This window comes from Rhodocytophaga aerolata, from assembly GCF_030503435.1.
Classification (GTDB): Bacteria; Bacteroidota; Bacteroidia; order Cytophagales; family 172606-1; genus Rhodocytophaga; species Rhodocytophaga aerolata.
The window spans coordinates 57672-173014 of record NZ_JAUKPO010000008.1 but is presented as its reverse complement, the minus strand read 5'-3'; the positions used below and the strand labels follow the sequence as shown (position 1 = coordinate 173014).

The window sequence follows — 115343 nt, the reverse complement described above, 5'->3', positions numbered from 1 at the left end:
TAAAGATAAGAAAACCTGGATTGTTCCTCTTAGCGTACTTGTATATATAGTTTTCGATACTAGATAATTTCCAGATAGCGCTTTAATTCCCAGTCTGTTACGGCTTTGGCATATTGCCGCCACTCCCACTCCCGTGTTTGGCAGAAATGTTCGACAAATGATTCGCCTAGTAATTCTTTGGCAATGGCGGACTCTTTCATCTTTGCAGTAGCTTCCTGTAAATTGCCTGGCAGAGAGCCATGGGAGGTATCCAGATATCCATTTCCTATCGTAGCCTCCTGTAACGATATATTATTCCGTACGCCATATAAGCCGGAAGCTAAGCAAGCAGCCATAGCTAAATAAGGGTTACAATCTGATCCCACTACCCGGGTTTCTAAACGTGTAGACTTATTGCTTGCAGGTAATGCCCGGAGTGCCACAGTGCGGTTATCTATAGCCCAGGTGAGTGTGGTAGGTGCCCAGGCTCCCTGAACCAAGCGCTTATAGCTATTTACCGTAGGGGCATACATAGGCAAAATATGAGGTAAGCAATATAGCTGCCCGGCAATGTAGCTTTTCATAAATTTGCTCATTTTATGGGGAGCAGCCTCCTCATAAAACAGATTATTTTTTGAATCTTTATCCCAGATACTCTGGTGTACATGGCCACTGCATCCGGGTAAATTTTCATCTATCTTGGCCATAAATGTAGCTATAATGCCATGCTTATAGGCTATTTCTTTCACACTTGTCTTAAATAACACAGCCCGGTCTGCGGCTTCCAATATGTCGCTATACGTGATGGCTGCTTCATAAACTCCAGGCCCTGTTTCTGTATGCAGCCCTTCCAGGGGAACATTGAATTGACGTAATAGCTCAAATAAATCACTAAAAAAAGGATTCTCCAGTGTAGTCCGTAAGATGGAATAGCCAAACATTCCCGGGGTTAGCGGTGTTGCATTTCGGTAATTTTTATCTTGCAGCGTTGTAGGCGTTTCCCGGAAATTAAACCACTCGAATTCCTGTGAAAAATACGCTTTGTACCCTTCCGATTCGGCCTCATTTTTGAGTTTTTTTAGTAACTGCCGCGGGCAGTAATAAGCTGGCTGGTTCTGGGTGTCTATAAATTCGCCTAGAAAAAAAGGTATGTCTTGTTCCCAGGGTATTTTCCGGAAGGTGGTTAAGTCTAGCTTAGCAGAAGCATCTGGATAACCGGTGTGCCATCCGGTAAGTTTTGTATTATCGTAGGCCAGATCACCGGCGTCCCACCCGAAAACCACATCGCAAAATCCCAGATTTCCCTCTGCTACTCCGGAAAACTTTTCAGCGGAAATATACTTTCCTCGTAAAATTCCATCTATATCGGTAACGGCCAGTTTTACTTTTGCCAGGGGATGTTTCCGGACAAATTCCAGAATTTGATCAGTCGTCATAAGGCGTTGCTTTGTGGAATAGATGATAAAGCGATGGTGGGTAATTTGATAAAAATCCGGCAGATAACAAAAAATACTCTATAGTTAAACCGTTAAAATTCAGTACGGAATAAGTGGGCAACATTCGCAGTAATGTTTATCTAGCAAAATGCATCAAAGTCAACGTGTTTGGCTTCTCTTCAGAAACCAGAAATACCCAACATATGTAAAGCATAGGATGCCAAAATAAATAAGGGTAAGCCCCGGATTATAGATACATACAGCAATAAAGGCGACGAGGGCAATAACCAAAGCAATGGCTGGGAAAGCCGGGTATAAAGGTACTTTAAATGGCCTTGGCATGTCGGGATAGTTTCTACGTAGGGCAAACAGGGAAAACATAGAAATAATATACAACGAAAGAGCCCCCATGCAAGCAATTGTAATGATCTCACCAGTTTTTCCGGTAAGCAAGGCAACTATTCCTACCAGCATATTTACTACCAAGGCAACCGCCGGCGTTTTACGTACTGGGTGTAGTTTGCCCAGAATGGCCGGGAAGTAACCCACCCTGCCAAACTCAAACGTTGCCCGGCCTGCTGCCAGTATAATGCCATGAAAAGAAGCAACGAGCCCCATCAAACCAATACCGATTAACAGGTGATAGAGCAAATTGTTGTTTCCTACTATTACAGATAAAGCAAGCGGGAGGGGAGAGTCAGAAGGTTCACCAGTTGGGGTATATACAATTCGTTCCCAGCCGTCTACACCCACAGCCGAAACAAAGGTAAGGATACATAAAGCAACCAAGGTAAATAATGCCCAGCCAAATCCTTTTTTTATATTTTTGTCCGGGTCTACCGTTTCTTCTGCCAGATTAGCCAGGCCCTCAATTGCCAGGAAAAACCAGATGGCAAAGGGAATAGATGCAAAAATGCCAGCATACCCATTGGGGAAAGCATTTTTCGTGAAGTTTGCTGCCTGGAAATGAGGTAAGGTAACGCCGGCAAATAAAAGCAGTTCAGCTACTGCGAAAATGGTGACAAACAATTCAAAGGTAGCGGCCAGTTTAACACCTATAATATTTAATGCTGTAAAGAATACATAGGCAGTAATGGCAATGAGGATGCCTGGCACGGAAGGAAAATAAATCTGAAAATAGGCACCTATAGCCGCTGCAATAGCCGGCGGAGCAAACACAAACTCAATAATCTGGGCAATGCCGCAAACAAAACCCATTTTTTCACCCAAAGCTTTATGTGCATAGTCAAAAGCACCACCAGCTTTGGGTATGGCACAAGCAAGTTCGGTATAGGAAAAGGTAAAGGTTGTATAAAGTATAATAACAAAGAAGGTAGCAATAGCAAAGCCTAAAGTACCTCCTTTTTCCAGGCCCAGATTCCAGCCAAAGTACATGCCTGAAATAACCAGGCCTACTCCCAATCCCCACAGCATAAAAGGTCCTAAAGATCGGTTCAGAGAGACAGTTTCAGCTTTTGTCTGGTGGAGCATTCAGCGTAATGGCAAACGTGAAGGTTTCCGTTTGCCATTAACAATATACTATTGATTTTTTAGGAATGAAAATTATTTAAGCTTATCAGGGCGAAATTGGATTGACCAGAATTAAGTTGGCTTTGTCAAATTTTACCAAAGGTACATACTGGTTAATGTTAGAACCATTGTAATTGTACCCAGCCATAATTACTCCTCTTACCGGAGGCTGCTGGTGCAATGCCTGATGGAAAAATGTACCATGTTCTGCCATTAGTTGGCCAAAAAACAGCATCATATCATACCCTTGGTACGAATAGATAGAGGGCACAATGTTTCTTCTGGCAATATAGTTTTTACGAAAGGCCTGCACAGTATCTGCATTATAATCTATATACTCCGGATAAATAACATGTACATTGCGCCGCTCGAGCTGCTCGAAAGAGATCATCCGCTGCTCCAGCCAGTTGGGGAGTGTAAATACCGGAAAAGTGGACGATTTACGTTCCAGGGCATTTATAAAATTGGCTACAATGGTAGTGTTGTCAGTAGAAATAAATACGTGTCCGGTAGTCTCATTAGTTAATCCTTCGAAAATCTTTGAAACGTTGGCTACATCTGTCAGAGACAGCTTCGTAATGGCACTTACTTTTCCTCCTTTTTGCTCGTAAAAACGCCGGTAATTATGCGCTATGGAAGAATCCTTAGGCGTAGCGCCAAAGAAAATAACAGCCGGCTTTTTATCGAAACTGGCAAACGCATAATCAGCCGCTTGTTTTACCTGTTGTTCAACAGACGGCTGAAATAAATACGCAGCCGGATTATTTTCTACTAACTGGGCATTGGTAGAAATGGGGTTAATTAAAGCAATATTGCGGTCGTTGGCATAGCTTACAGCCACTTTGTTGGAAGCACTATATAGGGGGCCGATTAATAAATCCATCGCGGAAAATTCCGGCTGATTAATCAGATTCAGCATTTTGTCGCCATCGGAGCCAATATCGTAGGCATATACATTTATTTTTACGCCATTAGCGGCTAATTGCTCCTGCGCCATTTTGATGCCCACATACATATCCAGCGCAAACTGGTTGTTGCGGGGTTTGTCGGTGACTAGCAGATTATCTGGTTGAAAGGGAAAAAGCACCGCTACATTGTATTCATCTTTCACAGATACCTTTTTCTGTTCTTCAAGCTCTTTTACTTTGCCAAATTTAAATTTAGCATCCAGCTGCTGCGCCAACTTTACCTCATCGGCATTGGGACTCATCAATAACTTATCTACTACTACGCTGGCTAGGGCTTTGTCTTCCGGATATTTTTTTTGTAAATTTTTCAGCACAGCCAGATCGGTTACCTGTGCCAGGTAGTGTTTTTTCAGATTGTCTGCCTCTTCCCGGATTTGTTTGTTTTTTATTTTTTCCAGCTGACCAAAACCAGCCGCCATGTCTTTTTTCTCAAAAGCAATATTGGCCAGTAAATAATAGGCATTTTCTGCATCAGGCCAGGTTGGATTTCTTTCCAGCAGCTGCGTTAATTGCAACCTGGCATTATCCAGTTTTCCGGTTTTAAAATGTGCATAGGCCAGATAATAATTGGCATAGGATGAATAAGGATTAGCCGGATTTTGCTGGGTAAGCGGCGTAAATACCTCTTTCGCCAGTGCGTATTTTTCCTGTTTTAATAGTTCTTTGCCTGACTCAAATTTGCGCTGATATTCTTTTGCATTCTGTGCAAAAGCCAGAGAGCTTAGCATAAACAGGCAAAAAAATAGAAAGAATCTTTGTATCATATAAAGTAGTATAGGCTGATTGAAAAGTAGGCGGTAATGCCCTTTATTTCTTTCTTTTGGCTTCTTCTGCATTTTTTAGTGCATCTTCCAGCCTTTGCTGAAACTTTGACTTCTTTTTATCCTTGTTTTTAAGTTTGTTCTCTTCCAGCAAGGCTTTTATTTTATCTTCATCCACAAACCGCCGGATTATTACCTGCTGCGCAATAGATACTACGTTTGCCACAAAGTAATAATACGTTAAACCAGAAGGTAAATTATTCAAGATAAACATAAACATAACCGGCATTACATATTGCAGTGACTTCATAGGCCCTTGAATGGTAGAAACCTGGTTATTGAAGTATGCATAGGCTACCGATGAAATGGTCATCAGAATAGTAAACAAACTAACGTGTGAGCCATAAAAAGGTATCGTAAACGGAAGATTTAGAATGGAATCGTAGGTAGAGAGGTCAGTAGACCACAAAAATTCCTTCTGCCGCAGTTCAATCAGGTTCGGAAACAAGCTAAACATGGCAAGTAAGAACGGCATTTGTAAAAGTACTGGAATACAGCCACTCAATGGATTTACACCTACCTGTCCATAAAGCTTCATTTGCTCCTGCTGTACTTTGGTCATGTCATCGCCATATTTATCTTTAATAGCTTGTATTTCAGGCTGTAGTACTTTGGTTTTTGCCAGTGAAATATACGACTTGTAGTTAAGGGGCAGTAGAATTACCCGCACAATCAGCACTAAAATCAGGATGATGAGCCCATAATTAGTAAAGAAGTTTTCCAGAAAATGGAAGAGAGGCACAATCATATAGCGGTTAATTACCCGCACTACCGGCCATCCAAAATAGACGTTTTCCTTAAATCCTTCTGTAACCCCTTCTACCACCCGGCTGTCGTTAGGGCCAAAGTAGTAGGAAAAATTACCTTTTCCATTTTTTAAATCTGCTATGGGAATACTCATAGCAGCCTCCAGCGTTTTTACGGTATTGCTGTCTGCTTCATCTACACTAGTCCGGAATATACTGTTAGTAAAAGTAGTTGTATTGCCAATAATGGCAGATAAAAAGAATTTTTGTTTCAGAGAAACCCACTGCAGCGGAACCTCTACTATTTCTTCTTCCTCGCTTTTAGAGGCTTCGGTTACCTGTTCAAAGTTTCCATTGGTCGTATAGTAGTTGATGGTTGAGGTAATCCGGCTCTGTTCCATATCCAATTCTAGTCGCTTGAGATTATTTAGCCAATAGAACTGTGCAGGTGTATTACCCACCAGATTATTCATTCCATTTAGTTTGAGATCATAGCCAAGCTCAAATCCGGAGCCACGCAGGGAGTAGGTTTGCTCAATAGTCTGGGTAGGAGAGAGGGCAAGCCTGAATGTTATGGTACTGGAATCGCCTTCGCTTACCTGGGTACTGGAACTGTTGGTTGTAAAGAAAAGATCTTGTATTGCGATATTTCCGGAATTGGTAGGCAAGGTGAGGCTCAACTCATTCGTCTGTTCATCCAGTAAGATTAATGGCTTCTGGTCGTAGGTCTTATAGTTTTTCAGCAATACTTCCTTAATTCTACCGCCCCGTGTGCCAAAGGTAACCCGTATATCTTTGTTTTCCAGCACTACTTCCTGGTCTTGCCCGGAAGCCGCCGCCGCAAAATCGCCATAGGTTCTTTGTAACTGCTCGTTTACCACGGTATCGTTTCGCAGAGAATCTGTAACTATAGCCTGTCTTCCGGTGGTATCTCTGCTTGTTTGTGTGCTTTTTGCTCCGCCAGTGTCTTTCATTACTTGCTTGGGTTGCGGATTGGGAGCAAAAAATTGAAAGTACACAAACAGCAATAGTAAAATGAGCATAATGCCCGTCGCCTGATTCCTATCCATTAATTTTTGTTTCGTTAAATGTGCAAGATACCAGGGTACCTTGCATAGCGTTGATTGATGTTAAATTGGTTACAGATATTTTTGTTTAAAAGCTATAGGAATATATCACTCACCTACAGGAATTACCTTACTACTAATCTTTTTCTGAGTGCATGTTCTACGGAAGCTTTTACAAAGGTAACAAATAGTGGATGCGGATTCATAACTGTGCTTTTTAATTCCGGATGAAATTGGGCACCAACAAACCAGGGATGATCTTTTAGTTCAATGATTTCTACCAGCTTGCTGTCCGGATTTATGCCAGAGGCAATCATACCGGCTTTTTCAAAGGCTTCCAGGTATTTGTTATTAAACTCGTACCGGTGGCGGTGCCGTTCGGATATTCTCGTTTTGCCATAAATCTGATTGACTTTCGATCCTTTCTTCAGTTCACAGGCATAGGCACCCAGCCGCATGGTGCCGCCTTTGGCCGTAATCTGTTTCTGGTCTTCCATTAAATCTATCACCGGGTTAGGGGTGTCCGGGTCCATTTCACTGGAGCAGGCATCTTTAATTCCCAACACATTCCGGGCAAACTCCACACTAGCACACTGCATACCCAGACATATACCGAAAAATGGGATACCATTTTCGCGGGCATACCGCACGGCATTTATTTTACCTTCAAAACCCCGCTGACCAAATCCGGGGGCTACCACTATGCCGTCCAGTTCCGATAAGGTATATTCAAAGTTATGCGAAAGCAGCGTTTCAGACTGTATCCATTTGATATGCACTTTGCATTCGTTATGGGCGCCTGCATGTACAAAGCTCTCAACAATAGACTTATAGGCATCATGTAATTCTACGTATTTCCCTACTAAACCGATCGTAATTTCTTCGGTAGGATTTTTTAACCTGCCTAGAAAATCTTTCCATGCTTCTATATCCGGTTCCTGGTTATGAGGCAGGTTTAGTTTTTCCAGTGCCCGTTCATCCAGTTTTTCTTTCTTCATCAGCAGGGGCACATCGTATATGGTATCGGCATCCAGGGATTCTATGACAGAGTTGAGGTGTACGTTACAGAACAGAGCCATCTTTTTCCGGATTTCGATTGGTAGTGGGTGCTCAGTGCGGCATACCAGAATATCCGGTTGAATTCCGGATTCCTGCAAGTCTTTTACAGAGTGCTGAGTAGGCTTCGTTTTTAACTCTCCGGCAGATTTAAGGTAAGGTACCAAAGTTAAGTGTATAACTATTGCATTTTCGGCACCCATGTCCCATTTCATCTGGCGTACAGCTTCTATAAATGGCAAAGACTCTATATCACCCACGCATCCGCCAATTTCAGTAATGATAATGTCATACTTGCCAGTATTACCTAACGCTGTAAAATTACGCTTGATTTCGTCGGTGATATGGGGAATGACCTGTACGGTTTTTCCCAGATAGTCGCCCCGGCGTTCTTTGGTAATTACACTGTTATAAATTCTTCCGGTAGTTACGTTGTTGGCTTGTGATGTAGGATTATTGAGGAAACGTTCGTAATGTCCTAAATCCAGATCCGTTTCAGCGCCATCGTCCGTTACATAACATTCGCCATGCTCATACGGATTCAGGGTACCAGGATCTATATTGATATAGGGATCAAACTTTTGTATAGTTACTGAAAAACCTCTCGATTGCAGGAGTTTAGCCAGAGAAGAAGCAATAATACCTTTACCCAAAGAAGACGTAACGCCGCCCGTTACAAAAATATATTTAGCAGATGCCATAAGTAGTGTTATCAAATAAACTTATGGGATACAAAGGTAAAGGAAAGATTTGAATTATGGGTAATAAGTGTTCCGTCAAATTTGAAATTAATGCGTTTAACCCGGCCCTTTTTATCAATAAAATTGCTCTGCCAATGGGCAACGGACAAATAGTATCCTGTACTTTTTCTACGCAGGCCACCTGCTGTAATGATCAAGTTTAAACTTTTAATGGGTAAGCTTTTTTTTGTTGAAAAATATATAAGAAAATTTATACATTTCTGATAATCTTATTTCTGCTTTACTTATGGATATACCTTACACCAGACGCGATTTTCTTTACAGGTCTATATTGGCAACTGCCGGACTAGCCGCCGGAACAAATGCTGCGGCTTCTATCAACCTAGATACAGTTTCTGAAAAACCAGCCAACTTTGCCAGGGATGCTGATGACACTAAGATTTGTATTTTTTCTAAACACCTGCAATGGCTTACCTATCAGGAAATGGCTAAAACGGCTGCTATGCTGGGCTTTGATGGCATAGATCTTACGGTGCGGCCCAATGGCCATGTGGAACCAGAACGGGTAGCGGAAGATTTGCCTAAAGCAGTAAAAGCTGTTGAACAGGCGGGATTGAAAGTGTATATGCTTACTACCGAAATCACCAGTGCTGACCAGCCGCATACACAAGCTATTTTGAAAACAGCGGCCAAACTGGGAATCAAATATTACCGCATGGGTTGGGTAAAATATGAGGATAAGCAAAGTATTGAGCAGAATTTGGAAGTTTTCAAAAAAATGTTTGGCCAGCTGGCTGCCTTAAATAAACAATACCAGATACATGGCGCTTATCAGAACCATGCCGGTAAAAATCTGGGATCGGCCATATGGGATTTATGGATGGTGATTAAAGATCTTGATCCGCAGTGGCTGGGCTGCCAGTACGATATCCGCCATGCCATTATAGAGGGCGCTAATTCCTGGCCTTTAGGTTTAAAATTAGTCCAGAGCCATATCCGTACATTAGATATTAAAGATTTCCGGTGGGAAAATAAAGATGGCAAGTGGCAAATAGAGAATGTGCCCTTGGGTGAGGGTATGGTTGATTTTACGCAGTATTTTAGCCTTTTGAGAAGCTACCAGATTAAGGGGCCTTTTTCTCTTCATTATGAATACCCACTGGGAGGGGCAGATTCGGGTGCAAAATCGTTGGCTATTCCTAAAGAGCAAGTCCTGGAAGCTATGAAAAAGGACCTGGCTACGCTGCGTAAGTGGGTAAACAAAGCCTAAAAACCTACATATAGAGGCATTTGGCAATTTTGCGGAAATGCAAAATATTCAGGAATGCTTTACCCCGATAATGAGGTGAAAAAGTTGTATTAAACGTTCAAAATCCGTATATCGTATAAAAACTTTTGTAAAAAACTATTGCTATTTTGTTTTTATTTATATATTTGGTAAGGTTAAATTTATTTCATTTTTTATGCAAACAGGTACAGTTAAGTTCTTTAATGAAAGTAAAGGATATGGTTTCATTAAAGAAGATTTATCAAATCAGGAAATTTTCGTCCACATTACCGGGTTAGTAGATCAGGTACGTGAGAATGATAAAGTTGCCTTTGATAAAATCGATGGAAAAAAAGGCGTTAATGCCGTTAATGTAAAAAAAATATAAGCATATCATTCTTTACATTAATCAGTCGTTAGTGGCCCCGCTTATGCAACTAAGCGGGGCGTTTTTATTATACGGGCAATGCTTTTATAGCATCACAGTAGTGTAGAAATACAGGAATTCCGCTTGCTACTTCAGCCAGTTTTTTACTTCATCAGCCGAAAGGGCTTTAATATCCATCTTCATCTTTTTGCGCAGGCCATTCAGGTCATTGAAAAGTTTATTGGGATTGGCTTCCTTAAAATCTTTCAGCGTAGCAAAATTGAGTTTATGCACCAGAGGAATCCATTCAGCAGGGATACCTGAGGCTAAAAACTCTTCATCTGTTGGGGCAGGCGTACGGTTTTCGGGCTTCATCTGCGGGAAGAATAATACCTCCTGTATGGATGGCGAATTAGTCATAATCATGCTCAGCCGGTCAATACCGATGCCTAAGCCTGCTGTAGGGGGCATACCATATTCTAAAGCCCGCAAAAAGTCTTCGTCCAGTACCATAGCTTCTACATCGCCTCGTTTGCCCAGTTCCAGTTGCTCCTCAAACCGTTTGCGTTGATCTATTGGGTCGTTTAGCTCAGAAAAGGCATTGCATATTTCTTTACCATTACAAATGGCTTCAAACCGTTCTACCAGCCCCTCTTTGCTGCGGTGTTTTTTTGCCAGCGGAGACATTTCTACCGGATAATCGGTGATAAAGGTTGGCTGAATCAGCTGATGTTCGCAGGTTTCGCCAAAAATCTCATCTATCAGTTTTCCCTTACCCATGGTCTCATCTACCGGTACGTTCAGTTTTTTAGCTGTTTCGCGCAGGTGTGCTTCGTCCATCTGGGATATATCAATACCGGTGTAGTGTTGTATAGCCTCAAACATGGTATACCGCTTCCAGGGACGCTGGAAATTAATAACGTGTTCGCCTACTGTTACTTCCGTTGTTCCATGCAGATCTATGGCTACTTTTTCTACCATTTCTTCTACCAGGTTCATCATCCAGTTATAGTCTTTGTAAGCCACATACAACTCCACCTGCGTAAATTCCGGATTATGGAAACGGCTCATGCCTTCATTACGGAAGTCTTTGGCAAATTCGTATACCCCATCAAATCCACCTACAATCAGCCTTTTTAGATACAACTCATTGGCAATCCGCAGATATAACGTCATGTCCAGTGTGTTGTGGTGCGTTTTAAATGGCCGGGCAGCAGCGCCTCCGTACAAGGGTTGCAAAATTGGCGTTTCTACTTCCATATATCCTTTGTTATTCAGGTATTCCCGGATGGAATTAGTCAACTGCGTACGTTTCCGGAATGTATCCCGTACTTCCGGATTTACAATCAAGTCGACATACCGCTGGCGGTAACGTTGTTCCGGATCAGAGAAAGCATCGTACACTTTTTCATTGCCTTGTTCATCTTCTTCGCGTTTTACAATAGGAATCGGCCGCAAGGATTTAGTAAGTACTGTTAAGTTAGTAACATGGATAGATACTTCGCCCAGTTGTGTAGTGAATACGTAGCCTTTTACACCTATAATATCGCCAATATCTAGCAGCTTTTTGAAAACAGTATTGTACAGGGTTTTATCTTCGCCTGGGCAGATGTCATCGCGGCGGACATAGATCTGAACACGGCCGGTAGAATCCTGAATTTCGGCAAAAGAGGCATTTCCCATAATGCGGAAACTCATAATGCGGCCAGCTATGGAAATATCTTTATAGTCGGTTTTGTGGGTGGCGTAGTTTTTATGTATATCCTGGGCACTTACGTTTACCTCAAATAATTCGGATGGATAAGGCTGTATGCCTAATTTCATCAATTCTTCTCTTTTTTCGCGTCTTCTGATTTCCTGTTCGCTAAGATGCATATATATCTGTTTTAATTCGCAAAGTTAAAGTATGTCCATAAAATAGAAAGCATTCGTACATATTTTATAGCTTTATCAATCAACCTAAAAAGAAAAGGATGGTTTATATAAACCATCCTTTTCTTTTGTACGATAAATTACGGCTACTCCTTGCGTTAAGAAGTAACGTGCTTGAAGGTTTTTATTTTATTATAGGCCTCTGCAATGTCAGCATATTGCTTTCTGAGTACTGCTTCAATGTTAGAAGGTAAGTTTTCTTTCATGGCCTTTTCATAGGCTTCCACAGCCGCTTTATCTCCGGTTTCACATTCGCGTAAAATAGCTTCGCTGTCTCCTCCCGCAATTACTGATTTAATATTGATCCATCCTCTGTGAATTGCTCCAAGAATACTTTCTTCATTGCCATCCACGTCTTTGCCCAGCAAGTTTGCTTCTCTTTCCAGTTCGCTGGCAAATAATGCCCGCTGCTGTGCATAGGCATGAAACAAGGTGGCATATTCTTGATTTTCAATTTTATCAGCTGCCAGGCGGTAGCCATGGTTGCCATCATTATTTATTTCGATCAGGTTTTGCAAAACCGATAATGTTTTTTTTCTTATATCTTCCATAGGTTGTTTTTCAAAGTTTAAGTAAAATGCTTTGTAGCTATACGTATCGCAAGCCAGGAAGTTATCTTTTCCGGCAGTGTTTCAGAAGCAACTATTTATGCATACTATTCGTCAAATGCCTGAGCAGGAAAAAACTTAAATAGTAAAGGCTAGAGCTTATCTATGTACACTTAAGCTCAGCAAAACCCTATGAAAGCATGGCTTATCCTGTTAGGTAACTATAAGTGAATCTCAAACAGAAAATTTAAAAGATGTCAGTATCCGGCCAGTCAATGTATCATGTATTTCCTCGCAGCACGAATTACGATCCGGTGTGGGTGAAAAGTAACTCCATGGGCGAGAATGTATTGTTTAATTTGGAAAGTTTAATGCAGGTAATGCCGCTACAAAAGGAGATGCGGGTTCTGGACCTGGCTTGTGGCAAGGCCATCAGTGCGATATTTATGGTTAAGGAATTTGAAGTAGAGGTATGGGCAGTGGATGAGGCCGTATCAGCTACAGACAATTTTACCCGTATCCAGGAAAGTGCTTGTAGCCATAAGGTTTTTCCTATTCAGGCGGATGCCCGTAACCTGCCTTTTGCAGAAAATTATTTTGATGCCATTGTAGTGATTGACTCCTATACGTATTTTGGAACAGACGATAAATACCTGCCTTACCTAGCCAAATTTGTGAAACCGGAAGGGTTAATTGGTATTGTAGATGTAGCATTTACCCAGGAAATAGAGACATTTGAACAGGTGCCCGATTTCTTAAAAGCAGATTATTCGCGTTACTGGTATTATGTTCATTCGGCAGAGTGGTGGAAGAAACTATGGGAGCGGACCGGCTTAGTAGAAGTGGTATGTGCCGAAAATCTGCCCGGCGAGCAAGTGCAATTTATTAAAGAGCAGTATATACAAGATTATAAAAACAAGAAGAATGAACCTTTTGCCAGAGCATTGCAGGAAGATAAAGAAGGGCTAATTACCTTTTTCCGGCTGGTGGGCCGCCGTACTCCTAAGGCAGCTTATTTGCAGGAGTATGCAAAGAAGTAGTAAGCTATGTTTCTATGAATGACACAAAATTATGGATGTGGATCTTATAAAATAAGTAAGCATACGCTTGGGCGTATGCTTACTTATATGAAACTATTCAATGCGTGTTATGTAGACTTTACACGTTGTCAGAAGTAAGTTTAGCTCCTATGTATTCTCTGTTCAAACGGGCAATATTTGTCATAGAGATTTCTACAGGACATTCGGCTGAGCAGGCACCCGTATTGGTACATGCACCAAAACCTTCTGCATCCATCTGGGCCACCATCTTTTCTGCACGTATTTTCTTTTCGGCTTTTCCTTGGGGTACTAAGGCAAACTTACTGATCTGGGCACCCACAAAAAGCATAGCCGACGCATTTTTGCAAGCGGCTACACAAGCCCCACAGGCGATACAAGCCGCAGAGTTAAACGCTTCATCAGCTATTTGTTTAGGTATGGGAATCTCGTTGGCATCCGGAGCACTACCGGTGTTCACAGAAATATAGCCACCAGCCTGTACAATGCGGTCAAAAGCAGAGCGGTCTACAATTAAATCTTTTACAACCGGGAAAGATCTGGCGCGCCATGGCTCAATTACAATGCTTTCTCCTTCATGAAAATGCCGCATATGCAGCTGGCAGGTGGTGGTACGGATAGGGCCGTGTGGTCTGCCATTGATATATAAGTTACAAGTTCCACAGATTCCTTCGCGGCAATCGTGGTCGAAAGCAATTGGTTCTTCACCTCTTTCGGCAAGTTTCTCATTCAAATCATCCAGCATCTCCAGAAAAGACATTTCCGGATTGATGTCAACATTATAATCTACTAATTTTCCTTTATCGTTGGCGTGTTTTTGCCGCCATATTTTTAGTGTCAGTTTCATATGTATAATGAATTAATGTGTTGATATGCTGATGCTATTCATTGGCACATTTGCATATCAACACATTTGCCTATTATTTATAGCTTCTTTGAGTGAGTTTTACATTTTCAAAAATCAGGTCTTCTTTGTGGAGTTCCTCTGGCTGATTATATCCTTTGTACTCCCAGGCAGCTACATACGCATAATTGGCATCATCCCGCTTGGCTTCTCCATCTTCGGTCTGGAACTCTTCCCGGAAGTGACCTCCGCAAGACTCATTTCTTTGCAAAGCATCTTCCACCATTAGTTCGCCCAGTTCAATAAAATCGGCTACGCGGCTGGCTTTTTCCAGTGTCTGGTTGAGTTCTTCATTTACACCCAAGACTTTTACATTCTGCCAGAATTCTTCTTTTAGGGCTCTTATTTTAGCTTTGGCACCTTTTAAGCCTTCTGCATGGCGCGACATGCCGCAGTAATCCCACATAATTTTCCCCAATTCTTTATGGAACTGGTCTACTGTTTTAGTTCCATTGATGGAAAGCAGCCGTTTAATGGAATCTATCACAGCCTTTTCTGCTTCTGTAAAAGCAGCATGGGTTGTATCTACTTTTGCTGCAGGTAAGGTAGCCAGGTAATCGCCAATAGTATAAGGAATAACAAAATAGCCATCGGCTAAGCCTTGCATCAATGCACTGGCTCCCAGCCGGTTTGCGCCATGGTCAGAGAAATTGGCTTCACCCAATGCATAGCATCCCGGAATGGTAGTCATTAAATTGTAATCTACCCACAAACCACCCATTGTATAGTGAACAGCCGGATAGATGCGCATTGGAGTTTTATATGGATTTTCGCCTGTAATCTTCTCATACATGTCAAACAGGTTTCCATATTTGGCAGAAATTACTTTCTCGCTGTCCCTTTTAATAGCATCCGCAAAATCCAGATACACCGCCATTTTTGTATTGCCTACGCCTCTTCCTTCATCACATACATATTTGGCATTACGGGAAGCTACGTCGCGGGGCACCAGGTTACCAAAAGAAGGATACCTTCTTTCCAGGAAGTAATCTCTTTCGGCTTCCGGTATATCTTCTGGTTTGCGGGTATCACCTGCTTTTTTAGGTACCCATACCCGGCCATCATTCCGAAGTGATTCCGACATCAGGGTAAGCTTCGATTGGTATTCACCTGAAACAGGAATACAGGTAGGGTGAATTTGCGTAAAACAAGGATTTCCAAAGAAGGCACCTTTTTTATGGGCTCTCCATGCAGCTGTTACATTGCAACCCATTGCGTTGGTAGACAGGTAAAATACGTTACCATACCCTCCGGTACAAAGCAATACCGCATGACCAGAATGCTTTTCAATTTGTCCGGTAATCAGGTTACGCGTAATAATTCCTCTGGCCCGCCCATCTACCATTACCAGGTCAAGCATTTCGGTACGGGTATATAATTTAATTTTGCCATTGGCTACTTGGCGGCTCATGGCACTATAAGCGCCCAGCAGCAATTGTTGGCCGGTTTGGCCTCTGGCATAGAATGTTCTCGATACCTGGGCTCCTCCAAAAGACCGGTTAGCTAGTAAGCCACCATATTCGCGGGCAAAAGGCACACCTTGAGCTACGCACTGGTCTATAATATTTACACTTACTTCTGCCAGCCGGTATACATTTCCTTCACGGGCACGGTAGTCACCTCCTTTTACGGTATCATAAAATAAGCGGTAAACGCTGTCGCCATCGTTTTGATAGTTTTTAGCCGCATTAATCCCTCCTTGTGCGGCAATACTATGCGCACGGCGGGGGCTATCGTGGAAGGTAAAGGCTTTTACATTGTAGCCTAGTTCAGCCAGTGAGGCAGCGGCAGAGGCGCCAGCCAAACCGGTTCCTACTACAATTATATCATATTTCCTCTTGTTTGCCGGGTTGACAAGCTTTAAGTTGAACTTATGCTTGGTCCATTTTTCCGCCAGAGGGCCTTCTGGAATTTTAGCATCTAATTTCATGTGAATATATTTTTATTTTTTAATGATCACATGGAATGGCCGGCATGTGCATCCTGTTTTGTAAAATACATGTTTAGGCCATTTCATAGATTGATATGATTTTGAAGAAAAACTCGTTATTCAGATAAATAACTTTTTTACAGATATAAAGTTTAAAACCTTAGCGGGTAAGTAAAAAATAGATAGGAAAAGCGGCAAATCCGGCAGGAACCAGAATAGCAATGGCAATACCTATTTTCTCAATAAGTGGTGTATACTTCTTGTGGCGGATACCCAGGGTCTGGAAAGCACTGCCAAAGCCGTGCATCAGGTGGAACGAGAGCAATACCATAATAATTACATAGAAGATAGATAGCCACCATTCCTGCTGAAACACGGTTTTTACCAGGTAAGCCATATCTTTATACTCTGTGCCTTCGTAAGTTACAGTAGGTATATCACCGAACTTATAGGTGTACCAGAAGGTGCGAAGGTGCAATAACAGGAAAATTAGGACTAAACTGCCACTAAGTCCCATGTTTCTGGAAAACCAGCTGCTATTAGCTGAAGGCTGGCTGAAAGCATATCCTTGTGGCCGGGCTTTCTGATTGCGCCTGGTGAGCACAAACGAGGTATAAATATGAATGGCAAAGCCCAGAACCATTATAATTTCAAGTACCCGGACAATGCCGGCCGAAGACATAAACTGGGAGTACTCATTAAAGGCTCTCCCACCATCAGCTCTGAAAATAAGGAAGTTGCCGGAAAGATGCACAAATAGAAAAGAAACCAGAAACAAACCGGTAAGTGCCATTACCAGTTTCCGGCCGATAGTACTGGTGAGGGTTTGTGTAATCCAACTCATGGGTTAATGTATAATTAGAGAATAGGTTAACAAATAGTTAAAATATAGTACCAAATTTAAGAAACGTTCAAAGTTACACCCGGCAAAGATATTAAACAACGCAATACACCATTTTAATTAAAATGCAATTTATTCACTTACCTTACATATGTAAATTACATTTATATATGTAAATTGCTAGTAAAGAAACAAACCACCGGCACATTTGTTTGTGATATAATTAGTTAGGAAAGTACAAATTTATAGCGCCTGATCAATGCTCCCGTATCGCCTTATTTTTATGCAAAGCCGCATATTTCAAGCACTTAGCTTGCTTCTGCTGCTATTTATTATATCTGTTAACCAAGCAAATGCCACCCATGTAAGAGCAGGAGAAATTATAGCCATTAGAGATACTACTGGAGGCAATTCTGGTACGTTTAGGTACCGCTTTATATTCACCATGTACCGCGATACCTGTCCTACCTGCGTCGCTGCAGGTCCGGCAACCCTCTATTTTGGATATGGAAGCCCTCCGGAGAACAGCGGTTCTGTAGAGCCAAACTCACCACGAGTGCTTATCGGAAATGATACAGAGCGGGTAACGTATGAGTTTACCCATACGTATCCGGCGGCAGGAATTTACCAGGTATATGTAACAGTAGATAACCGCAATAGGGATGTATTGAATATGGTTAATTCTGTCAATACTTCCTTTCACGTAGAAACAACTATATTTATCAATCAACAAGTAGGAATTAACAATACACCGATACTGAGAATCCCTCCGGTAGACCTGGCTAGGGTAGGGCAGCGGTATGTGCATAACCCGGATGCCTTTGATATTGATGGCGATAGTTTATCTTATAGAATAGTAACGCCTAAGCAGGGATTTGGGCTTGAGGTAAACGGCTACCGCGATCCACAACTGGTACAAGCAGGCACCAACGAAGCAGGTACTGGCCCTGCCACTTTTGGTATTACCCAGAAAGGAGATTTAATCTGGGATGCTCCAACCAGGCCCGGGATATATAATGTGGCTTTTGTGGTAGAAGAGTGGCGGAATGGGGAAAAGATAGGTATAGTTACCAGGGATATGCAAATTATTGTACGGGATAATATAAACCTGCGGCCTCTTCTAGAAATTCCTAATGATACCTGTATTGTAGCAGGTTCTCCTTTGCCAGGTTTCGTGCGGGCTACCGATCCTGATGGCAATCGTATCCGGCTTTCAGCCAGCAGCGGATTATTTCAAAGCAACTTTCCGGCTCCCAGAGCAAGTTTTACTGTACCTGCACCTATTCAAAACAATCCGGCAACCGGCAACTTCTTCTGGCAAACCCAATGTTTGCATGTGCGGGAGCAACCCTACCAGGTAGTTTTCCGGGCAGAAGACTTACCAACTCCCGACACTTCCAGAAAGCTGGTAGACATCAGAACCTGGCAGATCCGGGTAGTAGGTCCTAAGCCCACCGGGCTGACAGCCACTGCCCAAGGCAACTCGATTGGGCTCTCCTGGGATGCCTACACCTGCAGCAACGCCTCGCAGATGGTCATCTGGCGCAGAATCGGCTGTGGCGAGCTGCCCGATGACCCCTGCCGGACAGGTGTGGACCCGGCCTCGGGCTATGTGCAGATCGGTACAGTGCCCATCGGCACCACCTCTTTTGTGGATGACAATGCGGGCCAAGGCTTGCAGTCAGGGGTCAGCTACAGCTATGTGATCTCAGCCTCCTTTGCTCCTCCCTCAGGTGGAGAAAGCCTGGCTTCTGATGCTGTCTGTGCCTCGTTGGCCTTGGATGTGCCCTTCATCACCAATGTGTCGGTGGAAAGAACTGCTCCACAAGGCGAGATCTTTATCCGCTGGCTGCAGCCCCGGGAGCTGGATCAGGCTGCCTTCCCCGGGCCTTACCGCTATGAGCTCTACCGGGCCACCGGGCTTTCGGGCACGGATTTCTCTTTAGTAGGCAGCCGTACGGTGACTAGCTTTACTGCTGCCACAGTCAATGACACCACCTTCCGGGATAGCGGACTAGACACAGAGGTCAATGCCTACAACTATATGCTCCTGTTTTACTATCAGACAAGCAGGCTCAAAGACTCTTCGGCCACTGCTTCCTCGGTGCGCCTGACCGTGACTCCGGGGGTGAATGTGATTGACCTTTCCTGGCAGGCTAATGTGCCCTGGAGCAATGCCGGTACCACTCACAAAGTTTACCGCGAGAGCCGCACCTTGCCGGGCGTGTTTGAGCTGTTAGCGGATGTGGCGGTAAGCGATGCAGGCAGTTTCCGCTTCAGTGACACCGGCAATGGGCTGGTCTTGGATGAGGATTCCACCTATTGCTATTATGTAGAAACCTATGGCAGCTATGGTAACCCCAAGATTTTATCCCCTTTGATCAACAAGTCACAGATCGCCTGTGCGGCCCCCCTAGATACGCTGGCTCCTTGTCCGCCTTTGCTAGCCATCGACAGCCTGGACTGCGGCAGCCTGACAGGGGAATCTTTCTGTAATGTAGAAAGCTTTGCCAATAAGCTTACCTGGAGTTATCCAACAGCTGTTGGGGAGAACTGTGATGAGGACATTGTGGCCTACCGCTTGTACTACAAGCGCTATGAGGAGGATACCGAGTTTGCCTTGATCGCCACTATCAACAGCCCCCGGCCACCTGCCATGTTCTATGAGCATAGCGGCTTGAGCTCGTATGCGGGTTGTTACTATGTGACGGCTGTCGATGAGGATGGGCAGGAGAGTGCCCCGAGCAATGTGGTCTGCAAAGACAACTGTCCCTACTATGAGCTGCCCAATGTGTTCACCCCCAATGGGGATGGCAAAAATGAGCTGTTCACCCCTTTTCCTTGTCCTCGATTTGTGGAATCCGTGGAGGTGACCGTCTACAACCGCTGGGGCCGGCCTATGTTTGAGACCAGCAATGTGCTCATCAACTGGGATGGTATGATTGGTTCGGGAGAGGAGAGTGGGGGCAGTGAGGTGACCAACGGGGTGTACTACTATCTGGCCAAGGTCAGGTTTGCCCGTTTGCGGCGAAGTGATGAGCTTACTCAGATCAAAGGATGGGTGCAGATTCTGAGATAAGTATCCTTGCCCAATAAGCTTAATCATCCAATACTAATAGTATTTTTTGCAAACTCCGGTATAGAAACATACCGGAGTTTGTAATTTTGGTATATAGCAATTTTTGAAAATGGCTTAGGATGTGTGCATTTGAGGATGTAAACTAATAATTGGATTTCTTTATGTTTGCAAAAGCAGAGGTTTACACTTGAGTCAGCTCAAACAACTCATCCGTCTACTTTGGGGCTCCTGGTAATTTTCAGAAAGATTCAGGAAGGTAATCAGTATGTGAAATACAATTTTGAAATTGCAACAAATTTCATATTTTACAGTATTGATTCTTGCCATTCACTCAATTCACCTTTAATTAAAATTTAATGCCGTTAGCAAAACGCTTACTACTCTTTCTGATTTTTCTGGCTATTCCCTTATCAGAAATATATGCTACCCATGTCAGAGCTGGCGAAATTTCAGCCTTCCGGGATACTACCGGAGGAAACCAAAACTCATTCCGCTATATTTTTAGATTTGTTATGTACCGGAACACCAGAGGTGTACCGCAAGCGGCGGTAACCATGAATTTTGGCGATGGTACCCTTTCCCAACCCAATGATATTAGAAGAACTACCCCGCTTGGCAATGACACCGAAGAACTTGAGTTTGTTTTTACCCATACCTATCCGGCAGCAGGTATCTATACAGTGAGTGTTATTATTCCAAACAGAAATGCAGGAATTGTAAATTTAGGATCTCCCTCTGATATGATTAGCTTCTATGTGGAGACTACCTTGTTTATTAATCAGCAGGTAGGAATTAACAATACACCAGTGCTGCTCAACCCTCCTATAGACCGGGCCTGCGTAGGCGAACGGTTTGTGCATAACCCGGATGCCTTTGATATTGACGGGGATAGCCTGGCTTACCGGTTGATAGTGCCTAAACAAAATGTGGGAATTAATGCTGTTGGGTATGTAGATCCTACTACGGTTAGAGCCGGCACCAATGAGGCTGGAACCGGGCCTGCGAGTTTTAATATTAATCAGCGCGGAGATCTTGTATGGGATGCGCCAGTGGTACAAGGAGAATACAATGTAGCTTTTATCATTGAAGAATGGCGGAATGGCGTGAAAATCGGTGAAGTTACCAGAGATATGCAGATAAGGGTGTCGGATTGCCGGAATAACCACCCATTACTAGTTATTCCAAATGATACGTGTGTTGTGGCAGGCTCTCTGGTTACCGGAGTAATTCGCGCCACTGATCCGGATGGTAATCAGATACGCTTGTCGTCGAGTAGTGGTTTATATGAGCCGAACTTTCCGGCTCCCAGAGCAACCTTTACACCAGATATGATTCCTCAAAATAGCCCGGCAGTGGGTAATTTTACCTGGCAAACCCAATGTTTGCATGTGCGGGAGCAACCCTATCAGGTTATTTTTAAGGCAGAAGACTTACCATTAAGAGATACTTTAGTTGATATAAAGACCTGGCAGATCCGGGTAGTAGGTCCTAAGCCCACCGGGCTGACAGCCACTGCCCAAGGCAACTCGATTGGGCTCTCCTGGGATGCCTACACCTGCAGCAACGCCTCGCAGATGGTCATCTGGCGCAGAATCGGCTGTGGCGAGCTGCCCGATGACCCCTGCCGGACAGGTGTGGACCCGGCCTCGGGCTATGTGCAGATCGGTACAGTGCCCATCGGCACCACCTCTTTTGTGGATGACAATGCGGGCCAAGGCTTGCAGTCAGGGGTCAGCTACAGCTATGTGATCTCAGCCTCCTTTGCTCCTCCCTCAGGTGGAGAAAGCCTGGCTTCTGATGCTGTCTGTGCCTCGTTGGCCTTGGATGTGCCCTTCATCACCAATGTGTCGGTGGAAAGAACTGCTCCACAAGGCGAGATCTTTATCCGCTGGCTGCAGCCCCGGGAGCTGGATCAGGCTGCCTTCCCCGGGCCTTACCGCTATGAGCTCTACCGGGCCACCGGGCTTTCGGGCACGGATTTCTCTTTAGTAGGCAGCCGTACGGTGACTAGCTTTACTGCTGCCACAGTCAATGACACCACCTTCCGGGATAGCGGACTAGACACAGAGGTCAATGCCTACAACTATATGCTCCTGTTTTACTATCAGACAAGCAGGCTCAAAGACTCTTCGGCCACTGCTTCCTCGGTGCGCCTGACCGTGACTCCGGGGGTGAATGTGATTGACCTTTCCTGGCAGGCTAATGTGCCCTGGAGCAATGCCGGTACCACTCACAAAGTTTACCGCGAGAGCCGCACCTTGCCGGGCGTGTTTGAGCTGTTAGCGGATGTGGCGGTAAGCGATGCAGGCAGTTTCCGCTTCAGTGACACCGGCAATGGGCTGGTCTTGGATGAGGATTCCACCTATTGCTATTATGTAGAAACCTATGGCAGCTATGGTAACCCCAAGATTTTATCCCCTTTGATCAACAAGTCACAGATCGCCTGTGCGGCCCCCCTAGATACGCTGGCTCCTTGTCCGCCTTTGCTAGCCATCGACAGCCTGGACTGCGGCAGCCTGACAGGGGAATCTTTCTGTAATGTAGAAAGCTTTGCCAATAAGCTTACCTGGAGTTATCCAACAGCTGTTGGGGAGAACTGTGATGAGGACATTGTGGCCTACCGCTTGTACTACAAGCGCTATGAGGAGGATACCGAGTTTGCCTTGATCGCCACTATCAACAGCCCCCGGCCACCTGCCATGTTCTATGAGCATAGCGGCTTGAGCTCGTATGCGGGTTGTTACTATGTGACGGCTGTCGATGAGGATGGGCAGGAGAGTGCCCCGAGCAATGTGGTCTGCAAAGACAACTGTCCCTACTATGAGCTGCCCAATGTGTTCACCCCCAATGGGGATGGCAAAAATGAGCTGTTCACCCCTTTTCCTTGTCCTCGATTTGTGGAATCCGTGGAGGTGACCGTCTACAACCGCTGGGGCCGGCCTATGTTTGAGACCAGCAATGTGCTCATCAACTGGGATGGTATGATTGGTTCGGGAGAGGAGAGTGGGGGCAGTGAGGTGACCAACGGGGTGTACTACTATCTGGCCAAGGTCAGGTTTGCCCGTTTGCGGCGAAGTGATGAGCTCACCCAGATCAAAGGATGGGTGCAGGTACTCAAATAAATATAGGGATTAAATATAGCGATCAGGCAACTGAATGTAAATTTAGAATAGCTTGTTATACGGAGTATACCTTCTGTACTTAATTCACGTTTAAGAGAAAGAAGTTTGCAATTTGCCCAGAGGCATTTATTCTTCACTGATTTAATTTATATACGATGCATATAATCCTTTTTGATGGAGTTTGTAATTTTTGCAACGCCAGTATCAATTTTATAATTGACCGGGACAGCCGAAACCAGTTCAGCTTTGCCTCTTTGCAATCAGAAATAGGCCGGAAACTGCTTCAGCAATACCAGGTGCCAGATACAAATTCCCTGGATAGTGTGGTATTGATTAAAAATGGTAAGGTGTATAAAAAGTCTGCTGCAGCTCTGGAAATTGTAAAAGACTTAAATGGCTTATGGCCTGTCCTGTCTATATTTAACCTGTTGCCATCGTTTATACTAGATACCTTCTATGATTTACTGGCTAAAAACCGGTATAAACTTTTTGGCAAGTCTGAAACCTGCCGTATTCCTACCCCGCAGCTCCGGCAGAAATTCCTATAATAGTTTAGTAACTAGTTGATACTAGGTATGTAACAGATTCATTACGTAACCTTCTGGTATAAAAGTGGGACAACTACTTACTTTTTAGACTGTAATTACTAAATTTACCAACCTAAAACCACCTGTTGTAATGAAAGCATATATTTTTCCTGGGCAAGGTTCACAATTTCCGGGTATGGGAAAAGAGCTGTTTGAAGAATCTGACAAAGCAAAAAGCTTGTTTGAAAAGGCAAATCAGCTACTAAAATTTGATATTACCAGAGTCATGTTTCAAGGCACCGAAGAAGAATTGAAACAAACTAATGTAACCCAACCTGCTATCTTTTTACACTCGGTTATCCTGGCGGCTATTTCTGAAAATTTTGAACCGCAAATGGTTGCCGGTCATTCATTAGGTGAATTTTCTGCTCTGGTTGCCAGCAAAGCCCTTTCCTTTGAAGATGGATTGCTTTTAGTGGCCCAGCGGGCATCGGCTATGCAGGAAGCCTGTGAAATGAACCCCTCTACGATGGCTGCCATACTTGGATTGGAAGACGAGAAAGTGGAACAAGTTTGTGCCCAGATAGATGAAGTAGTTGTAGCAGCGAATTATAACTGTCCGGGTCAGCTGGTTATTTCGGGAAGTATTAAAGGCATTGAAATAGCGTGCGCCAGGTTGAAAGAGGCAGGTGCTAAGCGTGCATTGCCATTGCCAGTAGGAGGTGCCTTCCATTCTCCTTTGATGGAGCCAGCGCGTGAAAAACTGGCAAAGGCTATAGAGAGAACTACTTTTTCGGCACCTCGTTGTCCTATCTACCAGAATGTGAATGCTCAGCCTTCTACCAACATAGAAACCATTAAGGCCAATCTGATTGCCCAGTTAACAGAACCTGTCCGCTGGACACAGTCCGTGCAAAATATGGTAAAAGATGGGGCCACTACCTTTATTGAATGTGGGCCTGGCAAAGTGTTGCAAGGTCTGGTGAAAAAAATAAGCCCGGGTGTAGAAGTTGGCAGCATACGTTAACATCTAAATTATTTCCAGGCAAGCATAGGGTTTAATTAGCCTCTTTTGCACATTAAGCTATATAATCCGCTCATTACTTTATGAAACCGACCGCTTTATTCAATCTGATCAAGTACACACCCAGGTGGGTTATTTTCCAGATTGATGTTCTTATATGTGTGGCATCTTTGGTTCTGGCCTTTTTATTAAGGCTAAACTTTGAAATAGAACTTATTAACTGGATTGATCTATCCATTGCTTTACTGCTAGCCATCAGCGTAAAGAGTATCTTTTTTCTCATAACCGGAAGTTTTGCAGGTATTATTAAATATACCAGTGTAGAAGATGCCAAAAGAATATTTCAGGCGCTTAGTTTTAGTTTCCTGGTCATATTCCTGGTGAACAGCCTCCATTATTATTTAAAAGACGCCTATATCATACCGGTTTCTGTTCTTATTATTGATTATTGTGTGTCTATGTTATGTATGTGTGCCATACGCATCCTGGCCAAGATTCTTTACTTTGAATGGAAAAACCAGAGCCATAGCCAGAAGAAAGTAAACATTATCATTTATGGGGCCGGAGAAGCAGGGGTTATTACAAAAAAAACTATTTCCCAGGACAAAGATAACAATATGAATGTAGTCGCTTTTCTGGACGATGACCCCGGAAAAGTACGGAACACTATTGATGGGATTCATATCTATCAGAATAATAATGAGAATCTTGTCAGACTCATCAATCAAAAGAAAGTAGAAGTGCTCATTATTGCCATCCAGGATCTGTCACCTGAAAAAAAGAAAGAGGTAATAGATACTTGTCTGGCATTTGGTATACAGGCCCGTAGCATTCCGCCGGTACAGAAGTGGATTAATGGAGAGTTGAGCCTGAAGCAGATTAAAGATGTAAATATTGAAGATGTATTAGGCAGGGCTCCTATACAACTGGATAAAACCCGAATTAAACAGGAAATTGAAGGAAAAACGATTATGATTACGGGAGCTGCTGGTTCCATTGGCAGTGAACTTACCCGGCAGATCCTTCTCTTCTCTCCTAAGAACATGATTCTGATAGACCAGGCCGAGTCTGCTTTGTACGACCTGGAACTAGAACTTTCCGAGCTGCCTTATAAGATTAATTACCAAATGAGGCTATGCAATATCACTAACGGTAGCCGGATGGAGAAACTTTTCCGGAAGTTTAAGCCTGATATTGTTTTTCATGCGGCTGCCTACAAGCATGTGCCAGTTATGGAAGAAAACCCTGCCGAAGCTGTAATTGTAAATATTCTGGGAACCAAAATACTAGCCGATTTATCCGCTAAATATAGTGTAGAGAAATTTATTATGATCTCTACTGATAAGGCGGTTAACCCAACAAGCGTAATGGGAGCTTCCAAACGTATTGCGGAGATATACACCCAATCTCTTAATAATGAACTAGCTAGTATAGATGATGGTAGCCCCATACAAAATACCAGGTTTATAACCACCCGTTTTGGCAATGTGCTGGGTTCGAATGGATCCGTAATACCCCGTTTCCGGAAGCAAATAGCTCAGGGAGGCCCGGTTACAGTTACTCATCCGGAAATTACCCGTTACTTTATGACCATACCCGAGGCCTGCCAGCTGGTGCTGGAAGCAGGCAGTATCGGTGAAGGTGGGGAAATATTTTTGTTTGATATGGGCAAGTCTATCAAAATAGTAGATCTGGCTAAAAAAATGATAAAACTTTCAGGCTTAACATTAGGTAAAGATATACAGTTGATTTATACGGGATTGCGTCCGGGAGAAAAATTGTATGAGGAACTGCTAAGTAATGAAGAAAATACCAAGCCAACCCACCATCCGCAGATATTAATTGCCAAAACCCGTAATTATAGTTTTGCACTCATTAAAGAACAGATATTCGATTTGTCTACACTGCTTACTCTACACAATAATGAAGCTATTATTATGAGTATGAAAAAGATTGTGCCTGAATACATCAGCAAAAATTCCATCTATGAAAAACTAGACAAACCGCAGGAGATGGTTGAGTAAAGATACTAGTGATGCCTAGCAGAAGCGCTTATATTAATAATATAAGCGCTTTTTATTTGTCTCAGCTTGTAGCCAGGTAAATTTTTCAGGTATTATAAAATAATACTTATCTAATAAATAGAATTTGCGTATACGTCTACAATAACATAATCTGATAAGCCATTACATGTGGCAACTGGTAAATAGGTGTACGTTTATCCTTTAGACAGATACAACAACCCATTTCTGTACAACAAAGCTTCAATAAAAATACTCCCTTTAAAAATCTTTAGGTCAATTTACTTTGTTTAATATTAGCATATTTCAGTTAAACAAAGTTGTCCTGCTAAATTACAATCATTATATTGTGTTTTGTCTCTGTAAATAGTACAAAGATAAAATTTGTTATATTAATCTGTTTATTAACAGCGATAGTTAATTATTTTTGTTAAAGTTTTTTCAATAAACATTAAACAAAGTTTGGAAATTTCGTTTAATAATTTGTATATTTGGTTAAACAAAACGCATAAGGGTATGACAGCATTAGAGTTTACGTATTCAATTAATAAGATATCCAAGTCTCTTAGGCCTTTTGCGCTAAGATTGACTAAGGATGGAGAAGATGCGAATGATTTACTTCAGGAAACCTTGCTGAAGGCATTTACCAACCGTGATAAGTTTGCAGAGGGTACTAATTTAAAAGCATGGTTGTATACCATCATGAAGAACACCTTTATTACAAACTATCAGCGCTTAGTAAGAAAGAAAACGTTCATTGATACTACCAGCAATCTGCATTACATTAATTCAATGGACAACATCACCGATAACCTGGCGTATTCCAGCTTTACCCTGGACGACATCAGTAGGGCGATGAAGAGCTTGGATGATGTATACCGTACTCCTTTTATCATGCATTTCAGAGGATTTAAGTATCATGAGATTGCTGAGAAACTTAACATACCAATTGGAACGGTAAAAAACAGAATTCACATTGCCAGAAAGGAATTAAAGGATATGCTGCAGAATTATTCCTATAGCTATTAATATACACTTTTGCATCGGCCTAAATTAAACTGGTTACTTCCTAAACATTGCGCTGTTTAGGAAGTTTCGTTTTTAGGCAATCAGAAAGGTAAATTACCAGAGCACAGATAAATTAGATGGGTTTATGTAACCTAATACATAAATTAAATAATCCCTGTACGCTAGATTATTATATTAAATGCTTTGATATTAATTCTAGAGCGATATCTTGGAGAGATGGTCCGGAAACCTGACATAAAATTTTATTTTAAATACGCATTGAGCAGTCCTGTAGAACAGATTAGTGTATGGCAAAGAAGAAAGTATTAGTTATTGGTTCAGGGTTCGCCGGATTGGCTGCTGCCACCAGCCTTGCTGCTACAGGGCTATTTGAAGTAGAGGTGCTGGAAAAAAATGAAAGCCCAGGTGGCCGGGCCAGAGTGTTCAAAGACAAAGGTTTTACTTTTGATATGGGGCCTAGCTGGTATTGGATGCCTGATGTGTTTGATGCCTATTTTGACAAGTTTGGAAAGAAAACAGCGGACTATTATCAGCTGGTGCGCCTAGATCCTTCCTACCGGGTATTTTTTGGAAAAGATGACCTGCTGGATATTCCGGCCCGTATGACTGAGATTAATGCATTATTTGAGTCGCTGGAGCCAGGAAGCAGCAAGATGCTGGAGAAGTTTCTGGCCCAGGCCGCCTATAAATATCAGGTAGGAATTAACGATCTGGTATACAAGCCCAGCCGTTCGCTGACAGAGTTTATTGACCTGAAATTATTGGTAGATGTACTCCGGTTAGATGTATTTCAGTCTTTTTCAAGTCATATCCGCAAGTTTTTCCATCACAAAAAGATTCTGCAATTAATTGAGTTTCCCATTCTTTTTTTAGGAGCATTACCGGAAAATACACCTGCGCTATACAGCCTGATGAACTATGCTGATATAAGTTTAGGTACCTGGTATCCTATGGGAGGTATGCATCAGATTGTGGAAGGAATGGTTAAAGTTGCGGAGGAAAAAGGCGTAAAGTTCAGGTATGCCGAACCAGTAAGTAAAATTATAGTAGAGAATGGGCAGGCACGCCGGGTAGTTACCAGCAAGGGCCAATATGAAGCTGATATAGTGGTAGCCGGAGCCGATTACCACCATGTTGAATATGATTTGTTAACAAAAGATCTGCGGAACTATACAGAAGAGTATTGGGATAAACGGGTAATGGCTCCCTCTTCCCTTATCTTTTATCTGGGTGTCAACAAGCGGTTAAAGAACCTGCGCCATCACAACCTGTTCTTTGATGAAGATTTTAAAGATCATGCGAAGGAAATATACGAGAGTCCCCAATGGCCATCTAAACCCTTATTTTATGTGTCGGCTCCTTCCATAACCGACAGCAGTGTGGCTCCGGAAGGGTGTGAAAACTTATTCATTCTTATTCCGGTGGCTCCAGATTTACAAGATACTGCGGAAGTACGGGAAAAATACTATCAGATGGTGATGCAGCGATTGGAAAACCTGACGGGCCAATCTGTACAGGAACATGTGGTATTTAAGCGGAGTTATGCCCATGCAGATTTTAAGCAAGATTACCACGCCTTTAAAGGCAATGCATATGGCCTGGCTAATACGTTAATGCAAACAGCTATTTTAAAACCATCCCTGAAAAGCAAAAAGGTAAAAAACTTATATTTTACCGGGCAGCTTACGGTACCGGGGCCCGGTGTGCCTCCTTCACTCATTTCAGGGCAGGTAGTGGCTGGCGAAGTGCAAAAAGAATTTAGCTAATTCTTTCCATATTAAAACATATTTTCCAAATACTGGTTAATGAAATTAGCGACTTTCGAGTGCACCTGTAGTTAAGCCGTATACTTTAAACATCTACATTTCAGACCTAAGTAACCTTGCCTATGCTCTCTATGGATTTATACAACCAGACTACGCTTCAATGTAGTAAGCTCATTACACAGAACTACAGTACCTCTTTTACCTTAGGGATTAAAACGCTGGATAAGAAGTTTCACTTTCCAATCTATGCAATTTATGGATTTGTGCGGTATGCCGATGAAATAGTAGATACCTTTCATAACCACAATAAGAAAGAATTGCTGGATTGCTTCAAGAAAGACACGTATAAGGCCATAACAGATAAAATTAGTCTGAATCCGGTATTAAATTCCTTCCAGCTAGTTGTAAATGAGTATGATATTAGTCATGAGCTGATTGAAGCTTTTTTGAAGAGCATGGAAATGGATTTGTATTTTAGTGAATACAACTCCGGTGGCTATGAGGAATATATCTATGGGTCGGCGGAAGTGGTAGGGCTGATGTGCTTGTGTGTGTTTTGCGAAGGCAATAAAGAAGAATACGAAAAGTTAAAAGAACCCGCCCGCCGCCTAGGTGCTGCCTTCCAGAAAGTAAACTTCTTACGAGATATTAAAAGCGATTATTATGAAAGAGGCCGCATCTATTTTCCGGGAGTAAATTTTGAAGCCTTCAATGGAGATGCCAAAACCGCTATTGAGCAGGATATTCAGAATGATTTTGATGCTGCTTACGAGGGAATTATCCGGTTGCCAAATGGGGCCAAATGGGGCGTATACCTGGCCTATATGTATTATGTGTCGTTGTTCAACAAAATAAAAAGTCTACCTGCTTCTAAAGTCCTGCAAGAAAGAATCCGCGTACCAGACAACCAGAAACTAGCTATTCTTATTCAAACCTACTTCAAACATAAGCTGAATTTTATGTAGCGCATAAGTAGTTAAATTTCACTCTTCTTAGTTATTATTTCCCCACTAAATAGCCACACACTTTCGAGGATAAATCTCTCCTCTTTAAATAGGCCTATACTTTTGGGAAGTAATGAATAATTGATATGGCCATCTCCTATAACAGACATTTCTTGTCCGGCAATTGCATGAAAATCCAACGATAATTCTTCATACTTTCTGAAATTTGCTCTCTGATTATGAACTATGATGGTTCGCCATCGTGGATTCCCAGTCACTCCAACTTCATAATACTGAACTATAAGTTTTTTCTTTGAGTCTTTTATAGAAGTGTATATAATTCTATCTTGCTTGAAGATACCAATTTCCCCATAACCTAAAGCAGCAAAAAAAACAAAAAATAGGAATGTAATTGCCGCCACACTTATCACTAAAAGCCCTTCAAAAATTTTACCTTTAAATAAGCTCAATACCACTATTAAAAATACACAAACCATCAAAAATATTATAGCAGTTAAGGGTAATAAACCACTCATAAGCAACTGAGCTAATATACTTCTGGGTTCGATATTGCTCAAGATTGCAGGAGGGATACAACCTAAAATAAATATTACTACTAGTACTTTTATTGTGAAAGTGATTTTGTTTTCCACAATTATATTTTGACTAGGACAATAAGCATGTATGTTAGAATTAATGGCCTTGTACTATGCCAAATGTCAAAGAATACATGCATAAAATCTAACTAAAGTTCACTGCAAGTATATCTTTCATAGGCAAAGTGAGGAGATACCACAAAAATACTTACTAGAACTGTGGGTATCTGTAAAGGAAAATCTTAAAATGCATATGGCTATTCTCCACCAGCCACCTGCACACTATCGGTAGGCGATGTTTTGGCAACTGTAAGCAAAGTTTGCTCTGGATATAAAATAGGCTGTACATTTTTCAGATGGCCTAAACTATGGTTGGCAATATTGGTGAGCACAATAACTGTACTCTGGTCATGGCGGTTACGCATAAAATAACTCTTGTAGCCATGCCACCAGCCGCCATGATACACTACCGGTTGTCCGCAGTCAAGGGTTTTGAGTCGCCAGCCATAGCCATAATTTTCTTTTTTCATTTCTTTATTAGCCGGCTGAAAAGCTTCTTCCAGCGTGGTAGCTTTTACTATTTTGCCACTATACAAGGCGCGGTCCCATTTAAACATATCTTCTACCGTAGAATATACGCCTTTGTCGCCGGTAGCGCCATTGAGATAACTATTTGCGACTACGCGTCTGCCAGCTGTATAACCAACAGCTACTTTTTCAGTAAGCGCCGTATTATTCCCATTGAATACCCATGTATGCGTCATGCCCAAGGGTTTGAATACTTCCTTCTGCATAAAGTTTTCAAACTTCATTTTGGAAGCTTTTTCTACAATAGCTGCAAGTACAGAATAACCAGTGTTGCTGTAATCGTAGCGTTTATCAGGCAAATAATAAGGCTTAGGCTGATGCTTGGCCATCATTTTAATCACCTCCTGATTGTCCAGAAATTTCTTTCTGTCGGGCCAGAAGTCTTCACTAAAATAGGTATAATCAGGTAGACCAGAACGGTGCGTAAGTAGCATGCGTACGGTTATGCCTTTGTAAGGAAATTCAGGGTAATATTTCTGTACTTCATCATCATACGACAGCAGCCCTCTTTCCTTTAGAATCATCACAGCCATAGCCGTAAACTGTTTGGATACAGAGGCAAGCTGGAACGCCGTATTGGTTGTTAAACTATCTTTCTTGCGGAGATCGGCATAGCCAAAAGCGCCTTTGTAGATAATCTGTCCATGTTGAGCAATAAGCACGGTACCATTGAACCCTCTCTTTTTATGCATGCTATGAAAGAAAGTATCCAGCTGGTACGCTTTACTGGCAGCATCCGCCTGGTTAAACATCCGGTGAATACTATCGTTGTGCAACTGAAGGCTATCAGTTACGACAAATTTCTTTTCGCTGGAGTGGGATTCTGTACAGGCATACAAACTGGCACTAAGTAAACCTGCATATATACAACGGAGGAGAGTCTGCTTAATCACTTGTTAGAAAATTTATGATGGAGTAACGGCTATTTGCTTCAATAAATATACATAAAAGCAGAAAAATTAAATTATCCCGTAACCCAATGCTTACACTTTCAATTGCCTGAAAGATGTAACAATCCCATTAAAAAAGCAAGTTATCTCTATATCTGGCGTGAGATTTTTATTTTGAGAACCTTCGTACTGTCTGATAAAAATAGTGCAAAAAAAGACTCTTTTGTACTATTTACATGCCTGCCTCCGGAAGTACGTTTAGCATTTAGATAGAGGAGCCAGCATAATTTCTTTCGTTGTATACCATCAGTATATGAGTAAAAGCTAGTTTTTTCATGAAAGAGAGGGCATCAGTAGCCATACCTGGGCTATTCTTTCCTTTTTATTTCCTGGCTTTGGGACTATATATTCGCTTGCAGCCTTGTATTTTCGTAGCGGTCGTTCAGGCAAGTAAAGAACAGTCAGCAGAGAAGTTTGGCAAGCAACTAGCCAAAAGGAGCCTTCTGGTAAAAAAGCTAATTTCTGTAAGAAAAAGAAAGATTACTGCTAAGCGACGGATAATGGAAAGGAGCGAGGTAGCAATATTTTATTAGTATGCATTAAAGTTGCGTAACAACGGCATACACGCCTTTCACTACCTCTGCCATTTTTTTAAAATCCAGAGTGTCAATAGTGTCTGATTTTTTATGGTAATTGGGGTTTCTTAAAAAAGAAGTATCATTGATCATTACTGCCGGATACTTATATTTCCAGTAATTTCTGTGGTCAGAGAGGCCGGCTAATCCTTCCGAATTAGGAAAGGTAATGGATTGCACATCTATGGAGGAATGTTTCCGCATCAGCATTTGTACATTTTTTACAAAAGTCTCCTGCCCTTGTATGCCTACCACAATAATAAAATTGCCTTTGTTAGGATAAATTTTACTCAAAGCTGGATCAGGAAACTGTTGTGAATAAGGTTTATCTGAAAAGTATCCAATCATTTCATAGCAGATCATGGCTTTTACAGGAATCTGGTTATCGTGCAAGTATTTTGCATGGACTGCACTGCCCATTTGTTCGGTTGCGAAATAAGGAGGTTCTTCCAGGCTGTAGGCAACAAAATCTATCCGGTAGTTTAATACTGGTTTCTGGGCATGCAGCAAACGGGCAGTTTCCAGCAAGCCAGCAACCGCACTGGCATTATCGTCGGCTCCGGGCTGGTCGCCACATACATCATAATGAGCCCCTACAATTACCCGTTCACCATCTAACTTTCCAAAAGAAGCAATAATGTTTCTGTATGTTTTTCCATCTACTATAAACGTTTGCTCTTCCAGCTGGCAGTCCAGCTGACCAAACTGCTGGTGAATGTAGTCGGCTGCCTTGTTTAATGAGGCAAGATTTGCATAGTTTCTGGCTGGCTGGATTGTGGTTAGTACTTCCACATCTTTGTAAATCCTGTCCGGAGAAACGTCAAGGGTAGAGTTGCTCATAAATGTGGTATAAAACATCAGAATAGCTAACAAAACAGGTATCATCGCATGGTACGGAATAAATACAGATCAGGTATATAAAAAAAGCAGTTGCCAGGGATTTTCAACTCCACTCACCTGCTATAGATGCCTGATGGCTGGGATAGAATTTAGTTACTCAACTTGGCCCATGCGTTAAGTTAAAAGAAATCTGGTCGCCTTCCTGTATAGTATGCTGATCGGTAAACCCACCCACCACTTCTACCACATATAAGGCTTCTTTTTCAGAAGGATATGAATCTATGGAGTGCGGAGCGGCATATTTATGGATTTTTACAATTTCTTTGTTGGCATTCACAAAAATAATATCCAGTGGAATGTAGGTGTTTTTCATCCAGAAGCTTTGTTGCCCGGATCTTTCAAAAATAAAAAGCATGCCGGTAGAGTCTGGCAAACTGCGCCGGTCCATTAATCCGCGGTTTCTTTCTTCGGGCGTATCGGCTATTTCAATGGCTATTTGTTTAATTTTGCTGGCATCCGCACGTTTAATGAACGTTAACTGTCCTTCTATACGCTGGGAAGAAGTCTGCGGAAGTTGGGTACCTGTTGGGGTAGCAGGGCTATTGGCAGCTTTTTCAGAACCTCCGGAACCGAGCCATATACCCAGGCCCACCAATACAAGTACCAATCCAATCAGAACAAAGGGAAGTTTAGATTTCTTTTCTTTCATGTTATACAGATGTTGTACATACTTCTTACAAAGCATAACTCTGCAAAAAATGTTTTATTGGGTACGCCTTACAAAGCAAATATATAGGTATGAAAGAATATACGGATTAGAGGGTACAAAAAGAGTTTGAATAGATAAATTTACTATCCTTAGTCATTATAGGAAAACGATTCATCCAGATACCTTTTGTTCGCATTGCCCAGAATAAATTTTTCTACCGGATAGCCCTTATCATTATAGATATATTCATACGACATTTCCGGTTTGGAGGGAATATGATTGTAGGAGACTATTTTATAATGCACCACATTATTCCTGGAAGAGTTTACAGGACTTCCATGATATTGATTAGTTAGTTTGTAAAAGGGATTAGGCTTATTGTCATACGTATAGTAATCCTCTTCCAGCAGCACATGGCTCGATAGGTTATAGGCTTTTACTGAAGTTATATTTCCGTTTTCATACGTGTACACGCTGTAGTAAGATGGGCCGCCATTGTAAAAGGTAGTAGTAGCTTTGGTGATCAGGCTACCGGAATATTCATAAACGGTGGTGTGCAATCTGGAAAGAGTAGAATCTGTATCTTCCATCCAGTATTCCAGAGACTTTGTCAGGCCATTTTTGTAGGTAAATCTAACTTCAGCAAATTCATCATTAGTTGCACTTCTTTTAATTTTTACTAGCACACCATTCTCATAAATAAAATTTTCCTGGAAGTCAATCACATTATTTTGGGTATACCAGTCTTTTCTTAGCAGGTTGCCAGCCCGGTTATAGATGTATTTGATCTGATTAGACGTTTTATCAGAGAAGTAATAACGGCTGCTGGTAAGGGTATTCGGGGGAAGTTTATCTTCATCTGGGGTAGGTTCAATATCATCCAGAAGTGAACAGGAGGTGAATGCCAAGCAAATGAATGCCAGCAGAAATAGGGTAATACGTTTCATGGTTGTTTTCTAAGGGGTATTGCGACTATCTGTAAGACCACACATACAGGCAAAGGGTTGCAAGCTTATCGTAGAAAAAAATCAATCACTGGTTATTCTACCTATATATTTACCCTGCGGCTTCTTTATTGCTTTGATTGAGTGGAAATCTGGTTTTGCAGCAATTGCTCTGGTGTGTTAATGTTGGCAAACATTTGTGAATCAGGGCTTGAACCTTCAATCTGGATCTCTTTGTAAGGAAATTGCCGGATTACGTGCTGCATTTTCCTGGTGTTTTGTTGAAGCAGTTCTTCCATTTTGGGTAAGGTAGATTTGTGATAAAAGCCGCATAAAGGCTCAAATTGACCATTAACAGAAGGAACTACTATGCTGTAGTCATCTGCAAAAGCCAACAGCTGAACAAGCAGCTCAGGTTTAACATACGGCATATCGCAAGCCATGATCAGGTTATACTCTGTAGTACTATACTTCAATCCTGTATAAATTCCTCCCAACGGGCCGCTATCTGTGTAAATATCCGCATATACCGGCAGGCCCAGCTGATGATACGCATCCGTATTACTGATAATCATACTATGGGTACATACAGCTTGCAGCGTATCTATTACCCATGTCACCATAGCTCTGCCATTGAATGCTGCCATACCTTTGTCAAAACCCATTCTTGAGCTTTTGCCGCCTGCCAGAATTATTCCGGTAACCGGTTTACTTGCCTTTGCCATTGAATGTTATTTAGAAAGGATAATTTAAGTAAAATACCACAATGTTTACTGGAGCTTGGAGTAAAACCAGATTAATATAAAATCATTAGGTCTTTTTTCCTGTCGGTCTGGAAGGTAGATTCCCAGCCTAGTTCCTTCAGAATAAGTTTAAGTTGCTGCCTGACATTTTCGTGCGAGAGTTCGGGAAAGTCAGCCATATCAATAACTATTTCTCCATGCGTTTTATAATGATCGTTTCCTTTAATAATAGCTGTATTGAGCTTGTCGAGTACCGTATGGAAGGTATTAATAAAGAATTCGCGTTTAGAAATAACCGGTGAGTGCATAGTGGTAATAACAATGGTTGAAAATGTTAAGTTAACGTAAACTTGATAGCTAAAAAGAATCAGAAACTAAAAATCAGGAAAGTATCCCGCTTATGTTGAAATACTATTTGTACTGAAAAATTTGCCAACTTCCTCTTTTAAACGATGAGTAATGGTACGCATTTCTTCAGAATTCAATTTTCTTCTGATCTCAGTGTCGATACCCACCAGTTCACTTTTTTCCAAAGCAGTATACCAGTCGCCAGGATGGGGCAAGTCGCCGATTTTTCTGGGAACTACATGCATATGCAAATGAGCTACCGACTGGCCAGCCGCTTCTTTTTCCTGGATAGCCCAGTCGAAGGCATCTGTCAGAAATAAATGAGCTAATAGCCTGGCTACTTTTCTTCCCAGAATCATAAACTCAGCCAGCTCCTGGTCTGAAAGTTCAAACAGGCTTTCATAATGTTTTTTGGGTATGATTAAGGTATGGCCCGGTAAAATAGGAGCTATGTTATAGATAGCAGCAAAACTCTCTGTCTCTATAAAGTAATCTGCAGGTGTTTTTGTACAAAAGGGACAATTCATGGAGTATTCAACGTATGGCCTGGAGAGGTAGTTAGTTATTTGTTTTGTTTTGGCTACTTACGGGTTGAGTAGCTGGCTTTTGTGCATTACTTATAAGTTCATCCCAGGTCCAGGGTTCTTTTCTTCCGGCATGCTGTTCCCTGATTTTCTTTACACCTTCAGGCTTAATAAGTACCCAATCAATATACCCCTGCGACATTTTTGGAAAACTCCGCATGCATAAATCATAGCGGACATAGTTCAGCACAGAAGCAATCCATTCATCATCATTGGCTCCCATAGGGGGCATTATATCCGGATAGGTTTTGCCATCTACCGGACCTTTTAAGCCATGAAGCAGAATCTTAATCACGCTTTCTTTTTGTTCGATCAGCTTAAACTTACTTACCAAAGGCGGAGCAATATTGGTAGATAAACCTTGTCCTTCGCTGCCATGGCAACTGGCGCAAAGGGTTTGAAATATGGCTGCTCCTTTCATTACCATTCTGCGGTCAGCATCCTTTAAAGCTACTAAGTTTACCCCGTACTTTTTAGCTTCTTCATTCTTTTGTAAACTTGTCTGGATAGCAGCCATCCGCTGGTCGTCTGAACTATTGCTAAGCATAGAATCTGCCAGAGATTTAGTCTTTTTCTGCCCCTGACTATACAGGGATACTACCAGTTGCATACGCACATCGGTGTCTTGTTCTTCTGCCATGGATATGAGCTTCTCTACAAGCTCCCGATCATTCTGCTTTAAGTACGGTTCACTGATGCGGATAGCAGCTTTTCTTAACTGTGCATCTGGATCGTTTAAAATGTTTACTAACAGTTGCTTATCCGTGGCATCTAATCCTTCCAGCGTCCAGAGAGCATGCAATCTGGCTAAAAAGGAAGGTTTTGTTGAGAGTGGCCCTTTTTCTCCCAAACTAATTTGCCGCAAGGCCGGCACTACCGATTTGTCTCCCCGGAGAATGATTTCTTTCTGGGCATTGTCCCGCCACCAGCCATTGGGATGATCTAAGTAAGTGACTAACTTGGCCGTGGATTCATTTAACATCTGCGGCTTCGGCCCAGGTGCTATTCCTTCATAGACCAACCGGTAAATACGGCCATTCTTTATATTTTTCTCCAGGCCTTTGGTCATAATCTGGTCGTAGAGGTAACTGCCAGGCTGTGCCCAGGTAGATTCCTGAATAATTCCCCGGTACATATCTACTATATACAAGCAACCATCCGGGCCGGAATAAGTGTTTACGGGGCGGAAGTTCATATCAGTAGACGAAATAAACTCATCTTGCTGATAAGCATTTGTTAACATTTTTTTGCCTGCTTCATTTGTAATTTTAGCCCGCCGGATAAACCTTCCTACTGGCTCAGCCGCCAGGTAGTCGCCTACCATGGTCTGTGGAAGCCGGTCGCCGCGGAATACAGACTGCCCACAAACCGAAGTAAAGCTTTTTAGGGTGCTGTCGGCCCGCAAGGTTTTGGGTCCACCATTGACATCGGGTGTTTTAATTACAGGCCATACCTGGTGGAAGGTAGAATCATAGGCATCGTCAAAATCCAGCTGGCCATAGGCGGGATTAAGGTGAAACCCGGTGGCAGCCATGCCAGAGGCAGCCCGGCTAAAGAATAAACGGCCGTAATTGTCATGGGTAAGCCCCCATTGCCCGTTAGAGCCGCTCACCAGGGAATCGGACATTAAACGGCCCTGCTTGTACCGGAAACGTACCGGGTCAGTGGTGACATAAATCCAGTTATCCAGGTTCCAGTCCAGGCCGCTCCGCTGATGTTCTACATTACCATAGGCTTTATTTTCTGTTTGAAAAACAGGTCTTTTCTGGTCTGCTTTGCCATCTCCATTGCTGTCTTTATAAGCGTAAATGTCAAAGGTATTCGTTTCATTAACCAGCAGTTCATTGCCTATACACAGCATCATGCGGGGAGAGAGAAGTTTATCCAGAAACACCGAACTTTTGTCCATCCGGCCATCATTGTCTGTATCTTCCAGTAGCATGATGCGGCTGCGAGGTTCATTCTGGTCTTTGGCATCCACTGTTTGCATATAGGTTTCCAGCTGGGCTACATACATTCGTCCATTGCCATCCCAGGCGAGGGCCACCGGCTCAGAAATCATCGGCTCACTGGCGACTACTTCCAGGCGGTAGCCTTTGGGCAGGCGGAAAGTCTTCAGGCTTTCTTGCGGCGGTAAGGGAGTAGTGTTCGGCTGCTGGCTCACTATCCTTGGCGAGGAAAATGCCATTTCTTCCTTTACCATTTGAACACTGGCAGTAGAGTGGTTACCCCGTTCACTGCAAGACATGAGTAAAAATGTTAAAATGGCGAAGCTTGCTCTTATCCGCCCTTTACTTTTTATATAGCCAATGACCATACTGCGTCTGTATTTTGAGTTTAAGGTATACGATAGGAAGGATAATATCTAGTAAAAGGTAATAAAAAATCCATTTTGCCGGTGTATTGTGCCTTGGTATTGCTATGCACAAATAGCCCGCGGTTCCCTGGAATTATTCATAAAACAGACTGCTTCCGGATGAAATGCGAAAAATTTCTTTACCTGAAGAGCGGTATGCAGATGCCCCCTGGAGTGAAGAAGCATATTCTAAAAAGCTGTAAGGTTTACCTGCGTTTGAAAGGTTTATCAACAGCTAAGTAATAAATTGAATCCATTTCGTGGCATTAGTAAGCCTGCCAGCACCGGCACTAAGATTACGATGAAAGCATGGCAGGCCATATACAGCAAATCTATTTAACTGTATATGCGATACCGGGTGTATAAAACAATATATACTTATCTGTTTCCAGTCAATAGTTTTTTTGTTTTCCCTGTCTTCTTTCTACTGGTTACGGCAGGAGATAGTAATGTACGCAAACATACATTATGGCATGAGTTTGAATGGGCACATATGCGGGAACTTCCGGCCAGTATAGCCGGTTATCAAAGGCTCCGGGAGTTTGATGTGGTATTTCAGCAACAGCAGACCTATGAACCGGAAACTCAATACCAGCATACCTTTGTCATAGGAAAATATAACCCTTCACTAGGCCGCTTCGAACGGACACACTTACTTTCCAGAGTTAATCCTTTTACTGAATATGCCTTAGTAAAAGCAATTTCTGACCATTACCAGACAGATACTACCTACCTGGATGTGCTGCTTCGCAACCGGAAAAATAAACTGGAGACTGTAGTATTCCGTAAAGCTAAACCTGAAAGTTTACTAGCTGTTAAGGAAGAAGAGCGGGAAAGGGGGGAGTTTGTGATGTGGAAAAAAGAACGGATAGTGCTTAAAGATGGCCACATTTCTGCCAAACTAATTGAGCAATGGAATAAACCGTTGTTTGAGTAGATCTCGAATCTTGTATAGTATAGCTTTTACAGTGAATGATTAGCTAAGCAGAAACCTACCAGGTTTGAGGTTGAGTGTTAAGTGATTATTTGCTAAAAGAACTATAAGTAGAATTATTCATAAGAGCTGCCTTCCCTAAACTGGCGGACAGATAACTACTGATATATAAGGATTACCAAAGGGAATCTTTTAGTTTTTTCCAGAAAGAAGCAAATTTTGTTTTCTTCTCCTCCTGTTTACCCGGATCAGCAGCGGCAGGCTGATCTTCTGTTCTGGTTGCACGTATTTCTTCTTTTCCTGCGTTGGTAGCCTGCGTCTTTGCAAGAGTGGGAGTAAGTTGAGGGGCTTCAAATAAGCTGAGTGTTTTTTCAACGGTGTCTGGTGTTTCCAGGATCTGGGTGTCTGCACTGGCCTCAGTAGATTGCTCCTGGATATCGGGTTGTTTCGATTTAGGGAAATACATGCCAAAGCCTATTTCGGGTGTAGGCGAATCCCAGATCAGGTGTTTGTCGCCAGTTTTGGCAATTAGCAGCGGACTGGTATCCGGTACCTCGTCCACCTGGGTGCCCATCATTTCACTCAGGTTTTCGTTAAATCCGGTAGCAATAATTGTTACCTGGATGCTTTCTCCCAGAGACTGGTCAATGCCATGGCCGAATATTACGTCTTCTGCTTCTTTGCCTGCCTTAGTAATGATATAATCGGTAATCGTCATCAGTTCTTCTACCTGCAACTCGGCTTTTACGCCAGATACAATCGAGAGTAGTATTTTCTGGGCACCATGAATATCACGTTTATTGAGCAGGGGAGAAGACAATGCTTCTTCGGCAGCCCGCAAGGCCCGGTTTTCGCCCGATGTCTTTGCCGTTCCCATTACCGCTACTACCGAATTTTTAATGATCATTTTAATATCGGCAAAGTCCACATTTACATAGCCAGGAACGGTAATGATTTCAGCAATACTTTTAACGGCAGAAAGCATTACTTCATCGGCTCTGCGGAAGGCTTCGCTAATGGAGAGGTTTCCATAAATTTCCCGAAGTTTATCATTCAAAATTACAATAACGGCATCGCAGTTGGCTTTCAGGTATTCTATTCCCCAATAGGCTTGTTCTTTCTTTTTGCGGCCTTCAAAGCCAAAGGGAGAGGTAACAATGCCAATAGTGAGTACATCCCGTTCTTTAGCTACAGCTGCCAGCACAGGTGCTGCGCCGGTGCCAGTTCCGCCGCCCATGGCTGCGGTAATAAATACCATTTTGGTAGACGAATCAAATAGTTCGTAGATGTCTTCAATGGTTTCTTCAGCGGCCATTTTTCCCTTCTCCGGGTTGGAACCAGAACCCATTCCCTGGGCTATTTTGCTTCCCAGTTGCAACTTGTTTGGAACCGGACATTGGATGAGGGCTTTGGCATTGGTATGGCACACCACAAACTCTACATCCTTAATGCCTTGTTTGTACATAAAGCTTACTGCATTGCTTCCGCCCCCGCCTATACCTATTACCTTTATCAGCGGTTTTCTTTTGGCCGGTATGTCAAAAAAGTAAGCAGCGCCCTTCGTCATAGCACCTGCAATTTAACAAATTGGAAGATTTGAAAATCAAAAAAATGAAGTTTCCGGCAACTTACTTGTCTAGGTGTTTTCTTAATCCTGCTTTTGTAGCCAGTAGGTGATAGGGTCGTACGTATCCGTAGACTGGTAGCAGTCCAGAGGTTCATTGGGCTGGCATAAGGCCTGGTATTCTTTGCTTAAATGCTGATAAACTACTTTGGACAGATAAATAGGAGAACCGCTTTCTGCATGATTGGCCAGGTGGCTGTAGCGGGCTGCAAAGTAGATGACATCTCCCAGCCATACGGGTTCTTTTACGTATTTAAACTCTGTTTTTACCATAAGCACCTTGCCAAAATCTATGCCTACGCCAGCATTCACGAGTGGCATTTGCTGAAGGCGGAGTTTATGATTTAGGACCTCCAGAATACTTTTGCCAATTACGGCAAGTGCAAATACATTGTCGAGGCCAGTGGATAGAGAGGCATCATACACGCCATAAATATTATCGCCATCCAGCACCACACCTTTGCATTTGGGTACACTTTTAAGCACAGAAGTGATCTCCGAAATATAGGTGCGGATGATTTTAGCCACCGTAGGAATAGAATGGTGGCCAAACAACATAGACGTTCTTTTCAGGTCGAAATACAGAATAGCCGCATTGACATAAATTCCTTTCAAGCCTTCTTCCTGCCACTTATGAGGAAAGGTGGTATACTGCGCATAGGCTTCGTTGTTTTCTGCCAGGAGGTTGTCTATGCGGTGCAGGCTTTCTTCTATGTTTATTCCAAAGTATCGTTCCTTCATACAAGCGTAAAATTACAGACAGCCAGCTTCCTGAGATTCATTTCCGTGCATGCTTAGCGCTATACACCGAACAGGAAGACACGTAGATACTAACTTTTCCTATAAACTGCTTAACTAATTTACAGGAATCCATAACTTATTCAAACTTGCCAGGTAAATAAAAAAAGCTGCCGGATACTTCCGCAGCTTTTTTGATAGGTTGTTGTACAGGTTGGTATTATTCTCTTTTTCTAGCCAGGGCAGAAGTTATTTGCTGCTGGTATCCTTTAAGTTGGGAGGCTATCAGGTTGTTGTGTTCCAGCATTTTCAGGCTCTTGTCCAGCATTTTTCTGTGCTTAGGTTTATGTATATCTACGAACCTGCCTTCTATCTTTTCCTCATACAGTAGATGATGCCGGGCATCGTAGAATTTGATAATGGTAAAATCTTTCGTTTGGACATTCGTTTCTACAACCCAGTAGCCGCCGTCGGGGCTAAACGCAGGTGATTCGGCAACAGCCTGTATGTGCAGAATCAGTAGAAAGAATAAACTAGTAGCTTTTATAAAGCATGGGTTTATAAGTGTTTTCATAGGTGTATATGGTAGCAGTGGTAGTGTTTATTTCTTTTTCAGTCAATGGTCAATCCTAAAATAAAAAGTATTTTATGTGTATGCAGAAGAAATCGCCATTGGCTGATGTGCTGAAGACAGAAAACAGAAAAGTAAGTACGAACTCCCTTCATCAGCTCATTTAGCTGTTCGGACTTGTTTTATGGTTGTTTGTCTACAAATGGTCCGAAAATTAGTGGCGGTCTGTGCTTTTTATTATTTTTAGTTGACCGAGAGGGAAGCCCAGGCTGTTTATATGAAGTTTTCCGAAACCCGTTTTATTTTTTCTGATGAACCACTTTACCGGATAAGCCGGCATGGTGTGTTCTGGGTTGCATGGTGGCTTTTTTTCTCCTTTTTATATGGAACCAGGCCCATAGAAACGGATTCAGGGTGGTATATTTTTAAAGATACCATAGTTTTGTCCAGTATAGAAGCTTTTTTATTTCTGCCGAGCCACATCGTATTTAGCTATAGCATTATTTACCTGCTGATTCCAAAGTTTTTGCTAAAAGGTAGATACTGGCTGTTTATGTTATGTCTAATAAGCAGTACCCTGCTGGCTGCCTTTATTTCACATGCAATTACCCTGCTGGCGATTATCCCTTTTCGTGAAAGCGTGGGTTTAGCTATTCCCAAAAGTAACTTTTATTATGGGATGATGTCTGGCCTGCGGGGAGGGATACAAACAGGTGGTTTTGCAGCTGCCATTAAACTGATGAAATATTTTTATCTCAAACAAAAAGATAATCAACAGCTGTTGCAGGAGAAGCTAAAAGCCGAGTTGCAGCTGCTCAAATCGCAGGTACATCCGCATTTTCTGTTCAATACCTTAAATAACTTATACTCGCTTACCTTAACCAAGTCAGAGCTGGCGCCGGAAATAGTACTGAAACTTTCCGGATTGCTGCGCTATATGCTCTATGAATGTAATACGCCCAGAGTACCTCTGGATAAAGAAATAGCCATGCTGCAAAATTATATTGAACTAGAAAAGCTGCGGTACGGAAATCACCTGGATATGTCGGTCAATATACGCGGCGAATACGGACACAAACAGATAGCCCCTTTGCTGCTGTTGCCCTTTATAGAAAATAGTTTTAAGCATGGGGCCAGCGAACTGCTCGATCAGGCCTGGATAAGCCTGGATATGTTTGTACGGGCAGATACTCTAAAGTTTAAGCTAGTTAACAGCCAGCCGGAAGTACAGGTGCCGTACACCCAGCCAATCAACCATTCAGCAGGAATCGGCTTGACGAATGTAAAGAAACGCTTAGATTTACTTTATCCGGGTTTGCATGATTTGAGAATCACCAGTGAGGAAGGGACCTTTATTGTAAATCTCAGCCTGCAGCTAGAATCCCTTTCTGTTGTTGACAAAGCCGGACCAGTGAGCGTACTGCCTATATCCAAGCCAGATGAAAATCAGATGCCTGTTAGTAGATGACGAACCCCATGCGCTTGCCGTATTGAGGGCGCATATTGCCATGGTTCCTATGCTGGACGTAGTAGGCCAGTGTCAAAATGCTATTGCTGCCTTTGAAGTGCTGCAACAACAGCCAGTTGATCTGTTATTTTTAGACATTAAAATGCCTAAACTGCTGGGAACCGATTTTCTAAAAACCTTGCGCAATCCGCCCAGAGTAATATTCACTACTGCTTACCGGGACTATGCCCTGGAAGCTTTTGAGCTGGATGCCATCGATTATCTGCTAAAACCAGTTTCGCTGGAACGCTTTATAAAGGCCATCGGCAAAGTATATTCGCTGGAAAACACAGCCCCCACAGCCCTGCCTCCTGTAGAAACACTTCCTACAAGCCATGAGGCTTTTTTGTATTTCCGGGTAGACCGCAAAATGGTAAAAGTGTTCCAGAAAGATATTTTGTACATTGAAAGCCTGAAAGATTATGTGCGTATTGTTACCACAGCCAGGCAGCTGGTAGCCAAGCAAACCATTACCTCCCTGGAAGAAATGCTGCCGGAAGAGAAGTTTCTGCGCATCCACCGCTCATATATTATTTCGGCAGATAAAATAGAATCATATACTCCCCAACATTTGTATATTGCCGGAAAAGAGCTTCCCATAGGCCGTAATTACAAACATGAGCTGGTGAAAGCCTTGAAACTTACGCTGGAGTAATCATTCTGATGTTAGTAGTAAAAGACCTGACTTTCCGCTATGCCGGCAACAGCCAAGATACCCTGCAAAAGCTTACCTTTTCGGTAGAAAGAGGGGAAGTGTTTGGGTTTCTGGGGCCTAGCGGCGCAGGCAAAAGTACAACCCAGAAGATATTGTATAAATTGCTTAACGGCTACACAGGCAACGTTTTGTTTGATGGCAAACCCTTGGCCGAATGGGGTAGAGAGTTTTATGAACAGATAGGCGTATCCTTTGAACTGCCCAATCACTACATAAAATTAACCGCGGAAGAAAACCTGGATTTTTTTTCTGCTTTCTACCGCAAGCCCACTCAAAATAAATATTCCTTGCTGCAAAAAGTTGGCCTGGAACACGATGCCCGGAAGCTAGTAGCCGACTTCTCCAAGGGTATGAAAATGCGGTTGAATTTTGTGCGGGCCCTACTTCATAACCCAGATGTATTGTTTCTGGATGAACCTACTTCCGGCCTGGACCCCATTAATGCAGGCAAAATAAAGGACATGATTAAGCAGCTAAAGGCCGAAGGAAAAACCATTTTCATTACCACCCACAATATGTTCGATGCTGATCAGCTCTGCGACAGGGTAGCCCTGTTGTACCAGGGAGAAATAAAAGCGCTGGATACACCTGCGCATCTGAAAAAAAAGTTTGGCAGGCAAACGGTAAAAGTTGAAGTAACCAATACTGAGGTAGCTCCCTTGGTTTTTCCTCTGGAAAACATCGGGCATAATCCGGATTTTATAGAGCTTATCCGAAAGCATGAGGTAGCTACCATTCATTCGCAGGAAGCTACCCTGGAAGAAGTGTTTATTAAATTAACCGGGGCAACACTGCTATGACCTATTTTTGGCAACTGCTTAAATGGGACGTTATTCTGCTGAACCGTAACCGGCTTTTTCTTTTGGCAGCGCTAGTAGCCGGAATTTATATCGCCCTGTTCTATCTGCTTAAACCCCTGGGCAATTTAACCAACATACTCATTATCCTCATCTTTAACGATCCGGTCATAACTGGGTATTTGTTTGCCAGTGTGCTGCTCCTGTTCGATAAAAATCAGCATACTTTGCAGGCTATTTCTGTGTTACCCTTGCCATTCCAAACCTATCTGCTGTCAAAGACAGTGCTGCTTTCTTTGCTGGCAACTGGTATTTCGTTTATAATGGCTTTTGCTACCAAAGGAACTGATTTCAATCTATTCCATTTGCTGGCAGCTGCTTTTTTATCTGCATTTATGTTTTCGCTTGCTGGCTTCGCTGTAGGGGCATTCACCCGTTCCTTCAATCAACTATTGGTGTATTCCGTCCCCTTTTTTGTGCTGACTGGTCTTCCTTTTCTAAGCCTGTTCGGAATTGGAGATCTGGTGCATTATTTTATTATTCCTTCGGCCGGGGGAATTGGCGTTTTGCAGGCGGCTTTTGAAGAAAAAAGCTTCGGGCACTTATTTCTTATGTACGGGCATTTATTGCTGTGGACTGCTATCAGCTGGATTATTGCCAGTAAAGTAACGGTGAAAAAACTTTTGTAAACCAGTGCCTGTAATTAGCAAAAAAGTCTGTGTAGGGGAAACACAGAAGCAGACAAGCGATGAGGTGCCTGTCTGCTTCTTAAGAACCGGGTTAAAACTGTTAAATAACAGCAATTGTCTTATTGCTTACCTCCGTCTCATAGGCTTTTTTATGGTGCACTTTTCTTTCCAATGCTTCAATCACTGGTTCTGAAAAATCTACACCTTCCAGTTTGCTGCACGTATGTAGCCCACCAGGAGTAAATACATTGATTTCCATTAGCTTATTTCCGACAATATCCAGGCCCACCATAAACATACCGTCATTTATGAGTTTTGGCCGTACCAGTTCTACTAACTCCAGCATTTCGTCGGTTATTTCAGCCTTTTCTACAGATCCTCCGGCGTGAATATTATTCCGTACGTCTCCTTTTTTGCTTACCCGTTTCAGGGCAGCATATTTATTTTTATGTTTAAGTGCCTGCCCATTTACTACAAAAAGCCTGATATCTCCTTCTGCAGCTTTTGGCAAGTATTCCTGGGCAATAATGTAGCCGTCACGGGAAATGGCTTCTATCATCTGGTTTAGGTTGGTGGCATCGTCTTTCCGGACCATAAATACATTTGCCCCACCAGAGCCCTGTAAGGGTTTCAAAATCATGTTTCCTTTCAGGTCTGCAAAAAACCGGCGGATTTCTTCCTTGTCGCGTGTGATCAGGGTTAAGGGGCGAACACTTTCTGGGAAATGCTGAAAATACATTTTATTAATGGCATCGGCCAGGCTGTTAGGGTCATTCAGCACAATTACACCATTCCGTAAAGCCAGCTGTCCGAATACAATACCTGCGTTTCTGGCCCAGTCGCGTCCTTCTCCTTCTGAAGCCGGGTCGTTGCGGAGCATAATTATATCCAGATCGGGCGCGGTTATTTTCTCTATAATGGCTTTTTCACTTTGCAGGGCATCCAGGTAGTTTTCTGCTGTTTTATATTTGGCGGCAGGCACCCGGTGGGCAGTTGCGCCCATATGGCCTTCCGGGTAGTAGGCCAGTTCACCTACTCCCATCTGGTATACTTCATGTCCCAGGGTATGCATTTTATGCGCCAGGAAAGTTGTGGTATACGAGGGTTCTTCGGTTTGTATGTCATTCACTAAAAATGCGATTTTCATGGGGATGTGGGTTAAGTAATGTAAATACGGTACCCTCTTTTTTAAGTTGTCTGAGCTTGGCAAGTGCCAGTGGATCAGACAGGTACCTGGGTTTAATAGGAATGGTACGAAGTACCCGGCGGTAGATCAGTTCCTGTACGATGGGAATATAGTCTTGCCGGATTTTACCTAGTAGCAAAGGTTCCAGCTCATTTCCTTCTCGTAAATAAACCAGCAAGCTTACCAGCCCACGCAGGTATACAGCGTCTTTGGTCAGGCCTCCTCCCCGGAATACCCGCATCGCTACATTAAAGGCTGAGAGTGGAGCAAAACCATATTGCTCTGTTAATTGACTGAACACTTGCTGAAAAGAGGCTCCGTCGATCATATCTGACACGGCTATCACCCTGGCGGCCAGTAGCCGGAGGCGTGCATGGGTAAGGCCTCCTACCAAGTATTCACTTAGCACAGCCAGGCCTTCCTGCAGTTCTTCGTATCCGGGCACCCCGCAATATAACTGTTGCAGCGGCTGCGCTTTGCCATTATAATAGGTAAGAATATGCGTGCCTACTTCGTGCTGAATGAGTGCCTCGACCCGTTTCCGGGGAATGCGGGACTGCGCCTGTATGTGTAGATTTCCCTCCGACACCATCAGTCCTACCACATCGTCGCGGATTTTTACGGTGGCTGCCACGTCAGCATACTGGGCACGGAAATAGTCAATCTCTTCCAGAGCCCTGCGGGCAAACTCCTGAGCTGATACGGTATCTGGTTGGGTTTCGCTATCCTCTTTCATAGGCAGCAACTGCAGCAGCTGTTCAGCGGTTTGCCTTAAACTTGTAGAGACCCCTCCAAACAATTGCAGGCTGCTCAGGCGGAAGTTAGGGGTGTTCCTATCAGCTAGCATAGTAATCATTTTGTCGAGTTCGTGCCGCTTGTCCCGGAGTATATAAGCCAGAGTAGGATCGGTAATTTTTTCAATAGGAATGTTATATAGCTCTCTTTTTACTACATCCGGATCGATGGGCAACAGCCGGTAATGAAAATGTGGCGGCTTTTTGAATTTTGTTTCTTTAAATTCTTCCCAGGCTTCTTTGGCATTGATGGGTGTCACCAGCAGCAAAAACTGAAAAGACTGGCTAATCTGCGCCAGCTGTTGGTCTGCTTCCCATACAGCCCGGTCTATATGTGTATTTCCTAGTTCCTGAAAAGCAGAGATAGTATGGGTTGTTTCCAGGCGTACAAATTCAAAAAAAGTACTCTTAAGGGCTTTGGACAATTCGCGGTTTAGCAGGCGCAGAGATAAGGGATAAACCGAATGTAGACTGGTATTGAGGTAAAACGGCTGTATCTCCAGACCTAGCGACAAACATTCGGTTGTTTTTAGAGATTCATGCCTGAGCAAAGCAGGCATCTCAACGGGCTGTCGCCGATTCTCTTCCCTTAGTTCCACGGAGGTGGGTAGATGGAGTAAGTTTAGTTGCCGGAGATTTTCAGCAAACTTCTCTACCACTACCGATTTTTCTACAGGAGGACCAAAAATCCGGAAAGTAGGCGTAGGAGAGGTAAGTATTTCTTGCGGAGATGCTGCCCATACCTCAATAAGCAGGCAAGCACCAAACTGATCAGAAAGTGTTTCCGTAATACTTTTTACCAGCTCGGAAAGCCTGGCAGCTTGCGAAGCAGAAGCAATAAGGTACGATGCTTCCGAGCGGATAAGCTGCCCGGTCCATTTATCAGGCGAATGGTCGGAATACCGGTAGATACAGAGAAAAGGCAAGGGGCGGTCTATGTGAATACAGCCATGAGGGGGTATTTTCCACCTGATCCCTTTCCCTTGTTTTAACCTCCTGGAAACTTTATGAATAAACTCATCGGTAATTTCTGCTATCATCGTTGCAACTGGTTTACTTGTACGCTTTCACGTGCTTTCAATACACCCGGAACGGTAGATGTTAGGGCATCCTGTATAGACTCCAGCCAGCCCGGATATACTTCTCCGGTCCATTCGTTCATAAATATTTTTTTGAATTCAATAGCCATTACACAGCTCTCTTCAGGAAATTGTTCGTGTATCCACTGCGAAAAATACCCTCCTTTAAACTTAACATTCTCCCGTACATCCAGATGCCTGCCCTGGAAAGGAAAGCTGCGTAGATCATCTATAAACTGATCTACTACTGGTGCCCAGCGTTGCCGGTTGATGTTGGCAGTGCCTATGTTTACTTCCGGATTTTCCTTCGGATCAGCCTCCTGCCCGTTGGCCCCTTCTCGGCGGTGATTATAACTGTGCAGGTCGTACACCACAAAGCTGCCATGCTTTTCTACAATAGCTGTCAGTACCTTTTTTATTTCTCTATAAAAAGCATCGTAGCTAGCCAGAGACCGGTTTATGACTTCATCGGGTAAGGCTTCTTTCCACACAGTCAAGCCCCAGGCATCTTCTGGCGTAAGGTAAATGGCTTTTTGCCTGGCGCGGTTCAAATCTACTTCGAAACGCGAATGCAAGCCAATGATGCGGGTAGGAGCTATACTGGTCCATTGAGCTGTATGCGGATCTTCTTCCCGCAACCGCCCTGCTGTGTCCAGGGATAGGTATGGGTGAAGTTCTGGGCGGATACGGCTTCCATCGTGTATTGCCGCCGCTATCAGAGGGCTATCGGCTGTTTGTATAGAAAATATGGGTTCGTTCATAAACAAGACAAGTAAAATAAAAGCTTAAATCAGTAACTAAAGAGCCAGGCAGTTAACGGGCTATACGATCAGCCTTGCCCGGTGCACAAGCGTACATCCGGTTTTGTCAGCTAAAATGCCGGATGAATGGTCAAGCACTATCTGGTTGTACGCCGTTTTCCGGAAAGATGTTTTTTCTGAGTCCGGGATATTACCTGGTTTGCCTTGAAAACTTCCTGTACCTTTAAGCGGAGCCTTTGTAGATTTAACTAACCCATGAATTACCTGATTAGCCTGAGCATTAGCGACCTTCGTTCCACCTTCCGCGATCCTGTGTTTAAGGTATTGCTCTTTTTCCCGTTTATGTCTTTTACCTTAATCCGATGGGGTTTACCTGCTATCTTGAACAATTTTCCTGTTATACAGCCCTACAGTCAGGTAATTCTGATGTGGGCCTGCCTGCAATCTGCCATTATGTTCGGGTTTATTTATGGGTTTTTGTTTCTGGAAGAAAAAGAGGAAAACATCTGGCAGGTGATCCGCATATTACCGGTTAAACCGCTAAACCTGGTATTATCCAGAATGCTCTTTGGGCTGGGTATTTCTTCGCTGGTTAATTTTTTTCTGCTTCATTACGGACAAATTGTGTCTTTAACACTGGTCAAAGAATGGCTTCTTGCTTTTCAGTTTAGCCTGGCCGCTCCCTTAATTGCTTTGTTGCTGGGGGCTTTTTCGCAGAACCGGATTGAGGGCCTGGCACAAATGAAAATTATCAATCTGTTGCTTATCCTGCCTGCTTTGATTTATTTTGTTCCTTCTCCCTGGATGCATCTGGCGGCTGTTATACCCACCTACTGGTCGTACCGCAGTCTGGAAATGGCAGAAAATACGCCTCAATTTCTGCTTTATTTAAGCAGTGGATTTGCCCTCTATATGGTGGCTATTTTCCTGCTCAACAGAAAGATGGCAACCAGTATTTACCGTTAAAAAAAATAGTCAGTTAACAGGCAGGCAGACGGATACTGATCAGGATTCGTAGGTGTTGAAAGGCCGGTAAATAATTTGTAGATTGAGAACCGTCACTGCCCAAGCAATATTTTATGGTGAAATATATCAATTTATTTTTATGCTTTGTGTGCATAGCCACACACGTATTAGCAAACAACACGTCCGGCCCGGTAAGCAAGCCGCAGCCCGCAAAACAGGTAGAAGTTTATGATTTTCTGGAACTTAGCTTTTCTTCAAAAACTCCGGTTTCCTACAACCCCTTTACAGAAGTTACTGTAGAAGGAAAATTTACTCACCAGAGTGGGGAAGTAACCCAGGTCCAGGGCTTCTGCGACAGCCAGGAGGGTGAAGTGCATAAAATCCGGTTTATGCCTACCAAACCCGGCAGATACAGCTACCAAATAATTATCCATAGAGAAGGTAAAAAACAAGCATACACAGGAAATTTTCAGGCTGTACAGTCTGGCAGGCATGGCCCTTTACGGGTAGATGAAGAAAATCCCTGGCATTTTAAGAGGGAAGGATCAGGTGAACATTTTTTCTGGAATAGTACCACTACGTACTGGATGCTCGGCTGGAAAGAGGATGCCGTTATTATCAACGCTATTGACCGGCTGGCAGCTTTGAAGGTGAACCGTATCCGGGTAGCCATAAACGGGCGGCAAGACGATGGTAGCCGTTGGTCGGAACCTATGGTAAAGGAATCAGATAAATTTACCTTCATGCTTAACCCCTGGGTAGCCGAGCGGCCAGCAGATCTGGATAATCCGGGCTTTGATGTAAGCCGGTTTAATGTCTCTCATTGGCAAAAACTGGACAATCTGGTGAGACATGCCAGAGACAAAGGAATAGTGGTTTCACTCATTTTTTATGTAGATGGCCTCGACCATGGCTGCGATCCTTTTAAAAAGGCCAACATGGGCAATGCTGACGAACAGCGGTACTACCAGTATGCCGTTGCCCGTTACTGGGCGTTTGAAAACGTTATGTGGGATGTTACCAACGAATATCACCTTTTCCGGTCGGAGGAATGGGTGGAAAAAATGGGTACGCTGCTTAAAGCGATTGATCCTGCCAAACATCTGATATCGGTACATGGACATGCAGATTTTCCCTTCCGCAAATCACCCTGGGTAGATGTAGTTTTGTATCAGTCGTGGGATGAATGCGGCGGCTATGCGTTTATAACCAGTTGCCGCCAGAAACAAGCAGAAACCGGACGGATACTGCCACAAGTGAATGAAGAATATGGGTATGAAGATCATTATCCGGAATGGGGATGCGGCGCTAATGCGAAAAAAGTGGAAAACGGGCGTTCTGCGGATAACCGCCGCCAGCTAGCCTGGGAAATTTATATGGCTGGCGGCTACCAGACCACCGGCGAAAGAGCCAATGATGGCACTGGTGCTGGAGCAGATACTGGCGGTGGCTGGATTAATGGACGTGGCAACGACTCCATGACCATGCTGCAAGGGTATGGATATATTACAGTTATTTTCAGCAAAGTAGCCTACTGGAAAATGAATCCACATCCGGAGCTGGTAAACTATGGCAATCTTTGTCTGGCAGAACCAGGGCAGCAATACCTCATCTACAGCCGTTTGCCGTATTGCCGGGTAAACTTGGAAAAAGGACAATCGTATCAGGTGACCATGATGAACCCCCGTACTGGCGAAGAAACCCGCTTGCCAGATGTACAAGCAGACCAGGCAGCCTGGCAATATCCCAAGGAACTTTCCGGTGACTGGGCATTTATCATTCAGGCAAAAAACTAAGCCGATCAGCGGGTATTAAGTAAGGTATGGCAATTTTATTTGTTACCAATTTGCATTATTTATCAGGTGTTTTCTTGTTTAAAACGAAATAGATAAAATATTTTCAAAAAAAATGAAAAATTATGCTCTTTGATGATAACCCTTCTATAACAAGCCCGTATATATCCCTATACCAAGCAAGATTAGAAAGAGGGGAATAAAGATAGGACAGTGTAAACTTGTTTAGAATACTAGCATTACAGAAAGTCGGAAGGGAGAAGCAGTTGAGAAGAATTTCTGTAATGCTTTTTTATGCATTTTACTTACAAAGTATATAGAATAACCCGCAAGGTTTTAGCGTCAGATAGTTAGTATCTGGCCATCCTTGTGGGTTTTTTCTTTGTGTGGCAGAAGGGAAATTACATCCTACACAACATTCTTTCCCTAGAAACAGTATATCTAAGCCATTAGGTGCCTGTATGTTCATTAGCACTTGCTACAGGAACCTGCTAACTTCTTTAAATGATGCGCTCAGGAAAATTATTAATCAGCCTGCTTTATTGGGTAGGTATACTAAGTAGTTGTACAGAAAATAATGGTGCTGCTACCGTTAGCATTGCCGCCGATACACCTGTACAGCAAGCTACAGACACATTTGTGGTAGAACCTGAGGCACAAGCCGGGGATCTAACTGAGTTGTTTACATTCCACCGGAAGCTGAACGTACAGAATATGACCTTCCATGTGTTGGGCCTAGGCACCATGGCTTCGGGAAATTATCTGATTATAAAATCGTCGAATGATGGACAAAAATTTACATCTATTACCGGTGATAAGAAAGGACGCATAGTACAAGCCTATGCTACCGATATGGATGCAGACAAACAAATGGAAATAATTATTTCCATTAAATCTCCGCAAGATCAGAAAGGAACCTTAATTGTCCATGAAATAGATAGTTTGAATAACCAGAACAAGATTACCTTGCCTGAATTAACCACCGATTTTTTAGAAGGCTACCAGGGGCAGGACAGCTTTTTTGTAAAAGGAAATAAAATTATCCGGGAGTTTCTGGTTTCAACTAAAGATAAGGGCAAAACCGGCAAACGTACGATAGAATATGTGTTAAAAAACAATACCCTGCTACCATCTGCACAAGGAGGTAAAAAGTAAACGGCTGAAAACCAAGGCGGAGTTTTTGAGAAAAAAGCTAGATTATTAGCCGGAGTTTCTTATATTTAGTACCACCTTTCATTCCAGGAACTCCATGCAGCTGTCTACCCGTATAGATACCGATTCGTGTTTTATCTCCCTGGAGGGCGACCTGGATGCTTCTTCCTCCATATTAGTAGATAAACTGCTGGAAGACATACTCAAGCGGGAGCAGAAGTTTATTCTGGTAAACTTTACGCTGCTAACCTATATTTCTGCTGCCGGTATAGGGGCATTTATCTACCATATCCGGCGGATGAGAGAGCAAGACAAAAGTATTGTCTTCTACAGCATGAGCCCAAGTATACGGAATATTTTTGCCGTTACCGGTCTTGAAGAAGTAATTCCGATTGCCAGCAGTGAAGAAGATGCCCGGCTGTTATGCCGCCAAAAGACCTGCAATTAAATGGCTATTCGAGTGTTACTGTTGCTTGCAGCAAGCGTATCCTTAATTTTGAAAATATTTGGCCACCAGCTCCATCAGCTTTTCTTCGGTAAGGGGTTTATCAAAAAAATCGGTAATGCCTTTTTCCTTCATTTTTTCAATGTCTTTGGGATTCGAGGACGTTGTAAGCATCACAATTTTAGTGTGGTGTTCCGGAAAACCCATTTTCCGGTAAGAATCTACAAACTCAAAGCCATCCATAACGGGCATTTTCAGATCTACCAGAATAATATCGGGCATATTTCCGGCTTTGCTACACTCTTCCAGAAACTTTAATCCATCTTTTCCGTTTTGTTGAATCTCTATCCGGTCGCTGATACCCATGTCTTTAATGACAATAGAGTGCAAATAATTGGTAACCTTATCGTCATCAATCAGTAATATTGTATTAAGCTTTGGTGTTTGTTGCATTAGTATTTTAGGTTCTGCCCGCAATTTACTAGAAATATTTCCCTTTGAATTAACCTTCTTGCAAATTTTGGGGTAATTTTCACTGGTGATATTACCATATGAGCTACTTAATAATTGAATAGTATTTCCGTTTCAGCTAGTATAATATGATTTTAAAAAAAATTAAGGAACAGACGCAGGGTAATCATACCAGCCTCGAAAATAGTCCTTTTTTACGTCCAATCTCCCAAAAAAGTTTAACCCTTACTCAATACATAACTATACTTAAGAAGTTTTATGGATTTTTTTATCCGCTGGAACTTCAACTAACCAGATTCCCTATTGAAACGTACCTTGCCGACTTCGGCCAACGACGGAAAGCAGGCATGCTGGCTGACGATCTGCAGCACCTGCAGCCCCACCCGGCATCCATTCTGCCTATGTGTTATGATCTGCCAGAGGTACACACACTGGAACAGGCGTTTGGCTGCCTGTATGTAATGGAAGGATCTACGCTGGGAGGAAAAATGATTTATAAAATGGTGAACGATACCTTAGGGTTGGATCATACAAATGGGATCTCCTTCTTTTATGGCTATGGGGCCGAGACGGGTCCTAAATGGAAAGCTTTTCAGCAAGCGTTAGAAGCCGTAAGCAGTCGGGCACCTGCCAAGGACGAACAACTGATAGAGGCAGCCAACAACACCTTTAATAAATTGAAAAAATGGTTTGAAAGTGAATAAGTTACAAATGGCTTCCTATTCTCATGGGATAGTCAGCCAGATATACAGCCTACATACAACAACCAGGTGCCCTTCCTCCGTTACTGTGTAGCTGTTCCACACTTAATTTATAATTGTTACAAGTCAGAAACCACCTTAACTACCATATTGCCAACATGCAGCCACTACAAGAAAAAAACTATGACTCAGAGTTCTGCGGAAGTATTCCCTTGCATCTGATCAATCTTATACAGCCTCATGGAATTTTATTAATTCTGGATAAAAATACCTTTACCATTGTACAGGTAAGTGAGAATATAGAAGGCGTACTCAACATACCGGTAAAAAAAATTATTGGGCAGCCTCTCTCAGCCTTCATTGACGAATCGGTGATGGAGGCCCTGCGTAGTAAAACAGATAAATGGGATATTAAAGACCGGGTTTCTATTAATGTGGAGTTAAAGGCCGGAGAGCAGCAAAAAATGTTTTCCGCCACCCTGTATGTAAAAGACGGGTATGTGATGATGGAGTTGGAGGAAAATACGGCTGCTACCGCCATGCAGTCATTTATTCACATTTACCAGGAAGTGAAATACATTATGGCGGTGCTGAAAGAGGCCGGAAATACGCAGGAAATAGGCAAAATAGCTACCGCCGAAATAAAAAAACTTTCAGGCTTCGACCGGGTAATGCTCTACCAGTTTGACAAAGACTGGAATGGGATAGTTATAGGAGAGGCGCGGGAGCCAGACATGGAACCTTACTTGAACCTGCGTTTCCCGGCATCTGATATACCCAAACAATCCCGCGACCTGTATTTTAAAAATCCTTACCGGGTAATTCCTAACCGAGATTTTACACCTGCCAGATTAGTGCCAGTGGTAAATCCGATGACTAAAACATTTACCGACCTCTCGGAATCTATCCTGCGGAGTGTGCCTTCCGTACATGTGGAGTACCTGCGAAATATGCAGGTAATGGCTTCTATGTCTACGGCAATTATTATTCACAACAAACTATGGGGGCTTATTTCTTGCCACCATAAAACACCTCTGTACCCGGGCTATGAAATGCGCTCAGCTTTTGAACTGCTGGCAAATATTATATCCGTGCAGTTAACAGCTAAAGAGAGTGAAAAAGAGTTATCCTACAGGTCGCAACTGAATATGCTTAACGGCAAACTTATTGAGCTGATGTATGCCTCTAAGGATTTTATAAAAGGGCTGATGGTAAAAACGCCTACCCTCATGAATTTGTTTGCGGCTACCGGAGTTTCCATTTACTACGAAGGCGAAATGCATGTAATTGGTAACACCCCTAAAACAGAGCAGATTCGAGAGTTAATTAAATGGTTGCAGATACAAAAAATAGATAAAGTATTTGCAACAGATAGTCTGCCAAGGTCGTTCTCTAAAAGTCAGGAATATGCTGGTGTCGGCAGCGGAATTATAGCCTTGCCTATTTCTTACCGGAAAGGAGAATATGTAATAGGCTTCCGTCCGGAGGTTATTCAAACCGTAGACTGGGGAGGAAATCCAAATGAACGGATACAATTTGAACCAGATGGAAAAACGTATCATCCCAGAAATTCTTTTGCTGCCTGGAAAGAAACGGTGAAACATACTTCCCTTCCCTGGTCAGCGCAGGAAATAGAGGCAGCTGAGTCTTTACGTACGGCTATTCTCGAACGAATTTTATCTGACAGGTAAAAAAAGAATAGTTCTGTAAAAATTTACCTATACTTTTGTAGAAAGCCGCTGTTACTGAGTAGGGCATGGGTGGTGGCAGGCTTGTTTTATACCAGGTTTTATAAATGATTTAACCAGCTGATAGCTTTTGGATAAATATGGAAAAGAAGGCATCTTCTGAAAAAGAAGTAGCAATAAATACACGTAACACGAACAGATTGCATTACATTGTGGGTATAGGTGCGTCTGCCGGAGGGCTGGAAGCAATCCATGAGCTGTTTGATAATATGCCTCCGGACACCAATTTTTCGTTCATCATTGTGCAGCACCTTTCGCCGGATTATAAAAGCCTGATGGCTGAATTGCTGAGCAAACATACGCAGATGAAAGTAAGTGAAGCCGAAGATGACGTGCTGGTAAAACCCAACTGTGTGTATGTAATCCCCAGTAAAAAACTGATGACGCTGCGCCATGGGAAGTTACGCCTGACAGAGAAGAAAACCGCTGCTATACCAAACAATGCCATAGATGTGTTTTTGCATTCCCTGGCCGAAGAACAAGGTGATAGAGCTATTGCCATTATCCTATCTGGCACAGGCACCGATGGCACCCGGGGAATAGATTCTATTAAAAAAACAGGTGGCATTGTCGTGGTGCAAGATCCGGCTACGGCTAAGTTTGATGGTATGCCCAATAGTGCTATTGCTTCCGGGAACATAGACCTGATTTTGCCTCCGGAACTGATGCCGGAAGAGATATTTAAATTCATTAAACAAGGTCGGCTGTTGCGCTATTTCGACAATCAGCCTGTAAACGCGGAAGAAGCCTGCATTGGAGAGATTCTGGCCCTGGTACGGATTAATACGTCTAATGATTTTACGGCCTATAAGCTTCATACCATTAAGCGGCGGATTATGCGCCGCATGGTGCAGCAGGATATTCCCAGCCTTACTGCCTACCTGGATTTTCTACGGATTAACCCGGCAGAAGTAGAAACACTGAGTAAAGATTTTCTGATAGGGGTAACAAAGTTTTTTCGCGATACCGAAGCCTGGGAAGTTATCCGGAAGCAGGTGCTGCCCGCTATTATCGACAATAAAACCATCAACGATCAGGTAAAAATATGGGTGGCTGCCTGTAGCACCGGGGAAGAAGCGTATACCCTAGCCATTCTTATTAAAGAATACCTGGTTAAGCAAAAGCTGGAGTTAAATGTAAAAATATTTGCTACCGATATAGATAAACATGCTGTAGAGTTTGCTGCAAAAGGCATTTATAACAACAACATAAGTAAAGATATATCGCCGGAAAGGTTAAATAATTTTTTTACCAAAGAAGGTAGCAAATACCTCATTAATCAGCACATACGTAAGATGGTAATCTTTGCCAACCACGACATTATCAAAGACCCTCCTTACAGTAAAATAGACCTGGTAAGTTGCCGGAATATGCTTATTTATATGAATCCGGGCTTACAAAAAAGAATTCTGTCTACCTTTCATTTTTCGCTTAATATTAGCGGCTATCTTTTCCTGGGCACTAGCGAAAATCCAGGTGACCTGGCTTCTGAACTGGAAGAAGTAAGCCGCAAATGGAAAGTTTATAAAAACGTGCGTCCTTCCCAGAATTTTGTGATGGATTCGCTGGTGCCAGCTTATCATGGAGCTAATAAGGAATTAAACAAAGCCGTAGCCAATAAAACATCTAAGCTGACAGTTAATAACCAGTTAACTGAAATGTTTAATGATGTACTGGCAGAAGAATTCGGATATGCAGGTATCCTGGTGAATGAAAGTAACGACTTAATACAAGCCGTAGGAGAGTACAAAAAATACCTGAACTTACCCGAAAAAAGACTTCATTTTAACTTGCTCAAGCTAGTACCCGAAGACTTATCGGTGGCTCTGGGAGTAGGCTTGCGCAAAGCCCTGAAGAATGATAAAAAAATAACGATTAACCGCGTCCGGTGGAAAGATAAAAACAACATCCGGTTTGTAAATATGGTTATTAAACCTTTTCTGCTTTCCAGAGAATCCAGCCTCAAGTACTTATTTATTCTTTTTTATGAAGATAGCAAACGGCAGGTGCTTCCGGAAGAAACAGAAACAAGTACACGTAATGTAGCAGACCTGGAGTATTTTAAAGACCTAGAAATTGAGCTGAAAGAAACCAAAGCGCATTTGCATGCAGCGGTAGAAGAGCTGGAAACTTCCAATGAAGAGTTGCAATCCAGCAACGAAGAGCTTATTTCTTCTAATGAAGAGCTGCAAAGTACCAATGAGGAACTGCAATCACTCAACGAAGAGTTGCATACGGTAAACACGGAACATCAGCTGAAGATAAAAGAGCTGATTGAGTTAAACGACGACTTAAACAATTACTTCCGCAGCACAGAGATCGGGCAGATTTTCGTGGATAGCAACCTGGTAATCCGCAAATATACTCCGGCCATTATTAACCAGATCAACATTATTGAAACAGATATTGGCCGGCCTATCAACCATTTTTCCTACAACCTGAAATATACTAGTCTGGTAAGGGACATAAAACAGGTAATTAAAGATTCTAAAAGCATAGAGCGGGAAGTAGAGTTGATGGATGGACGGTTTTATCTGATGCGGATTCTGCCCTACATCCGGCTGGATAGAAAAACCGATGGCGTGGTTATTACATTCGTAGATATTACTACGCTTAAAAATCTGAACCTGATCATTTCTAGTGTGCTCAATAGCTCATTGAATGGTATTATGGCATTTAAATCTATCCGGGATAAGTCCAATAAAATTATTGATTTTGAATGGGTACTGGCCAACGATTCATCTGAACAACTGCTGGAACGTTCTAAAGGGACGCTTGTAGGAAAAAGGTTGTTGCAACAGATGCCAGGCAACCGGGAAGAAGGTCTGTTCGATAAATATGTAGAGGTAGTAGAAACCGGTAAAGCGCTGCATCTGGAACATTTTTATGACCATGAAGGCATAAAAACCTGGTTTGAAACCGTAGCCATTAAAATGGAAGATGGGCTGGCCATTACGTTTGCTGATATCAGCGAAAAGAAGGAGGCTGAAGAACGCTTACTGCGGGCCTATGAAGATGTGAAACAGGCTGAAGTAAACCTGATCAACCTCAATAACGAACTGGAGAAGCGGGTACAAGACCGTACCAGAGAACTGTCGTTAAGCGAAGAGCGTTTCCGGCTGGTATCGCTGGCAACCAACGATGTAATCTGGGACTGGAACCTGGTTAGCAACGAATTCTGGTGGAGCAACAGCTTGCAAAATATGCTGGGCCATAATCCCGAAGCTATGGAAAAAGGCATAGAATCGTGGTATAACCGGCTGCATCCGGACGACAAGGAGCGGGTGATTGAAGGAATAAACCATGTAATTAACCTGGGAGGTAACCAATGGTCAGATGAGTTCCGCTACATGAAGGCCGACGGAAAATATGCCTATCTCTTCGGCAGAGGATATGTGCTACAGAACGAATATGGTATTCCATACCGCATGCTAGGTTCTCTGGTAGATCTGACCAACCTGAAAAAGGTGCAAGACGAGTTGGAGAGGACCAACCAGGATCTGGTAAAAATTAACGAAGATCTCGACAATTTTGTCTATACGGCTTCCCATGACCTGCGTGCTCCCATTATCAATCTGGATGGCTTGCTCAAAAATCTGGGAAAGCACCTGAATACTGAAAGCCAGGATGTGAATTTCATTCTGGACTTGATGAAAACAACCATTGATAAATTTAAGAATACTATCAATGATCTGACGGATATTTCGCGTATCCAGCGTAATAAGCAGGAAGATGTACGGTGGATTGATCTGAGTGAGCTTACCGAGGATATTTTTGTTAATATCCGCGATATGCTGATAAGTTCGAAAGCCGATGTGCAGATAGATTTCAGCGAATGCAAGAAAATTAAGTTCTCTAAGAAAAATCTGTACAGCATTTTGTTTAATTTGATGAGTAATGCCATCAAATACCGGTCTCCGGAACGTCCGCCGCAGGTAAAAGTAAAAACAAAACTAATAGATGGGTATGTGCTTTTATCGGTGGAAGATAACGGGTTGGGAATAAGTGAAAAGCATATCAAAAATCTGTTCACCATGTTCAAGCGTTTTCACGACCATGTCGATGGGTCAGGCGTAGGCTTGTATATTGTCAAACGTATTATTGAAAATGCCGGGGGCAGCATTGAGGTAGAAAGCCATCTGGGCAAAGGGACTACCTTCTATGTATACCTGCCCAGAACCGTGGAAGCAAGGTAAGAGCTGCTGCGTTTACTTGTCTACTATATTAAGACTAGCAGATAGCTGTAGGGCAGATTCTTTTGGTATATTAATCACTAGCTTATAAAATAAACGTTTTCCGGTATATTAATAGCCCAATATAACTTTGCTTTCATACTAAAAACCTTCTCCTAACCTAGGAGAGATTAAATGCTAGGGTTGCGCTTTGTATTTATTTAAATGGTGTATCTGCATAAATAACTCTGGCTGGTCCAGGGGAACAAAGCCAAAGGAAGCATATAAACTGTGGGCATCTTTAGTGGCCAGCACAAACCGCCGGATGTCTTTTACAAACTCCAGGTCCATAATAAACTGCATTAGTTGTTTGGATAAACCCTTTTTGCGGTAGGCTTCAATAATAAATACATCTGCCAGATAAGCAAAAGTGGTATAATCGGTAATTACGCGGGCAAATCCCACCTGCTTATCCTGATGGTATACCCCTACTGTGAGACAATGTTCAATAAATTTGCGAACTGTTTCTATCGGAATTCCCATAGCCCAGTAAGATTGGTTAGCCAGAAAGTCGTGAATGGTTGTAATATCTAACCTGGCTTTGTCGGTGCTAATGGTATACTCGCTGATTACCCGTTCATTCATATAGGTAGTGTCTTGGATTAATCAAAAATCATTTATCAGGAACTGTTTTTTATTCTTCCCATTCATCCAGAAATTGATTGTAGGCACTTTGCAACTCACGGTGGGCATGCCGGTTATTTTGCTGAAGACTTATTTGCATACCTTTTTCATACGTTTCCCTGGCTTTTTCAGGCTTATTCAGTTGTTCATAGAGTTTTGCTGCATGGTAATAAGTAGGCGCATACCCAGGATGCTGCTGCAACAACTGTTCATAAAAATTTAAGGCTTGCCAGGCATCCGTCTTTACATACTCCATAGCAAGGGCATACAGATTAAACGGATCGTGGGGATCTTCTTTCAAAAATGCAAGCAGCTGTTCAAGTCTGGAGGGGTTCATATCGTTTGTCCAGTAAAATTACTAAATACCTGCAAAGAAACCGACTGAATACACCAACGAGTAAACTATTTAATTCTACATAAGCCGGAGCCAGGATTTCATTTTGCGGGAAGTTTATGTAACTTCGCAGCAAAATACAAGTTATACGTATTATAATCACCTTCCTGTTCATGAAAATATTAGTTTGTATAACCCACGTTCCGGATACCACTACCAAGATCTCCTTCACAGATAATAACACCAAGCTTAATAAGGCAGGGGTACAGTTTATTACCGGTCCTTATGATGATTATGCCCTTTCCAGAGCTATTGAGTTGAAGGAAGCCTCCGGAGGTACGGTAACGGTATTAAATGTTGGATTGGCAGAAACGGAGCCAACCATCCGGAAAGCCCTGGCCGTTGGAGCAGATGATGCCATCCGGGTAAATGCTGAGCCCACCGATGCTTTTTTTGTGGCAACTCAGATAGCCTCCATTGCCAAACAAAATACGTATGATCTCATCCTGATGGGCCGCGAATCGATTGATTTTAACAGTGGACAAGTTCATGGGCTGGTAGGAGAGATGCTGGGCATACCATCTGTTTCTCCGGTAATGAAACTAGATATTGAAGGCACTACCGCCAAACTGAGCCGTGAAATTGAAGGAGGTAAGGAACAACTGGAAGTAAGTTTGCCATTGGTAGCCGGATGCCAGGAACCGATTGCTGAATGGAAAATTCCAAATATGCGCGGTATTATGACTGCCCGCACTAAACCGCTGAAAGTTGTAGAGCCAACCGGGAAGGAAGAGTTAACCACGGTTACAAAATATGAGTTGCCTGCACCAAAGGGAGCCTGTAAAATGATTCCGGCTGAAGAAGCAGAAAAACTCATTACCTTACTCCGGACAGAAGCAAAAGTGTTGTAAAAATACATTAATAGTACCATCAAGCAGATGAGAGGAAAATTGTCTCTGCCTGCTTAAGGTAATTGTTCATTAGTTATCACTCATTATTCATTATAAAGCTATGTCTATATTAGCATTTGTAGAGATTGCTGAAGGAGCCATAAAAAAAACCTCACAGGAGGCAGTTGGCTATGCAGCGGAAGTTGCCCGGATGCGTAACACCACGGCTACTGCGGTAGTACTAGGCGAAATAGCATCTGCCGAGTTAGAAAATTTAGGTAGAATAGGTGCTGCAAAGGTATTGCAAGCTGCTGACAGCCGCCTCAATGAAGGAAATATACAAGCATATGCCAACGTGCTGGCACAGGCGGTGGAAAAGGAAAATGCAGAAGTTGTTGTATTGGCTAAATCCTCTTTAGGCGATGCAGTGGCCGCTCGGCTGGCTGCCAAAATAAAAGCAAGCCTGGCCTCCAATGCTGTAGAGTTACCAGATACATCCAATGGATTTATAGTAAAGCGCAGTATCTATACAGGTAAAGCCTTTGCGTATACGGAAATGAATAGTGATAAGAAGATTATTGCCATTAAAAAGAACGTATATACACCTGCCGAAACCGAAAATAAAGCCAGTGTTGAAGCATTTTCTCCAACCTTACAGGAGGCAGACTTCAACGTTAAAATTAAAGAAACCGTAAAAGCCACTGGAGATATTTTGTTACCGGAAGCCGATATTGTCGTATCTGGCGGACGGGGCTTAAAAGGACCTGAAAACTGGGGTATTATTGAAGAACTGGCCGGCGCTCTGGGAGCGGCCACCGCTTGTTCCAAGCCAGTATCAGATCTGGACTGGCGGCCTCACCACGAGCACGTTGGACAAACCGGTATCAAAATTAGTCCGAATTTGTATATTGCTGTGGGAATTTCAGGGGCTATACAACATCTGGCCGGGGTTAACTCCTCCAGAGTAATTGTAGCGATTAATAAAGATGCAGATGCACCGTTTTTCAAAGCCGCCGATTACGGAATAGTGGGCGACGCCTTTGATGTAGTGCCGCGGTTAACAAAAGCAGTAAAAGAATTGAAGTAATTTTGGTGTTTAACAGCTGATTGAGAATTTTTAAATTCTTGAAAATTTGCAAATTCTCAATAAAAAGCATACTTTTTCACGTGAACAAGATAAAACTTGAAATACTCGGCCTTTCTTCCAGCCAGTCGCAATCCGGCTCATTTGCACTGGTGTTAGGTGAAGAAACTGGTAACCGCCGGTTGCCTATTATTATTGGCATGTTTGAAGCCCAGGCAATTGCCATAGAAATAGAAAAGATTGTGCCTAACCGGCCCATGACCCATGACCTGTTCCGCTCGTTTGCCAGCAGTTTTAAATTTTCTGTTATAGAAATTATTATCTCCGACTTGAAGGAAGGCGTATTCTATGCAAAAATTGTGTGCACAGATGGTATTAAAAAAGTAGAAATAGATGCCAGACCCTCCGATGCTATTGCCATTGGTCTCCGGTTTAATGTACCTATTTACACGTTTGAAGCCATTCTGTCGGAAGCAGGCATTGTTCTTACCGATGCCAGTGAGGATGAACCGCTGATTCAAAAAGAAGAGACCAAGCGGCCAGCGTCTTCCCGTAAATCTTCTTCGTCTTCTTCCATGGAACAATTGAAAGATATTCCGTATGAGCAACTAAAAGCTATGCTGGATGAAGCCCTGGAGAAAGAAGATTATGAACGGGCTGCCAAGATCCGGGACGAATTGAACAGAAGAAATTAGAAAGTAGATAAGCTATTCTATAGAGTAAGTCCAACAGCTAATACCTGTTGGACTTATTTGTTTCTTTATCTATTGGGTGGGAAAGGTTCTTTCAAAAAAGTATGATTTTCCTTCTGTCAGGTCATCAAAATTATAAATGGGTTTGTGCCGGTTTTTCTGCGCATAGCTAATCAGAATCATATCTCCCAGGCAGCAGAAAGCATGTACAATTAAAGCCCAGCCGAAAAATAAGCGGTAAGCAGGTACAAAAAAAGCACTGGCTACTAACAGCAAACTGATTACTACACAAGGCAAAGCAGCGAGCCAGATAACTTCTATCAGGTTAATTACCAGCAAATGTGCACAAGTGAAAATAGCCGGTGGCTTTAAGGAAAATAAAAACCGGATGTTGGCTGCTCCAAAGTATTTGTAGGTAACTGCATGGATTAATTCATGAAAAGGCAATAGGATCAGGAGTAAAAAAGCGGCAAACAAACATACATTCCATAGCATTTGCCATAGTGCCATCCCCCTAACAATGGCCAAACCGGTAAGAGCACCCATAAGCCCGAATCCGGCTATGGTAAGCAGCAAAAACGTAGTGAGGAAGGTAGAATTGCGGCTATATTGCTGAAAAAATTGCGTCGGCTGAAATATATCTATTTCGGCAATTTTCTGGTAGTGGCCAGATTGCAACAACTGAACAGGCGTAGGTTTGATGGAAATAGTCATAATGTGCGCCTATAGAAAATAGGAAATTTTACTTGCTTTCTCTAAAAGCGGTACTATTCAGCTAAGAGAACCTTTAATCCGTTTCCGCTAAAGATTCTCTTATAGAAATTTATATTCGTTGCTTACAAACTCAGCAATTCTTTAAACCGGATTGCTTGCCTACGGGAAATTTCTATTTTGTCGCCGCCTTTAAGGGTAACCTGCAAGCCTCCGCTGAACCAAGGTTCTATTTTTTCAATCCATTGCAAATTAATAATATGTTTACGGTTGGCCCTGAAAAAAGTATGAGGGTCCAGGCGTTCATCCAGCGCATTTAATGATTTCAGGATTAAGGGTTTCTGGTCGTCGAAGTGTAAACGTACATAGTTGCCCATAGATTCAAACAGGCGTATGCGGCTAAGCTTTACAAACCAGCATTTTTCTCCATCTTTCACAAAAACCTGGTCTTGTTCGGTAAGAATTTTTACATTTTCTTTCCGGACAGTTTCTGTTTTCTGGTAATCTTCTACTTTATTAATGGCTTCTGCCAGCCGGTTAGTATCAATTGGTTTGAGCAAATAATCTAATGCATTGAATTCAAAGGCTTTCAGGGCATATTCATCGTAGGCTGTGGTAAAAATAACGTCTGGCACATTGCCTTCAATAGAAGCAAGTAATTCAAACCCATTTTTTCCAGGCATTTGAATGTCCAGGAAAAGTAAGTCTGGACCGAGTTGTTCTATCTTATCCAGGGCTTCTTCGGCATTTACCGCTTCTCCTACCACATCTATCTTGGGATAGGCTTCCAGCAGCCGTTTTAGCTCGTTTCTGGCCAGGCGTTCGTCATCTATAATCAGTGCTTTCATAAAGGTTTAACAGGGTTATATAATTATTCTGGGCTAGGAGTATAACTCAAGAGTCACGCTAATTTTCCTTGAATACTTGTAGCCGATGGCGTATTTATCAATTGCTTATTTCTGCTTAAAATCTGATTTTTAGGTGCTTCCTGTGCAGATGCCAGCGGAATAGTTAACTGTGCACATACCACTTCGGCAGATTCTTGTTTTATTTCAAAGTGCGCCTGGCTGCCAAATGTAAGCGCCAGCCGCTGGGTAGTATTTACCAGGCCAAATCCATCGGAGTTTACCTGCTGCAATATACCTGTGTTTCTGATCAAAATATAGGCAAAATCTCCTTTAATTGTTGAATCTACGGTAATAAATCCGCCTTTTAGAGGCTTGGAAATCCCATGCTTTACTGCATTTTCTACCAGGGTTTGTACCATCATTGGAGGGATTTGCACAGAAAGGGTGGAAGGTTCTATATTCAGCTGTGCATTTAAGCGGTCTTCGTAGCGTATTTTTTCCAGAGCCAGGTAATCCTGTACGGTTTTTAGTTCTTCTTCCAGGGTAACGGTACGGCGGCGGTCGGCCAGGAGGGAGTTGCGCAAAATATTTGATAAACGGGTAACCGATATCTGGGCTCTTTCCGGATTTTCTAACACCAGTGCCCGGATGCTATTCAGGGCATTGAACATGAAGTGCGGGTTAAGTTGAGAACGGAGAATTTTGGCTTCAAATTCTTTAACTGAAGAAGAGAGCTTTACTTTTTCTACTTCATTCTTCTTGGAACGCTCAAAGTACTGGAACAAATGATAAATAACTGACCATAAGAGCAACTGTTTTCCCCAGCTAATCACAAAAAATACCATGGAAGTTAAGGAGAAATATTTGCGTATGTCCGGTACGGTGTAGTAATCCAGCAGCACACTCAGCATAACCATTATTATAGCCATAAACATAACAGAGGCCGCAATACGTGGAATGAGTTGGCTCAGAGGAAGATCTAGCCAGGAGAGACGTTTAATGGCCAGACGGTACAGGTGCGTAATACATATACCCAACACAATGGTAACAATAGCATTTATCAGCAACCCATCACTATAGCCGAAGCTAAAACTATATAAGGCCAGTTCATTTAAGCTATAAGCTGACCATCCACCAATCTGACAAAGCCAGTAGACTTTTCTTTTGTCCATTCTCTTCATAAATATGTATTATATGCATCAGTCATGGTTACCTGCAATAGTATGCGTATGCCTGATAAAGAGTACTAATTTTTTCCAAACAATATTTGGAGCTTTACTATAAAGCAAAAAAATATTTATTTAAAGTTACTATTAATTGGAAACAACCGAAAATAGTATTACAGGAAAGGGGAAATTAAGGAGATAAAAGGAAGATAAAAAGGGGTGAGAATGAATAAATAATGACGAATGATTAATGAGTAACAACTTGTTCATTAATCATTCGTCAATGGTCATTATTTCTGGGCTGTTCCGAATTTGATTACATCCCGGCCCGACTCAGCAATAATGCCTTGATCTCCGTTAAATATAATAGGTGTACGGAGCAACTCCGGATTTTGTGTAAGCAAGGTAAGCCAGTTATTGTCGTCAAAATCCATTCCATTGTACTTTTCTTTGTACATGTCAGATTCCCGGTCTACTAGTTCGCCAACGCTTACGCCTAACTTATTGGCAATTTCCATCAGCTGTGTGCTCGTAATATTGTCCTTAGTTAAGTCAATTTCGAGGCTGTGGGGTTTTAACGGACGGGCATAGCCTAAGGCCTCTTCATCCGAACGTTTGTTTCCTTTATAAAAGATGGTTACGGTTTGATTATTAAAATCCATGATTTCAGTATTTGAAGTGAATGTAAATGGGCAGACAACTAAACCTGAAAAGCAGCTAAGGTGTAGCTGCCCAATCATTTTTAGGTTGTACACCTTAACTAATTGTTGGTATATCCAATCCGCCTAAATGCGTCACATCATTGTACGATTCTACGGTAAACATGTTGCCCGAATAATGCAGCTTATACAAGCAAAGATTCTGGTGTTCGAATACATCCATACATTGAAGCGGGTAGTTAAGCATGAGGCAGAGAAACATGCGCATAGCCCGGCCATGCATACAGATGAGAATGTTTTTTTCTTCGGGACGAGATAGTATCAGATCCAGAACAGGTTTTTGGCGGGTTACTACATCTGTGGGGCTTTCTCCGCCATCTATGCGTAAATCTATCTCCCCTTTACTCCATGATTCAATAACCGAGTAATAGTAGGCATCTTCTTCGGGGGTAATTTTGGTTCCTTCCCGGTGCCCCCAGTTAATTTCATTCAGGCCAGCATGCTGTTCCCAGGGTATATTTTTATCTATAAACTGCTTCACCGATTGAATGCTGCGTTTCAAGGTAGAAGTATAGATTTTATCGAACGGGATGTGTTGATAATGTTCAAAAAAGGCTTGTGCTTGCTGCAATCCAAGTTCATTCAAATCAGAGTCTATACCCCCGCCCTGAACAATGCCCATGCGATTATAATTGGTTTGCCCGTGGCGTATAAGATATATCGTTTTCTGGTTCAAAGGACTAGTGTATTTATATTTAGAAGAAAGTGGGCAAAAATAGCAGGATTCTCTCAGATTCTGTATAGCCGCACCTACTAAATCCCATAGGCAGTTACAACAATTTTTCTTGAAGAAGCCTGATTCCTGTATTCACACAGGTAAATTCCCTGCCAGGTGCCCATATTAAGTTTGCCGCCAGTAATAGGTATGCTTACAGAAGAACCTACGAGTGATGCTTTTATATGAGCAGGCATATCGTCTGGCCCTTCGGTGTTGTGGCGGTAATACGGAGCATTTTCGGGTACCATCTGGTTGAAATGGCTTTCAAAATCTGCCCGTACCGTTGGGTCAGCATCTTCATTAATAGTTAAGCCCGCAGAGGTGTGTTTAATAAACACTTGCAAAATGCCTGTTTGTATGTGTGTAAGGTCTGTAAATTCTTTTACAATAGTATCTGTAATCAGGTGAAAACCTCGTTTATAGGCTGGTAAGCGTATTTCTTTCTGGAAGACAAGCATAGTAGCTGAAATTTGAAAATGTGAAAACAGGAAAAACGTAAAAATGAAGAAAGTGCGGCAGAACTTATGCATAGTACCCGGAAATTTGAATATTTACCTTAATTTTGGTGCGGGGGTAAGCACTTATTCTTTTTATCATGAGAAGTATATGGCCACCGGTTTAAAGAAAGTTTAGCAGCAACATCTTTTTCAGGATGGGATACATAATAGCATTTCCAAATTATTAAATTTTCATTTTCACATTTCCATATTTACTTGTATGTCAGTACATCGCCAGGAGATCAAAAGAATAACTACCCATATCTTGCAGGAGATGAAGGGCCGGGGAGAAAAAATTTCCATGCTTACCGCCTACGATTTTTCCATGGCCCGTATTGTAGATGGAGCCGGAATGGATATTATTCTGGTGGGCGATTCTGCTTCAAACGTGATGGCCGGGCATGAAACTACCTTGCCTATTACCCTGGATCAGATGATTTACCATGCGGCTTCGGTGGTGAGAGGAGTAAAAAGAGCTTTAGTGGTGGTAGATCTGCCTTTTGGTTCGTACCAGGGCAATTCATCTGAAGCGTTGCGGTCGACCATCCGGATCATGAAAGAATCCGGGGCGCATGCCATTAAACTGGAAGGCGGCATGGAAATAAAAGAATCAGTAATCCGGGTGCTGAGTGCTGGCGTACCAGTAATGGGCCATCTGGGATTAACTCCGCAGTCCATTTATAAATTTGGTACGTATGCCGTACGTGCCAGGGAAGAAGCAGAAGCCAACAAATTGATTGCCGATGCGAAAATGCTAGAAGAATGTGGATGTTTTGCTATTGTGTTGGAGAAAATACCTGCTATCCTGGCCAAACGGGTGGCGGAAGAAGTGAAAATTCCTATGATTGGCATCGGCGCAGGTCCTCACGTGGATGGACAGGTATTGGTGCTGCATGACCTGGTGGGCATTACCAAAGATTTTAATCCAAAGTTTCTGCGCCGCTACGCTGATGTACATACAATTATGACAGAAGCTGTCAGCCAATACATTGCGGATGTAAAGAACAAAGAATTTCCTACAGAACAAGAAGGATATTAGCTATAAAGACATACTGTTGCTTCAGGTGAAAAACTACCTCCTAGTCTGCTGAACTACGAATGGATATTTCCCAAGACAAAAGACTACCTATTTAAATCAGCAAAAATTAACTTAACTGTGTATGTTATGCCCGGTGCCGGCGATGCTTTTCGTGTTGTGTATGAAGATAACCACCTGATCGTGGTAAATAAACGAAGCGGAATTCTAGTACAAGGCGATAAAACCGGCGATGTTCCTTTGTTAGATCTGGTAAAAAGCTACATCAAAGAGAAATATAACAAACCGGGAGACGTATTTCTGGGAACCGTACACCGCCTGGACCGGCCAGTAAGTGGATTAGTTGTATTTGCCCGTACCTCCAAAGCGTTGCAGCGGATGAATGAATTATTTAAAAGCCGGGAAATTAAAAAAATATATTGGGCTGTGGTTACCCGCAAACCTGCTGCCCTACAAGGAGAATTGGTACACTGGCTGGTAAAAAATGAGCAAAAAAATATAACTACGGCCTATGCCAGAGAAGTTCCGGGCAGTTTACAGGCCCGCCTGCATTACCGCTTGCAAACTCAGCTGTCAGGAAATTACTTACTGGAAGTAAATCCAGTTACCGGAAGACCGCATCAAATTCGGGTACAGTTGGCCAGTATGGGCTGCCCCATCCGTGGAGATAGCAAATATGGCGGTGTGCCAGTACAACCGGAGGGACGGATTTACCTGCATGCCCGGCAGCTGGAATTTATTCATCCGGTAAAGAAAGAGCAAATTGTCTGTATGGCTCCACTGCCAGAAGATGTACTCTGGAAACAATTTGAAAAATCCTAAGGAAGCTCTAATTTACGTCTATAGCAATAGTGGTAAGTATTAGTAATACAACACACAAACACATGCAAGAGGATAATTTCTTATATAAACTACAAAAACGGTGGGGAGTTAACAGTATCTGGCAAGTGCTGGTTATCCTTCTGGTGTTTGCTCTCACCGGTTTTTCGTCGATGTATATTAAACGGCCTGTTTTTGCGTTACTGGGCATAGATGCCGATACACCCTTCTGGATTAGAACGCTTGTCTGGATGGTCACTATTCTGCCGGCTTACCAGGTGTTGCTGCTGATGTATGGCTTTTTGTTAGGCCAGTTTGCTTTCTTCTGGAAGTTCGAAAAAAGAATGTTACATGGCATAAAAAAAATCTTTACCCGGTAAAACTTTATATAGGCCGAAACAGTATTATGTTATATTAATTTGCCAATAAAATGCACTATATTTATATCTGTCAGGTAAAAATAGCGTATCTTGCACAATAAGTACTGACATAGGTGTTTGATTAACTGAGTAGTTCGAGAAGTCGATTTGTTTAACCACAACCTGCGCATCCTTTCCCCAAAAGGCTGTTAGGGCGATAAATCCTATTCCTATGTCTATTGAAGAATGCTATCAGATTCTGGATCTTCCGCCAGGAGCATCTACCGAGGAGATCAAACGTGCCTACCGGAAACAAGCGAAGGCCTTTCATCCGGATATTAATCATTCAGCCGATGCACTTGTGGAATTCCTGCGCGTGAGCCAGGCATACCAACTACTTTCCAATAATTATTATTACAATTCAGGTTGGGTATTTTATCAGCAGCAAACCTACTATTCCTACCGGCAGGAAACCCCTCAGGAGAAAGCGGCCCGTTTTGCTAAAATGCAGTACGAAGAGTTTAAGCGGAATAATGAACTATTCAAGCAATCCAGCTGGTATATGCCGTTTAAGATTATTACATATCTGGTTTGCCTGATGGGTGCACTGATTGCTGTTGGTTTTATGGTGGCTCCTTTTCTGATGATGTTCGAAAATCAGATAATGGCCCTGTATATGTTTCCGGTTATTTTCGTAGGTATAGCGGCAATGAGCAGTGTGTTTAAATTAACCAACGAGGTAAGCCAGTATTTTTAGTAAACACCTAAACCCAAACAACGCTTGATGAAACAACTATACACCTTTATTTAATTCTACTTCATTGACATTTCTAGCTCCTTATTTCTCCCGTCTATGGGGAGCAGGGATTGTATTGTTTTTTATTAGCTACCCTTTGCAGGCAAATCGTATTTTTTACACACTCTATTTGCTTAGATTCTTTTGTAAATTTATGTATTACATTTTAAAGGGTTTTGTAAAATTATTTTTTACTTTTTGTTGCGTATTTAAAGTTTAAGTGTTAATGTTGCATGGTAGTTTACATAATAGGAAAGCAAAGTAGCTAGAGGAAGAGTTGAACTACATCTTTAAGAGAGCATATACCTCATAGAACTTGCAACAATAAACTTATGGAAACCTCTAAACATTTAACTTTCACTTATTATTTTCTATCGTATTTGGTACTTGGCGTGATGTTTATTTTAGTATTAGCTGCTTGATTCTGTAAAAAGCCAACAAATTACTCATATACCCATAAACCAAAATCCAATAGATCAGCTTATGTAGCAAATAAGGTTACATAGCTTGTAGCTATCAATTTATTCCCTATAGACCCGGATCTCTGCAGAGGCCGGGTTTTTTATTGGATAACGTATGTTAAATTATGTATTTGGTAGGAGTCTGTAGAATAAATTGTTTTTACATCTTTGTGAAATGTGCCTGTCTGAAAATGTACATTATAGTTGCTGCAAAAGCGGAGATTTTAAGAAAAGATCACCTTTCATTTAGTACTTAGCCAATTTGCCCGCTCTTCCATTAAGTCGATGATCTTTTTTAGATACATTATTTCTTTGGTGGCCAATGCTAATTCAGCTTTTGTTTTTGCCAGCTCAGAAGCTAGTTCAGTATAAGCTTCCTCAGTAGGTAGGCTACTAGTTGTGGGTTTATTGTCAGGCGTTTCTAGTACCTGTTGTGCAGCAGGCTTTATATAATATTGAAAAAAATCGTGTTCCAGTAATTCAGAAATGCGGATCAGTAAGCCAGTATCAATATTGGTACGTTCAAAAATGCGGTAAACGTTCTGCCTGACCATGCCAAGTTTATCTGCAAAATCTCCGATTTTGATTCCGCTTGCATCAAACACCTCCTTAATTTTCTGACCAATAGCCACTTCGTTATGCAGTGATTCCATAGGCAAAAACATAGTTTCTTAACGTGAACTTAGGCATGTTCTACAAAAGTAGGGAAAAGGAATGTAAATAAAAATTTTACAAATGAAATACTTGTATTATAAAAGTTAACATCCTCGGTAAAAGAATTAAAAAAAGTTTTGGGTATAGGGTTACTTGCATTCCGGCCTTTCATAAAGCTCAACATGCAAACAGACCTTAGTTCTCAATGCTTTGCACCCGTCAAAAATTTATTCTATAGCTAACAATCGAACACATAAAACAATAAACTATTTCCTAGTATATGAAAAGCAAATTCCGTATTATTCTTAAATGGACTCTCCGCGTAGTAGGGGCACTGGTACTTTTGTTACTGGCGGCTTATGGCGTAATTTATTATCAATCTGAACAGAGGCTAAATCAGGTATACCAGGTTACGCCTGTGAAACTGGCCATTCCTACCGACTCGGCTAGTCTGGCATTGGGTGAACACATATTAGCCATCAGAGGATGTCAGGACTGCCATGGAAAAGATCTGGCAGGAAAAGTATTTATTGATGATCCGGGTCTGGGCCAAGTAGTTGCTTCTAATTTAACCTCTGGAAAAGGCGGAATTGGCAAAATTTTTACTCCTGAAGATTGGGTAAAAGCCATTCGTCATGGAGTTGGTACAGATAATAAACCATTACTGGTTATGCCTTCTAATGAGTTCTTTCCTATGAGCAATGCTGACCTAGCAAATTTGATAGGCTATCTGAAAAGCTTACCTCCAGTAGATAATGAATTGCCTGTACATAATCTGAAACCACTGGCCAGAGTATTATACATTGCCGGCCCTCTTTCTATGCTCACCAGTGCACAAAAAATTGATCATACCCAAGAGGTAGTAGATAAAATAGAACCTGCCGTAAATGCGGAATATGGAAAATATTTGGCTGTTGGCTGCTCTGGTTGCCATGGTCAAGACTTTAAAGGTCAGGAGATGCCCATTCCAGGTATGAAAGCATCCGCCAACATTACATCTACCGGCGATTTAGGTAAATGGACAGAAGAACAGTTTATGACTGTATTGAAAACAGGGAAGCGTCCGGATGGCCGGCAGATAGATAACAAAGACATGCCTTGGGAAGCGACTAAAAACTTCAAAGATGACGAAATGAAAGCCATCTTCCGGTATTTGCAAACACTGCCAGGCAGCCAGAATTTGCAAACAAGCGCAGAGTAAGTCTGCTTACAGGAGAGTTTAAAGAATAACCATGCTATAAGGATTCTAACAATATAAATGGCTGATTAGTAAATTTTCTGTGCAAACTAAAAGAGTAGCATTTAGCTACTCTTTTTCATTTTTACCTATAGCTATTAAGTTAATAAAGGTCGTCATAAGAATGCCAAGATGGAACAATTTATGCCTCTTTAGCAAGTTTCGTTAGTTCAATAAAATCAGCGACGCTAAGCTGCTCCGCCCGCTTATCTAGCAAAGGATGTGTGTGCATAGATTCTGGCAGATGCAAAGGTTTTAACGCATTCCGCAACGTTTTTCGCCGGTTATTAAACCCTTGTTTCACTACCTGCTTGAATAGCTTTTCGTCACAGTCTAATTTTTCAACACTGTTCCGTAACAACCGGATAACCCCGGATTTTACTTTGGGAGGCGGATCAAACACCCCTTCATGGACTGTAAATTTATACTCGATAGTATAATATGCTTGAAGCAGCACACTCAGTATACCATACTCTTTATTGCCAGGAGGGGAGGCTAGCCGTTGAGCTACTTCTCTTTGCAGCATACACACCACCTCAGGCACCTTATTTTTATGATCCAGAATATTAAATAAAATCTGCGAGGAAATATTGTAGGGGAAGTTCCCAATTATGGCAAAAGGTTCATCAAACAACGTATCCAGATTTAACCTCAGAAAGTCGCCCTGAATGATGCGGTTTTGCAGTTGTGGATATTTTTTCTTCAGATACACAATGGATTCCGCATCAATATCTATCAGGTGGGTTTCGTAGTCAGGCCGGGTAATGAGAAAATCGGTAAGCACACCCATGCCAGGGCCAATTTCCAGTACCTTTGTATACCCGCCATGCAGGGATAATAAATTTACAATGTTTTCGGCTATCTGCTTATCTTTTAAGAAGTGCTGACCTAAATGTTTTTTGGGTTTTACTTTCATGAACAGGCGATTGAGTGAAACGTGACATATAACAGCAAAGAGAATGGGTTAGCGATACTTTCTTTCCGTTTCTCACGCATTCATTGGTTAATTTGCTATATTGCACCCCCAAAAATAAGGAAGTTTAAGCACAGGCAAATTTAAATTTCACACTTGCCCGGCCGGGTAGGTTTCCTGGAACGTTTCTATCTACTCATAACATACTATGTCTATCACAATCTCTTATATATCGTCGCTTTCTGATAAAGAATCCACAGCGCTGCTGTTCACCGATGGGTCGGCAGTTTCTGGATTTTACAAAAGCGAACCCGAAAAAGAATATGTAGAAAAAGGATTATCTGCTGAGACAGCCCTGATTTCCATTAATCAATACGTAAAACAACTTTTTTTTATTAAACCGAAAGCAGAAAATATAGCCTATCGCCGCAAAGAGAATTTACGTAAAACTGGAGCCGACCTATTTAAACAAGTAAGTCAGCTAAAACTGGAATCTTTACAATTGGCCTCTTTCACAGACGATCCGGAAGATGTACTGGCTTTATGCGAAGGTTTAATGCTTGGCAGTTATGATTTTCTCAAATACAAGACTGACAAAGACAAAAAAGAGACAAAACTGAAACAAATCAGGCTTTATGGGAAAGGACTAACACAAGAGAGAGTAGAAGAAATACGTAACTTAATCGAAGCTACCTGCATTGCCCGCGATCTGGTGAATGAGCCGGTTATTTACCTGACTGCTGAACAATTAAGTGAAGATATTAGCCAACTTGGAGAAGAAGCCGGGTTTGCTGTAGAAGTATTAAATGAAAGCAAAATCGCCAGCCTGAAAATGGGCGGCTTACTGGCCGTGAATCTGGGTAGCCCTAATCCCCCTACTTTTAATATACTTGAATATAAGCCCTCGGATGCAAAAAACAGTCAGCCGTATATTCTCGTTGGCAAAGGCGTAGTATACGATACAGGTGGCTTAAGCCTGAAACCTACCCCAAATTCTATGGATCTGATGAAGAGTGATATGGCGGGTGCGGCGGCCGTGGTAGGAGCGATGTATGCCCTGGCTAAAAATCAGGTACCTGTACACGTAGTGGGCCTGATTCCGGCTACTGAAAACCGCCCCGATGGAAATGCCATTACACCTGGGGATGTTATTACCATGTACAGCGGCAAAACTGTAGAGGTGCTAAACACGGATGCTGAAGGAAGGCTCATTCTGGCAGATGCTTTGCATTTTGCTGCCAAATACAATCCGCAGTTAGTAATAGACCTGGCCACACTAACTGGTTCGGCCGCCAAAGCCATCGGCAAAGAAGGTATTGTCTACATGGGCACTGCTTCTGATGAGATAAAAAAAGCATTTGAGGCAAGTGGCAACGAAGTATACGAACGCCTGGTAGAGTTTCCTCTGTGGGAGGAGTATGGTAGCCAGATAGAATCCGGTATTGCAGATATTAAAAACCTGGGTGGGCCAGATGCCGGGGCCATTACAGCTGGCAAGTTTCTGGAGCATTTTATCAGCTATCCTTGGCTGCATCTGGATATTGCTGGCGGGGCTTTCCTGACAAGTCCGGATAGTTACCGGGGAAAAAATGGAACAGGCCTGGGCGTGCGTTTGCTGTATCATTTTCTGAAGTCAAGCGTAGGTTAAGTGAAAATGGTGTAGTGCATTTTCTAAATCTTAAATTTTAAAATTATTACATTCCTGTATGTCTGAACACAAACCGATTATTGGGATAACCCTTGGCGATTTTAATGGAGTAGGCCCAGAAGTTACCTTAAAAGCCCTTTCTAACAATACCATATTAAAAATGTGTACACCGGTAATTTATGGTTCGGTAAAGGTGCTTTCTAAATACCGTAAACTGCTGAATCTGGAGGAGTGGACCTTGCATCCGGTGAAAAGCATTGACCAGATAAGCCCTAAACGGACCAATGTTCTTAACTGCTGGAACGAAAATCTGGAGATACAACCTGGTAAAGTAACCGCAGAAGCCGGACAGAACGCCTTTATTGCGTTGAAGTCGGCGGTTGCAGATTTGCAGAATAAACACATAGATGCCATTGTCACGGCACCTATCAATAAATTTAATATTCAGAACGAAGAGTTTAAGTTTGCCGGGCATACAGAATATTTTACCCAATCATTTGGCGTGCAAGACAGCCTGATGTTGCTGGTAAGCGAAGGTTTGCGGGTAGGGGTAGTTACCGGGCATATACCTTTGGGAGCTGTAAAAGAGTCGATTACGAAAGAAAAAATTATAAGCAAGGCCACTATCTTGCTGCAAACACTGAAGCGTGATTTTGGAATTCAGAAACCTAAGATTGCTTTGCTTGGCTTAAATCCCCATGCTGGGGAAGAAGGTTTACTGGGAAATGAAGAGCAGGAGATTATTACCCCGGTTATCCAGGAATTGAAACACAAAGGAAATATGGTATTTGGACCCTTTCCTGCAGACGGCTTTTTTGGCACCATGAGCTACAAAAAATATGATGCCGTACTAGCCATGTACCACGACCAGGGACTTATTCCATTTAAAACGATTGCGTTTGAAAGTGGTGTCAATTATACAGCTGGTTTGCCCATTGTGCGGACCTCACCAGACCATGGTACAGCCTACAACATTTCCGGAAAAAATGTAGCCAGCGAAACCTCTATGCGTGAAGCCATCTTCCTGGCCATAGACATTGTAAACATGCGGAAAGAGGTGATAGCCGTGTAACTTAGTTTCTCCGGCTACAAAATGACAAAGCAGCCTAGTAAGAAAAATCCGTTTCAGCTGTTTTAATATATTATCATCCAACCTCAATCCTGTTAGGTTTTTGAAACCTAACAGGGTTGAGCATAGAAGTAGGTAAGCAGTTGCTGTTAAATTATAGCAGGGTACAACAGGCTTTATCTGACCACATAGCAAATAAGATGGAAATATGAACCCTCTTCCTTGATTTTATCTCTGATCTTATAGACCACATCCATTTTTACATTTCTATCTATTTTAAGCATCACTATTTTATGACGCGTATGGATGTGGAAAGATTGGTGAAGAAACAAGGGTATCAGGTCGTAATCAATAAAAACGTCATTTACCTGGATAGAATATTTTGAAGTACTAAAACATCTGATTGGGTCTAGCGGCTCACCTACAAAAATCCATGGTGCTTCTCCATAAATTTCTTTACCCGTTAATTTTTGTGCCGACTTGAATGAATTTGGCACATGTATTTTTACAAATAAAGAGTTTGGGCGAAAAGTTGTGTATAAGACAAAAAAGCTACATAGGAGTAAAGGCAGTAAATAAAAATACTGGATGCCGGTATTAGCATATTTTTGTGACGTTTTGGAGTGGTGCATCATAGGTTTCATAGACAAACTTTTACCTATGATGCATGGCTTACTCATTTTCCACAGCCAGCAAGCCTTTAGGGGCTATAAAATGTTGGAGTTGTTCATACGTGAAGTAAATTTCGCCATCTGGCTCTAAAGCCAGAGCTGCATGTGGGAATCCAAAGGAATAGTAAAAGGTAATTCCATCTGCATGTAGGGTAAAATTTTGCAAATCTGCTTTTGTAAACTGTTTATCAGCTAAAAGCTCATTGGCCCATTCTGTCTCATCCATGCCAGCTACTTCTTTCTTTGTTTCACTAATCCGGCTTTGCAAAATAGTATTGGCCAGTTTTGTCAACTCATCTAAAGCAGCAGGGGCAAATAACTGATCTACTGATATAAGCTCACCGGTTTGCGTATTAAAATTAAAGTATTTGCTACTGAACGAAGAATAAGCTCCCAGCCATTCATTTACCACTGTAAGGCTCAACATGCCATGCTTGTTATAGTTTATTACATAACTGCTGTTCACCAGTCCGCAGGCACATTCAGCAAAATTCTTTTTAATGGCTTCTTCCGTATCGTCGGTGAGGTTTTGAATAGAAAGCTGCTCATTCATTTTAGTAACCACTTGGGAGGTATGCTTACCCTGAACTCTGGGAAAAGAAAAATCAGCCAGGCGGTTATCTGTACCCTGTACAGAAAAACTATATTCGGTGATCTCTACGCCTGCCGTGGAATTTGCTGTTGAGTTTTCTTTTACGAAGAAAGGTAACTGTTTGCTACTATCCGGTTTTCGCCAATGACCGGTAAGTTCTGAATTGGCAACTAAGGTGCCTTCAAAAATTCCGGTTACGTTGCCTTTTGCATCCGTCTCTTTCAGAAAAAGTGTACCCTCTTCGTTTAGTTCGCCGGAGAGAGAAATGGGTTGTTTTACCTTGTTGTAAAAATAGGTGCCGCTCAATTGCTTACCTTGCCGGGTCAGGTTTAGGGTAATGTCATAGTTACCATCTATCTTGCCATAAAATGTTTTAGAGAATGATGCCTCTGGCTCCGGCTGGCTGATTTGGGTAACAGGTGTGGAGGTATGGGTAGAAACGTTATGTTGGGGCTCTTTTTGTTCAGAACACCCGGCTAATCCGGTAACTAAGCAAGCAGTAGTTACTAGGAAGGGTAACAATTTATACATAAAAATTAGACAGAATAACAAGCCAAAAAGGCTTACTCAGGTAAAATCTTCTCTGGCGCAGATTAGCTTTAGTGAGTACTGTCTACCAATGGTAACCCGCGTTACAAAAATATTCTGGTAATCTGAATATGAGGTGGAATAGAGCTGGGCACGACTGCATTGTTTTCTACAAGTACACTGCCGGAATCTACGCCTAATTCAAACTTAACGGCTACAGTTGTTTCTTTTCCGTTTTCTATCTCTTTTTTTTGTAGTTCCTCCACCGTAGCTATTACCTGCCGGTCTTTGGTTGCGGTGATACTGGCAATATGGTATTCCCGGCTAAGTTGCGAAAACGTGCTGCCTACCCCAATTCCTTTTTCTGTTTGATAAGCCGGGTTATGTATAATAATACCGGTAATAGTATCTGTAGCAGAAACAAATAAAATCATGAGAGGAACCGCCTCTGTAGAAAGCAAACTATACACATGCGCTGCGTTGTTAGCAGATTTTTTCTCCAATACTTTTTGCACCTGCGCAGAGTCGAACCATTGGTATACATCTGTCAGAGACATACCTACATTAATAATGCCTGCCTGGTCTATAGCTATTGCTACTGATTCCATAGGAAGGTCATCCGTATCGGAATTAGAGAACGTATCGGAACTAATAGAAGCTTCGGCTGTGGCACTGGAATCGGTAGCCAGGTCATCAGGGGAGCCTCCGCAGCCTGAAAGCAGGCATGCCAGAAAAAGAACAAGAATCAATAATTTCATAATGCAAAAGATGTATCAACTAATAAATATGCTAAAAATAAATCTGTGTTTCAAACACTTGACTATTTATCTTTAAACGATGGATCATTTTGCATGTAGTTACTTTGCATTATCTTGTCGGCATAGCTATTAATCATTGTTCTCCTATGAATACAGAAATCAACCGAATTCACCATTTATTGCAAGCCACCTTCAACGGCGAACCTTGGCATGGCCCTTCTGTAATGAGCAGTTTAACCGGTATCTCCGCCACACAAGCCAGCCAAAAGCCGGTTGCGAATGTTCACAGTATATGGGAGTTAGTACTGCATATGACTGCCTGGCGCACCTTTACCTGGGAGAAAGTACGCGGAAATGCCGCTTATGATATTACTAGTGCAGAACAAGACTGGCCTCCGGTAAGTACAACCGGTGAGCAGGCATGGCAGCAAGCATTACATGGCTTACAACAAAGTCAGGAGCATTTACTAGATATATTAAAACAAAACGGAGATGAGTTGCTGGATAAGATAGTTCCTGGACGGACATACACCTACTATGTGTTGCTACAGGGAATTATCCAACACGATTTGTACCACGCCGGACAGCTGGTTTTGCTAAAAAAGCAACTGGTATAAAGCATGGATACATCGGAAAGGGAGAGTGTACTACATGGAAGTAAACAAATATTAGTAGAGAGTAGTGGAGAAAGTACCATGCCAAGGCAACATGTACTAAAGTTTAGAAGCCAGGCTTATTTAGCTAAGCCTGCTTCTAAGAAATAATAGGCTGTGTTTGCGTGGAACATAACAAAAGTACTGCCGGCAGGTAAGCTTGCTTTTTTCTCTTTTGCTAAGAAATCACTCATGCTTACTAGTTCATTCAAAACTAAAGCACCTTTAGCGTCAAACACTTTCACTGTGATTTTGTCTGAGCTAGCAGCAAACATAGGCATGGTAGTAGCCAGTGCCGGATCTTCTTCGATGGTGTCTACCAGTACAACTTTTGCCGGTTTTTTCTTTGGCACCTTCACGACTCTGGCTTCTGTGCAGCTTTCTGCATCTATGCCTTTTTCAGTTAAATTGGTAGGGAAACCCATACTCATAGTAAGAATGCCGGTAGCGGCTAAAAGAGAGAATAATTTGATCGTTTTCATGATTGTTGTGTTTTTAAGTTTATGTGTTTGTTTGTCTGTTAGATTACTATTTGTGTATCCAGGTTGCAGCCGGCTTTCAGTATTTTTTGTTAGCTTTTTTCTTCTACTTTTCGTCCGCTGTCTTGCTTCCAGTAATCCAATTGCTGTGCCAACCACCTTGAACCTCGTTTTCTGCCTGATTTAGGCCTTTTTTGCCTGACACACTGTTTACTTTTGATACAACTTGTGTTCGTTTCCGTACACTTGGCGGACATTTACCTGTCCAATTCAAAACCTAGATGCTCTTTATTGAAAACCTTGCTGCAGGTAACCCTAGAATGTGTATATTTTACAAGGCGAAAAACTAATATATCCTGCAATAGTACTTTGGATAGTACAATTATTACTTTTATTATTCTATCCTTGGTGCAGATTCATTTTCTATTTCCTTAGAAATAATTGGAAGTCTTGCCTTATATTGGCAGCTATATTTGTCAAGCTATTTTTACACCTATATCCTTTTCAAGCCTGATCTATGAAACTACTTGTGGTAAGTATGTACGCGGCATTTTTGTCGTTCTGCATGATTACAATTGCCTACAGCCAGTCTGCCAAAGAAAATGTGCGGGTAATGTCGTACAATGTGCGCTACGACAATCCGGGTGATGGCGACAACCGGTGGAGCAACCGCAAAGAGCGGCTAACCCAGCTGATTGCCTATCATGCACCAGATGTGTTCGGAACCCAGGAAGTGTTGTTTAATCAACTACAAGATATAGAGAAAGCGCTTCCGCAATATGCCTGGTATGGCGCAGGACGTGACGATGGTAAACAAGCCGGTGAGTATTCTGCTGTTTTTTACAACAAAGACCGCTTTACTCTACTGGATAAAGGCACGTTCTGGCTGTCGACAGAGCCGGATAAGCCCAGCAAAGGCTGGGATGCGGCCATTGTGCGCGTATGTAGCTGGGTAAAACTAAAAGACAAATCTACAGGCCAGGATTTTTTTATGTATAACACGCATTTCGATCATGTGGGGGTAAAAGCCCGGGAGCAAAGCGCGGCCCTGATTGTGAAGAAAATAAAAGAACTATCAGGTAAGCTGCCGGTGATTTTGACGGGAGATTTTAATACACCCAACAGTGCAGCTCCTTACCAAACCATTATTAACAGCAACATGCTGAAGGACGCAAAAACACTATCTAAAACCGGGCATTACGGACCTGATGGCTCTTTCAGTACCTTTGAAGTAGCTAATAAATTAGGAGAACGGATTGATTATATCTTTGTAAATGATCAGTATGAAGTGCTCCGGCATGCCATTCTCACCGACTCTCAGAATGGCCGCTACCCTTCTGACCATCTGCCAGTCATAGCGGAGATCCGGCTAAAGAAGTAGGTAGAGTAAATTTAGGTGGCCTATTTCAGAGCCTTTAGTGTGCCCTGCATGAGACGCTGAAGTGTAGCGGCATTCACTGGCGCATAGCCATGCATATCATTATCAAAGTATACATATACCTGTTTGCCTTGTTCCAGCCAGAGCTGGCAGCGGCTTGCCCATTGCGCTAACACGTCATCACGATAACTGCCATCGTATTTGTTGGCTGGCCCATGCAGGCGGATATAGACAAAATTGGAAGTTACAAGTAAAGGGGAGAGGTGGTATTCCAACTCATAGATGCAAAAGGCACACGAATACTCTTGCAAAAGTGCATAAGCCTTGTCGTTATACCAACTGGGGTCACGGAACTCAAAGGCATACCTATAAGTGCGGGGCAATGCTTGTAGAAATGTACGAAAGCGGTCTTCATCAAAACGCCAGGCAGGAGGCAACTGAAACAAAATAGGGCCTAGTTTTTCTGCCAGTACCTGTACGCGTTCCATCAGTAAGGAAAAACTTTGCTGAGGGTCTTTGAGTTTTTTCATGTGGGTAATAAAGCGGCTGGCTTTTACCGTAAACAGAAAATCTTGCGGAGTAGACTCCCGCCAATCAGATAAGGTTTCAATTGAAGGTAACCGGTAGAAAGAATTATTAATTTCTACGGTTTTAAAATATTGTAGATAATGCGCCAGAAAGTTAGCCGGTTTGGTGCCGGCCGGATAGAAATTACCCACCCAGTGTTTATAATGCCACCCGGAAGTGCCAATATATAAGGGAAACTGTTTTGTTTGTGGATTCATTTACACATACATTATCTACCTTAAGCAGCTCAGCCATTTGTAATGATTGATTACTTACATTTGAAAAGTAGCAAGCTTTTGCAGGCCGCTTTTTAAGTCAATTCCTGCACCCAACACACCACCGAAAATATCACCGATTTGCTGCAGCCTTTCTGGTACAGTATGTATCGTAAATGCTGAGGGATGCAAGCCTTTTTTTACCTCATGCCAATATAATGGCGTTGAAACAGTAGCCCCAGGTTTAGGCCGTACACTATAGGCAGCAGCTAACGACTGTCCTTTGTTATTCTGTAAATAATCCAGGTATATTTGCTTCCGGCGGTCTTTGGGACTTCTTTCCACGCTGGTAAGATTGGGCAACTGTGCATGGGCAATCTCAGCAACCCGTCTGGCAAATGATTCTGCTTCATCAAAGCTATATAACTTGCCCAGAGGCGCAAAAATATGCATGCCTGTAGCTCCGGAGGTTTTGCAAAAACAAATGGCTCCTGCATGGTCCATAATGCGTTTTACAACTAACGCTACTTCTACCACTTCATCATAAGTGTTTTCTCCTGGGTCCAGGTCTATGGCCAGATAATCAGGTTTGTCCAGCGTTTGTATGCGGGCATTCCAGGGATGAATCTCAATACAACCCAGGTTATTTAGGTATACTAACGTTGCTTCATTCTGGCAAAGTACATGGCCTAGGTTCCGTTTAGTGGATTCAGAATAAATCTCTACCCGTTCAACCCATTCGGGCAGCTGGCTATTGATATCCCGTTGATAAAAACCATTATCCTGTATTCCGTTCGGATGGCGGTGCAGCGATTGTGGACGGTCTTGCAAATAGGGCAGCATCCACTTGGCTACTTTGCGGTAGTAATGTATCAGATCCGATTTTGTATACCCTTCTTCCGGCCAATATACTTTATTCAAATTGGTAAGGGTTAACGTATGGCCGTCTATTTCAATGTCAGTGCTTTTTTCAGCCGTAGTTGACTGACTCTTCCTTTCTGATCCACTGGTGGCCTTTTCAATGGGAGGTGTTTTTGGCGTATTCTGGTCTTTTTTCATGTGGCCTAGATAAAAAAATGAGAATTATACGTATGTTACGCAGATGGTTCCTGCTAGAGTAGAACGTCGGAGCCCGAAAATAAGTTAAGCCTTTGGTAACCTACATACCGTTTTGTACACTATGGCGAAAACATTTACAGAGAGTGCGGGAATGTTGTTGTTCCGCAGAAAAGATAATAAACTGGAAGTTTTTTTGGCACATCCTGGCGGTCCCTTCTGGGCACATAAAGACGCAGGTGCCTGGACTATTCCCAAAGGATTGATAAACAAGGGAGAATCTACCTTACTTGCCGCCTGCCGGGAATTTGAAGAAGAAACCGGCATACGGCCCTCAGGCAATTTTCTGCCCTTGGGAAGTATCCGCCAGAAAGCTGGCAAAACGGTACATGCCTGGGCCTGGGAAGGCGAAGCCGATCCTTCGCAAACAACGAGTAACCTGATGAAAATGGAATATCCGAAAGGCTCTGGTAACTGGTTAACTTTTCCGGAGGTAGACCGTTGTGCCTGGTTTGATAGTGAAGAAGCAAAAAACTACATTAACCCCGCACAGATAGAATTTATAGACCGCCTTAAATCATTGCTGTAAGTAACTGTAGCGGAAATGGGAAGCAAAAGACTTATTAGTATCTTTTTCAGTTTCTGCAGTATTTTCAGCTGAATTTATCAATTAGCTACTCACATTTTTCTATTAAGTAGCCGCCCGTCTATTCAACGCTGGCAGCTGTACAAACCATTAGATACGGAACTTTCCCTCAACTTTTAATTGCTATAAAAGCGAATCTTTTTCTATACACTAGCTCTACTGATTGTTAGTGGAGTTCAGGCTGAGGTAAGGCAAATTAGTAACATCAAAATTCAGGTAATCTTCTTTACAGCTTATACAGAGCTCTTGCTAAAACTATGTGCTGTGTCAATTACTTAGTGATCGACATGAGGAGTAACATATTGCTAATAAATTTTCTGAAAATGCTGAACATATTCCTGATATTGGGGTTCCTAAGAAGCAGGAAAAGCAATTTTTTATACACTACAGGCCGCGTCTACACGTATATGCATGTTATACCAAGTTTACTTAACTAAAATCTGTTATTTATGGAAAACAAAGATGCCGAAGGTACCAAATTCCTGGACACAGTGATGTACTACTACGACAAAGCTGCCCGCCATACTGGCTTATCCAAAGGTATAATTGAGCAGATCAGACATTGCAACAGTGTGTACAAAACCATATTTCCCGTAGAAATAGATGGGGAAATTCATGCCATAGAAGGCATACGTGTACAGCACAGCCACCATAAAATGCCTACCAAAGGAGGTATCCGTTATAGCATACAGGTATCTGAAGATGAGGTAAAAGCCCTGGCTACGCTTATGACTTTTAAATGTGCTGTGGTAAATGTACCCTTTGGAGGCGCCAAGGGCGGCATAAAAATAAGTCCCAGAAGCAGCTCCCCGAAAACACTGGAAAAAGTAACCCGCCGCTTTGCTACCGAACTGATCAAGAAAAATCTGATAGGCCCGGCTGTAGATGTACCTGCTCCAGACTATGGTACTGGCAGTCGTGAAATGGGATGGATTGTGGATACTTATATGACATTTAAGTACGGCGATACCGATGCACAGGGTTGTGTAACCGGAAAGCCAGTTGGGTTAGGAGGTATCCGCGGCCGCACGGAAGCTACCGGCTTGGGGGTATATTTTGGTATCCGGGAATTTTTATGCAATGAAGAAGATGTACAGAAACTTGGCCTTACCACTGGAATAGCCGGCAAACAGATTATTGTGCAGGGGCTGGGAAATGTAGGGTATTACTCGGCTAAATTCTGCCAGGAAAATGGCGCGAAAATTATTGGCATTGCTGAACGAGAGGGAGGTATTTATAATGAAAATGGATTGGATATAGAAGCGGTATTTTCCTACCGGACTGAAAAAGGTTCGTTGCTTGATTTTGCGGGAGCAAAAAATATTGAAAATTCTGCCAGTATGCTGGAAATGGAGTGTGATATTTTATTACCTGCGGCACTGGAAAATCAGATACATGAAGGCAATGCTGATCGGATTAAAGCCAAAATTATAGCCGAGGGAGCTAATGGGCCAACCACTAGAGAGGCAGAAGAAATACTGCTTTCTAAAGGTGTAATTATTATCCCTGACATCTATCTAAATGCCGGAGGGGTAACGGTATCGTACTTTGAGTGGCTGAAAAACTTATCGAATGTACGGTTTGGCCGAATGGGAAAACGTGCAGAAGAAGCCGGCTACAAACGTCTGGTAAATGCCATAGAAAGCAGTACCGGCAATAAGATTACGCCAGAGGAACGCATACAGCTTACCCGTGGTGCCGATGAACTGGACATTGTACGCTCGGGCCTGGAAGATACCATGATTGAGGCTTTCCGGGAAATGAGAGAAGCGTTGAGGCAAAAACCTGAGTTAAGTGATCTGCGTACGGCTGCATTTTATATTGCCATCAAAAAGATAGGGTTAAGCTACGAGATGATGGGTATTTTCCCTTGATTTTACTCTATACCTAACACCTTTACTACATGTATTCAGTAGCCGCTAGGATGAGCGTTTGATGTTCCCAAACCGGGTGGTTATGGAAATCCTGCAATAAGTACGGATGACCAGTACAGGAATGGCTGGTTGTATAATTTCAAGTTGCCATTTAACTCGGTAGCCCTTAGTATTTTATTGATTTTTTCCTGGTAAATACAGGATATTTTGTATTCAGACTATCTGGTTGCAAAATAAACTGTAAAAAAATAGCAAATTTGCAAGCGTTTTTTTATAAATAATTTGATGTTTTGATTCATTTCATTTACTTTGAAAGAAAAAATATATCTGCTCTACATACAATAAAAAAATACACAGATAAGCAGATAGTTAAACTACATGAATATGGCAACAAAAAAACAACCAACCACACCAGAAAGTACTGTTCCTGGAGATCCGCAACTACCGGTGCCAGCTGTTGCAAAAACACCAAAGAAAGCAGCTGCTCCCAAAAAAACACCTGCTGCTAAACCTGCAGAAACAACTGCTACAGCGGTAACTCCTGAGCCTGCTGTAAAAGCTGCCGCACCTGCCAAGAAAAAAGCAACGCCAGCTCCAAAAGCCACTGCTACAGATAGTTCTGCCTTCACCAAAGTATATGGCCAGATTTTAACTTCTAATGGTAAGTATTTTATTGAAAAAGGAAGTGTGCCTGAAGGTCAGCTACAACTGGAGGTTCCAAAAGATAATCAGCTTGCTAGCCGGATACCTTCCTACAGCGGACAGTTTGTAACGGTTTTAGGTGAGTTTTCTAAAAAGAAAAAAGCTGATGGATCAGCTAGTTTTGTTCTGCGCAACATCACCAGCCATGATGAAATTGGCAGACGGGCCTATGAACTCTCTCATGAGAATCCTTCTGCCGTTGAGGACAATTGGTTTAAAGCAGAAAATGAACTACTGCGGTCATAAGCAACTACAAGCTATTTTTTTCGGTAAGCTTGTTTGTATGCTTGTAAAAAACGAGCAATACCTCTGGGCACCTTCTAACTAATATATTAAGTGTACCCAGAGGTTTATTTTATTGATGAGTCTCTTCTACTTTTACTTTCTGCAAGGCTATTGCATTCATACAATAGCGTAAGCCACTAGGCTCCGGACCATCCGGAAAAACATGTCCGAGATGCGCCTGGCATACATTACAAACGGTTTCTACCCGTTGCATGCCGTAGGTATAGTCAGCCAGATAGGCTATAGCGTTTTCTTTAATGGGCTGCGTGAAAGAAGGCCATCCGGTACGTGACTCGAATTTTGTGGAGGCATCAAAAAGCAACGTATTGCAGCACACACAGGCATACAACCCAGGTTCAAATAAGCTGCACATATCGCTGCTGAAGGCACGTTCGGTTCCTTTTTTGCGGGTTACATGGTATTGCTCGGTTGTCAGCATAGACTTCCATTCTTCTTCGCTCCGTTCAACAATGCGGTCGGGTTTGGGATTTCCTTCTCGTACAAATTTAATTACGTCTTTCCAGGTTATCATAGTAGTTTCAATGTTTTGTTACCTGTAAAACGCTGTGATCTGAGAAAAGTTTGCTTAGCCGGAGAGCAGAAAAAAGAAACGGAAAATGCAGTATTCAGATGCTTTAAAGTAAGCCTCTGGCTTTTAATTCCAGGTATTTATTAATGGTGTTGACGGTAAGATTTTGTGGGGCAGTTAATACGGCATGAATCCCATACTTCTGCAGCTCCTTTACAATCTGCTTTTTTTCAAATGCAAATTTTTCGGCAATGGTTTTTAGATATATCTCTTCAGTGTCTGAAGCAGGCTTTTCCAGTAATTCTTTCAGCTCTGTATTCTCAAAGAAAATGACAACTAACACATGATGGTGTGCAATGCTTCGCAGGTAGGGCAGTTGTCTTTCCAGTGACGTAAGAGTCTCAAAGTTGGTATAGAGTAATATCAGGCTCCGTCCCTTAATCTGACGTTTAATCTGCACATACAGGCTGTCGAAGTTAGACTCTTGAAAGCCAGTTTTCTGGTTATATAAGGTCTCTAGTATAGCCTGCATATGGGAATGTACTTTGCTTGCCGCCAGCATGGTACCCACTGCACTACTAAAAGTAATAATACCTGCTTTGTCTTCTTTGAGAATGGCGATATTAGAAATAACCAGGCTGGCATTGATGGCATAGTCCAGTAAACTCAACCCTTCAAAAGGCATTTTCATGACCCGGCCTTTATCTATTACACTGTATACTGCCTGTGATTTTTCGTCCTGATAATGGTTTACCATTAAAGAGTTTTTCCGGGCCGTAGCTTTCCAGTTAACAGTGCGGATGTCATCGCCACTTACATATTCTTTTACTTGTTCAAATTCCCGGTTATGTCCAATCCGCCGGATTTTTTTTATACCTAGTTCTGTTAAACGGTTGGAAATGGCCATTAACTCATATTGCCGCATCTGAATATAGGAAGGGTATACCGGCACCATTTTATCCTGAGCAAAGCGGAATCTGCGGCTGGCTAAGCCGAATATGGAAGATACAAATACATTTAATGCGCCAAAATGATATTCTCCTCTTTTTACCGGACGTACCTGGTAAGTAAGGGTTTTGCCTGTCCCAGTAGCCAGGTGTGTCCGGATATCGTGATTGCGGAGCTGAAATTGCAGGGGAAGTTCATCAATTATTCTGGCATGAATGGTAAACGGATAATGGTTTTCCAGGTACAACTTTATTAAATTTTCGTCTCCGTTAGAAAGCTTTTCAGCCATTTCCCGGTTACCTTGCATTCCATTTTTATACCGGTACAATAACAGTATATCAATAGCTACAACTACTGCAAATACCAGCAATGATACCTGTGCTATTCCAAAAAAAATCCGGTAAGCAAAGCCCAGCATGCACAGGAAAATAATTATTCCCAGCGCAATAAAAAACCGGTTATTCAGATACAAAGATTTCATATGTAGTTGTGGTAGCCATCTATGCAGGCGCCCTACCTGGGCACTTCTACACTATCAGCAATTTGTTTAATAATACTGTCTATACTTACGCCTTCCATTTCCCGCTCCGGAGTGAGCATTACCCGGTGCCGCAGCACGGCAGGTACAATCTCCCGGATATCTTCCGGGGTCACAAAATCGCGCCCACGCATAGCAGCCAGCGCTTTTGCCCCATTCATAATGGCCAGAGAAGCACGCGGAGAGGCACCCAAATACAAAGAATTATGTGTTCTGGTATGTGTAACAATCTGCGCAATATATTTGAGCAACGATGTATCTATATGTAAAGCACTGATCTTTTCGCGGTATTCTGCAACCTGGTTGGCGCTGAGCAATGGGTTTATTTTCAGTAAAGCTGTGTGATTTTTCCGTTCATGTGCTAGCAGCAGAATCTGAGTTTCCTCATCAGTAGAGGGATAGTTCACTTCTATTTTGAACAAAAAACGGTCTAGCTGTGCTTCTGGTAATCGGTAGGTACCTTCCTGTTCGATGGGGTTTTGCGTTGCTAATACCAGGAAAGGAGCCGTCATTAGATAGGTTTTGCCATCCATCGTTATTTGCCTTTCTTCCATTACTTCAAACAAGGCAGCTTGCGTTTTTGCCGGAGCCCGGTTAATCTCATCTATGAGCACTAGGTTGGAGAAAATAGGGCCTTTTTTAAATTCGAATTCAGCAGTTTTCATGTTGAAAACTGAGGTACCCAGCACATCCGATGGCATCAGGTCAGGAGTAAACTGGATACGGGAAAAACCTACCGAAATAATTTTGGAGATTAGTTTGGCAGTAAGTGTTTTGGCAACTCCGGGAACTCCTTCTATCAACACATGGCCATCTGCCAGAATAGCTGCCAGTAGCAACTCTATCATTTTCTCTTGTCCTACAATCACTTTCCCTATTTCTTTTTTTATTTCTGCTACGGTTTCACTTAACTGTGTCAGGTCAACCCGGTTTTCAAATTCATTCATGATATACTTCTTCTAAAATTAATTTTTAAAGAGAATGGCACCTATCAGAAAAGAAGGTTTGCTAGATGCTTTTTTTGTGAAAATTTTCGATTTGTCGGTTGAGTGTTACCAATTCCTCTTCACTGATATTTTTGCTAGACCGAATGTTTTTTATCAATTCAAAGAGTGTTATAATTTGCTGTTTGTCATGCCCGGTCTTATCTGCTAATTTGTTGTATAATTCGTCATCAAATTCAGTAGTTTTTACATAATACTGCGACCGCAGATAATCCAGAAAGTAGGTAATTTTCTTTTCTGCAATATTACGATGGTCTTTGTACTGGAAATACAACCGGCCGACTGTTTCAGTAAATTCAAGGGTAGTATTGGCTAAAGGCTTTATAATTGGGATAATCCGTTGTTTGCGTTTGGCTTCAAAAATCATAAAAAGAACAAGTGCTATTAAGGTAAGGTACAGAGCCCACCGGAGCGGAGGCTGGCTGATAATGTAGCGTAAGGGTGTCTGCGAATCGCCTCTGTTTATCTTATAATATTCGTCCCAGAAAGTGTTTTGTACTGGCAGATACGAAAGTGTATTGGCTATATAGCTGGCATTCTGCCGGTAAAGCATGTTGTAATTCGTATACGCTAAAGGCAGTGTGTTGAGGTAGAAATATCCTTTTCCGAAAGGTATCCGGATAAAATTTGGTTTTCCTTCTTTGCTATTGCCAAGTATCTGGAATAAAGGTTTTTTTTCTTTAGTTTTTGGTGCTGTAAATGCATAGTAATAATCCACCCGTTTTAAGTAGTAGGCATCTGGCGATTTCATTTGCGGATGCTCTAAGTTCAACCCCAGAGAGTCAGCGATAAAGAAAATGTTTTCTGTTTCAAACACCAGGGTATCTTTCAGGTATTGCGGAAAACGGTGTGCAGCAATGAAGACCGAATTGCCGTTAGTTGCCAGATTGAGCAGAATATTACTGTCTTCTTCTCCCAGGGTACATTCATCGGATACAAAAATATAATTACCATCTGCCAGTTCTTCTGATACATCCAGTTCATACAGGTTTTTGTTGAGTGTCCGGAGGCTTTTTCCGGGAAATAGATCTGGTAACAGGTCATACAAGATGAAGCTGCCGAACGGATTCTTATCGTCCTGCGAATAAGTAGCCGTCCAGTTGATAGGTTTGGGAGTAAGCCACTCTACCACAATCACCAGAAGAATGGCAGCGGCCAGCAGAAGAATATATTTTTTGTTTTCCTTCATACGTGGGGAACTGCTTTACTAATAGAGGGATTTTTGCTATGTACCTGTTCGTCAAAGGCGTTGAACTGGGCACTTGCTTCTTCAAAATCTGCCTGGTTCATGTGGAAATCTCCGTAACAGATATATTCAAAAAGGATAGTAAGCCTGCGGAATCCGGAGGCTAATTCCGTGTTGCTTAATTCTTGTACATAATCATGATTGGTTTTGTTAATCCGCCAGTCAATGATATTTTTATCCGAAAGGGTTTTTAACGTTCGAAGGTAATACATTCGGATAGCCCGGTTGTAGTCCTTCTTTGCAATGGCTTCTTTTAATAGAGTGGCAAAATCCAGCTGATGGATGTTTTCCTCTGACTCTTGAAACGCCATTCTGCCGCGTTGTGACTGGTTATATATCAGCCCTCTGATATTGGTGTTGGTCAGTTTCAGAATTACATATAAAATTACTGCTCCGCAAATAATATAAATTGTCCACTTTACAAGATTACTGGTATTTTCATCTCCTAACGCTTGAATCAATTTGTCGAACAGCCATTGCTTAAACCGCTGCCATAGATTGGGTGCTTGCGGACGGTATTCCCGGTCGTAGCGGTACTCTTCATCGGAAAGATATTTCTCCAGGTTTTCTTTCTTAAAACTTCTTATTGTTACCGAGTCAACAGGCTTAACGTTTACTTCTATCACTGGCCTGGCGGTTGCCGTATAGGTACCAATAGAGGGCAGCAAGCAGGTAAGAAGAATTAAATATATGTATTTACCCAACGGAATAGCCTTTCCATTACCTCTTTCATTGGATAAGAGGCACAGGCAAGCAAAGATAAACCGGCTTATACTATGTGTACTGATTTTATTCAAAATTGCTAGGCTAATGCAGAACAAATAAAACAATAAGTTGCTAAGTGGAAAAATTGAGAGCAGGTAAATGGTGTAAGTTTCGTAGACGAAGTGTACACGCTTGGGTGGTAAAATATGCTCAATGTTCGTTGGTGCTTTCGTAAAAATCGGTGGATGGTGGGGCAGGGGTTGTAGTAGAGGGGTCGCCCATTTTTTGAATCCGTTGCAGCAAACCTACAGATTCTTTTTCTTCTACCAGGCTAAAATATTGAAAACCGGTAACTACCAGTGTTAAGCAAAAAGAAGCAGTAACAGTTAATACCAGAATTACTCCTCCTACTGCTACATAAATAAGGCTGGTTGTCAGGTCGGGTGTGGTATCGTTAGAAAGCATGCGTTCTGCAAAAACAAATGTATAAAAAGGAATAAACACTACCGATACCAAGGCCGACTGAATAATATAACACACAAACAACAGGGAAAAAGTTTGCCACCATTTGCCCTCCATTAAGGTAAAACACCGGGCAATAGCTTTGAAAAAGTTCACCCTCTCTACCAACCGCATCATAAGCAGAGGAGACAACAATACAGTCAGATAAATGATAGACCCCAGTAACAGAAAGAATCCCAGAACAGCCCCGGCTCCTTCATTGAATATGCTAAAAACAATGAATCCGGAAAATAAAATGCCTATGGTAGATAAAAATACCAGCCCCATGCAACTGATCAGGATATTGAAAAAATTATTCCGTACAGCCTTCCAAACATCATTGGTACTGATAGGGTCAGGTCCTTTTTGCATATACAGCAACATATACTGATAAACAGTGGCTACGGCCATCACTACTCCTACAATAAACGAAACAATGTTTACCAGTACGCTGGAAATATCAAACGAAGAAAATCCGGTATCTGTAGTAGCTCCTATCCAGGGGTAGAATAACAAACCGGGTAGTACACTGCCCACCAGAATAAAAGGCCCGGCAATAAAGAGCAGGCTTTTAAATATTGGTTTCAGGTGTTGACGTAAGAAAGTAAAGCTAACATTCAGTATTTCTCCAAAGTCTCTTTTCTTCCGGAATTCTATTTTATTGGTCGACAGAAGCATGTTTATTTAATTGTATAGGATAGATTACAAAATAGTAGACAATAAAAGCGGCTGATAAAAGGATAATAGATAGTTTGAAAAACCAGTGCCATTCGGTAAGTCTGGTAATAAAGCTTTCCAGGAAGCCTGCCATAATAAATATAGGTACCAGGCCAATAATAATTTTTAATCCTTTTTTTGCTCCTATCTTTAACGAATCCAACCTGGAATAGGTGCCCGGAAACAATATACTATTCCCCATTACTAACCCTGCACAACCCCCAATGACAATAGCCGAGATCTCCAGCGTGCCATGAATCCAGATGCTTAACACTGAAGTGAGCAGCAAGCCTTGCTGATGAAAAAAATACTGGAAAGCCCCCAGCATGATTCCGTTAAAAAGCAAAATATACACCGTTCCTAGCGATACAAAAATTCCGTAGGCAAAAGCTTTGAAGGATACAAAAATGTTATTAAGAGTAATCATAAAAAACATATCCAGCTGACCTTTGCTTTTGTACACTGCCATCGGGTCTCCTTTTTCAATATTTTCCAGGGTCATGTTTACATAGCCATCTCCCAGAATAAGGCGTACAAACGTGTTGTCGTGAGCTGCTGAAACGGCACCTATGATGACAGCAGCCATAAAAATAAGAAAGGAATACAGCAACTGTTTGTGTACACTGTAAAATAAGAGCGGCAGTTCGTACTTCCAGAACTTGACAAACCGGCCTTTTTCTTCTTTTTTATTCCGGTAGATAGACTGATGAACCTTTGCTGTGAGATTATTTAAATAAACCGTTGTTTGACTGTCCGGATAATTGGTCCGGGCATATGAAAGGTCATCGGTGAGTTGTATAAACAAATCTGCCAGGGTATCGGGGTTGGAAGCACTGCGGCCGGCCGCCAGCGATTCAAATTGTTGCCATCTGGGGGTATTCTTTTTGATAAAAAGGGCTTCCCGCATATTGTTTTTAGTTAATTTTATAAAATACTAGGTATTTCTTACAGAGCCGCGAAACGTTGGAAATTATGAGTTTCTGAAGATTCTGGAAAAGAAATTACCTTTAGTAAATTGTTTAAATGTAGATAAATTTTACGAAAAATAGTGACTATGCAAACCGTACGCATACAAACAGCGCAAAATGTTTTTATTGAATACCAGCCTGCCAGTATTGGTGACCGTATCCTGGCTGCCCTCATAGATTATGTAACCCTCTATAGTTATGTGATCCTGGTTTCGATACTATTGGGGTCTATGGAAGTGAATGAAATATGGATATATATTGGTGTATTGGGTGTGCCTTTTCTGTTTTACGACCTGGTGCTGGAGGTTCTGCTGGACGGACAAACCATTGGCAAAAAAGCCAGAAATATTAAAGTAGTAAAGCTTGATGGCACCCAACCGACTATTGGCAGCTATTTGCTGCGGTGGCTCATCCGGCCGATTGATGTATTTTTCTCTGGTGCCGTAGCAATCTTAACTATCTCTATTAATGGAAAAGGGCAGCGGTTAGGAGATTTAGCGGCTGGTACCTCTGTCATTAGCCTCAACCGGCAAGTCGGCCTGGCCGAAACGGTGATGCCCCAGGTACAGGAAAACTACCAGCCACTGTACCCACAGGTAACTTCCCTCACCGACCGGGATGTAGCTTTAATTAAAGAAGCCTTGCATGTACACAAAAACAGCGAAAGTCCGGATTATCGCCTACTGGAAACATTGGCCAACCGGATAAAGTCTATTTTACAGATAGAATCTACCATGCCGCCGATGGCTTTTTTACATACTGTTCTGAAAGATTATTCATTTTTAACTAGTAATTAAAACACCAATTTTCTGAATCTCCCTTCTATAGTATGAAAGAATACACCAGATCTCAGCTTGCCTTACGGAATGGTTCAGATAGAGAGGAAATTTGGTGTGCGTATAAAGGTATAATCTACGATGTGAAAAAATCGCGGCTCTGGCGAAATGGCAAACATTATGAGCACTGGGCTGGCCAGGATCTGACAGATGAACTCAACGATGCACCGCACAACGAAAATGTATTTGATAAGTTCGAAGTTGTAGGCAGGTTGGTGAATTAGAAAATTAGGGAATGTATAAATTTGAAAATAACAGAAGTAATCTGGATAGGAAAAGTTCCAGGCTTAGCGGCATAGCTGAACTTTTTTACCTGCATTCTACCCTATTGTGGCATATTTAGCACATTTCCATATTCTTAAATTTGCACATTGGGATACTATCCGTAATTTGCATTTTTTACTATAACTCCTATCCTACACGAATGATATTAATCGCAGACAGCGGTTCTTCTAAAACAGACTGGCGGCTGCTGGGCCCGGATGGTTCCGTAGCACAAGCCAAAACTGTCGGTTTTAATCCGTATTTTCAGGATTCCGACATGATTTATGAAGAGCTGGAAAAAACACTTCTTCCGCAGCTAAGTTCTACCTCCGTTACAGCTATTTCTGAAATATACTATTATGGGGCTGGCTGCTCGTCGGATACTAACCGGACTATAGTTCGTACTGCTATAAACAAAGCATTTCCCAATGCCCAGGTAGATGCAAACCATGATTTGCTTGCGGCTGCCAGAGCCCTTTGCGGGCATGAGCCAGGCATTGGCTGTATATTGGGTACGGGTGTAAATTCCTGCCTGTACGATGGCAAAGATATTGTAACTGGCCGGCCTTCGTTAGGCTTCTGGCTGGGAGATGAAGGCAGTGGAGGATACATGGGAAAAACACTCATTCAGCACTATTTTCATGAGGATATGCCGGCTGACCTGCGGCAAAAGTTTGAGAAGCGGTATAAGCCTGTACTAAGTACTGTACTGGAAAATGCCTACAAAAAGCCTTTTCCCAATAGTTATTTTGCCTCGTATTCCAAGTTTCTGTTTGATAATATCAGCCATCCCTATGCTTACCAGTTAGTGTATGATGGATTTATTACTTTTCTCAATCGGTATGTACTCAAATATGAGAATGCCCGGTCGTATAAAGTACATTTTACTGGCTCTGTAGCATTTTATTACAATACTGTACTTCGGAAGGCAGCCCAGGATACAGGATTAACCATTGGCCATATTATGGAAAGCCCTATTGCCGGACTTACCCTTTACCATCAGCAGAAAAATGGATGGCAAAACTGATGGGCCAATGAAAAAATGTGGCGGTTTGAAAATGTACAGGAAAAACTTTTGTAATTCTATTCTTTCTGTGCTCTATTACACACAAATTGATTTCTCTTTTTCTCAATTTATTTACAAATATCACTTTGCTAATTTCCAGATTTCCAAATTCATAAACTTTAATCTTTTCAACTTGTAGCTATGCTTACTACCGAATCTGCTTCTCATTTCAATAACCTGGAAAAAATGTCGGTACATGAACTGCTGACAAACATCAATAATGAAGACAAAACGGTTCCTTTTGCGGTGGAAAAAGCCATTCCTCAGATAGAGAAACTGATTGTGCAGATTGTAGACCGGATGAAAAAAGGAGGGAGGCTATTTTACATTGGTGCCGGCACCAGCGGACGCTTAGGAGTGGTAGATGCCTCAGAGTGTCCGCCCACCTATGGAGTTCCTTTTGATATGGTTATCGGGATTATTGCCGGTGGAGATGGCGCCATCCGTAAATCTGTAGAGCATGCAGAGGACGATCCTAATCAGGCATGGAAAGATATGGGAGCCTTTAACATCAGTGAGAAGGATGCGGTTATTGGTATTGCAGCTTCTGGCCGCACGCCGTATGTTATTGGTGGAGTTAAAACCAGCCGGGAAAAAGGAATTCTTACCGGTTGCATTACCTGTAACACTGGAAGCAAACTGGCAGAAGCAGCAGAATACCCTATAGAAGTAGTAGTTGGACCAGAGTTTGTAACAGGCAGCACCCGTATGAAGTCTGGCACGGCGCAGAAACTAGTACTCAACATGATTTCTACTTCTGTTATGATTCAGCTGGGGAAAGTACGCGGAAATAAGATGGTAGATATGCAACTGAGCAATGAGAAGCTAGTAGGCCGCGGTGTAAAAATGGTAATGGATGAACTACAGATTGACGAACAGAAAGCCGCTCAACTATTGCAGCAGCACGGCAGTGTACGCAAAGCGGTAGACAGTGTCAGAGGAACTAAATAGTTAACAATAGGAAAATAAATTCCCTGGCAAATTTTAGGTAGAAAATGAACGCCAGCTAAGGGATGCACGTTAAGTAGGGTATACATTTGCACTTACATGCACGAAATAGAACCTTTTTACAACTGGGAGAACTATTACGTAGCTTCAGACGATGACCGGTCTCCCTTCTATGGCAGAGAATACAATATGCAGGAATATACCCATGACATCTATGGGTATTACATTCACCCGTTATGGGACGAAATTGGCTCTGAAACCTTATACGTTAAAATTCTTTTTACCGACTACAACCGCCGCTTTGCCATAATAGAGATGTTCGGAGAGTGGAATGACACGCTGCATAATGATATTATGCACTTCAAACGGAATGTCATAGATTATCTGCTGGGCGAAGGAATCAATCAATTTATTTTGATTGGCGAAAATATCCTCAATTTCCACGGCTCAGATGATTGCTATTATGAAGAATGGTTTGAAGAGGTAGAAGACGGGTGGATTGTAGCCATCAATTTCCGTGATTTTGTAGAAGCGGAATGGCGTAAATTCCGGCTCGACTACTACATTAATTTTGGTGGAACTCTGGAAATAGACAACTGGCGTACCCTTACTCCCGGCCGCTTTTACGACACCGTAAAAGATTTAGTAGTCAGAAGGCTGGAATAATGATTCTGTACGAATGATTAATGAATGATTACAGGCTATCCTTCATTAATCATTCTCTCTACTGGTGCCTGGGCTGAGATCGTATATTGCTTGCCGGTGCTTCTTTCCGTGCAAAGTACTCTGGTACGCCTGGTAAGTCCCTTCTGAAATATTCTTCCATGCAGCACAAAGTTTTCGCCAGTAGATAATTCCATCAATAAAGGTTTTGCCGAAGTGCTATAAGTCTGCAACGCTTTAAAAAGGCGCATATCCGAACAAGAGGAAGCTTTCGGATTTTGCATGTATAGCTGCAAAGGCAAGAGCACATCAGACGGAAAAATTTGTTCATTCAGCAAGGGCAGCATCAGCTGATGAAAATTCCGTTTCCATTCTTTTCCATGAGGAAGTACCTTTCTTTTATATTTAGTAAAGGTATGCAGATGAGCAACTTCATGAATATAGGTAATCAGAAAAGAATAAGGGTTGAGTGTATGATTAATACTAATCTGATGCGGGGTAGAGCTGCCCGGAATGAAGCGGTAGTCGCCTAATTTACTTCTTCTGTCCTTTTTGATTATAAGAACAAAACTATCCTTTTGCCATAACGCATAGCAATAATTTACAGCTGCTTGCGGGCAGTATTGGTGTAATAACTTTAAAACTGGCACTGGTAATTCAATAATAATCTTAACAACTCCTTAGGCTTTAATATGATGTTTCAGGCGGTCTATGGCTACAGCCCCTATGATAATTACACCAATAATTACTTCCTGTACAAAATTAGGTACCCCAAGCATATTACATCCGTTACGTAACACGGCCATAATTAAGGCACCAATGATAGAGCCCATGGCACTTCCTTCACCACCGCTTAACGAGCCCCCGCCAATCACTACGGCTGCAATAATATCTAGTTCCATACCGGCTGCAGCTGTAGGGTCGCCTACGGTAAGGTTGCTGTATTGCATGACCGAAGCCACACCGGTGAACAGGGCACTGAATGTATAAATTGCCATCCGGGTCAGCGAAACATTAATTCCGCACAGCCTAGCGGTTTTTTCATTCGAACCAATAGCAAAAATATAGCGGCCAAAAACTGTATATTTGAGAACTACCGCCGTAAGAGCAACCAGCAGAATGGTAATCCATACACCGGGGGCAAATATCAACCATTCTGGCTCGGGGTCCAGTAGCATCAGTTTTTGCAAATTATTAACTGGGGTGCTTACGGTTTGTTCCTTGCCTATCCATTTGGCTACTCCACGGGCTATCTGCATTACACCCAATGTTACAATAAAAGGCACAATATTCAGCCTGGAAGTAGTGAGGCCAATAAGCCATCCGCAAACGGCACATGCTGCAATGGCACCTAAAGCAGCCAGTATAGTAATGCCAGTACTTGCTTCAACACCCGGACCACCCATATTTAGTATAGTAGCAATAACAACCGTACCCAGGGCTATTTGGGAGCCTACACTTAAATCTATTCCTCCGGATATAATAATCATGGTCATACCCATAGCAGCTATTCCGACAATAACGGTTTGGGTAATGATAGTTTTAAAATTATAAAAGCTATAAAAGGCCGGAGGACATAAAATGACAAATAATATAAATACAGAAAGCAACCCAAAAAACGGCGCAAACTGGAGTAGAACCTTTTTTACACTAGAAGATTCACCTTTAGATTTGTTTGGCAAGGGCGGCATTACGGTAGCAGGCGGTATTTCTACTTTTGGAGTCATTATAAAATGAAAAATTTAACTGGTTTGTGTAGCTACGAATAAAGATTTTGAATTAAACAGCCACTCCGGAGGTAGCATAAAGCATAATGTCGTGGTCTGTCCAGGTAGAAATTGGTTTTACAGCAGACAGTTCACCCCGGTGCATAACGGCTAATGTATCGCATATGCCCAGCAACTCAGGCAAATAGGAGCTAATCATGACAATGGATTTTCCCTGGGAAGCCAATGTCTGGATCAGGCGGTAAATTTCTGCTTTGCTGCCCACATCAATTCCTCTCGTGGGCTCATCCATAAAGAATATGTCACTATTGTGATTTAATAACCTGGCAATAGAAACTTTCTGCTGATTTCCTCCGGATAAGGCACCTACTTCTTGCCTGGAGTCACGGCATTTTACATTCATTTTGGTACACCACTCATCTGCCTGCTGTTTTTCCTGGGCAAGATTGAGCCAGCCAAACCGGCTTACTCTCTTCAGGGCAGATAAGGTAATATTGGTAAAAATGGGCAGGTTCACCGCCAGGCCTTCTTCCTTGCGGTTTTCACTGAGCAAATCCAATCCGCTATCCAATGCTTTTTCGGGACGTAGATAATGCGCCTGCAAATCCTTTCTCCCCATAATAGTCACCTTCCCATTGGCCACCTTATCCAGGCCGAACAAACAACGGATCATCTCGGTGCGGCCGGCACCTACCAGGCCGGATATCCCTAATATTTCGCCGCGGTGAAGTGTAAAAGAAGCACTTCTGGGTAAAGCACTTTTTCCCTGTAATGCCTGCACTTCTAATACAGGCTCGCCAAGTGTATGTGGAATATGAGGGTACATATCTTCCAGCGAACGGCCTACCATCTGCTCAATCAATTGCTGAATGGATGTACCTGCCATGCTACCAGTACCCACCGTTTGTCCATCGCGTAGCACTGTAAACCGGTCACAAATCTGCTGCACTTCTTCCAGGAAATGGCTAATATAAATAACGGCAATTCCTTTGGCTTTCAGGCGGGCAATTACTTCAAATAAAGCCTGTGTATCGGCAGCTGTTAGAGAGGAGGTAGGTTCATCCAGAATAACCAGTTTGGTATCCAGTACGAGTGCCCTGGCTATTTCCACGAGCTGTTGCTTGGCAATGCTTAACGTATTTACTGGGGTAGAAGGGTCCAGGTCGGGTTGGCCAAGTATACGTAAGGCTTCCTGCACTAGCGTTTTCTGGCTTTTGGCAAATCCTAGCTTAGACTTTTCTATACCTAAGGTAATATTTTCTTCTATCGTCAGGTGAGGGGCCAGGTTCAGTTCCTGGTAAATCATGGCAATACCAGACAAACGGCCTTCTGCCGGATTTTGTGGATGATACGGCTTGCCATCAAACATGATTTCACCGGAGTCTGGTTTTTCAGCGCCACTCAATATCTTCATCAGGGTACTTTTGCCTGCTCCATTCTCTCCAATCAAGGCATGAATTTCTCCCTGGGCTACTTCCAGTTGTACCCCACCCAGGGCCTTTACCGGCCCAAAAGTTTTTATGATGTTTGTTAGTTTAAGTAAGGTGTCAGGCATTTATAAACCAATTCAGGTAATAAAACAGATACAGGTCAAATAACTAACTGTAAAGGCTACAAAAGTCATTATCTACACAACAGAATCATAGCTCTATAAACCACAGACATTTACTGATTCAGCCATTTGTCCAGGTCAGGATTGATCAATTCTTGCACCTCAGGTTGATTGATGTTTTCCTGGGTAACCAGCTTCACGCCAGTATCCACTCTTTTCTCGTAATTCTCTTTTTTTACAACAGCTACAATGGTTTTTACGCCTTCATAACCCATCATAAACGGATTTTGCACCGCCAGGCCATGAATTTCGCCATTTTGCACCCCTGCAATTAACGTGGCATTGGCATCAAAACCTACAAATTTTACCTTTTTTGCTTTACCAGATGTTTGCAATGCCCGTAACATCCCTTGTGTGGAAGATTCGTTGGGGCAATATACCCCTTCTACCTGAGGAAAGCGGTTTAGCAGGTTTTGAGAGGCCTGAAATGCTTTTTCCATGGTAGCCCCGGCATACTGATTGGTAGAAATTAATTCAATGTTGGGACCGTACTCTTTCATACCTTCCAGAAAACCAGCTTCCCGCTCGGCTGTACTAGCTGAACCTTCACTATAGCGAAGCATAATCACTTTGCCTTTGCCACCTAATAATTCTGCCAGCCGTTGAGCACACAGTTTTCCACCCATTTTGTTATCCGTAGCTACAAAACTAGAATATTCTTTGGATTGTAGGTCTGAATCGATAATGACAACGGGAATGTCCCGTTTAACAGCTGCGTTTACCGGCGTAGCCAGGCTGCGGTCGTCGAGTGGGGCCAGTACAATGCCATCTACCCCCTGGCTGATAAAGTTTTGTACCACCTGAATCTGCATCTGCCGGTCGTCTTCTTTCTGAGGGCCCTGCCAGATAATTTCAGCTCCAGTCTCTTGTCCGGCTTTTACGGCACCTGCATGAATAGATTTCCAGAAAGAATGTGTAGAGCCTTTTGGAATAACGGCAATGCGGAGTTTTTCAGTGCCGCCTTCTGTATTGGCCGTGGTGGTTTTATTTTCTGTAGACGACGATGAATTACAACTTATCAGCATCATGAAACTGAAGGCTGTGCTGAGTAAGGCAATATATTTTTTAAGGTACATAGGTGAATAGTTGGAAATAAGTAAAACATAAGGCAGGTTTTGCAGCCTGCCTTATGTTTTAAACGAACAAATATATACAATAGAAGTGGCTTTATTGCTACCTGGTTATATTATAATGAAGCTCCTGGCGCAGGAATTTCTGTTCCATCTACATGAGAACCTTTCCGGCTGCGTACCCAGAAGAAGAGCACAGTAAAAGCAACGATCAGGATGATAGGGAAAGTTGTCATCTTAAGCAAAGTGGCTTGACCAGCGGCCAATTCCAAGGCATCTCCTGACAATCCCTGTGTAGAGATAGCTGCACGTTCGCTGTCGATCCATCCACCAATAATAGGCTGGAAAATAGCCGTTGAGAACATACCCATACCTCCTACAATAGACATACCCAACGCACCGCTGCGGGGAATGCGTTCAGCCACAAAACCAATCATAGTTGGCCAGAAATAACATACCCCAATGGCAAAGAAAATAGCAGCAACATAGGCCATAGCGCCTGTTTGGGTACTGAATAGATAAATTCCGATCAGTGCAAAAACTGAACCTCCAAGTAATACACCTGTCTGGTCGAATCTATGAATAATAGGGCCACCAAAGAACCGGCCAACGGCCATCAAGCCAGTAACAAGTGCCAGAATCAGCATAGGGCTGGCTCCACTTTTACTCATAATTAACCCCACCCATTGCTGCGGACCAAATTCCGAGATCGCTGTGAACGCCATGCAAGCAAGTATAAACAAAAACAGTGGAGTGAATATTGCCCGGAAGTTTTGAGATAAAGAAGTAGCGCCTTCTACTTTTGGTTTAGGGAATGTTTGTCCGAAAAACAAGAATGCATAAATTACGGTAGGAACCACAATAACCCAGATCTGGGCTTGCCAGGGTAATCCTGCATCAGTCATGAACTTAGAAATAAGACTACCAATAACAATACCCCCAGGGAACCACATATGAAAGCGGTTCAGCATTTTATTCATTTTTTCACCTGAGTAGGTATCTGCAATCATTGGATTACAGGCTGCTTCTGTACAACCATTACCAATACCAATAAAAAGTGTAGAGATGAGCAGGGTTGAGTATCCACCTGCATAGATTGTTAGCAGGATGCCTAGCATATGGGAAACAAAGGCAACGGACATAATAATTTTAGGACCAACAGAATAATAAACGAGACCACCTATAATCATAGCAATAGGGAAGCCAACAAACCACATAGAGTTTATAAAACCCAATTGCTCGGCTGAAAGCCCAAATGAAGTGCCTAATTGAGGTAAAATACCCGCCCTGATACTAAAGGAAAAGGCTGTAGTAATGAGTGCTAAGCAACTCCCATAAAAAAGGCGGTCTGCATTAACAGCAGTAGAAGTTTGTGTACTGATGATTGTAGCCATAATAAAAAGTTTAAGAATAAGGATAGGTTAACGTAGAGTACCGATAGCTTTTTTGATTTTTAAAAAATAATGTCAATTATATCAATTTTTCCCCAATAAACATATAACTTCCTTGATTTTTTCGATAAAAAATTATCTTTTTCTATGAAAAACATCTATGCTTACGCTTTCATTATGAGGAGCTTTGCACCCTCTATTAGTTAATTCATTGGTTGTCATTTTGTTTTCTTCAAGAAGGTGCTTTCAGGATTGGCTAAAAATCTGGAATACCGGCTCAGTCTTCCAGATTGCAGGATAAATAAATAACTTGCATCGGCTTTCCACTGTAGTTATGTATAAAATAGTAAAAGTAAATTTTCCTTTCTTTCTACCGTATCAGGTATTTTTTATCTTGGGTGGGATATTACAGCTTTTTTATACAAAAGTTGAATTATTCTCTTTTATTAATGGAAACTATCATTCGGCAGCCGATTACTTTTTTAAGTACATGACCCATGTGGGCGATGGCTTGTTTTATATACTTGTTGTTGTGCTGCTGGCGCTGGTAAGCTACCGGAAAGCCGCTATTGCGTTGAGTTGCTACATCACCAGTTCACTAGTAGCGCAGGTGCTGAAAAAAGTAATATTTACGGATGAGTTGCGGCCAAAAGCTTTTTTTGAAAACAGCTCTTATGTGCTACACATGGTAGAAGGCGTGACCCTGCATTCGCATAATAGTTTCCCTTCCGGCCATGCTACTTCTGCTTTTTCACTTTTTTGCTTGCTGAGTATTTTCTCCAGAAACAAAAGCCTGGGTTACCTTTGGTTTTGCCTGGCCCTGATTGCCAGTTATTCCAGGGTATATCTGTCGCAACATTTCTTTGGCGATATATACGTTGGTTCTATCATTGGCGTAGTTTTAACGCTTGTTACCTTCCGCGCACTGGATTTGTTCTTTAGAAAAAATAGCAGGTCATGGCATAGCAAAGGATTGTTGCAGTATGAACATAACTGACGCATATACAAGGCTGTTTAGCTGGTTTGTAGGGTAGGTTGAAACAATATTCCTGCAAATCTGATGTTATTACAGAGGAATTTTAGCAGGCAAGCATGCACATATGAAAATTTAAGAATTACCTTTGTACCTGTTTTTTAAAAAATACTTAAAAAACCTGTATAAATAGATCAGTAACCCTTTATCAGATTTGTCGCAAAGAACTGTATATTCAATTGGAATAGGATTGCTGGCAGCCTTGTTTTTTATGCCATTCCTGGGCGGAGTGCATTTATTTGACTGGGATGAAATAAACTTTGCTGAAGCTGCCCGTGAAATGATCATCTTAAAGGATTATCTGCGGGTATATATCAATTATGAACCCTTTTGGGAAAAGCCTCCTTTCTTTATCTGGCTGCAAACCCTGTCTATGAAACTGTTTGGCATGAATGAGTATGCTGCCAGGTTCCCAAATGCTGTATGTGGCGTAATTACCCTGATTGTGCTGTTTTTGATTGGAGAAAAGTTATACGACCGGCGGTTTGGTTTTTTGTGGGCAGGTGCATATTTCGGCTCTATTCTTCCGCACTTGTATTTCAAATCAGGAATTATAGATCCGTATTTCAACCTGTTTATTTTCCTTTCTATTTATTTCTTTATCCTGTTCTACTGGAAAAAAGAGTCGTTTTCAAACATCTTCCTCAATAAAGGTAAGTATTACTACCTGACCATTGCCGGGTTATTTATGGGGCTTGCTTTGTTAACTAAAGGTCCGGCAGCGTATATTATGGCAGGGCTGACTTTTTTTGTGTACTGGGTGCTGCAGAAGCTCCGGTTTTATATCAATGTTCCGCAGTTTATTTTTTATACGCTGGTAGCTATAGCGGTATCAGCCATCTGGTATGGACTAGTAACCCTGGCACACGGAACATGGTTTGTTAATGAATTTTTTAAGTATCAGTACCGCTTGTTTAGTACGCCGGATGCAGGACATGCCGGCTTTCCGGGTTATCATTTTGTGGTGTTGCTGGTAGGCTGTTTTCCGGCTTCCATCTTCTGTATCCGGGCTTTTACCCGCACCGACCAGTTGTACATTTACCAGCGTGATTTTAAAACCTGGATGGTCATTTTGTTCTGGGTTGTGCTCATCTTGTTCACGATTGTCAAATCTAAGATAGTTCATTATTCATCCTTATGTTATTTTCCCTTAACCTATCTGGCTGCCCTTACCATGTACCAGATGCTGGAAAAACGGATAAAGTTTAACTCCTGGATGAAGTTTGGCTTAATGGCGGTGAGTACCTTATATATTATTGCTACGCTAGCCCTTCCGTTCATCGGTATGAAGGTAGAAGTACTCAAGCCTTTGTTTAGCAAAGATCCTTTTGCACAGGCTAATCTGGATGCGGTAGTGAACTGGACAGGCATGGAAACCATAGCTGGTATTGTTCTTTTTCTGGTAGTCGGATTGGCCATAAAATGGATAAGTAACCCTAGTACCATGCAAAAAGGCTTTGTAACGCTATATGTAGGTACAGCCACCTTTGTTATGCTGACGCTTATATTCTTTATAGGTCGGATAGAGTTGTATTCACAAGGGGCCGCCATCCGCTTTTTCGAGAGCCTGCAAGGCAAAGATAGCTATGTGATTACGGAAGGCTATAAAAGTTATGCACAGTTGTATTATACCAACAAGCAACCGGTAACCAATCCTAAAAGTTACGATCACCAGTGGCTGTTATATGGAGATATTGACAAGGACGTATATGTAGTAGCCAAGATCAACCATGCTGAAAAACTAAAAGAGGTGCCAGGCCTGGAAAAGTTAAAAGAAGAGAACGGATTTGTGTTCTTCCGCAGAAAAGCTACCCGGTAAGCACCTTCCATTTCATGAGCCCCAGCTTGGTAAGCATATAATAGAGAGATACTTTCAGCACACCCAGGCCATAGGTAACACTGCGGGAAAAATTAATAGAGGAAGCTTCCTCAAAATACTTGGTGGGGCAGGTAACTTCGGCAATTTCATACCCTTTGTAAAAGATCTGGGCAATCATTTGATTGTCGAAGATAAAGTCATTAGAGTTATGGGTAAAATCAATCGCATGCAGCACCTCTGCCGAAAAAGCCCGGTAACCGGTATGGTATTCCGATAGTTTTTTGTTCATCAACAGATTCTGCGACAAGGTAAGAAAGCGGTTAGCTATATATTTATATAAAGGCATACCTCCTTTTAAGGCTCCCTTGCCCAGAATTCTGGACCCAAACACCACCGGATACAAATCCTGCCCAATAATAGCTACCATCGCAGTAATTAGTTTAGGGGTGTATTGATAATCCGGATGCAGCATTACCACTATATCAGCTTTCAATTCCAATGCTTTCTTGTAGCAGGTCTTCTGATTGCCCCCATAGCCTTTGTTTACTTCGTGGCGTATGCGGTGCGTAATGCCCAGTTTGCGCCCTACTTCCATGGTATTGTCGCGGCTGGCATCATCTACCAATACTACTTCATCTACAATATCAAAAGGTATTTCGCGGTAGGTTTGCTCTAATGTAAGAGCTGCATTATAGGCAGGCAATACAATTACTACCTTTTTTCCGTTATACATGGAGCAAAACTAAATAATCAGTAAATGCTATACAATAGCCTAATCCGGGAATGTTTGTCAGCGATAAAGCTATTCTATCTTAAAGATGGACAACAAGCTCCTAGCAATCACTTGTAACATAGCTCTACTCCGAAAGAAATGGGCGGCTGAAGAATATGTGAACAGATCATGTGTATTTGCAGATTTCAAGCTACCTTCGCATCATGCTGTGTATATATCGCTAGTATTTGCTGTAAACGTAGGTTAATAGATGATTTCAAACGAATTTATATTTTTTGCCGGGTTTCTGATATTCATCATTGGTATGTTGATGCTGGATCTGGGTGTTTTCAGCAAAAAGAACCATGTAGTTAGTTTTAAAGAAGCGGCCAGCTGGAGTGCCGTTTGGGTTGTGTTTGCACTTGCCTTTTACGTGTTTATCCGGACCCATGGCGAGCTCATTCATGGCGTAGATACCTATGAGGACCTGGTAACCATCCAACAAAAATATGCCAAAGAGCTGGCGCTTATTCCAGGGGATCTGGAGGCTAGCATTCAACTCTACCGGAATAATATGGCTTTGGAGTACATAACCGGGTATCTGGTAGAATACGCATTGTCAGTAGACAATATTTTTGTAATCATTCTCATTTTTACCTCTTTTGGTGTACGCGAGAAATATTATAAAAAGGTATTGTTCTGGGGAATATTGGGAGCTCTTGTTATGCGGTTCATCTTTATTTTTGCCGCAGGCTCGCTGATTATGAAAGCCGGCTGGATACTCTATTTATTTGGCGCATTTCTGGTATTTACCGGGATAAACATGTTTATCGGCCGCAATAAAGATGAGGCGATTGAACCACAAAAGCACCCAGTCGTAAAGTTTGCTTCCAGATATTTTTCTGTGTACCCCAGGTATGTGAATGATAAATTCTTTGTAAAGAAACAGGGGAAACTCATGCTTACGCCGCTATTTGTCGTAGTGCTGATTATTGAGTTTACAGACCTTATTTTTGCAGTAGATTCTGTTCCTGCGGTTTTTGCTGTAACCACTGATCCCTATGTAGTGTTTTTTTCAAACATTTTTGCCATTATGGGCTTACGGTCTATGTTTTTTTTCCTGGCCAATGTTATGCATTTGTTCCATTACTTAAAGGTGGGCTTAGCCGTATTACTGGTTTTTATAGGAGGCAAAATGCTGGCGCATTCCTACCTGAAAGAAATAGGTTTTCAAACACAGTACTCGCTGTACATTATTGTAGGTATTTTACTGATTAGTGTCGTGAGTTCCCTGTTATTTCCACAAAAGAAAAAAGTGGAAGAGAGCCAGGCAGGCATTAAACATTCCGGCCATCAATCATCGGGTGCGGTTAAATCTAAATCGTAAGGCAGCTACAGGCAGGCATTGGTTAGCAGATAGTAGACGCTAACGTTCTTTTTTTTAACCCCTTATTATCAACTACTACTTTGGTGCAGCCATACTTGCGGATGATGTGCCGCTGAATAACCAATACTGCATGCAAGCCTTCTTCCGTAGGAGCCGCCTTCCATTCTACGTGCAGGCAATTGCCATCGGCTATCCACATAATTTTGGCGTAGGGTTGGTCAAGGTATACTTCTTGGAGGCTGGGGATATACTGCATAGCTGTAAGCTTAGGTTAGAAAGTTAGTTACTCAACAATTGTAGTAGCGTAGAAATCCATAGGCAGTATATAATTATTTTGAGAATTCAAGTCTTTCGTAGTCAATATATTATATCAGCTTAACCAAACTTACAAAATTACGCCTTAAAATAAAAGCTATTCTTTGGGTTTAATCTAAAATTAATATACCGTACACAATCAGCTGTTTGCAGAGACTTTGCGTAGACACATGGGTTGGGAAAACAAGAAGGGGGAGAAGGAGGCAAAAAACTACTGGCGGAGAAACCTAAATAAAAAGCCCCTCTAGAAGAGAGGCCCTTTATATATTATGTTCAAACTTTTAACTCCCTAAATTTACAAGATATTTTGTAAACTGTATGTATTTTATTAATAAAATTTAATAACTCTAGATAGCATTGCCTATTTTTATTAACCAGCTGCCTAGTTTTTTTAAGTCATCCGCTATATTACTCTCAGCACTGGTTGCAGTCTGCTGAGTAAGTTCGCCAAGCCTGATTAATGACTTACTAATCTGCTTGCCTTCCATGGTGCCAGAGGTCAACAATTGTTTCAGGGTAGTTAATTCATCGGCAATCGTGTTCCATTCGGGTTTGTTGCCTTCTCTTAGTTTCTGTTCCCATCCGGCTATATTGTCTATAGCAGATTTGGTAGAGGTACCCGTAGGCAAGCCCTCCAGATACGTCACTGTAGATTCCAGTGCCACTTCATTGGTTGATTTTTCTGATTCCATACTTACGTGTTTTATCCGGATATACGGGCAGCAAGCTAGGTGGTTTAAAAAGAACAAATTTAACTACAATATACCTGGAAATGGGTATTGACAAGTATGTACCTTCCTGGTACCTTTGTTTTCTACACTTTTGAAAAATAACCTGCATTATACAAGCGGAATATATCCGCCGAAAAGGTAAATTAAGGCCTCCATCTTCTACAGGTAGCTTTATTAGCAGGCTTCCAATAACTAAGCAGAAAGGTTTAAATCAACTAGCGATAGATACAGTAACTTATATACAAAATAACTAGTTTATTTACAACCACTTAACTTTTTAACTATGTTCAAATTTTTAACTTCCTCTCAATATCCTTTATTAATCTGTCCGGCTGTAAACAACGTTTTTCCTGGCGAAGCCTTTTTAAGCAAATTTTTTCTCCTTATTTCCGCTAAGCAAAGAAAACAGACGAAAGAATAGAGATCTGTTATAAAACGACTGGTGCTCTTATGTATACGACACAGGCAGTTTACACTGCAAAACATAGCTGCTTCAACTATTGCATTGGCTGCTGGTGATCCGGCAAAAAATTACTATAAACAAACAACCATAATTATTTCAAACCTTTACCAACCTTCTCATGCGTTATTTTCTATCTTTTACCAGCTTTCGCCCCATAATTTGGAGGCACAATCCTTGGATGTCAGCTACACAAGCCGTCATTTTTTTTCTTGCTTCCGTTTTCTTAGTAGCTCCTCTGCTAGCACAGGAGAACCCGACAGGCTTAACTAATGTGAATGGTACCTTGTTTTTTGCAGCTAGTACACCAGATAAAGGAACTGAATTATGGAAAAGTAATGGTACTCCGGCAGGTACCCTGCTTGTAAAAGATATTGCTTCCATGGCAGCTAGTTCCTCGCCAGCCAACCTGAAAAAGATAGGCAGCACCCTGTACTTTACAGCCAATAGCAAAGAATTATGGAAAAGCAATGGAACAGCTGAAGGTACAGTGCTTATAAAAAGCTTTACTTCTTCGGTAGCTTCTCCGGTTTCCCAGCTTACTGATGTCAATGGCATACTATACTTTGTATTAGATAAAGGCGGTAATAGCTATGAGCTTTGGAAGAGCGATGGGACAGGCTCTGGAACCGTCCTATTAAAGAGTGTAGTATCTACAGCCTAAGCTAGAGGTATTGCTGGGTTAACCAATTTGAATGGGGTAGTATACTTTTCCGGTTATGAGGCAGCCACTGGCTGGGAGCTCTGGAAAAGTAATGGCACGAGTGCGGGAACAGTACTGGTAAAAGATATTTATCCTGGCACAACTAGTTCCTGGCCATCCAATCTATATGCCTGGAATGGCAACTTGTATTTTTCTGCTAATGATGGAAGTGAACATAAAACTGAGCTATGGAAAAGTGATGGCACGGCTGCAGGCACTATTCTTCTAAAAGACATTGCACCTGAAGAATATGGCCAATGGGGAAGTAAATTTGGTGTCAGTTCCTCTCCTTCCACCTTCGTTGCCTTCAACGGGGCTTTATATTTTGTCGCACAAACCTATTATGATCGATATTCTGTTGGAGACGAGCGTGAGCTGTGGAAAACAGATGGTACAACTGCGGTACAGTGTTTGTAAAATCAATCGGGCTCTCAGCGCAGCTTGAGATGCTAGTAATAAATGAAACACTGTTTTTTGTTGCCCAATCTGTGCAAAAAGATGCCTTTGGGAGTGAGATGCGCGCTCAACAACTCTGGAAAAGTGATGGCACAGGAGCAGGAACAGGTATTCTAAAAGAATTCTACAAGGAGTATTATTATAATTTTTTTCCATCTTTTGAACTAACCAATCTAAATGGCACCTTGCTGTTTACTCTTCCAGGTGGTGAAATTAATAATGGGGAACTTTGGAAAAGTAATGGAACTTCTCAGGGTACCGTGCAAGTAAAAGAAATCTATCCGGATGGGAATGGAGGCCACCCGAATTCTGCTAATCCAAAAGACTTAACAGTCGTTAATAATACATTATTATTTTCTGCCTTTGATGGCTTTGAAGTAAACAGACAGTTGTGGAAAAGTGATGGCACGGAAGCAGGCACAGTCAAATTACTACCTCAAATCAGCAGTTTGCCTGCTCCCTGGAAAAGCCAGGATATCGGTGCAGTGGCTCTGCCTGGAAGTGCCAGATATATGT

The 115343-nt window shown here is 42.2% G+C and carries 106 protein-coding genes (1 of these 106 only partly in view); 49 read left to right on the top strand and 57 right to left on the bottom strand.

Going from position 1 to position 115343, the window contains the following annotated elements:
• Window positions 1-59: 59 nt before the first annotated feature.
• The 5 genes from Q0590_RS15985 to pyrG form a co-directional block, all read right to left on the bottom strand.
• Window positions 60-1415, bottom strand: coding sequence for a glutamine synthetase family protein (locus Q0590_RS15985; protein WP_302038575.1), 1356 nt, complete (start codon window positions 1413-1415; stop codon window positions 60-62).
• A 159-nt stretch (window positions 1416-1574) separates the two neighbouring features.
• Window positions 1575-2906 carry an ethanolamine permease gene (eat, locus tag Q0590_RS15980; protein ID WP_302038574.1) on the bottom strand — a complete coding sequence of 444 codons (1332 nt, stop codon included), beginning with the start codon at window positions 2904-2906 and terminating at the stop codon, window positions 1575-1577.
• Window positions 2907-2991: 85 nt separating this feature from the next.
• Window positions 2992-4677, bottom strand: coding sequence for an ABC transporter substrate-binding protein (locus tag Q0590_RS15975; protein WP_302038573.1), 1686 nt, complete (start codon window positions 4675-4677; stop codon window positions 2992-2994).
• Between the two features lie 43 nt (window positions 4678-4720).
• Window positions 4721-6550 (bottom strand): membrane protein insertase YidC, encoded by a 1830-nt coding sequence (gene yidC, locus Q0590_RS15970; RefSeq protein ID WP_302038572.1) that lies wholly within the window; start codon window positions 6548-6550, stop codon window positions 4721-4723.
• A gap of 122 nt (window positions 6551-6672) precedes the next feature.
• Window positions 6673-8304, bottom strand: a complete 1632-nt coding sequence (pyrG, locus tag Q0590_RS15965) for a CTP synthase (protein ID WP_302038571.1) — start codon at window positions 8302-8304, stop codon at window positions 6673-6675.
• Window positions 8305-8590: 286 nt separating this feature from the next.
• On the opposite strand from pyrG, the gene Q0590_RS15960 reads away from it, so the two are divergent.
• Both Q0590_RS15960 and Q0590_RS15955 read left to right on the top strand, forming a co-directional pair.
• On the top strand, window positions 8591-9574 hold the full coding sequence (locus tag Q0590_RS15960) for a sugar phosphate isomerase/epimerase family protein (RefSeq protein ID WP_302038570.1): 984 nt from the start codon (window positions 8591-8593) through the stop codon (window positions 9572-9574).
• Window positions 9575-9767: 193 nt separating this feature from the next.
• On the top strand, window positions 9768-9959 hold the full coding sequence (locus tag Q0590_RS15955; protein WP_302038569.1) for a cold-shock protein: 192 nt from the start codon (window positions 9768-9770) through the stop codon (window positions 9957-9959).
• 126 nt (window positions 9960-10085) lie between these two features.
• Here Q0590_RS15955 and lysS read toward each other — a convergent pair whose 3' ends face one another.
• Both lysS and Q0590_RS15945 read right to left on the bottom strand, forming a co-directional pair.
• Complete coding sequence (gene lysS / locus Q0590_RS15950) at window positions 10086-11813, bottom strand: lysine--tRNA ligase (RefSeq protein WP_302038568.1); 1728 nt, start codon at window positions 11811-11813, stop codon at window positions 10086-10088.
• A 155-nt stretch (window positions 11814-11968) separates the two neighbouring features.
• Window positions 11969-12421 carry a ferritin-like domain-containing protein gene (locus tag Q0590_RS15945; protein ID WP_302038567.1) on the bottom strand — a complete coding sequence of 151 codons (453 nt, stop codon included), beginning with the start codon at window positions 12419-12421 and terminating at the stop codon, window positions 11969-11971.
• Between the two features lie 251 nt (window positions 12422-12672).
• Between Q0590_RS15945 and Q0590_RS15940 the strand changes: the two genes are divergently transcribed.
• A complete protein-coding gene (locus Q0590_RS15940) occupies window positions 12673-13458 on the top strand; it encodes an SAM-dependent methyltransferase (protein ID WP_302038566.1) in 786 nt (261 codons plus the stop codon).
• A 118-nt stretch (window positions 13459-13576) separates the two neighbouring features.
• Here Q0590_RS15940 and Q0590_RS15935 read toward each other — a convergent pair whose 3' ends face one another.
• The 3 genes from Q0590_RS15935 to Q0590_RS15925 all read right to left on the bottom strand — a co-directional run bounded on the left by Q0590_RS15935 (window position 13577) and on the right by Q0590_RS15925 (window position 17154).
• A complete protein-coding gene (locus Q0590_RS15935; protein WP_302038565.1) occupies window positions 13577-14323 on the bottom strand; it encodes a succinate dehydrogenase/fumarate reductase iron-sulfur subunit in 747 nt (248 codons plus the stop codon).
• 73 nt (window positions 14324-14396) lie between these two features.
• A complete protein-coding gene (locus Q0590_RS15930) occupies window positions 14397-16310 on the bottom strand; it encodes a fumarate reductase/succinate dehydrogenase flavoprotein subunit (protein ID WP_302038564.1) in 1914 nt (637 codons plus the stop codon).
• 160 nt (window positions 16311-16470) lie between these two features.
• Window positions 16471-17154: a succinate dehydrogenase cytochrome b subunit gene (locus tag Q0590_RS15925; protein WP_302038563.1), complete on the bottom strand. Its 684-nt coding sequence runs from the start codon at window positions 17152-17154 to the stop codon at window positions 16471-16473.
• Between the two features lie 280 nt (window positions 17155-17434).
• Here Q0590_RS15925 and Q0590_RS15920 point away from each other — a divergent pair, with 280 nt between their 5' ends.
• The 8 genes from Q0590_RS15920 (at window position 17435) to Q0590_RS15885 (ending at window position 30684) form a co-directional block, all read left to right on the top strand.
• Entirely contained in the window at window positions 17435-20230 is a 2796-nt protein-coding gene (locus Q0590_RS15920; RefSeq protein ID WP_302038562.1) for a T9SS type B sorting domain-containing protein, read from the top strand.
• 356 nt (window positions 20231-20586) lie between these two features.
• Window positions 20587-23352, top strand: a complete 2766-nt coding sequence (locus tag Q0590_RS15915; protein WP_302038561.1) for a T9SS type B sorting domain-containing protein — start codon at window positions 20587-20589, stop codon at window positions 23350-23352.
• A 155-nt stretch (window positions 23353-23507) separates the two neighbouring features.
• Window positions 23508-23900 (top strand): thiol-disulfide oxidoreductase DCC family protein, encoded by a 393-nt coding sequence (locus tag Q0590_RS15910; protein ID WP_302038560.1) that lies wholly within the window; start codon window positions 23508-23510, stop codon window positions 23898-23900.
• A gap of 130 nt (window positions 23901-24030) precedes the next feature.
• Complete coding sequence (gene fabD, locus Q0590_RS15905) at window positions 24031-24906, top strand: ACP S-malonyltransferase (RefSeq protein ID WP_302038559.1); 876 nt, start codon at window positions 24031-24033, stop codon at window positions 24904-24906.
• 80 nt (window positions 24907-24986) lie between these two features.
• Complete coding sequence (locus Q0590_RS15900) at window positions 24987-26927, top strand: polysaccharide biosynthesis protein (protein WP_302038558.1); 1941 nt, start codon at window positions 24987-24989, stop codon at window positions 26925-26927.
• 513 nt (window positions 26928-27440) lie between these two features.
• Window positions 27441-27953 carry an RNA polymerase sigma factor gene (locus tag Q0590_RS15895; protein ID WP_302038557.1) on the top strand — a complete coding sequence of 171 codons (513 nt, stop codon included), beginning with the start codon at window positions 27441-27443 and terminating at the stop codon, window positions 27951-27953.
• Window positions 27954-28240: 287 nt separating this feature from the next.
• Window positions 28241-29719, top strand: a complete 1479-nt coding sequence (crtID, locus tag Q0590_RS15890; RefSeq protein WP_302038556.1) for a bifunctional phytoene desaturase/3,4-desaturase — start codon at window positions 28241-28243, stop codon at window positions 29717-29719.
• Window positions 29720-29850: 131 nt separating this feature from the next.
• The gene (locus Q0590_RS15885) at window positions 29851-30684 is read left to right on the top strand and encodes a phytoene/squalene synthase family protein (protein WP_436714347.1); all 834 of its coding nucleotides are present in this window, start codon (window positions 29851-29853) and stop codon (window positions 30682-30684) included.
• An 11-nt stretch (window positions 30685-30695) separates the two neighbouring features.
• Here the strand turns inward: Q0590_RS15885 and Q0590_RS15880 are convergent, their stop codons facing one another.
• The 9 genes from Q0590_RS15880 to Q0590_RS15840 all read right to left on the bottom strand — a co-directional run bounded on the left by Q0590_RS15880 (window position 30696) and on the right by Q0590_RS15840 (window position 39788).
• Window positions 30696-31316 carry a hypothetical protein gene (locus tag Q0590_RS15880; protein WP_302038554.1) on the bottom strand — a complete coding sequence of 207 codons (621 nt, stop codon included), beginning with the start codon at window positions 31314-31316 and terminating at the stop codon, window positions 30696-30698.
• A 200-nt stretch (window positions 31317-31516) separates the two neighbouring features.
• Window positions 31517-32740, bottom strand: a complete 1224-nt coding sequence (locus Q0590_RS15875; RefSeq protein WP_302038553.1) for a serine hydrolase domain-containing protein — start codon at window positions 32738-32740, stop codon at window positions 31517-31519.
• Window positions 32741-33336: 596 nt separating this feature from the next.
• Entirely contained in the window at window positions 33337-34212 is an 876-nt protein-coding gene (locus Q0590_RS15870) for a M28 family peptidase (protein WP_302038552.1), read from the bottom strand.
• A gap of 157 nt (window positions 34213-34369) precedes the next feature.
• Window positions 34370-34921 carry a DUF192 domain-containing protein gene (locus tag Q0590_RS15865; RefSeq protein WP_302038551.1) on the bottom strand — a complete coding sequence of 184 codons (552 nt, stop codon included), beginning with the start codon at window positions 34919-34921 and terminating at the stop codon, window positions 34370-34372.
• A 149-nt stretch (window positions 34922-35070) separates the two neighbouring features.
• The gene (locus Q0590_RS15860; protein ID WP_302038550.1) at window positions 35071-35868 is read right to left on the bottom strand and encodes a hypothetical protein; all 798 of its coding nucleotides are present in this window, start codon (window positions 35866-35868) and stop codon (window positions 35071-35073) included.
• A 125-nt stretch (window positions 35869-35993) separates the two neighbouring features.
• A complete protein-coding gene (locus Q0590_RS15855; protein ID WP_302038549.1) occupies window positions 35994-36590 on the bottom strand; it encodes a molybdenum cofactor guanylyltransferase in 597 nt (198 codons plus the stop codon).
• Window positions 36591-36661: 71 nt separating this feature from the next.
• Entirely contained in the window at window positions 36662-36916 is a 255-nt protein-coding gene (locus Q0590_RS15850) for a hypothetical protein (RefSeq protein ID WP_302038548.1), read from the bottom strand.
• 90 nt (window positions 36917-37006) lie between these two features.
• Window positions 37007-37483: an HIT family protein gene (locus Q0590_RS15845; protein ID WP_302038547.1), complete on the bottom strand. Its 477-nt coding sequence runs from the start codon at window positions 37481-37483 to the stop codon at window positions 37007-37009.
• Window positions 37484-37514: 31 nt separating this feature from the next.
• Entirely contained in the window at window positions 37515-39788 is a 2274-nt protein-coding gene (locus tag Q0590_RS15840) for a DUF7133 domain-containing protein (RefSeq protein WP_302038546.1), read from the bottom strand.
• 454 nt (window positions 39789-40242) lie between these two features.
• On the opposite strand from Q0590_RS15840, the gene Q0590_RS15835 reads away from it, so the two are divergent.
• Complete coding sequence (locus tag Q0590_RS15835; protein WP_302038545.1) at window positions 40243-40833, top strand: hypothetical protein; 591 nt, start codon at window positions 40243-40245, stop codon at window positions 40831-40833.
• 172 nt (window positions 40834-41005) lie between these two features.
• On the opposite strand, the gene ftsZ is transcribed toward Q0590_RS15835, so the two are convergent.
• From ftsZ to Q0590_RS15820, 3 genes are all read right to left on the bottom strand, one after another.
• Entirely contained in the window at window positions 41006-42397 is a 1392-nt protein-coding gene (gene ftsZ / locus Q0590_RS15830) for a cell division protein FtsZ (protein ID WP_302038544.1), read from the bottom strand.
• A gap of 81 nt (window positions 42398-42478) precedes the next feature.
• The gene (locus tag Q0590_RS15825) at window positions 42479-43195 is read right to left on the bottom strand and encodes a hypothetical protein (protein WP_302038543.1); all 717 of its coding nucleotides are present in this window, start codon (window positions 43193-43195) and stop codon (window positions 42479-42481) included.
• A gap of 217 nt (window positions 43196-43412) precedes the next feature.
• Window positions 43413-43766: a hypothetical protein gene (locus Q0590_RS15820; RefSeq protein WP_302038542.1), complete on the bottom strand. Its 354-nt coding sequence runs from the start codon at window positions 43764-43766 to the stop codon at window positions 43413-43415.
• Window positions 43767-44040: 274 nt separating this feature from the next.
• On the opposite strand from Q0590_RS15820, the gene Q0590_RS15815 reads away from it, so the two are divergent.
• Genes Q0590_RS15815 through Q0590_RS15800 form a run of 4 tightly spaced genes read left to right on the top strand, consistent with a single transcriptional unit; the run spans window position 44041 to window position 47471 of the window.
• A complete protein-coding gene (locus tag Q0590_RS15815; protein ID WP_302038541.1) occupies window positions 44041-45231 on the top strand; it encodes a sensor histidine kinase in 1191 nt (396 codons plus the stop codon).
• Window positions 45203-45925, top strand: coding sequence for a LytR/AlgR family response regulator transcription factor (locus Q0590_RS15810; protein WP_302038540.1), 723 nt, complete (start codon window positions 45203-45205; stop codon window positions 45923-45925). Before Q0590_RS15815 ends, Q0590_RS15810 begins: the two co-directional genes overlap by 29 nt.
• An 8-nt stretch (window positions 45926-45933) precedes the next feature.
• Entirely contained in the window at window positions 45934-46785 is an 852-nt protein-coding gene (locus tag Q0590_RS15805; protein WP_302038539.1) for an ABC transporter ATP-binding protein, read from the top strand.
• On the top strand, window positions 46782-47471 hold the full coding sequence (locus tag Q0590_RS15800; protein ID WP_302038538.1) for a fluoroquinolone export ABC transporter permease subunit: 690 nt from the start codon (window positions 46782-46784) through the stop codon (window positions 47469-47471). Before Q0590_RS15805 ends, Q0590_RS15800 begins: the two co-directional genes overlap by 4 nt.
• Before the next feature lie 100 nt (window positions 47472-47571).
• Here the strand turns inward: Q0590_RS15800 and Q0590_RS15795 are convergent, their stop codons facing one another.
• From Q0590_RS15795 to Q0590_RS15785, 3 genes are read right to left on the bottom strand one after another with little or no spacing between them, the layout of a single operon-like run.
• A complete protein-coding gene (locus Q0590_RS15795; protein WP_302038537.1) occupies window positions 47572-48618 on the bottom strand; it encodes a glutathione synthetase in 1047 nt (348 codons plus the stop codon).
• Window positions 48593-50491 (bottom strand): flavohemoglobin expression-modulating QEGLA motif protein, encoded by a 1899-nt coding sequence (locus tag Q0590_RS15790; protein WP_302038536.1) that lies wholly within the window; start codon window positions 50489-50491, stop codon window positions 48593-48595. Before Q0590_RS15790 ends, Q0590_RS15795 begins: the two co-directional genes overlap by 26 nt.
• Window positions 50488-51291 carry an N-formylglutamate amidohydrolase gene (locus Q0590_RS15785; RefSeq protein ID WP_302038535.1) on the bottom strand — a complete coding sequence of 268 codons (804 nt, stop codon included), beginning with the start codon at window positions 51289-51291 and terminating at the stop codon, window positions 50488-50490. Before Q0590_RS15785 ends, Q0590_RS15790 begins: the two co-directional genes overlap by 4 nt.
• Before the next feature lie 255 nt (window positions 51292-51546).
• Between Q0590_RS15785 and Q0590_RS15780 the strand changes: the two genes are divergently transcribed.
• The 4 genes from Q0590_RS15780 to Q0590_RS15765 all read left to right on the top strand — a co-directional run bounded on the left by Q0590_RS15780 (window position 51547) and on the right by Q0590_RS15765 (window position 55650).
• A complete protein-coding gene (locus Q0590_RS15780; RefSeq protein WP_302038534.1) occupies window positions 51547-52257 on the top strand; it encodes an Rv2686c family ABC transporter permease subunit in 711 nt (236 codons plus the stop codon).
• A 113-nt stretch (window positions 52258-52370) separates the two neighbouring features.
• Window positions 52371-54053, top strand: coding sequence for a DUF5060 domain-containing protein (locus Q0590_RS15775; RefSeq protein WP_302038533.1), 1683 nt, complete (start codon window positions 52371-52373; stop codon window positions 54051-54053).
• 501 nt (window positions 54054-54554) lie between these two features.
• On the top strand, window positions 54555-55205 hold the full coding sequence (locus Q0590_RS15770) for a hypothetical protein (protein WP_302038532.1): 651 nt from the start codon (window positions 54555-54557) through the stop codon (window positions 55203-55205).
• 94 nt (window positions 55206-55299) lie between these two features.
• Entirely contained in the window at window positions 55300-55650 is a 351-nt protein-coding gene (locus tag Q0590_RS15765; protein WP_302038531.1) for an STAS domain-containing protein, read from the top strand.
• 42 nt (window positions 55651-55692) lie between these two features.
• Here Q0590_RS15765 and Q0590_RS15760 read toward each other — a convergent pair whose 3' ends face one another.
• Complete coding sequence (locus Q0590_RS15760; RefSeq protein ID WP_302038530.1) at window positions 55693-56100, bottom strand: response regulator; 408 nt, start codon at window positions 56098-56100, stop codon at window positions 55693-55695.
• Window positions 56101-56246: 146 nt separating this feature from the next.
• Here Q0590_RS15760 and Q0590_RS15755 point away from each other — a divergent pair, with 146 nt between their 5' ends.
• The 3 genes from Q0590_RS15755 (at window position 56247) to Q0590_RS15745 (ending at window position 62763) form a co-directional block, all read left to right on the top strand.
• Entirely contained in the window at window positions 56247-56822 is a 576-nt protein-coding gene (locus tag Q0590_RS15755; RefSeq protein WP_302038529.1) for a biliverdin-producing heme oxygenase, read from the top strand.
• Window positions 56823-56977: 155 nt separating this feature from the next.
• Complete coding sequence (locus tag Q0590_RS15750) at window positions 56978-58510, top strand: GAF domain-containing protein (protein ID WP_302038528.1); 1533 nt, start codon at window positions 56978-56980, stop codon at window positions 58508-58510.
• Between the two features lie 137 nt (window positions 58511-58647).
• Entirely contained in the window at window positions 58648-62763 is a 4116-nt protein-coding gene (locus Q0590_RS15745; RefSeq protein ID WP_302038527.1) for a chemotaxis protein CheB, read from the top strand.
• A gap of 174 nt (window positions 62764-62937) precedes the next feature.
• Here the strand turns inward: Q0590_RS15745 and Q0590_RS15740 are convergent, their stop codons facing one another.
• On the bottom strand, window positions 62938-63384 hold the full coding sequence (locus tag Q0590_RS15740; protein WP_302038526.1) for a GNAT family N-acetyltransferase: 447 nt from the start codon (window positions 63382-63384) through the stop codon (window positions 62938-62940).
• Window positions 63385-63433: 49 nt separating this feature from the next.
• Entirely contained in the window at window positions 63434-63760 is a 327-nt protein-coding gene (locus tag Q0590_RS15735; RefSeq protein ID WP_302038525.1) for a tetratricopeptide repeat protein, read from the bottom strand.
• A gap of 170 nt (window positions 63761-63930) precedes the next feature.
• Here Q0590_RS15735 and Q0590_RS15730 point away from each other — a divergent pair, with 170 nt between their 5' ends.
• The 3 genes from Q0590_RS15730 to Q0590_RS15720 all read left to right on the top strand — a co-directional run bounded on the left by Q0590_RS15730 (window position 63931) and on the right by Q0590_RS15720 (window position 66426).
• Window positions 63931-64668 carry an electron transfer flavoprotein subunit beta/FixA family protein gene (locus tag Q0590_RS15730; RefSeq protein WP_302038524.1) on the top strand — a complete coding sequence of 246 codons (738 nt, stop codon included), beginning with the start codon at window positions 63931-63933 and terminating at the stop codon, window positions 64666-64668.
• Between the two features lie 100 nt (window positions 64669-64768).
• Complete coding sequence (locus tag Q0590_RS15725; protein ID WP_302038523.1) at window positions 64769-65734, top strand: electron transfer flavoprotein subunit alpha/FixB family protein; 966 nt, start codon at window positions 64769-64771, stop codon at window positions 65732-65734.
• Window positions 65735-65814: 80 nt separating this feature from the next.
• On the top strand, window positions 65815-66426 hold the full coding sequence (locus Q0590_RS15720) for a bifunctional nuclease family protein (RefSeq protein ID WP_302038522.1): 612 nt from the start codon (window positions 65815-65817) through the stop codon (window positions 66424-66426).
• 69 nt (window positions 66427-66495) lie between these two features.
• Here the strand turns inward: Q0590_RS15720 and Q0590_RS15715 are convergent, their stop codons facing one another.
• The 6 genes from Q0590_RS15715 to Q0590_RS15690 all read right to left on the bottom strand — a co-directional run bounded on the left by Q0590_RS15715 (window position 66496) and on the right by Q0590_RS15690 (window position 71043).
• Window positions 66496-67137, bottom strand: a complete 642-nt coding sequence (locus tag Q0590_RS15715) for a DUF3267 domain-containing protein (RefSeq protein ID WP_302038521.1) — start codon at window positions 67135-67137, stop codon at window positions 66496-66498.
• Between the two features lie 122 nt (window positions 67138-67259).
• Window positions 67260-67982: a LytR/AlgR family response regulator transcription factor gene (locus Q0590_RS15710; protein WP_302038520.1), complete on the bottom strand. Its 723-nt coding sequence runs from the start codon at window positions 67980-67982 to the stop codon at window positions 67260-67262.
• A gap of 53 nt (window positions 67983-68035) precedes the next feature.
• Complete coding sequence (locus tag Q0590_RS15705) at window positions 68036-69154, bottom strand: sensor histidine kinase (protein ID WP_302038519.1); 1119 nt, start codon at window positions 69152-69154, stop codon at window positions 68036-68038.
• 284 nt (window positions 69155-69438) lie between these two features.
• A complete protein-coding gene (locus Q0590_RS15700) occupies window positions 69439-69810 on the bottom strand; it encodes an arsenate reductase family protein (RefSeq protein WP_302038518.1) in 372 nt (123 codons plus the stop codon).
• A gap of 94 nt (window positions 69811-69904) precedes the next feature.
• Entirely contained in the window at window positions 69905-70543 is a 639-nt protein-coding gene (locus tag Q0590_RS15695) for a histidine phosphatase family protein (protein WP_302038517.1), read from the bottom strand.
• Window positions 70544-70620: 77 nt separating this feature from the next.
• Window positions 70621-71043 (bottom strand): secondary thiamine-phosphate synthase enzyme YjbQ, encoded by a 423-nt coding sequence (locus Q0590_RS15690; protein WP_302038516.1) that lies wholly within the window; start codon window positions 71041-71043, stop codon window positions 70621-70623.
• Window positions 71044-71302: 259 nt separating this feature from the next.
• On the opposite strand from Q0590_RS15690, the gene panB reads away from it, so the two are divergent.
• The 4 genes from panB (at window position 71303) to Q0590_RS15670 (ending at window position 74053) form a co-directional block, all read left to right on the top strand.
• Complete coding sequence (panB, locus tag Q0590_RS15685) at window positions 71303-72121, top strand: 3-methyl-2-oxobutanoate hydroxymethyltransferase (protein WP_302038515.1); 819 nt, start codon at window positions 71303-71305, stop codon at window positions 72119-72121.
• Between the two features lie 126 nt (window positions 72122-72247).
• Complete coding sequence (locus Q0590_RS15680; protein WP_302038514.1) at window positions 72248-72940, top strand: RluA family pseudouridine synthase; 693 nt, start codon at window positions 72248-72250, stop codon at window positions 72938-72940.
• 62 nt (window positions 72941-73002) lie between these two features.
• Window positions 73003-73317 (top strand): DUF6787 family protein, encoded by a 315-nt coding sequence (locus Q0590_RS15675; RefSeq protein WP_302038513.1) that lies wholly within the window; start codon window positions 73003-73005, stop codon window positions 73315-73317.
• Between the two features lie 211 nt (window positions 73318-73528).
• Window positions 73529-74053, top strand: a complete 525-nt coding sequence (locus Q0590_RS15670) for a J domain-containing protein (protein WP_302038512.1) — start codon at window positions 73529-73531, stop codon at window positions 74051-74053.
• A gap of 742 nt (window positions 74054-74795) precedes the next feature.
• Here the strand turns inward: Q0590_RS15670 and Q0590_RS15665 are convergent.
• Entirely contained in the window at window positions 74796-75206 is a 411-nt protein-coding gene (locus Q0590_RS15665; protein ID WP_302038511.1) for a helix-turn-helix domain-containing protein, read from the bottom strand.
• Between the two features lie 281 nt (window positions 75207-75487).
• On the opposite strand from Q0590_RS15665, the gene Q0590_RS15660 reads away from it, so the two are divergent.
• Window positions 75488-76408: a c-type cytochrome gene (locus tag Q0590_RS15660; RefSeq protein ID WP_302038510.1), complete on the top strand. Its 921-nt coding sequence runs from the start codon at window positions 75488-75490 to the stop codon at window positions 76406-76408.
• A 178-nt stretch (window positions 76409-76586) separates the two neighbouring features.
• Here the strand turns inward: Q0590_RS15660 and rsmA are convergent, their stop codons facing one another.
• On the bottom strand, window positions 76587-77360 hold the full coding sequence (rsmA, locus tag Q0590_RS15655; protein WP_302038509.1) for a 16S rRNA (adenine(1518)-N(6)/adenine(1519)-N(6))-dimethyltransferase RsmA: 774 nt from the start codon (window positions 77358-77360) through the stop codon (window positions 76587-76589).
• Between the two features lie 205 nt (window positions 77361-77565).
• On the opposite strand from rsmA, the gene Q0590_RS15650 reads away from it, so the two are divergent.
• Both Q0590_RS15650 and pdxA read left to right on the top strand, forming a co-directional pair.
• Window positions 77566-79005 (top strand): leucyl aminopeptidase family protein, encoded by a 1440-nt coding sequence (locus Q0590_RS15650; protein WP_302038508.1) that lies wholly within the window; start codon window positions 77566-77568, stop codon window positions 79003-79005.
• Between the two features lie 58 nt (window positions 79006-79063).
• Window positions 79064-80077, top strand: a complete 1014-nt coding sequence (gene pdxA / locus Q0590_RS15645; RefSeq protein ID WP_302038507.1) for a 4-hydroxythreonine-4-phosphate dehydrogenase PdxA — start codon at window positions 79064-79066, stop codon at window positions 80075-80077.
• A gap of 173 nt (window positions 80078-80250) precedes the next feature.
• Here pdxA and Q0590_RS15640 read toward each other — a convergent pair whose 3' ends face one another.
• The 3 genes from Q0590_RS15640 to Q0590_RS15630 all read right to left on the bottom strand — a co-directional run bounded on the left by Q0590_RS15640 (window position 80251) and on the right by Q0590_RS15630 (window position 82623).
• Complete coding sequence (locus Q0590_RS15640; RefSeq protein ID WP_302038506.1) at window positions 80251-80709, bottom strand: hypothetical protein; 459 nt, start codon at window positions 80707-80709, stop codon at window positions 80251-80253.
• Between the two features lie 37 nt (window positions 80710-80746).
• On the bottom strand, window positions 80747-81868 hold the full coding sequence (locus tag Q0590_RS15635) for a porin family protein (RefSeq protein WP_302038505.1): 1122 nt from the start codon (window positions 81866-81868) through the stop codon (window positions 80747-80749).
• A 101-nt stretch (window positions 81869-81969) separates the two neighbouring features.
• Window positions 81970-82623 carry a hypothetical protein gene (locus Q0590_RS15630; protein ID WP_302038504.1) on the bottom strand — a complete coding sequence of 218 codons (654 nt, stop codon included), beginning with the start codon at window positions 82621-82623 and terminating at the stop codon, window positions 81970-81972.
• A gap of 146 nt (window positions 82624-82769) precedes the next feature.
• Between Q0590_RS15630 and Q0590_RS15625 the strand changes: the two genes are divergently transcribed.
• Window positions 82770-83240 carry a DinB family protein gene (locus Q0590_RS15625; RefSeq protein WP_302038503.1) on the top strand — a complete coding sequence of 157 codons (471 nt, stop codon included), beginning with the start codon at window positions 82770-82772 and terminating at the stop codon, window positions 83238-83240.
• 116 nt (window positions 83241-83356) lie between these two features.
• On the opposite strand, the gene Q0590_RS15620 is transcribed toward Q0590_RS15625, so the two are convergent.
• On the bottom strand, window positions 83357-83758 hold the full coding sequence (locus tag Q0590_RS15620; protein ID WP_302038502.1) for a hypothetical protein: 402 nt from the start codon (window positions 83756-83758) through the stop codon (window positions 83357-83359).
• Between the two features lie 514 nt (window positions 83759-84272).
• Between Q0590_RS15620 and Q0590_RS15615 the strand changes: the two genes are divergently transcribed.
• Window positions 84273-85136, top strand: a complete 864-nt coding sequence (locus Q0590_RS15615) for an endonuclease/exonuclease/phosphatase family protein (RefSeq protein WP_302038501.1) — start codon at window positions 84273-84275, stop codon at window positions 85134-85136.
• Between the two features lie 20 nt (window positions 85137-85156).
• Here the strand turns inward: Q0590_RS15615 and Q0590_RS15610 are convergent, their stop codons facing one another.
• A complete protein-coding gene (locus tag Q0590_RS15610) occupies window positions 85157-85918 on the bottom strand; it encodes a DUF72 domain-containing protein (RefSeq protein WP_302038500.1) in 762 nt (253 codons plus the stop codon).
• 54 nt (window positions 85919-85972) lie between these two features.
• On the bottom strand, window positions 85973-86974 hold the full coding sequence (gene ligD, locus Q0590_RS15605; RefSeq protein WP_302038499.1) for a non-homologous end-joining DNA ligase: 1002 nt from the start codon (window positions 86972-86974) through the stop codon (window positions 85973-85975).
• Window positions 86975-87095: 121 nt separating this feature from the next.
• On the opposite strand from ligD, the gene Q0590_RS15600 reads away from it, so the two are divergent.
• The 3 genes from Q0590_RS15600 to Q0590_RS15590 all read left to right on the top strand — a co-directional run bounded on the left by Q0590_RS15600 (window position 87096) and on the right by Q0590_RS15590 (window position 90439).
• The gene (locus Q0590_RS15600; RefSeq protein WP_302038498.1) at window positions 87096-87560 is read left to right on the top strand and encodes an NUDIX hydrolase; all 465 of its coding nucleotides are present in this window, start codon (window positions 87096-87098) and stop codon (window positions 87558-87560) included.
• 506 nt (window positions 87561-88066) lie between these two features.
• A complete protein-coding gene (locus Q0590_RS15595; protein WP_302038497.1) occupies window positions 88067-89491 on the top strand; it encodes a Glu/Leu/Phe/Val family dehydrogenase in 1425 nt (474 codons plus the stop codon).
• A gap of 384 nt (window positions 89492-89875) precedes the next feature.
• On the top strand, window positions 89876-90439 hold the full coding sequence (locus Q0590_RS15590) for a hypothetical protein (RefSeq protein WP_302038496.1): 564 nt from the start codon (window positions 89876-89878) through the stop codon (window positions 90437-90439).
• 109 nt (window positions 90440-90548) lie between these two features.
• Here the strand turns inward: Q0590_RS15590 and msrB are convergent, their stop codons facing one another.
• From msrB to Q0590_RS15555, 7 genes are all read right to left on the bottom strand, one after another.
• On the bottom strand, window positions 90549-91010 hold the full coding sequence (msrB, locus tag Q0590_RS15585; RefSeq protein WP_302038495.1) for a peptide-methionine (R)-S-oxide reductase MsrB: 462 nt from the start codon (window positions 91008-91010) through the stop codon (window positions 90549-90551).
• Between the two features lie 103 nt (window positions 91011-91113).
• The gene (locus tag Q0590_RS15580; protein ID WP_302038494.1) at window positions 91114-92436 is read right to left on the bottom strand and encodes a DUF58 domain-containing protein; all 1323 of its coding nucleotides are present in this window, start codon (window positions 92434-92436) and stop codon (window positions 91114-91116) included.
• A 32-nt stretch (window positions 92437-92468) separates the two neighbouring features.
• Window positions 92469-93440 carry an AAA family ATPase gene (locus tag Q0590_RS15575; RefSeq protein WP_302038493.1) on the bottom strand — a complete coding sequence of 324 codons (972 nt, stop codon included), beginning with the start codon at window positions 93438-93440 and terminating at the stop codon, window positions 92469-92471.
• 61 nt (window positions 93441-93501) lie between these two features.
• On the bottom strand, window positions 93502-94686 hold the full coding sequence (locus tag Q0590_RS15570; protein ID WP_302038492.1) for a DUF4350 domain-containing protein: 1185 nt from the start codon (window positions 94684-94686) through the stop codon (window positions 93502-93504).
• On the bottom strand, window positions 94683-95540 hold the full coding sequence (locus tag Q0590_RS15565) for a DUF4129 domain-containing protein (protein WP_302038491.1): 858 nt from the start codon (window positions 95538-95540) through the stop codon (window positions 94683-94685). The genes Q0590_RS15570 and Q0590_RS15565 overlap by 4 nt, the downstream gene beginning before the upstream one ends.
• Before the next feature lie 118 nt (window positions 95541-95658).
• A complete protein-coding gene (locus Q0590_RS15560; RefSeq protein ID WP_302038490.1) occupies window positions 95659-96627 on the bottom strand; it encodes a YesL family protein in 969 nt (322 codons plus the stop codon).
• On the bottom strand, window positions 96608-97573 hold the full coding sequence (locus Q0590_RS15555) for a stage II sporulation protein M (RefSeq protein WP_302038489.1): 966 nt from the start codon (window positions 97571-97573) through the stop codon (window positions 96608-96610). Before Q0590_RS15555 ends, Q0590_RS15560 begins: the two co-directional genes overlap by 20 nt.
• Window positions 97574-97720: 147 nt before the next feature.
• Between Q0590_RS15555 and Q0590_RS15550 the strand changes: the two genes are divergently transcribed.
• The 5 genes from Q0590_RS15550 to Q0590_RS15530 all read left to right on the top strand — a co-directional run bounded on the left by Q0590_RS15550 (window position 97721) and on the right by Q0590_RS15530 (window position 101414).
• Window positions 97721-98431, top strand: a complete 711-nt coding sequence (locus tag Q0590_RS15550) for an RDD family protein (protein WP_302038488.1) — start codon at window positions 97721-97723, stop codon at window positions 98429-98431.
• Between the two features lie 32 nt (window positions 98432-98463).
• On the top strand, window positions 98464-98694 hold the full coding sequence (locus tag Q0590_RS15545; RefSeq protein WP_302038487.1) for a cytochrome b5 domain-containing protein: 231 nt from the start codon (window positions 98464-98466) through the stop codon (window positions 98692-98694).
• Between the two features lie 200 nt (window positions 98695-98894).
• The gene (locus tag Q0590_RS15540; protein WP_302038486.1) at window positions 98895-99761 is read left to right on the top strand and encodes an N-acetylglucosamine kinase; all 867 of its coding nucleotides are present in this window, start codon (window positions 98895-98897) and stop codon (window positions 99759-99761) included.
• A gap of 180 nt (window positions 99762-99941) precedes the next feature.
• Entirely contained in the window at window positions 99942-100751 is an 810-nt protein-coding gene (murQ, locus tag Q0590_RS15535; protein WP_302038485.1) for an N-acetylmuramic acid 6-phosphate etherase, read from the top strand.
• 96 nt (window positions 100752-100847) lie between these two features.
• The gene (locus tag Q0590_RS15530) at window positions 100848-101414 is read left to right on the top strand and encodes a hypothetical protein (protein ID WP_302038484.1); all 567 of its coding nucleotides are present in this window, start codon (window positions 100848-100850) and stop codon (window positions 101412-101414) included.
• Window positions 101415-101449: 35 nt separating this feature from the next.
• Here the strand turns inward: Q0590_RS15530 and Q0590_RS15525 are convergent, their stop codons facing one another.
• The 5 genes from Q0590_RS15525 to Q0590_RS15505 all read right to left on the bottom strand — a co-directional run bounded on the left by Q0590_RS15525 (window position 101450) and on the right by Q0590_RS15505 (window position 107214).
• A complete protein-coding gene (locus Q0590_RS15525; protein ID WP_302038483.1) occupies window positions 101450-102061 on the bottom strand; it encodes a SprT-like domain-containing protein in 612 nt (203 codons plus the stop codon).
• Between the two features lie 30 nt (window positions 102062-102091).
• Window positions 102092-103138, bottom strand: a complete 1047-nt coding sequence (locus tag Q0590_RS15520) for an ABC transporter permease (RefSeq protein ID WP_302038482.1) — start codon at window positions 103136-103138, stop codon at window positions 102092-102094.
• Window positions 103139-103190: 52 nt separating this feature from the next.
• Window positions 103191-104693 (bottom strand): sugar ABC transporter ATP-binding protein, encoded by a 1503-nt coding sequence (locus tag Q0590_RS15515; protein WP_302038481.1) that lies wholly within the window; start codon window positions 104691-104693, stop codon window positions 103191-103193.
• 110 nt (window positions 104694-104803) lie between these two features.
• Window positions 104804-105826 carry an ABC transporter substrate-binding protein gene (locus Q0590_RS15510; RefSeq protein ID WP_302038480.1) on the bottom strand — a complete coding sequence of 341 codons (1023 nt, stop codon included), beginning with the start codon at window positions 105824-105826 and terminating at the stop codon, window positions 104804-104806.
• Between the two features lie 110 nt (window positions 105827-105936).
• Complete coding sequence (locus Q0590_RS15505; RefSeq protein ID WP_302038479.1) at window positions 105937-107214, bottom strand: MFS transporter; 1278 nt, start codon at window positions 107212-107214, stop codon at window positions 105937-105939.
• Between the two features lie 331 nt (window positions 107215-107545).
• Between Q0590_RS15505 and Q0590_RS15500 the strand changes: the two genes are divergently transcribed.
• Complete coding sequence (locus tag Q0590_RS15500) at window positions 107546-108208, top strand: phosphatase PAP2 family protein (protein ID WP_302038478.1); 663 nt, start codon at window positions 107546-107548, stop codon at window positions 108206-108208.
• 190 nt (window positions 108209-108398) lie between these two features.
• The gene (locus Q0590_RS15495) at window positions 108399-110063 is read left to right on the top strand and encodes an ArnT family glycosyltransferase (protein ID WP_302038477.1); all 1665 of its coding nucleotides are present in this window, start codon (window positions 108399-108401) and stop codon (window positions 110061-110063) included.
• Here the strand turns inward: Q0590_RS15495 and Q0590_RS15490 are convergent.
• Window positions 110053-110796 carry a glycosyltransferase family 2 protein gene (locus Q0590_RS15490; protein WP_302038476.1) on the bottom strand — a complete coding sequence of 248 codons (744 nt, stop codon included), beginning with the start codon at window positions 110794-110796 and terminating at the stop codon, window positions 110053-110055. The two genes, Q0590_RS15495 and Q0590_RS15490, sit on opposite strands and share 11 nt — an antisense overlap.
• Before the next feature lie 250 nt (window positions 110797-111046).
• Between Q0590_RS15490 and Q0590_RS15485 the strand changes: the two genes are divergently transcribed.
• On the top strand, window positions 111047-112162 hold the full coding sequence (locus tag Q0590_RS15485; protein ID WP_302038475.1) for a TerC family protein: 1116 nt from the start codon (window positions 111047-111049) through the stop codon (window positions 112160-112162).
• Window positions 112163-112184: 22 nt separating this feature from the next.
• Here Q0590_RS15485 and Q0590_RS15480 read toward each other — a convergent pair whose 3' ends face one another.
• Together Q0590_RS15480 and Q0590_RS15475 are read right to left on the bottom strand one after the other, a co-directional pair.
• Window positions 112185-112418, bottom strand: coding sequence for a hypothetical protein (locus Q0590_RS15480; protein WP_302038474.1), 234 nt, complete (start codon window positions 112416-112418; stop codon window positions 112185-112187).
• Between the two features lie 406 nt (window positions 112419-112824).
• The gene (locus Q0590_RS15475; protein WP_302038473.1) at window positions 112825-113169 is read right to left on the bottom strand and encodes a hypothetical protein; all 345 of its coding nucleotides are present in this window, start codon (window positions 113167-113169) and stop codon (window positions 112825-112827) included.
• Window positions 113170-113849: 680 nt separating this feature from the next.
• Between Q0590_RS15475 and Q0590_RS15470 the strand changes: the two genes are divergently transcribed.
• The 3 genes in view from Q0590_RS15470 to Q0590_RS15460 are tightly spaced (at most 29 nt apart) and all read left to right on the top strand, a layout consistent with a single transcriptional unit that may run on beyond the window.
• Window positions 113850-114332: an ELWxxDGT repeat protein gene (locus tag Q0590_RS15470; protein WP_302038472.1), complete on the top strand. Its 483-nt coding sequence runs from the start codon at window positions 113850-113852 to the stop codon at window positions 114330-114332.
• A 27-nt stretch (window positions 114333-114359) separates the two neighbouring features.
• A complete protein-coding gene (locus Q0590_RS15465) occupies window positions 114360-114788 on the top strand; it encodes an ELWxxDGT repeat protein (protein WP_302038471.1) in 429 nt (142 codons plus the stop codon).
• A 29-nt stretch (window positions 114789-114817) separates the two neighbouring features.
• Window positions 114818-115343, top strand: partial view of a PA14 domain-containing protein gene (locus Q0590_RS15460; RefSeq protein WP_302038470.1) — the start only. Its footprint extends 1268 nt past the window's final position; only the first 526 of its 1794 coding nucleotides appear in the window; it begins with the start codon at window positions 114818-114820; the stop codon falls past the right edge of the window.

Coding starts and splice junctions, on each gene's coding strand:
- Q0590_RS15985 (WP_302038575.1), bottom strand. CDS start 1,415: ATGACGACTGATCAAATTCTGGAATTTGTCCGGAAACATCCCCTGGCA.
- eat (WP_302038574.1), bottom strand. CDS start 2,906: ATGCTCCACCAGACAAAAGCTGAAACTGTCTCTCTGAACCGATCTTTA.
- Q0590_RS15975 (WP_302038573.1), bottom strand. CDS start 4,677: ATGATACAAAGATTCTTTCTATTTTTTTGCCTGTTTATGCTAAGCTCT.
- yidC (WP_302038572.1), bottom strand. CDS start 6,550: ATGGATAGGAATCAGGCGACGGGCATTATGCTCATTTTACTATTGCTG.
- pyrG (WP_302038571.1), bottom strand. CDS start 8,304: ATGGCATCTGCTAAATATATTTTTGTAACGGGCGGCGTTACGTCTTCT.
- Q0590_RS15960 (WP_302038570.1), top strand. CDS start 8,591: ATGGATATACCTTACACCAGACGCGATTTTCTTTACAGGTCTATATTG.
- Q0590_RS15955 (WP_302038569.1), top strand. CDS start 9,768: ATGCAAACAGGTACAGTTAAGTTCTTTAATGAAAGTAAAGGATATGGT.
- lysS (WP_302038568.1), bottom strand. CDS start 11,813: ATGCATCTTAGCGAACAGGAAATCAGAAGACGCGAAAAAAGAGAAGAA.
- Q0590_RS15945 (WP_302038567.1), bottom strand. CDS start 12,421: ATGGAAGATATAAGAAAAAAAACATTATCGGTTTTGCAAAACCTGATC.
- Q0590_RS15940 (WP_302038566.1), top strand. CDS start 12,673: ATGTCAGTATCCGGCCAGTCAATGTATCATGTATTTCCTCGCAGCACG.
- Q0590_RS15935 (WP_302038565.1), bottom strand. CDS start 14,323: ATGAAACTGACACTAAAAATATGGCGGCAAAAACACGCCAACGATAAA.
- Q0590_RS15930 (WP_302038564.1), bottom strand. CDS start 16,310: ATGAAATTAGATGCTAAAATTCCAGAAGGCCCTCTGGCGGAAAAATGG.
- Q0590_RS15925 (WP_302038563.1), bottom strand. CDS start 17,154: ATGAGTTGGATTACACAAACCCTCACCAGTACTATCGGCCGGAAACTG.
- Q0590_RS15920 (WP_302038562.1), top strand. CDS start 17,435: ATGCAAAGCCGCATATTTCAAGCACTTAGCTTGCTTCTGCTGCTATTT.
- Q0590_RS15915 (WP_302038561.1), top strand. CDS start 20,587: ATGCCGTTAGCAAAACGCTTACTACTCTTTCTGATTTTTCTGGCTATT.
- Q0590_RS15910 (WP_302038560.1), top strand. CDS start 23,508: ATGCATATAATCCTTTTTGATGGAGTTTGTAATTTTTGCAACGCCAGT.
- fabD (WP_302038559.1), top strand. CDS start 24,031: ATGAAAGCATATATTTTTCCTGGGCAAGGTTCACAATTTCCGGGTATG.
- Q0590_RS15900 (WP_302038558.1), top strand. CDS start 24,987: ATGAAACCGACCGCTTTATTCAATCTGATCAAGTACACACCCAGGTGG.
- Q0590_RS15895 (WP_302038557.1), top strand. CDS start 27,441: ATGACAGCATTAGAGTTTACGTATTCAATTAATAAGATATCCAAGTCT.
- crtID (WP_302038556.1), top strand. CDS start 28,241: ATGGCAAAGAAGAAAGTATTAGTTATTGGTTCAGGGTTCGCCGGATTG.
- Q0590_RS15885 (WP_436714347.1), top strand. CDS start 29,851: ATGGATTTATACAACCAGACTACGCTTCAATGTAGTAAGCTCATTACA.
- Q0590_RS15870 (WP_302038552.1), bottom strand. CDS start 34,212: ATGAGCAACTCTACCCTTGACGTTTCTCCGGACAGGATTTACAAAGAT.
- Q0590_RS15865 (WP_302038551.1), bottom strand. CDS start 34,921: ATGAAAGAAAAGAAATCTAAACTTCCCTTTGTTCTGATTGGATTGGTA.
- Q0590_RS15860 (WP_302038550.1), bottom strand. CDS start 35,868: ATGAAACGTATTACCCTATTTCTGCTGGCATTCATTTGCTTGGCATTC.
- Q0590_RS15855 (WP_302038549.1), bottom strand. CDS start 36,590: ATGGCAAAGGCAAGTAAACCGGTTACCGGAATAATTCTGGCAGGCGGC.
- Q0590_RS15850 (WP_302038548.1), bottom strand. CDS start 36,916: ATGCACTCACCGGTTATTTCTAAACGCGAATTCTTTATTAATACCTTC.
- Q0590_RS15845 (WP_302038547.1), bottom strand. CDS start 37,483: ATGAATTGTCCCTTTTGTACAAAAACACCTGCAGATTACTTTATAGAG.
- Q0590_RS15840 (WP_302038546.1), bottom strand. CDS start 39,788: ATGTCTTGCAGTGAACGGGGTAACCACTCTACTGCCAGTGTTCAAATG.
- Q0590_RS15835 (WP_302038545.1), top strand. CDS start 40,243: ATGCGATACCGGGTGTATAAAACAATATATACTTATCTGTTTCCAGTC.
- ftsZ (WP_302038544.1), bottom strand. CDS start 42,397: ATGACGAAGGGCGCTGCTTACTTTTTTGACATACCGGCCAAAAGAAAA.
- Q0590_RS15825 (WP_302038543.1), bottom strand. CDS start 43,195: ATGAAGGAACGATACTTTGGAATAAACATAGAAGAAAGCCTGCACCGC.
- Q0590_RS15820 (WP_302038542.1), bottom strand. CDS start 43,766: ATGAAAACACTTATAAACCCATGCTTTATAAAAGCTACTAGTTTATTC.
- Q0590_RS15815 (WP_302038541.1), top strand. CDS start 44,041: ATGAAGTTTTCCGAAACCCGTTTTATTTTTTCTGATGAACCACTTTAC.
- Q0590_RS15810 (WP_302038540.1), top strand. CDS start 45,203: ATGAAAATCAGATGCCTGTTAGTAGATGACGAACCCCATGCGCTTGCC.
- Q0590_RS15805 (WP_302038539.1), top strand. CDS start 45,934: ATGTTAGTAGTAAAAGACCTGACTTTCCGCTATGCCGGCAACAGCCAA.
- Q0590_RS15800 (WP_302038538.1), top strand. CDS start 46,782: ATGACCTATTTTTGGCAACTGCTTAAATGGGACGTTATTCTGCTGAAC.
- Q0590_RS15795 (WP_302038537.1), bottom strand. CDS start 48,618: ATGAAAATCGCATTTTTAGTGAATGACATACAAACCGAAGAACCCTCG.
- Q0590_RS15790 (WP_302038536.1), bottom strand. CDS start 50,491: ATGATAGCAGAAATTACCGATGAGTTTATTCATAAAGTTTCCAGGAGG.
- Q0590_RS15785 (WP_302038535.1), bottom strand. CDS start 51,291: ATGAACGAACCCATATTTTCTATACAAACAGCCGATAGCCCTCTGATA.
- Q0590_RS15780 (WP_302038534.1), top strand. CDS start 51,547: ATGAATTACCTGATTAGCCTGAGCATTAGCGACCTTCGTTCCACCTTC.
- Q0590_RS15775 (WP_302038533.1), top strand. CDS start 52,371: ATGGTGAAATATATCAATTTATTTTTATGCTTTGTGTGCATAGCCACA.
- Q0590_RS15770 (WP_302038532.1), top strand. CDS start 54,555: ATGATGCGCTCAGGAAAATTATTAATCAGCCTGCTTTATTGGGTAGGT.
- Q0590_RS15765 (WP_302038531.1), top strand. CDS start 55,300: ATGCAGCTGTCTACCCGTATAGATACCGATTCGTGTTTTATCTCCCTG.
- Q0590_RS15760 (WP_302038530.1), bottom strand. CDS start 56,100: ATGCAACAAACACCAAAGCTTAATACAATATTACTGATTGATGACGAT.
- Q0590_RS15755 (WP_302038529.1), top strand. CDS start 56,247: ATGATTTTAAAAAAAATTAAGGAACAGACGCAGGGTAATCATACCAGC.
- Q0590_RS15750 (WP_302038528.1), top strand. CDS start 56,978: ATGCAGCCACTACAAGAAAAAAACTATGACTCAGAGTTCTGCGGAAGT.
- Q0590_RS15745 (WP_302038527.1), top strand. CDS start 58,648: ATGGAAAAGAAGGCATCTTCTGAAAAAGAAGTAGCAATAAATACACGT.
- Q0590_RS15740 (WP_302038526.1), bottom strand. CDS start 63,384: ATGAATGAACGGGTAATCAGCGAGTATACCATTAGCACCGACAAAGCC.
- Q0590_RS15735 (WP_302038525.1), bottom strand. CDS start 63,760: ATGAACCCCTCCAGACTTGAACAGCTGCTTGCATTTTTGAAAGAAGAT.
- Q0590_RS15730 (WP_302038524.1), top strand. CDS start 63,931: ATGAAAATATTAGTTTGTATAACCCACGTTCCGGATACCACTACCAAG.
- Q0590_RS15725 (WP_302038523.1), top strand. CDS start 64,769: ATGTCTATATTAGCATTTGTAGAGATTGCTGAAGGAGCCATAAAAAAA.
- Q0590_RS15715 (WP_302038521.1), bottom strand. CDS start 67,137: ATGACTATTTCCATCAAACCTACGCCTGTTCAGTTGTTGCAATCTGGC.
- Q0590_RS15710 (WP_302038520.1), bottom strand. CDS start 67,982: ATGAAAGCACTGATTATAGATGACGAACGCCTGGCCAGAAACGAGCTA.
- Q0590_RS15705 (WP_302038519.1), bottom strand. CDS start 69,154: ATGGACAAAAGAAAAGTCTACTGGCTTTGTCAGATTGGTGGATGGTCA.
- Q0590_RS15700 (WP_302038518.1), bottom strand. CDS start 69,810: ATGGATTTTAATAATCAAACCGTAACCATCTTTTATAAAGGAAACAAA.
- Q0590_RS15690 (WP_302038516.1), bottom strand. CDS start 71,043: ATGCTTGTCTTCCAGAAAGAAATACGCTTACCAGCCTATAAACGAGGT.
- panB (WP_302038515.1), top strand. CDS start 71,303: ATGTCAGTACATCGCCAGGAGATCAAAAGAATAACTACCCATATCTTG.
- Q0590_RS15680 (WP_302038514.1), top strand. CDS start 72,248: ATGCCCGGTGCCGGCGATGCTTTTCGTGTTGTGTATGAAGATAACCAC.
- Q0590_RS15675 (WP_302038513.1), top strand. CDS start 73,003: ATGCAAGAGGATAATTTCTTATATAAACTACAAAAACGGTGGGGAGTT.
- Q0590_RS15670 (WP_302038512.1), top strand. CDS start 73,529: ATGTCTATTGAAGAATGCTATCAGATTCTGGATCTTCCGCCAGGAGCA.
- Q0590_RS15665 (WP_302038511.1), bottom strand. CDS start 75,206: ATGGAATCACTGCATAACGAAGTGGCTATTGGTCAGAAAATTAAGGAG.
- Q0590_RS15660 (WP_302038510.1), top strand. CDS start 75,488: ATGAAAAGCAAATTCCGTATTATTCTTAAATGGACTCTCCGCGTAGTA.
- rsmA (WP_302038509.1), bottom strand. CDS start 77,360: ATGAAAGTAAAACCCAAAAAACATTTAGGTCAGCACTTCTTAAAAGAT.
- Q0590_RS15650 (WP_302038508.1), top strand. CDS start 77,566: ATGTCTATCACAATCTCTTATATATCGTCGCTTTCTGATAAAGAATCC.
- pdxA (WP_302038507.1), top strand. CDS start 79,064: ATGTCTGAACACAAACCGATTATTGGGATAACCCTTGGCGATTTTAAT.
- Q0590_RS15640 (WP_302038506.1), bottom strand. CDS start 80,709: ATGATGCACCACTCCAAAACGTCACAAAAATATGCTAATACCGGCATC.
- Q0590_RS15635 (WP_302038505.1), bottom strand. CDS start 81,868: ATGTATAAATTGTTACCCTTCCTAGTAACTACTGCTTGCTTAGTTACC.
- Q0590_RS15630 (WP_302038504.1), bottom strand. CDS start 82,623: ATGAAATTATTGATTCTTGTTCTTTTTCTGGCATGCCTGCTTTCAGGC.
- Q0590_RS15625 (WP_302038503.1), top strand. CDS start 82,770: ATGAATACAGAAATCAACCGAATTCACCATTTATTGCAAGCCACCTTC.
- Q0590_RS15620 (WP_302038502.1), bottom strand. CDS start 83,758: ATGAAAACGATCAAATTATTCTCTCTTTTAGCCGCTACCGGCATTCTT.
- Q0590_RS15615 (WP_302038501.1), top strand. CDS start 84,273: ATGAAACTACTTGTGGTAAGTATGTACGCGGCATTTTTGTCGTTCTGC.
- Q0590_RS15610 (WP_302038500.1), bottom strand. CDS start 85,918: ATGAATCCACAAACAAAACAGTTTCCCTTATATATTGGCACTTCCGGG.
- ligD (WP_302038499.1), bottom strand. CDS start 86,974: ATGAAAAAAGACCAGAATACGCCAAAAACACCTCCCATTGAAAAGGCC.
- Q0590_RS15600 (WP_302038498.1), top strand. CDS start 87,096: ATGGCGAAAACATTTACAGAGAGTGCGGGAATGTTGTTGTTCCGCAGA.
- Q0590_RS15595 (WP_302038497.1), top strand. CDS start 88,067: ATGGAAAACAAAGATGCCGAAGGTACCAAATTCCTGGACACAGTGATG.
- Q0590_RS15590 (WP_302038496.1), top strand. CDS start 89,876: ATGGCAACAAAAAAACAACCAACCACACCAGAAAGTACTGTTCCTGGA.
- msrB (WP_302038495.1), bottom strand. CDS start 91,010: ATGATAACCTGGAAAGACGTAATTAAATTTGTACGAGAAGGAAATCCC.
- Q0590_RS15580 (WP_302038494.1), bottom strand. CDS start 92,436: ATGAAATCTTTGTATCTGAATAACCGGTTTTTTATTGCGCTGGGAATA.
- Q0590_RS15575 (WP_302038493.1), bottom strand. CDS start 93,440: ATGAATGAATTTGAAAACCGGGTTGACCTGACACAGTTAAGTGAAACC.
- Q0590_RS15570 (WP_302038492.1), bottom strand. CDS start 94,686: ATGAAGGAAAACAAAAAATATATTCTTCTGCTGGCCGCTGCCATTCTT.
- Q0590_RS15560 (WP_302038490.1), bottom strand. CDS start 96,627: ATGCTTCTGTCGACCAATAAAATAGAATTCCGGAAGAAAAGAGACTTT.
- Q0590_RS15555 (WP_302038489.1), bottom strand. CDS start 97,573: ATGCGGGAAGCCCTTTTTATCAAAAAGAATACCCCCAGATGGCAACAA.
- Q0590_RS15550 (WP_302038488.1), top strand. CDS start 97,721: ATGCAAACCGTACGCATACAAACAGCGCAAAATGTTTTTATTGAATAC.
- Q0590_RS15545 (WP_302038487.1), top strand. CDS start 98,464: ATGAAAGAATACACCAGATCTCAGCTTGCCTTACGGAATGGTTCAGAT.
- Q0590_RS15540 (WP_302038486.1), top strand. CDS start 98,895: ATGATATTAATCGCAGACAGCGGTTCTTCTAAAACAGACTGGCGGCTG.
- murQ (WP_302038485.1), top strand. CDS start 99,942: ATGCTTACTACCGAATCTGCTTCTCATTTCAATAACCTGGAAAAAATG.
- Q0590_RS15530 (WP_302038484.1), top strand. CDS start 100,848: ATGCACGAAATAGAACCTTTTTACAACTGGGAGAACTATTACGTAGCT.
- Q0590_RS15520 (WP_302038482.1), bottom strand. CDS start 103,138: ATGACTCCAAAAGTAGAAATACCGCCTGCTACCGTAATGCCGCCCTTG.
- Q0590_RS15515 (WP_302038481.1), bottom strand. CDS start 104,693: ATGCCTGACACCTTACTTAAACTAACAAACATCATAAAAACTTTTGGG.
- Q0590_RS15510 (WP_302038480.1), bottom strand. CDS start 105,826: ATGTACCTTAAAAAATATATTGCCTTACTCAGCACAGCCTTCAGTTTC.
- Q0590_RS15505 (WP_302038479.1), bottom strand. CDS start 107,214: ATGGCTACAATCATCAGTACACAAACTTCTACTGCTGTTAATGCAGAC.
- Q0590_RS15500 (WP_302038478.1), top strand. CDS start 107,546: ATGTATAAAATAGTAAAAGTAAATTTTCCTTTCTTTCTACCGTATCAG.
- Q0590_RS15490 (WP_302038476.1), bottom strand. CDS start 110,796: ATGTATAACGGAAAAAAGGTAGTAATTGTATTGCCTGCCTATAATGCA.
- Q0590_RS15485 (WP_302038475.1), top strand. CDS start 111,047: ATGATTTCAAACGAATTTATATTTTTTGCCGGGTTTCTGATATTCATC.
- Q0590_RS15480 (WP_302038474.1), bottom strand. CDS start 112,418: ATGCAGTATATCCCCAGCCTCCAAGAAGTATACCTTGACCAACCCTAC.
- Q0590_RS15475 (WP_302038473.1), bottom strand. CDS start 113,169: ATGGAATCAGAAAAATCAACCAATGAAGTGGCACTGGAATCTACAGTG.
- Q0590_RS15470 (WP_302038472.1), top strand. CDS start 113,850: ATGTCAGCTACACAAGCCGTCATTTTTTTTCTTGCTTCCGTTTTCTTA.